At 64.8% G+C, this 115343-nt stretch carries 98 protein-coding genes and 1 pseudogene (1 of these 99 running past the window's edge); 47 read left to right on the top strand and 52 right to left on the bottom strand.

The annotated features are described in order from the left end of the window. Positions 1 to 846, bottom strand: partial view of a TonB-dependent receptor gene (locus tag ACE3RX_RS05560; protein WP_374481163.1) — the start only. The gene continues 1590 nt to the left of window position 1, outside the view; only the first 846 of its 2436 coding nucleotides appear in the window; it begins with the start codon at positions 844 to 846; the stop codon falls past the left edge of the window. Between the two features lie 379 nt (positions 847 to 1225). On the opposite strand from ACE3RX_RS05560, the gene ACE3RX_RS05555 reads away from it, so the two are divergent. Genes ACE3RX_RS05555 through ACE3RX_RS05545 form a run of 3 tightly spaced genes read left to right on the top strand, consistent with a single transcriptional unit; the run spans position 1226 to position 3135 of the window. Then, complete coding sequence (locus ACE3RX_RS05555; protein ID WP_374481161.1) at positions 1226 to 1978, top strand: energy transducer TonB; 753 nt, start codon at positions 1226 to 1228, stop codon at positions 1976 to 1978. A 12-nt stretch (positions 1979 to 1990) separates the two neighbouring features. Next, positions 1991 to 2719 carry a MotA/TolQ/ExbB proton channel family protein gene (locus ACE3RX_RS05550; RefSeq protein WP_374481159.1) on the top strand — a complete coding sequence of 243 codons (729 nt, stop codon included), beginning with the start codon at positions 1991 to 1993 and terminating at the stop codon, positions 2717 to 2719. Then, positions 2716 to 3135, top strand: coding sequence for an ExbD/TolR family protein (locus ACE3RX_RS05545; protein WP_374481157.1), 420 nt, complete (start codon positions 2716 to 2718; stop codon positions 3133 to 3135). The genes ACE3RX_RS05550 and ACE3RX_RS05545 overlap by 4 nt, the downstream gene beginning before the upstream one ends. A gap of 168 nt (positions 3136 to 3303) precedes the next feature. On the opposite strand, the gene ACE3RX_RS05540 is transcribed toward ACE3RX_RS05545, so the two are convergent. The 12 genes from ACE3RX_RS05540 to ACE3RX_RS05485 form a co-directional block, all read right to left on the bottom strand. Further along, positions 3304 to 3588, bottom strand: coding sequence for a hypothetical protein (locus ACE3RX_RS05540; RefSeq protein WP_374481155.1), 285 nt, complete (start codon positions 3586 to 3588; stop codon positions 3304 to 3306). 212 nt (positions 3589 to 3800) lie between these two features. Further along, entirely contained in the window at positions 3801 to 5597 is a 1797-nt protein-coding gene (locus ACE3RX_RS05535) for an acyl-CoA dehydrogenase (protein ID WP_374481153.1), read from the bottom strand. Between the two features lie 167 nt (positions 5598 to 5764). Beyond that, positions 5765 to 6712 carry an NAD(P)H-dependent flavin oxidoreductase gene (locus ACE3RX_RS05530; RefSeq protein WP_374481151.1) on the bottom strand — a complete coding sequence of 316 codons (948 nt, stop codon included), beginning with the start codon at positions 6710 to 6712 and terminating at the stop codon, positions 5765 to 5767. Then, complete coding sequence (locus ACE3RX_RS05525) at positions 6713 to 8377, bottom strand: long-chain-fatty-acid--CoA ligase (RefSeq protein WP_374481149.1); 1665 nt, start codon at positions 8375 to 8377, stop codon at positions 6713 to 6715. 22 nt (positions 8378 to 8399) lie between these two features. Next, a complete protein-coding gene (locus tag ACE3RX_RS05520) occupies positions 8400 to 8975 on the bottom strand; it encodes a chalcone isomerase family protein (RefSeq protein ID WP_374481147.1) in 576 nt (191 codons plus the stop codon). Then, on the bottom strand, positions 8972 to 9484 hold the full coding sequence (locus tag ACE3RX_RS05515) for a DUF4442 domain-containing protein (protein ID WP_374481145.1): 513 nt from the start codon (positions 9482 to 9484) through the stop codon (positions 8972 to 8974). The genes ACE3RX_RS05520 and ACE3RX_RS05515 overlap by 4 nt, the downstream gene beginning before the upstream one ends. Positions 9485 to 9563: 79 nt before the next feature. After that, on the bottom strand, positions 9564 to 10763 hold the full coding sequence (locus tag ACE3RX_RS05510) for an acetyl-CoA C-acyltransferase (protein WP_374481142.1): 1200 nt from the start codon (positions 10761 to 10763) through the stop codon (positions 9564 to 9566). A gap of 21 nt (positions 10764 to 10784) precedes the next feature. After that, entirely contained in the window at positions 10785 to 13184 is a 2400-nt protein-coding gene (locus tag ACE3RX_RS05505) for a 3-hydroxyacyl-CoA dehydrogenase/enoyl-CoA hydratase family protein (protein WP_374481140.1), read from the bottom strand. 58 nt (positions 13185 to 13242) lie between these two features. Next, on the bottom strand, positions 13243 to 14538 hold the full coding sequence (locus ACE3RX_RS05500) for an OmpP1/FadL family transporter (protein WP_374481138.1): 1296 nt from the start codon (positions 14536 to 14538) through the stop codon (positions 13243 to 13245). Between the two features lie 336 nt (positions 14539 to 14874). Next, positions 14875 to 15567: a TetR/AcrR family transcriptional regulator gene (locus ACE3RX_RS05495; RefSeq protein ID WP_374481136.1), complete on the bottom strand. Its 693-nt coding sequence runs from the start codon at positions 15565 to 15567 to the stop codon at positions 14875 to 14877. Positions 15568 to 15629: 62 nt separating this feature from the next. Further along, a complete protein-coding gene (locus tag ACE3RX_RS05490; RefSeq protein ID WP_374481134.1) occupies positions 15630 to 17021 on the bottom strand; it encodes a heavy metal sensor histidine kinase in 1392 nt (463 codons plus the stop codon). After that, positions 17018 to 17701, bottom strand: a complete 684-nt coding sequence (locus tag ACE3RX_RS05485; RefSeq protein ID WP_374481132.1) for a heavy metal response regulator transcription factor — start codon at positions 17699 to 17701, stop codon at positions 17018 to 17020. The genes ACE3RX_RS05490 and ACE3RX_RS05485 overlap by 4 nt, the downstream gene beginning before the upstream one ends. Before the next feature lie 184 nt (positions 17702 to 17885). Between ACE3RX_RS05485 and ACE3RX_RS05480 the strand changes: the two genes are divergently transcribed. The 4 genes from ACE3RX_RS05480 to ACE3RX_RS05465 are packed head-to-tail and all read left to right on the top strand — an operon-like array spanning position 17886 to position 25982. Further along, positions 17886 to 20123 (top strand): heavy metal translocating P-type ATPase, encoded by a 2238-nt coding sequence (locus ACE3RX_RS05480; protein ID WP_374481130.1) that lies wholly within the window; start codon positions 17886 to 17888, stop codon positions 20121 to 20123. A 1-nt stretch (position 20124) separates the two neighbouring features. After that, complete coding sequence (gene cueR / locus ACE3RX_RS05475; protein WP_374481127.1) at positions 20125 to 20553, top strand: Cu(I)-responsive transcriptional regulator; 429 nt, start codon at positions 20125 to 20127, stop codon at positions 20551 to 20553. Positions 20554 to 20609: 56 nt separating this feature from the next. After that, positions 20610 to 21938, top strand: a complete 1329-nt coding sequence (locus tag ACE3RX_RS05470) for a hemolysin family protein (RefSeq protein WP_374481125.1) — start codon at positions 20610 to 20612, stop codon at positions 21936 to 21938. 54 nt (positions 21939 to 21992) lie between these two features. Further along, entirely contained in the window at positions 21993 to 25982 is a 3990-nt protein-coding gene (locus ACE3RX_RS05465) for a PAS domain S-box protein (protein ID WP_374481123.1), read from the top strand. 41 nt (positions 25983 to 26023) lie between these two features. On the opposite strand, the gene ACE3RX_RS05460 is transcribed toward ACE3RX_RS05465, so the two are convergent. The 7 genes and pseudogenes from ACE3RX_RS05460 to ACE3RX_RS05430 all read right to left on the bottom strand — a co-directional run bounded on the left by ACE3RX_RS05460 (position 26024) and on the right by ACE3RX_RS05430 (position 32538). Further along, a complete protein-coding gene (locus ACE3RX_RS05460; protein ID WP_374481121.1) occupies positions 26024 to 26242 on the bottom strand; it encodes a DUF3079 domain-containing protein in 219 nt (72 codons plus the stop codon). Between the two features lie 112 nt (positions 26243 to 26354). Further along, positions 26355 to 27767, bottom strand: a complete 1413-nt coding sequence (locus tag ACE3RX_RS05455; RefSeq protein WP_374481119.1) for an MBL fold metallo-hydrolase RNA specificity domain-containing protein — start codon at positions 27765 to 27767, stop codon at positions 26355 to 26357. 67 nt (positions 27768 to 27834) lie between these two features. Then, entirely contained in the window at positions 27835 to 28944 is a 1110-nt protein-coding gene (locus ACE3RX_RS05450) for a VIT1/CCC1 transporter family protein (protein ID WP_374481117.1), read from the bottom strand. A 24-nt stretch (positions 28945 to 28968) separates the two neighbouring features. Beyond that, positions 28969 to 29181: a hypothetical protein gene (locus ACE3RX_RS05445; RefSeq protein ID WP_374481115.1), complete on the bottom strand. Its 213-nt coding sequence runs from the start codon at positions 29179 to 29181 to the stop codon at positions 28969 to 28971. Between the two features lie 309 nt (positions 29182 to 29490). Next, positions 29491 to 31053, bottom strand: coding sequence for a glutamine-hydrolyzing GMP synthase (gene guaA / locus ACE3RX_RS05440; protein ID WP_374481277.1), 1563 nt, complete (start codon positions 31051 to 31053; stop codon positions 29491 to 29493). Positions 31054 to 31173: 120 nt separating this feature from the next. Beyond that, a pseudogene (locus ACE3RX_RS05435) lies at positions 31174 to 31842 on the bottom strand (Mut7-C RNAse domain-containing protein); the annotation flags it as partial. 6 nt (positions 31843 to 31848) lie between these two features. Next, positions 31849 to 32538: a protein-L-isoaspartate(D-aspartate) O-methyltransferase gene (locus tag ACE3RX_RS05430; RefSeq protein ID WP_374481113.1), complete on the bottom strand. Its 690-nt coding sequence runs from the start codon at positions 32536 to 32538 to the stop codon at positions 31849 to 31851. Positions 32539 to 32774: 236 nt separating this feature from the next. Between ACE3RX_RS05430 and mutS the strand changes: the two genes are divergently transcribed. Beyond that, on the top strand, positions 32775 to 35306 hold the full coding sequence (mutS, locus tag ACE3RX_RS05425; protein WP_374481275.1) for a DNA mismatch repair protein MutS: 2532 nt from the start codon (positions 32775 to 32777) through the stop codon (positions 35304 to 35306). Beyond that, positions 35303 to 36271: a hypothetical protein gene (locus tag ACE3RX_RS05420; protein ID WP_374481111.1), complete on the top strand. Its 969-nt coding sequence runs from the start codon at positions 35303 to 35305 to the stop codon at positions 36269 to 36271. Before mutS ends, ACE3RX_RS05420 begins: the two co-directional genes overlap by 4 nt. A 6-nt stretch (positions 36272 to 36277) precedes the next feature. Here ACE3RX_RS05420 and ACE3RX_RS05415 read toward each other — a convergent pair whose 3' ends face one another. Then, positions 36278 to 36580: a hypothetical protein gene (locus ACE3RX_RS05415; RefSeq protein WP_374481109.1), complete on the bottom strand. Its 303-nt coding sequence runs from the start codon at positions 36578 to 36580 to the stop codon at positions 36278 to 36280. 60 nt (positions 36581 to 36640) lie between these two features. Here ACE3RX_RS05415 and ACE3RX_RS05410 point away from each other — a divergent pair, with 60 nt between their 5' ends. After that, positions 36641 to 37393, top strand: a complete 753-nt coding sequence (locus tag ACE3RX_RS05410; protein WP_374481107.1) for a fused MFS/spermidine synthase — start codon at positions 36641 to 36643, stop codon at positions 37391 to 37393. After that, on the top strand, positions 37393 to 38499 hold the full coding sequence (locus ACE3RX_RS05405) for an NAD(P)/FAD-dependent oxidoreductase (protein WP_374481104.1): 1107 nt from the start codon (positions 37393 to 37395) through the stop codon (positions 38497 to 38499). Before ACE3RX_RS05410 ends, ACE3RX_RS05405 begins: the two co-directional genes overlap by 1 nt. Positions 38500 to 38502: 3 nt before the next feature. Here ACE3RX_RS05405 and dnaQ read toward each other — a convergent pair whose 3' ends face one another. From dnaQ to ACE3RX_RS05390, 3 genes are read right to left on the bottom strand one after another with little or no spacing between them, the layout of a single operon-like run. Further along, entirely contained in the window at positions 38503 to 39228 is a 726-nt protein-coding gene (dnaQ, locus tag ACE3RX_RS05400) for a DNA polymerase III subunit epsilon (RefSeq protein WP_374481102.1), read from the bottom strand. Further along, positions 39225 to 39695 (bottom strand): ribonuclease HI, encoded by a 471-nt coding sequence (rnhA, locus tag ACE3RX_RS05395; protein ID WP_374481100.1) that lies wholly within the window; start codon positions 39693 to 39695, stop codon positions 39225 to 39227. The genes dnaQ and rnhA overlap by 4 nt, the downstream gene beginning before the upstream one ends. Beyond that, positions 39682 to 40452 carry a class I SAM-dependent methyltransferase gene (locus ACE3RX_RS05390; RefSeq protein WP_374481098.1) on the bottom strand — a complete coding sequence of 257 codons (771 nt, stop codon included), beginning with the start codon at positions 40450 to 40452 and terminating at the stop codon, positions 39682 to 39684. Before ACE3RX_RS05390 ends, rnhA begins: the two co-directional genes overlap by 14 nt. 36 nt (positions 40453 to 40488) lie before the next feature. Between ACE3RX_RS05390 and gloB the strand changes: the two genes are divergently transcribed. Then, positions 40489 to 41250, top strand: coding sequence for a hydroxyacylglutathione hydrolase (gene gloB / locus ACE3RX_RS05385; protein WP_374481273.1), 762 nt, complete (start codon positions 40489 to 40491; stop codon positions 41248 to 41250). Positions 41251 to 41260: 10 nt separating this feature from the next. Here gloB and ACE3RX_RS05380 read toward each other — a convergent pair whose 3' ends face one another. Further along, positions 41261 to 42223, bottom strand: coding sequence for a diguanylate cyclase (locus ACE3RX_RS05380; RefSeq protein WP_374481096.1), 963 nt, complete (start codon positions 42221 to 42223; stop codon positions 41261 to 41263). Between the two features lie 261 nt (positions 42224 to 42484). Here ACE3RX_RS05380 and ACE3RX_RS05375 point away from each other — a divergent pair, with 261 nt between their 5' ends. Next, complete coding sequence (locus ACE3RX_RS05375; protein ID WP_374481094.1) at positions 42485 to 44128, top strand: transglycosylase SLT domain-containing protein; 1644 nt, start codon at positions 42485 to 42487, stop codon at positions 44126 to 44128. A 100-nt stretch (positions 44129 to 44228) separates the two neighbouring features. On the opposite strand, the gene ACE3RX_RS05370 is transcribed toward ACE3RX_RS05375, so the two are convergent. From ACE3RX_RS05370 to ACE3RX_RS05360, 3 genes are all read right to left on the bottom strand, one after another. Next, a complete protein-coding gene (locus ACE3RX_RS05370; RefSeq protein WP_374481092.1) occupies positions 44229 to 46241 on the bottom strand; it encodes a dipeptide ABC transporter ATP-binding protein in 2013 nt (670 codons plus the stop codon). A 96-nt stretch (positions 46242 to 46337) separates the two neighbouring features. Beyond that, complete coding sequence (locus ACE3RX_RS05365) at positions 46338 to 46817, bottom strand: peptidylprolyl isomerase (protein ID WP_374481091.1); 480 nt, start codon at positions 46815 to 46817, stop codon at positions 46338 to 46340. Beyond that, complete coding sequence (locus tag ACE3RX_RS05360; RefSeq protein ID WP_374481089.1) at positions 46783 to 47370, bottom strand: peroxiredoxin; 588 nt, start codon at positions 47368 to 47370, stop codon at positions 46783 to 46785. Before ACE3RX_RS05360 ends, ACE3RX_RS05365 begins: the two co-directional genes overlap by 35 nt. A 315-nt stretch (positions 47371 to 47685) precedes the next feature. Here ACE3RX_RS05360 and lexA point away from each other — a divergent pair, with 315 nt between their 5' ends. Genes lexA through ACE3RX_RS05340 form a run of 4 tightly spaced genes read left to right on the top strand, consistent with a single transcriptional unit; the run spans position 47686 to position 51849 of the window. Next, positions 47686 to 48288: a transcriptional repressor LexA gene (gene lexA, locus ACE3RX_RS05355; protein WP_374481087.1), complete on the top strand. Its 603-nt coding sequence runs from the start codon at positions 47686 to 47688 to the stop codon at positions 48286 to 48288. A gap of 26 nt (positions 48289 to 48314) precedes the next feature. Further along, entirely contained in the window at positions 48315 to 49079 is a 765-nt protein-coding gene (gene imuA / locus ACE3RX_RS05350; protein WP_374481085.1) for a translesion DNA synthesis-associated protein ImuA, read from the top strand. Beyond that, positions 49015 to 50466 (top strand): DNA polymerase Y family protein, encoded by a 1452-nt coding sequence (locus ACE3RX_RS05345; protein WP_374481083.1) that lies wholly within the window; start codon positions 49015 to 49017, stop codon positions 50464 to 50466. Before imuA ends, ACE3RX_RS05345 begins: the two co-directional genes overlap by 65 nt. A 36-nt stretch (positions 50467 to 50502) precedes the next feature. Next, positions 50503 to 51849: an MATE family efflux transporter gene (locus ACE3RX_RS05340; RefSeq protein ID WP_374481080.1), complete on the top strand. Its 1347-nt coding sequence runs from the start codon at positions 50503 to 50505 to the stop codon at positions 51847 to 51849. Positions 51850 to 51871: 22 nt separating this feature from the next. Here ACE3RX_RS05340 and ACE3RX_RS05335 read toward each other — a convergent pair whose 3' ends face one another. Together ACE3RX_RS05335 and ACE3RX_RS05330 are read right to left on the bottom strand one after the other, a co-directional pair. Beyond that, entirely contained in the window at positions 51872 to 53659 is a 1788-nt protein-coding gene (locus tag ACE3RX_RS05335) for a M61 family metallopeptidase (protein ID WP_374481078.1), read from the bottom strand. Between the two features lie 82 nt (positions 53660 to 53741). Then, positions 53742 to 54668: a LysR family transcriptional regulator gene (locus tag ACE3RX_RS05330; RefSeq protein WP_374481076.1), complete on the bottom strand. Its 927-nt coding sequence runs from the start codon at positions 54666 to 54668 to the stop codon at positions 53742 to 53744. A gap of 98 nt (positions 54669 to 54766) precedes the next feature. Here ACE3RX_RS05330 and ACE3RX_RS05325 point away from each other — a divergent pair, with 98 nt between their 5' ends. Then, positions 54767 to 55543 (top strand): ferredoxin--NADP reductase, encoded by a 777-nt coding sequence (locus ACE3RX_RS05325; protein ID WP_374481074.1) that lies wholly within the window; start codon positions 54767 to 54769, stop codon positions 55541 to 55543. A gap of 52 nt (positions 55544 to 55595) precedes the next feature. Here the strand turns inward: ACE3RX_RS05325 and ACE3RX_RS05320 are convergent, their stop codons facing one another. Next, positions 55596 to 56648 (bottom strand): poly(3-hydroxybutyrate) depolymerase, encoded by a 1053-nt coding sequence (locus tag ACE3RX_RS05320; RefSeq protein ID WP_374481072.1) that lies wholly within the window; start codon positions 56646 to 56648, stop codon positions 55596 to 55598. Further along, positions 56641 to 57042, bottom strand: coding sequence for an MAPEG family protein (locus ACE3RX_RS05315; RefSeq protein WP_374481070.1), 402 nt, complete (start codon positions 57040 to 57042; stop codon positions 56641 to 56643). Before ACE3RX_RS05315 ends, ACE3RX_RS05320 begins: the two co-directional genes overlap by 8 nt. A gap of 103 nt (positions 57043 to 57145) precedes the next feature. Here ACE3RX_RS05315 and ACE3RX_RS05310 point away from each other — a divergent pair, with 103 nt between their 5' ends. Beyond that, the gene (locus tag ACE3RX_RS05310) at positions 57146 to 58882 is read left to right on the top strand and encodes an ABC transporter transmembrane domain-containing protein (RefSeq protein WP_374481068.1); all 1737 of its coding nucleotides are present in this window, start codon (positions 57146 to 57148) and stop codon (positions 58880 to 58882) included. Positions 58883 to 58952: 70 nt separating this feature from the next. Further along, positions 58953 to 60617, top strand: a complete 1665-nt coding sequence (gene ettA, locus ACE3RX_RS05305; protein ID WP_374481066.1) for an energy-dependent translational throttle protein EttA — start codon at positions 58953 to 58955, stop codon at positions 60615 to 60617. A gap of 105 nt (positions 60618 to 60722) precedes the next feature. Here the strand turns inward: ettA and ACE3RX_RS05300 are convergent, their stop codons facing one another. The 6 genes from ACE3RX_RS05300 to ACE3RX_RS05275 form a co-directional block, all read right to left on the bottom strand. After that, positions 60723 to 62852: an MtrB/PioB family decaheme-associated outer membrane protein gene (locus ACE3RX_RS05300; RefSeq protein WP_374481064.1), complete on the bottom strand. Its 2130-nt coding sequence runs from the start codon at positions 62850 to 62852 to the stop codon at positions 60723 to 60725. Positions 62853 to 62867: 15 nt separating this feature from the next. Next, the gene (locus tag ACE3RX_RS05295) at positions 62868 to 63851 is read right to left on the bottom strand and encodes a DmsE family decaheme c-type cytochrome (RefSeq protein WP_374481061.1); all 984 of its coding nucleotides are present in this window, start codon (positions 63849 to 63851) and stop codon (positions 62868 to 62870) included. Between the two features lie 69 nt (positions 63852 to 63920). Beyond that, positions 63921 to 64271: a c-type cytochrome gene (locus ACE3RX_RS05290; RefSeq protein WP_374481059.1), complete on the bottom strand. Its 351-nt coding sequence runs from the start codon at positions 64269 to 64271 to the stop codon at positions 63921 to 63923. Positions 64272 to 64318: 47 nt separating this feature from the next. Further along, on the bottom strand, positions 64319 to 64933 hold the full coding sequence (locus tag ACE3RX_RS05285; protein ID WP_374481057.1) for a cytochrome b/b6 domain-containing protein: 615 nt from the start codon (positions 64931 to 64933) through the stop codon (positions 64319 to 64321). Further along, entirely contained in the window at positions 64926 to 65894 is a 969-nt protein-coding gene (locus ACE3RX_RS05280; RefSeq protein WP_374481055.1) for a cytochrome c3 family protein, read from the bottom strand. The genes ACE3RX_RS05285 and ACE3RX_RS05280 overlap by 8 nt, the downstream gene beginning before the upstream one ends. Before the next feature lie 195 nt (positions 65895 to 66089). Next, positions 66090 to 66899, bottom strand: coding sequence for an MOSC domain-containing protein (locus tag ACE3RX_RS05275; RefSeq protein WP_374481053.1), 810 nt, complete (start codon positions 66897 to 66899; stop codon positions 66090 to 66092). A 173-nt stretch (positions 66900 to 67072) separates the two neighbouring features. Here ACE3RX_RS05275 and ACE3RX_RS05270 point away from each other — a divergent pair, with 173 nt between their 5' ends. The 3 genes from ACE3RX_RS05270 to ACE3RX_RS05260 all read left to right on the top strand — a co-directional run bounded on the left by ACE3RX_RS05270 (position 67073) and on the right by ACE3RX_RS05260 (position 69490). Then, positions 67073 to 67324 (top strand): hypothetical protein, encoded by a 252-nt coding sequence (locus ACE3RX_RS05270; protein ID WP_374481051.1) that lies wholly within the window; start codon positions 67073 to 67075, stop codon positions 67322 to 67324. A gap of 71 nt (positions 67325 to 67395) precedes the next feature. Further along, entirely contained in the window at positions 67396 to 68655 is a 1260-nt protein-coding gene (locus tag ACE3RX_RS05265) for a putative Na+/H+ antiporter (RefSeq protein ID WP_374481049.1), read from the top strand. Between the two features lie 172 nt (positions 68656 to 68827). Beyond that, positions 68828 to 69490, top strand: coding sequence for an RBBP9/YdeN family alpha/beta hydrolase (locus tag ACE3RX_RS05260; RefSeq protein ID WP_374481047.1), 663 nt, complete (start codon positions 68828 to 68830; stop codon positions 69488 to 69490). Between the two features lie 61 nt (positions 69491 to 69551). On the opposite strand, the gene ACE3RX_RS05255 is transcribed toward ACE3RX_RS05260, so the two are convergent. From ACE3RX_RS05255 to ACE3RX_RS05230, 6 genes are all read right to left on the bottom strand, one after another. Next, the gene (locus tag ACE3RX_RS05255) at positions 69552 to 70499 is read right to left on the bottom strand and encodes a CysB family HTH-type transcriptional regulator (RefSeq protein ID WP_374481045.1); all 948 of its coding nucleotides are present in this window, start codon (positions 70497 to 70499) and stop codon (positions 69552 to 69554) included. Beyond that, on the bottom strand, positions 70499 to 71608 hold the full coding sequence (locus ACE3RX_RS05250; protein WP_374481043.1) for a sulfate/molybdate ABC transporter ATP-binding protein: 1110 nt from the start codon (positions 71606 to 71608) through the stop codon (positions 70499 to 70501). Before ACE3RX_RS05250 ends, ACE3RX_RS05255 begins: the two co-directional genes overlap by 1 nt. Before the next feature lie 4 nt (positions 71609 to 71612). After that, positions 71613 to 72506 (bottom strand): sulfate ABC transporter permease subunit CysW, encoded by an 894-nt coding sequence (cysW, locus tag ACE3RX_RS05245; protein ID WP_374481271.1) that lies wholly within the window; start codon positions 72504 to 72506, stop codon positions 71613 to 71615. Beyond that, complete coding sequence (gene cysT, locus ACE3RX_RS05240) at positions 72506 to 73342, bottom strand: sulfate ABC transporter permease subunit CysT (RefSeq protein WP_374481041.1); 837 nt, start codon at positions 73340 to 73342, stop codon at positions 72506 to 72508. The genes cysW and cysT overlap by 1 nt, the downstream gene beginning before the upstream one ends. After that, the gene (locus ACE3RX_RS05235; protein ID WP_374481039.1) at positions 73342 to 74355 is read right to left on the bottom strand and encodes a sulfate ABC transporter substrate-binding protein; all 1014 of its coding nucleotides are present in this window, start codon (positions 74353 to 74355) and stop codon (positions 73342 to 73344) included. The genes cysT and ACE3RX_RS05235 overlap by 1 nt, the downstream gene beginning before the upstream one ends. Before the next feature lie 398 nt (positions 74356 to 74753). Then, a complete protein-coding gene (locus ACE3RX_RS05230; protein ID WP_374481037.1) occupies positions 74754 to 75674 on the bottom strand; it encodes a LysR substrate-binding domain-containing protein in 921 nt (306 codons plus the stop codon). Between the two features lie 95 nt (positions 75675 to 75769). On the opposite strand from ACE3RX_RS05230, the gene ACE3RX_RS05225 reads away from it, so the two are divergent. The 5 genes from ACE3RX_RS05225 (at position 75770) to ACE3RX_RS05205 (ending at position 79640) form a co-directional block, all read left to right on the top strand. Beyond that, on the top strand, positions 75770 to 77014 hold the full coding sequence (locus tag ACE3RX_RS05225) for an MFS transporter (protein WP_374481269.1): 1245 nt from the start codon (positions 75770 to 75772) through the stop codon (positions 77012 to 77014). Further along, positions 77011 to 77442 carry a PaaI family thioesterase gene (locus ACE3RX_RS05220; RefSeq protein WP_374481035.1) on the top strand — a complete coding sequence of 144 codons (432 nt, stop codon included), beginning with the start codon at positions 77011 to 77013 and terminating at the stop codon, positions 77440 to 77442. Before ACE3RX_RS05225 ends, ACE3RX_RS05220 begins: the two co-directional genes overlap by 4 nt. A 15-nt stretch (positions 77443 to 77457) precedes the next feature. Further along, positions 77458 to 77910, top strand: a complete 453-nt coding sequence (locus ACE3RX_RS05215; protein WP_374481033.1) for a MaoC family dehydratase — start codon at positions 77458 to 77460, stop codon at positions 77908 to 77910. A gap of 111 nt (positions 77911 to 78021) precedes the next feature. Next, complete coding sequence (locus ACE3RX_RS05210) at positions 78022 to 78405, top strand: tautomerase family protein (RefSeq protein WP_374481031.1); 384 nt, start codon at positions 78022 to 78024, stop codon at positions 78403 to 78405. 227 nt (positions 78406 to 78632) lie between these two features. Next, positions 78633 to 79640 (top strand): aldo/keto reductase, encoded by a 1008-nt coding sequence (locus tag ACE3RX_RS05205; protein ID WP_374481029.1) that lies wholly within the window; start codon positions 78633 to 78635, stop codon positions 79638 to 79640. A gap of 364 nt (positions 79641 to 80004) precedes the next feature. On the opposite strand, the gene ACE3RX_RS05200 is transcribed toward ACE3RX_RS05205, so the two are convergent. From ACE3RX_RS05200 to ACE3RX_RS05190, 3 genes are read right to left on the bottom strand one after another with little or no spacing between them, the layout of a single operon-like run. Continuing rightward, positions 80005 to 80793, bottom strand: a complete 789-nt coding sequence (locus ACE3RX_RS05200) for an SDR family NAD(P)-dependent oxidoreductase (RefSeq protein ID WP_374481027.1) — start codon at positions 80791 to 80793, stop codon at positions 80005 to 80007. A gap of 31 nt (positions 80794 to 80824) precedes the next feature. Then, positions 80825 to 81844: an NADP-dependent oxidoreductase gene (locus ACE3RX_RS05195; RefSeq protein ID WP_374481025.1), complete on the bottom strand. Its 1020-nt coding sequence runs from the start codon at positions 81842 to 81844 to the stop codon at positions 80825 to 80827. A gap of 39 nt (positions 81845 to 81883) precedes the next feature. Then, on the bottom strand, positions 81884 to 82759 hold the full coding sequence (locus ACE3RX_RS05190) for an alpha/beta fold hydrolase (protein ID WP_374481023.1): 876 nt from the start codon (positions 82757 to 82759) through the stop codon (positions 81884 to 81886). Positions 82760 to 82863: 104 nt separating this feature from the next. Here ACE3RX_RS05190 and ACE3RX_RS05185 point away from each other — a divergent pair, with 104 nt between their 5' ends. The 10 genes from ACE3RX_RS05185 to ACE3RX_RS05140 all read left to right on the top strand — a co-directional run bounded on the left by ACE3RX_RS05185 (position 82864) and on the right by ACE3RX_RS05140 (position 97670). Then, positions 82864 to 83307, top strand: coding sequence for a winged helix-turn-helix transcriptional regulator (locus ACE3RX_RS05185; RefSeq protein ID WP_374481021.1), 444 nt, complete (start codon positions 82864 to 82866; stop codon positions 83305 to 83307). 1067 nt (positions 83308 to 84374) lie between these two features. Beyond that, a complete protein-coding gene (locus ACE3RX_RS05180) occupies positions 84375 to 84767 on the top strand; it encodes a hypothetical protein (RefSeq protein WP_374481019.1) in 393 nt (130 codons plus the stop codon). Positions 84768 to 85018: 251 nt separating this feature from the next. Continuing rightward, positions 85019 to 87166: a hydantoinase/oxoprolinase family protein gene (locus ACE3RX_RS05175; RefSeq protein ID WP_374481017.1), complete on the top strand. Its 2148-nt coding sequence runs from the start codon at positions 85019 to 85021 to the stop codon at positions 87164 to 87166. Between the two features lie 91 nt (positions 87167 to 87257). Then, positions 87258 to 89582: a hydantoinase B/oxoprolinase family protein gene (locus ACE3RX_RS05170; protein ID WP_374481015.1), complete on the top strand. Its 2325-nt coding sequence runs from the start codon at positions 87258 to 87260 to the stop codon at positions 89580 to 89582. Positions 89583 to 89605: 23 nt separating this feature from the next. Next, positions 89606 to 90109: an acetone carboxylase subunit gamma gene (locus tag ACE3RX_RS05165; protein WP_374481013.1), complete on the top strand. Its 504-nt coding sequence runs from the start codon at positions 89606 to 89608 to the stop codon at positions 90107 to 90109. A gap of 513 nt (positions 90110 to 90622) precedes the next feature. Further along, a complete protein-coding gene (locus tag ACE3RX_RS05160) occupies positions 90623 to 92605 on the top strand; it encodes a sigma-54-dependent Fis family transcriptional regulator (protein ID WP_374481011.1) in 1983 nt (660 codons plus the stop codon). 128 nt (positions 92606 to 92733) lie between these two features. Further along, entirely contained in the window at positions 92734 to 93576 is an 843-nt protein-coding gene (locus ACE3RX_RS05155; protein WP_374481009.1) for a hypothetical protein, read from the top strand. Between the two features lie 27 nt (positions 93577 to 93603). After that, positions 93604 to 94572, top strand: a complete 969-nt coding sequence (locus tag ACE3RX_RS05150; protein WP_374481007.1) for a metallophosphoesterase — start codon at positions 93604 to 93606, stop codon at positions 94570 to 94572. A 90-nt stretch (positions 94573 to 94662) separates the two neighbouring features. After that, entirely contained in the window at positions 94663 to 96153 is a 1491-nt protein-coding gene (gene glpK, locus ACE3RX_RS05145; protein ID WP_374481005.1) for a glycerol kinase GlpK, read from the top strand. After that, positions 96150 to 97670, top strand: coding sequence for an FAD-dependent oxidoreductase (locus ACE3RX_RS05140; RefSeq protein ID WP_374481003.1), 1521 nt, complete (start codon positions 96150 to 96152; stop codon positions 97668 to 97670). Before glpK ends, ACE3RX_RS05140 begins: the two co-directional genes overlap by 4 nt. Positions 97671 to 97703: 33 nt before the next feature. On the opposite strand, the gene cphA (ACE3RX_RS05135) is transcribed toward ACE3RX_RS05140, so the two are convergent. Together cphA (ACE3RX_RS05135) and cphA (ACE3RX_RS05130) are read right to left on the bottom strand one after the other, a co-directional pair. Next, complete coding sequence (gene cphA / locus ACE3RX_RS05135) at positions 97704 to 100280, bottom strand: cyanophycin synthetase (RefSeq protein ID WP_374481001.1); 2577 nt, start codon at positions 100278 to 100280, stop codon at positions 97704 to 97706. A gap of 73 nt (positions 100281 to 100353) precedes the next feature. Further along, on the bottom strand, positions 100354 to 102549 hold the full coding sequence (gene cphA, locus ACE3RX_RS05130; RefSeq protein WP_374480999.1) for a cyanophycin synthetase: 2196 nt from the start codon (positions 102547 to 102549) through the stop codon (positions 100354 to 100356). Between the two features lie 227 nt (positions 102550 to 102776). On the opposite strand from cphA (ACE3RX_RS05130), the gene ACE3RX_RS05125 reads away from it, so the two are divergent. After that, positions 102777 to 105098, top strand: coding sequence for an ABC transporter ATP-binding protein (locus tag ACE3RX_RS05125; RefSeq protein ID WP_374480997.1), 2322 nt, complete (start codon positions 102777 to 102779; stop codon positions 105096 to 105098). Positions 105099 to 105108: 10 nt separating this feature from the next. After that, positions 105109 to 105576, top strand: a complete 468-nt coding sequence (locus ACE3RX_RS05120) for a DUF1854 domain-containing protein (RefSeq protein WP_374480995.1) — start codon at positions 105109 to 105111, stop codon at positions 105574 to 105576. An 82-nt stretch (positions 105577 to 105658) separates the two neighbouring features. Here ACE3RX_RS05120 and ACE3RX_RS05115 read toward each other — a convergent pair whose 3' ends face one another. Next, positions 105659 to 106456: a hypothetical protein gene (locus tag ACE3RX_RS05115; protein ID WP_374480993.1), complete on the bottom strand. Its 798-nt coding sequence runs from the start codon at positions 106454 to 106456 to the stop codon at positions 105659 to 105661. Positions 106457 to 106653: 197 nt separating this feature from the next. Here ACE3RX_RS05115 and ACE3RX_RS05110 point away from each other — a divergent pair, with 197 nt between their 5' ends. Then, complete coding sequence (locus ACE3RX_RS05110) at positions 106654 to 107247, top strand: hypothetical protein (protein WP_374480991.1); 594 nt, start codon at positions 106654 to 106656, stop codon at positions 107245 to 107247. Between the two features lie 49 nt (positions 107248 to 107296). Here ACE3RX_RS05110 and ACE3RX_RS05105 read toward each other — a convergent pair whose 3' ends face one another. Then, positions 107297 to 108955, bottom strand: coding sequence for an aminotransferase class III-fold pyridoxal phosphate-dependent enzyme (locus tag ACE3RX_RS05105; protein WP_374480989.1), 1659 nt, complete (start codon positions 108953 to 108955; stop codon positions 107297 to 107299). 56 nt (positions 108956 to 109011) lie between these two features. On the opposite strand from ACE3RX_RS05105, the gene asd reads away from it, so the two are divergent. From asd to ACE3RX_RS05075, 6 genes are all read left to right on the top strand, one after another. Then, on the top strand, positions 109012 to 109884 hold the full coding sequence (gene asd / locus ACE3RX_RS05100) for an archaetidylserine decarboxylase (RefSeq protein WP_374480987.1): 873 nt from the start codon (positions 109012 to 109014) through the stop codon (positions 109882 to 109884). A gap of 131 nt (positions 109885 to 110015) precedes the next feature. Continuing rightward, complete coding sequence (locus tag ACE3RX_RS05095; RefSeq protein WP_374480985.1) at positions 110016 to 111218, top strand: 3-hydroxybenzoate 6-monooxygenase; 1203 nt, start codon at positions 110016 to 110018, stop codon at positions 111216 to 111218. 34 nt (positions 111219 to 111252) lie between these two features. Then, positions 111253 to 112308 carry a cupin domain-containing protein gene (locus ACE3RX_RS05090; RefSeq protein ID WP_374480983.1) on the top strand — a complete coding sequence of 352 codons (1056 nt, stop codon included), beginning with the start codon at positions 111253 to 111255 and terminating at the stop codon, positions 112306 to 112308. Between the two features lie 34 nt (positions 112309 to 112342). Beyond that, on the top strand, positions 112343 to 113053 hold the full coding sequence (locus ACE3RX_RS05085; protein WP_374480981.1) for a fumarylacetoacetate hydrolase family protein: 711 nt from the start codon (positions 112343 to 112345) through the stop codon (positions 113051 to 113053). Between the two features lie 3 nt (positions 113054 to 113056). Next, the gene (maiA, locus tag ACE3RX_RS05080; RefSeq protein ID WP_374480979.1) at positions 113057 to 113695 is read left to right on the top strand and encodes a maleylacetoacetate isomerase; all 639 of its coding nucleotides are present in this window, start codon (positions 113057 to 113059) and stop codon (positions 113693 to 113695) included. Between the two features lie 96 nt (positions 113696 to 113791). Then, positions 113792 to 115135, top strand: a complete 1344-nt coding sequence (locus ACE3RX_RS05075; protein ID WP_374480977.1) for an MFS transporter — start codon at positions 113792 to 113794, stop codon at positions 115133 to 115135. A 125-nt stretch (positions 115136 to 115260) separates the two neighbouring features. Here the strand turns inward: ACE3RX_RS05075 and ACE3RX_RS05070 are convergent. Next, the coding region (locus ACE3RX_RS05070) for a 4Fe-4S dicluster domain-containing protein (protein ID WP_374481267.1) at positions 115261 to 115343 on the bottom strand (83 nt) is incomplete at its 5' end.

Below are 115343 nucleotides of genomic sequence, written 5' to 3'. Positions count from 1 at the left end.
GGTCGTGTCGTTCAGGCTGTGCTTGCCCGTCAGGTTGAGGAACAGGGAGCGGTTCTTGGTGATGTCCGGCTGGGTGTAAACGCTGTTGTAGTCCTGTTCGAGGAAACGGGTTTCCTGCAGGCCGTTGCCGGTGAGACGGTTGTCAGCATAGGCGACGGTCAGATCAAGGTCGCTGGTGGCGCTCTGCCAGCCGAACTTGCCGAAGGCCTGGCGGACGTCGGACGGAGAGTTGGTGCGCCAGCCGTTGTCATGGAACTGGTTGGCCGTGACGAACCATTCAAGGCCCTTTTCATTGGATCCGCCGTGCTCGAACTCGATCGAGCGACGGCCATAGGACCCACCCGTCAGCTGCACGGATGTGCCGGGGTGGGAGCGTCCCTCCTTGGTCTGGATGGCCAGCGCACCGCCGAGAGTGTTGAGGCCAAACAGGGGATTGGAGCCCGGCATCATGTTCAGCGAGGCAATTGCCGCCTTCGGGATCAGGTCCCAGCTGACCACATCGCCAAAGGGTTGGTTGATCCGCACTCCGTCCAGGTAGACCGACAGGCCCTGGGGCGTACCGAGTAGCGGCGATGCGGTGTAGCCACGGTAATTGACGTCCACCTGGAAAGGATTGCCCTGCACTTCATTCACGTGGACGCCATTGAGTTGGCGGTTCATGAACTGCGAGACGTCGAGCGCGCGATGTCGTTCGATGTCCTGATCGGTAGCGCTTTGCACGGGAGCCGCGATCTTTTCCAGCGGAAGCTCCAGCCCGGGCAGCGGCGTCTGGCCAACCACAACGACGGTCGGCGTCACGGCATCGGCATCATCGTTGGCATAGGCGCCAGCAGTGAATGTGGCCAAGACCGCAAGGGCTATTGGGTGAAGGCGGGGACGGCGGACGGCTGACGTGAAGGGGGCTGGCTGACGGCGAACGGACTGCATGATGAAACCTGTCTCCTTTTTATGATGGGCCGCAGCTTACGCAAGCACAGTGGTCAGCACCATGGGAGAAATTCCCGATGTCACGACAGAGACATCAGTAGCCGTGTGGGTAAGTCGTTGACGATGAAAATCCACATCCTTACAATGCAAATCGTTCGCATTTGCATTTTCGCTTATCGGGTCACTCGACTTGATCAAGGCCAGAGGATGCGTCGATGCGCCAAATCTCAGCCAGCCAGCCACGTGCCCCAAGGCATGTCGCAAGCCAGCCAGGAAGCAAGCCCGACTGGAGACCGACATGAACGCAGCCATGCCCCTGGCGGCACAACCGACACAAGCCCTGCCTGCTCCCGTCCTGTTGTTGTCACGCCAGGACAATCCCCTGCCAGTACGCCGCAGCATGGTCGGCACCGGTGTCGCAGTCGCTCTGCATCTTGCCTTGCTGGGCCTGTTCTTCTATCAGTTCGAGAGCGCGGCGCCACCGGTGACGCCGCCACAGCCGTACATGACGGTCAGCCTCGTTACGCCCGATACACCGAAACAGACTCCGCCCCAGCCGCGTCCGACGCAGCCTGCGGTCAGCAAGCCGCAGCCTGTTGCCAAGCAGCGCCCTGCCCCGCCAACCATGGCGCCAAGCAAGCCAACGCTGATCTCCGCTGCAACCGCCACTAACGCCGTCGAAGCCACGGCCCCCGCCGCCCAACCGGCCCCTCCTGCGCCGCCCGTGCAGGCAGCCGCCAAAGAGGCACCCGTCACGATCGTGCCGCCGCGCTTCGATGCGGCTTATCTGTCCAATCCCGCACCCGAATATCCGCGCCTGTCCCGTCGCATGGGTGAGGAAGGGCGTGTGCTGCTGAAGGTTCAGGTCGGCGCCGACGGACGCCCGACCGACGTCAGCGTCTTCAAGAGCAGCGGCTTCACGCGCCTGGATGAAAGCGCCCGCGACACCGTTCTGCACAGCTGGCGCTTCGTGCCGGCCCGCCAGGGCGACCAGACGGTTGCCGGCACCGTCAAGGTGCCCATCGATTTCACACTCAACCCCGCGTCCTAGGAAGGAATCCCCATGAACGAATCCACTTTCAGTTTCGGCCATATCTGGGCCCAGGGCGACAGTGTCTCCCACGGCGTCGCCATCATCCTGCTACTGATGTCGCTGGCCTCATGGTCAGTGATCCTCGTCAAGGCCTGGAGCCTGGTACGCCTGCGCCGCATGAGCGCCTCCGCCAAGCAGTTCTGGCACGCCACCAGCATGGATGCCGGCATGGCGGCCCTGGCCCCCAACTCCGCAGAGAACCCCTTTCATGACCTGGCCAGCCGCAGCACCGAGGCCGTCGCCCACCACGTCACCCACCAGGACGAACTGCACGGCGTGCTCAACCTGAACGACTGGCTGACCAGCACCATGCGCCAATCCATCGATGATTCCACCGGTCGAATGCAGGGCGGGCTGTCCATCCTGGCCTCGGTGGGTGCCACAGCCCCGTTCATCGGTCTGTTCGGCACCGTGTGGGGCATTTATCACGCGTTGATGGGTATCGGCGCCGCGGGCCAGGCGACCCTCGACAAGGTCGCCGGCCCGGTAGGCGAATCCCTGGTGATGACGGCCGGTGGCCTGGCAGTCGCGATTCCCGCCGTACTGGGCTACAACGCCCTGGTGCGTGGCAACAAGGAAATCCTGGCCCGCCTCAAGCACTTCGCCCATGACCTGCACGCCTTCCTGGTGACCGGCGGCAAGGTTCGCAAGAACCCGGCCAACATCCATCCCCTGCCGACCCGGAAGGAAGCGAAATGAGCTTCAGCTCCAGCCAGTTCGATGACGAAGGCGAGGTGATGTCGGAGATCAACATGACGCCTCTGGTGGACGTGATGCTGGTTCTGCTGATCATCTTCATCATCACCGTGCCGGTGATCAACCATGCGGTCAAGCTGGACCTGCCCAAGGCCAGCAGCCAACAGGAAGAAGTGAAGCCGGACAAGATCAACCTGTCCATCAAGGTGGACGGAGGCGTGTCGTGGAATGGGGAGAGTGTCGCTGCGGACGAACTACAAAGTCGTCTGGAAAGTGCCGCAACTCGCCAGCCCCAGCCAGAACTGCATCTGCAGGTGGACAAGCGCGCCGAGTACGATCATGTTGCGCAGCTGCTGTCATCCGCCAGCCGCCTGGGTCTCGGCAAGATCGCCTTCGTGACGGAACCCGGGGCACATTGACGACAGGACTGGGTCTTACAAACCCGCAAGCGGGGGCGAGAAGATCGTCCCCGTTTTTTTATGACTGGACAAAGCCAGACAAACAAAAGCCTCCGCCCGCTCTGCGCGGGTAGGAGGCTTCGTTGATGCACCGCCCCTGCAAGGGCGGTGAGGAGGGTACGTTACAGCTTAACGGTCAGCGGCGAGCTGGGCGAGGAAGGCTGCTTCCTTTTCGGCCGGGAAGGCATGTGCTGCCATGATGCGCTGAACAGCCGTCGAGGCGCTGCTGTTGCCATCCACCGAAAACTCGATACCGAGCGTGCGACCGTTGGCGGCCAAGGTCATGAAGGCGCTACGCCAGCGTTGGGACTCTGCCAGACGCTCACGAACTTCGTTTTCGTTGCGGATCACGACGCCCGCGGCCTTGAGGGAATCCAGAAACTCTGCGTAGGACTCGTTGCAATAACTGCCCATCGACTTCTCCTGTTAAATCCGGTGATCGCTCACCTGTACTCCCTTAACGCGAACGTCAGTCAGCTGGATGACAGGATTTCAAAAAAATTTTCGTACCTTTACCAGACCGGGAATTGTCCTCCGCAACAACCGGTCTTCAGCCCCAACGAAGGGATCCCGAACGGGGGACTACTGATGCAGGAAGACCACCCTGTCGTCTCCCTGCGTCAGGCTCAGGCGAACAGGTCGTCACCGATTCCAGCCGTCGCCGCGTCCCCGTTCATCACAGTTTCGGCATAGGCAGTTGCCTGGGGCAGCAGCTGGTCGGCGTAGAAGCGGGCCGTGGCGATCTTGTTGCGGTAGAAGACCAGGTCGCCGTCGCCGCGGGCCAGATGGCCGGCAGCGGCAAGCGCGGCCCTGCCCATCATCCAGCCGCCGCTGGCGATAACGGCCAGGTGTAGATAGGGCACGGCGGCGGTCAGCACGCTGCCGAGGCTGTGCTTGACGTTGCCGGCCAGCCATTCGGTAGCGATCGTCCACGCCTTCAGCGCATTGCCGAGCTTGTGGCCGATGGCCTGCAGCTCCGGCTGACCACTTGCGCCCAATGCTCTGGCCGTAGATTGGATCTCGCCGAAGACGACCTTGACCGTCGCCCCCTGGTCGCGCATCAGCTTGCGAAACAGCAGGTCGTTGGCCTGGATACCGGTGGTGCCCTCGTAGATCGTGGTGATGCGGGAGTCGCGCCAGTGCTGGGCAGCGCCGGTTTCCTCGATGAAGCCCATGCCGCCGTGGATCTGTACGCCGAGGGAAGTCACCTCGATGCCCATTTCGGTGCCGCCGCCCTTGACGATGGGGATCATCAGCTCGGCCAAATAGAGCTTCTGCTTGCGCACTTCGGCGTCCGGGTGCTTGTGGGCCAGATCGAGCAGGCCGGAGGTGTAATAGGCCAGCGCACGGCAAGCTTCGACACGGGACTTCATCAGCATCAGCATGCGGCGGACGTCCGGGTGCTTGTCGATGCTCACCAGCGCCTCACCGGTCAGCGCATCGCGGCCCTGCTTGCGGTCGCGGGCATAGGCCAGCGCCTGCTGGTAAGCGCGCTCGCCGAGGGCGATGCCCTGCAGGCCAACGCCGAGGCGAGCCTGGTTCATCATGATGAACATGTACTCGAGGCCCCGATTGGCTTCGCCGAGCAGGTAGCCGACGGCACCTTCCGTGTCGCCAAAGGCCATCACACAGGTCGGGCTGGCGTGGATGCCAAGCTTGTGCTCGATCGACACGCAATGGGCGTCGTTGCGTGCGCCCAGCGAGCCGTCGGCATTCACCAGGAACTTCGGCACCAGGAACATCGAGATGCCTTTCACGCCAGCCGGCGCATCCGGCAGGCGGGCGAGGACGAGATGCACGATGTTGTCGGTCATGTCGTGGTCGCCGTAGGTGATGAAGATCTTCTGGCCGAAGACCCGGTACGTGCCGTCTGCCTGCGGCTCGGCTCGCGAGCGGATCAGGGCCAGATCGGAACCGGCCTGGGGCTCGGTGAGATTCATCGTGCCGGTCCATTCGCCGGACACCATCTTCTCCAGATAGGTCGTCTTCAGTGCGTCGCTGGCGCAGGTCAGCAGGGCTTCGACCGCGCCGGTGGTGAGCAGCGGACCGAGGGAGAAGGCCATGTTCGCCGAGCAGATCATCTCCTTGACGGCGATGCCGAGCAGGTCAGGCAGGCCCTGGCCGCCGAACTCGGCAGGCAGCGTGATGCCGTTCCAGCCGGCGTCGCGGTACTGCTGATAGGCCGCTTTCCAGCCTGCCGGGGTCGTCACTCCGTTGGCGCCGAGGGTGCAACCCTGCCGGTCGCCGACGTGGTTGAGCGGTGCCAGCACCTCACCGGCAAACCTGGCGGCTTCGTCGAGAATGGCGTCGGCCAGATCGGGCGTCGCTTCCTCGCAGCCCGGCAGCTGGGCGATCTCGTTGAAAGCGGCCAGTTCGTCCATGACGAAGCGCATGTCCTTGATCGGGGCGCGGTAATCACTCATTTCGTTCTCCTTGGTCAGTCGTTCGTTTTAATTTGAAGGCGTAATCGGTTCAGCCCTGCGCCGCCATGCGGCGGCCGGGAATAAGACATGTAGTGCGTAGGAGCTTGCTGAATCCCGACCGCCACGCCGACCCAGTCCGGGGCCGGCTCAGCAAATCGGGCGATGGGTCAGAAGGACTTGGCCAGCAGGTCAGCCTTTGCAGCCAGGTATTCGCGCTTCATCCGGGCAATGACGTCGGCGGCCGGCAGCACGTCGTCGATGGTGCCGACGCCCTGCCCTGCGCCCCAAATGTCGCGCCAGGCCTTGGCGTCGTTCTCTTTACCGAAGCTCATGGCGCTCTTGTCACGAACTGGCAGATCTTCCGGGTTGAGCCCGGCGGCGAGGATGCTCTTCTTGAGATAGTTGCCATGCACGCCGGTGAAGTAAGGCGTGTAGACCACATCCTGGGCCGTGGACTCGAGCAACGCCTGCTTGTAGGCGTCGGCGGCGTTGGCCTCCTCCGTCGCGATGAAGCGCGAGCCGATGTAGGCGAAATCAGCACCCAGCGCCTGCGCGGCGAGGATGCTGGAGCCGTTGGTGATGGCGCCGGACAGCGCAATCGGACCGTCGTAGAACTTGCGGATCTCACCGACCAGCGCGAAGGGGCTCAGGGTGCCGGCGTGACCGCCCGCGCCGGCGCAGACCAAAATCAAGCCGTCGACGCCGGCCTCCAGCGCCTTCTCCGCATGGCGCACGCTGATCACGTCATGAAAGACCAGGCCGCCGTACGCATGCACCTGCGGCACGATGCGGGTCGGCGCTGACAGGCTGGTGATGACCAGCGGCACCTCGTGCTTCACGCACAGCGCCATGTCGTGCTCCAACCGCGTGTTCGACGGATGGATGATCTGGTTCACCGCGAAGGGCGCAGCCGCCGGGCTCTCCGCCAGCGTGGCGTTGATGCGCGTCAGCCAGTCGTCGAGCAGCTCTTGCGGACGCGCGTTCAGCGCCGGAAAGGAACCGATGACGCCGCTGCGGCACTGGGCGATGACCAGGTTAGGGTTGGAAACGATGAACATCGGCGCGCAGATCACCGGCAGCGCGAGGTTCTTGTTCAACGAAGCGGGAATCGACATTCAGGCAGCCTCCTTCAATGCGCGACGCAGGATCTTGCCGACGTTGGTGCGCGGCAGGTCGTCGCGAAACTCTACGTGTTTGGGTACTTTGTAGCCGGTCAGCACGGTACGGCAGTGCTCGATCAGCGCTTTTTCGGTTAGTGCCGGATCTTTGCGTACAACGAATATCTTCACCGCCTCGCCGGAATGCTCGTCGGCAACGCCGATTGCCGCCACGTCGCCGACGCCCGGATGCATTGCCACCGCCTCCTCGACCTCGTTGGGGTACACGTTGAAGCCGGACACCAGAATCATGTCCTTCTTGCGGTCCACCAGGAAGACGAAACCCTGCTTGTCCACATAGCCCATGTCGCCGGTTCGCAGGAAGCCGTCCGGATGAAAGGCGTTGGCGGTTTCCTCAGGGCGCTGCCAGTAGCCCTTCATCACTTGCGGGCCGCGGATGCAGATCTCGCCGACCTGGGTGATCGGTACTTCGGTCCCAGCGTCGTCACGGATCGAAATCTCGGTGGACGAGATCGGCAGGCCGATTGCGCCGTTGAACGTATCCATGTCGAGGGGATTGATGGTCGCCGCCGGCGAGGTCTCGGTCAGCCCATAGGCCTGCAGCAGCGGCGTGCCGGAGACCTGGCGCCAGCGCTCGGCCACCGGGGCCTGCACTGCCATGCCGCCGCCGAGCGTGACACGCATGGTCGAGAAATCCAGCTTGGAGAAGTCCGGGTTGTTGAGAAGAGCATTGAACAGCGTATTGACGCCGGTAAACACACTCACCGGATACTTCGACCACTCCTTCACGAAACCCGGGATGTCGCGGGGATTGGCGATCAGCAGGTTCGTTGCGCCGATCATCAGGAAGGTCAGACAGTTCGCCGTCAGCGCGAAGACGTGGTACAGCGGCAAGGCGGTGACAATGATCTCCTGCCCCTCGCGCACCGCTGGGCGGATCCAGTTGTAGGCCTGGATGACGTTTGACGCGATGTTGGCGTGAGTCAGCATCGCCCCCTTGGAGACGCCGGTCGTGCCGCCGGTATATTGCAGGAAGGCCAGATCCTGCTGGCCGAGCGGCACCGGCTTGAAGCGCTGGCGCTGCCCCACGGCGAGGGCGTCGCTGAAGCCGATCGCCGTGGGGATATACCAGGCAGGCACCATCTTCTTGATACGGCGCACGACGAGGTTGACCAGTGCCCCCTTCAGCGCGCCCAGCATCTCGCCCATCGGCGTGACGATGACGTGGCGCAGCGCGGTCGTCCTGGGCAGCACCTGCTCCAGCGTGTGGGCGAAATTCTCGACGATGACGATAGCGGCCGCACCGGCGTCCTTGAGCTGATGCTCCAGTTCCCGCGGGGTGTACAGCGGGTTGCAATTGACCACCACGCAGCCGGCCCGCAAGGTGCCGAACAGGGCCACCGGGTATTGCAGCAGGTTAGGCATCATCAGCGCGACGCGGTCACCCTTATGCAGCCCCCGCGACTGCAGCCAGCCGGCAAAAGCAAGGGACGCCTCGTCGAGCTGGCGGTACGTCATCTCCTTGCCCATGCTGATGTAGGCGACCTTGTCCGCGTAGGTCTTGCAGGCCTTCTCGAGCAGCGCGACCAGCGACGGGATGTGTTCGATGTCGATATCCGCCGGGATGCCCGCCGGATAGCTTTGCAGCCAGATTCTGTCCATGTCTGTCTCCTCGGCTGGCCGGTCAGTTGCCGAGCAGCGCTCTCTTGAGCCCGGCATCCGCCGGCTTGTCGCCGAGCCAGACCTTCAGCAAGGCTTTGGCGAAGGCGCCGCCGGCGACCTTGCCGCGGGCTTCACCGTTGACACTCAAGGCCACGCCATCGCCGCTGAAATCGAGGGCCACGCTGTCGCCCTCGTGCACCTTGCCGAGGCCGCGCATCAGGCTGCCGAACTGTTCGGACTGGGGCCTCACAGCTTCCAGCTCTACGGGCGTGTTGTTGTGGGCCAGCCCTTCCTCCAGCGCCGAGTGCAGCGTGTCGGCGCTGATGTCGCGGAGCAGGCGCAGGCTCATCCGGCGCGGCGCGGTGGCGTCGATCAGTGCAGTGGCCGTGCCGCTCTTCTGCGGCACATACAGCGCACCGACGTAGAGCTTGATGAACAGCTTGCTGCGCAGGCCGGCACCATTCAGTACCAGCTCGCTGCTGCCGACGCGGCCCCGCTCGTCGACCTTCACGCCGGCCACCTCGGCGGCGTGCAGCCCAGTCGAAGCCAGCAGGGCCAGCACCAAGGTGGCCCCGTAAAGACGATGAAATTGACTCATTGCTCTCCTCCAGCGGATTTCTTCCGGTAGAAATTCTTCTCGGCGATATAAACCGTGCGCTCCACCACCGTATGCACAACGCCCTGCGCGTCCTTCAGTTCGACCTGGAAAGTGCGTTCCAGCTCCGGCTGCTGCGCCAGCGTGGCACGGATGTCGGCCAGCTCTTCCGGACTCAGCACGAAGTCGGCGTACAGCGTCGTGTAGCCCGGTTTGCGGTAGCGGATGTTCGCCGCCTTGTCCCACACGATGTAACCCTCGCCCAATGCCGCCATCAGCATCATCGGGTGCGCCCCGTCGGTGATCGCGAACAGCGAGCCGCCGTACAGCGAACCGACGATGTTGCGGGTCTTCCACGACAGGGGCAGCGCGATGCGGATGTGGCGCAGGTCGCGGGCCACATGCACGACCCGCCCGCCCGTGCCACGGAAGGCCGGATGCAGGTTGAAGCCCAGGCGCACCATGCGGGCACGCCACGCGGGTGGAAGTTTGGCGAGCCAGGCGGGCTTCATGGTCTGTTCTTCTGGTAATGGATCGTGAATGTGGGCCAAACGATGGAATGCCCCGCCAAGCCTGGCGGGGCCTGCCTCGTCACACGCGCTCGAAGATGCCGGCGGCGCCCATGCCTGTGCCGATGCACATCGTCACCATGCCATAGCGGCCGCCGGTGCGCTGCAAGCCGTGCACCACGGTGGCCGTGCGGATCGCACCAGTCGCGCCGAGGGGATGGCCGAGGGCGATGGCGCCACCGAGCGGATTGACCTTTTCCGGATCGAGACCGAGTTCCTGCATCACCGCCAGCGACTGGGCAGCAAAAGCCTCATTGAGCTCGATCCAGTCCAACTCATCCTGGCGAATGCCGGCCTGAGCCAGCGCCTTCGGAATTGCCGCTACCGGGCCGATGCCCATGATGTCCGGCGCCACGCCGGCCACCGCGTAACCGGCAAAGCGGGCCAGCGGCGTTAGATTGTGTTCCCGCAGGATCTTTTCCGACACCAGCATCAGCGCGCCGGCGCCGTCCGACATCTGCGACGAATTGCCAGCGGTAACCGAGCCACGCACGTTGAACACCGGCTTGAGTTTGGCAAGCCTCTCCAGCGACGCGTCCTGGCGCGGGCCTTCGTCCACCTCGACAGTGCGCTGACGGGCGCGGACCTGGCCGCTCGCCAGGTCGGGGACGTGCTCGGTGAAGCCGTAAGGCGTCGTCTCGGCGTTGAAATGGCCGGCCAGGATCGCCGCGCAGGCCTTCTGGTTGGAAGCCAGCGCGAACTGGTCCTGGGCCTCGCGGCCGATCTTCCATTGCTGGGCGACCTTTTCCGCCGTGAGGCCCATGCCGTAGGCGATGCCCAGGTTCTCCTCGTGGGCGAAGATCGCCGGGTTCATCGACATCTTGTTGCCCATCATCTGCGGCATCACGCTCATCGACTCGGTGCCAGCGGCGATCATCACGTCGGCCAGGCCAAGGCGGATCTGGTTGGCGGCGTCGGCCACTGCCTGCACGCCGGACGAGCAGAAGCGGTTGATCGTCAGCCCCGGCACGCTGGTCGGCAACCCGGCCAGCAGCAGGCCGATGCGGGCGACGTTCATGCCCTGCTCCGCCTCCGGCATCGCGCAGCCGACGATGACGTCGCCGATCAGGGTCGGATCGATACCCGGCACCTGAGCCACGACGGACTTAAGGACCGCCGCCAGCATGTCGTCCGGACGGACATTGCGGAACGCGCCGTTGCGCTTGGCCACCGGCAGACGGGTCGCGGCGACGATGTAGGCGTCTTGAATCTGTTTGCTCATGTCTTTGTCTCCTTGGCCCGATCAGTTGCGCAGCGGCTTGCCGGTTTCCAGCATGTGCTGGATGCGGGCTTGCGTGAAGGGATCTTTCAGCAGTTCGACGAACAGGCGGCGCTCGACGGTGAGCAGCCATTCCTCGTCCACCAGGCTGCCGGTTTCCACCTCGCCACCGCAAAGGGCGGTCGCTGCTGCCTTGGCCACCTTGTAATCGTGGGCGGAGATCATCCCGCCCTCCTTCATGTTCACCAGCATCATCTCGAAGGTGGCGATGCCGTTCTTGCCGGCGACCGGAATGCCTCGGGCCAACTGCGGCGGCGCATGACCGGCATCGGCCATGGCGCGTGCTTCGCGGATGGCAACCCACAGCAGTTCGTGGGCATTGAAGAGGATGGTGTCCGACGGCCGGGCGAAGCCGTGGTCGATGGCCTCCTGCGCGCTTTTGGCGACCTTCGCCATCGCAATCGTCTGGAACACCGGCTGCAGGAAGTTGAACACCTCCGTCGGCGTTGCGGACTGGGCGGCCAGTTCAGCCGCACGCACCGCGAACTCCTTGCAGCCGCCACCCGCCGGGATCAGGCCGACACCGGCTTCCACCAGGCCCACGTAGCTCTCCAGCGCCAGCACGCGCTTGCCCGCATGCATGACGAACTCGCAACCGCCGCCGAGCGCCATGCCCTGCACCGCGGCAACGACCGGAACCTGCGCGTACTTCAGCGCCTGCGAGGCGCGCTGGAACTTCTCGACGGTCGCCTCAAGCACGTCGAAGCGGCCTGCGCCGATGGCTTCCGCCACTTGTTGCAGATTGGCCCCGACAGCGAACGGCGCCTCGTGCCACAGGACGAGACCATCGAGCGTGCGCTCCGCCTGGCGCACCGCGGCGATGACGCCGTCCAGCACCTCGTTGCCGATGGTGTGCATCTTCGACTTGATCGACACGATGCCGATGGCGGCATCGACCGCGGGCAGACGCCAAAGGCGCACGCCGTCGTTCTCGTACAGGGTCTCGCCGGACTGTTCCGGTGACGCCGCAATTTCGCCGAGCACCCGCTCGGGGAAGAGCTGGCGGTGGTAAACCGGCAAATCGGAACGCGGCACGTAGGCATTGCGGCGGGCCGACCAGGAACCTTCCTGCGTATGGACGCCAGTACGGCCGGCTTCCAGCGCCCAGGCCGGCAGCGGCACAGCGCTCATCGCCTTGCCGGCCGCGATGTCGGCGGCCACCGCGTCGGCGATGGCGGACCAACCGGCAGCCTGCCAGGTTTCGAACGGGCCTTGCGCCCAGCCGAAGCCCCAGCGCATGGCCAGGTCGAGGTCGCGGGCGTTATCGGCCACGTTTTCGAGCTGCACGGCGGCGTAGTGGAAGATGTCGCGGAAGATCGCCCACAGGAATTGCGCATGGGGATGCGGTGACGCCCGCAGCGCGGCGAACTTCTCGGCCGTATTCCGGATCTTGAGGATCGCGGCGACCTCGTCGGCGATTTCAGCGGAAGAAGGCCGATAGCCCTGCTCAGCCAGGTCGAGCACCTGGATCTCCCTGCCTTGCTTGCGGAAGATGCCGCAGCGGGTCTTCTGCCCAAGCGCGCCCTGCTCGATCAGCCGCATCAGCCAGGCCGGCGTCGTGAAGTGCGCATGCCACGGATCGTCGGGCAGCGTGTCCTGCATCGTCTTGATGACGTGGGCCAGCGTGTCCAGACCGACCACGTCGGCGGTGCGGTAGGTGGCGCTCTTCGGCCGGCCAATCTTCGGGCCAGTCAGCGCATCGACCTCGTCGAAGCCGAGGCCGAAGGCCTGGGTATGGTGCATCACCGCCAGGATGGAGAAGACGCCGATGCGGTTAGCCACGAAGTTCGGTGTGTCCAGCGCACGGATCACACCCTTGCCGAGGCGGGACGTGAGCCAGGTTTCCAGCGCGTCGAGCAGCGCCGTATCGGTGCGCTGCGTGGCGATGAGCTCCACCAGATGCATGTAGCGCGGCGGATTGAAGAAGTGCACACCGCAGAAGCGCGGGCGCAACGCCTCTGGGAGGCCCTGCTCCAGCGCGTTCATCGACAGGCCGGAGGTGTTCGACGCGATCACCGCGTGCGGTGCCAGGAAGGGGCTGATCTTCGCGTAGAGATCGTGCTTCCAGTCCATGCGCTCGGCAATCACCTCGATGATCAGGTCGCAGTCGGCGAGCAGCGGCAGGTGTTCCTCATAGTTGGCGGCGTCGATGAAGCGTAGCGTGTCCTTGCTCGCCAGCGGCGCCGGGTCGAGCTTTTTCAGACCGTCGAGGGCCTTCTTTACGACCGCGTTCTTGTCGCCGTCCTTGGAAGGCAGGTCGAACAGCACGACGGGCACGTCGGCATTGGCGAGGTGGGCGGCGATCTGCGCGCCCATCACGCCGGCGCCGAGGACCGCCGCCCTTCTTACGATCAGCTTGTTCAAGGCTTGTCTCCTTTGAGGGTATTGATTATGCAATCAGGGTAATTCTGCAGGCAATGCATCAGAAGGCGTAGTTCAACTGGACGGACAGCAGATCGACGCTGTTTTCAAACTTGCCCCGCACCGTCTGCAGGGTCACTGTCTCTGCCGTGTTCGTGACCGCCCGCGCCGTGTGGGTGTCCTTGAGGAACAGGTGGGCGTAGCCGAAATCCAGACTGGTATTGGGCGCGACGGCCCACTTGGCGCCGAAGGCCAGCCAGATGCGGTCCGCGTCGGGAACGGTCATCGTGCGGCTGGTGTCGTCGGGAATCGGGTTCTTGTCGAAGGCGGTGCCGGCGCGCAGCTTCCAATCCTGGTTGTACTGCCAGGTTGCGCCGACACCGACTCGCCAGGTGTCCTTGAAGTTGTAACGGAGTGGCGCCGTGGCCGCCGCACCGCTGGCAGCTACCTTGGGTTCCAGTGCCTGCAGGCTGCTCCAACCGGTCCAGGAGTAGTCGCCAAGCAGCGTCCAGCGCTCGTTGAGCTTGTGCTGGAGGGCAATGGACAAGGTGTCCGGCGTCTCGATGGAAGCGGTGATAGCCCGGTCGATCAGGCCTAGCACTGTCTGCGTTCCGTCCAGATCGACCTTCACCTTGGAACGGTAGCTCACCCCCAGCCTGGTGGCCTCGTCCAGCTGGTACATCAGACCTAAGTTGTAGCCCCAGGCTCGGCCATCGCCCTTTAGGCGCCCGAGTGGCGCGCCGACGTAAGGCGTGGCTTGCGTGAATTCGATCTTGCTGTCGACATAGTTGACGCCGGCACCGAGCGACAACCGCTCATTGACCCGGTAGGCGACAGAAGGATTGATGTTGATGTGGCGGATACGGGTTTTCTGGCCGGAGAAGCGTCCGATGAAGGTGCTGTCGTATTCCGTCTCATCGGCAAAGGTCGGCCCTATCCCAAGACCGAGCCGCCAATCCGGCGCCAAGGCATAGGCGTAGTAGATCGCTGGGATGGCGTGCACTCCGCCTCCCTCTCCGCCATCGCCCCCGGCCGGGTGAAACGAACCTATCGGTGCGCCCGTCCGCGGATTGATGACCGGCATGGGCGTCGTCCCCTGATCCGAGAAACGGGTACTTCGGCTGATCAGCGTACCGACGACGCTGAAGTTGTGCGTCCCCGCCAGGTAGCTCATGCCTGCCGGATTGAAATAGATCGTACTGGCGTCCTCGGCAACCGCAGCCTGGCCGGCATACGCCGTTCCGAGGCCAGAGCCGTTCTGTTCCATCAACTGGAAACCCGCTGCCGTCGCCGAGCTCGAAAAGGCCAGCGCAGAAAGGACGAGCGGGATGACGGACGGCTCCATCACGTTTCTCATAAGCATGTCTCCTCTTGTGTAGTTCTAAGGTTGTCAGGATCTTTGGTTTAGATGAACAAACGATCGTTTTATTTTTGACACAAAAAAAGTAGCGATCTCAGTTGCCACTCAATCCTCAAGAATGCATTTGTTCAAACGTTCGTTTGATAATAGAGATAAGGCTCCGCCCGGGCAAGCACTTTTTCAAGTTCTTGATTGCGCCCCTGCGACGGACAAAGGTGGCCAGCCGCCGCGAGCGGTATCGAAGGTGAAATCCGGCGCGCGCTGCGCGCCCTTGGGATAGGCAGCTTGTAGCCAGCCATCTGCCGGCTGGACGATCAACCCACCGCCGCGGCTTCAGCCGCCGCTGCTCTCGAATTGCGGTAGTGGTGCGCGCAAACCGCCGAGGAGGAAAGACATCAGGCGCGGCAACAGGCGATCGAGCTGCTTCATCTCCGTTTCGTCCTCGATCTGCCAGTCCGTCACGATGCGTAGCGCATCGATGCCGGCAATGGCGTACGAGGTGGCGCCGAGCATGAAATGGAAACGCCAGACGATCTCTGCCTTAGGGACATCGGGCAATGCCTTGAACAGCGCGGTCTTGTAGCGCTCGATGACCACGCGATATTCCTGGGCAAGAAAGCTATGAATGAACTCGGAAGGCTCCGTCAGGGTGCGCCCGAGCAGGCGTAGGAAGGTCATGCCACCCCGTGCCTCGTTATCCGCAAGACGCAGTAGCGTTCCGAAGAAGCCGTCCACGATCTGCGACGGCTTCAGCGGCTTGCCTGCGGCTTCCCGTTCCAGCTCGTCCAGGATGCGCATGCGCTCCTCGTTCAACCAGTCGAGGCGTCGGCGGAAGACCTCCTGCATCAGGGATTCCTTGGAGCCGAAGTGGTAATTCACCGCCGCCAGATTGACCCCCGCATCACCGGTGATCTGACGCATCGACGTGCCTTCATACCCATTGGCCATGAACAGGCGCTCGGCAGCGTCCAGAATTCGTTCGCGGGTATCCACACTCTGGCTTTCGCCAGCTTTCGCCTCAGCCACTTCCAGACTCCATGCTCGTAAAGTGCGTGCAGGATAATTGAAGCGGCCCGGAATTCGCGAAACTAAGCGGCGGGAAGCGTGAACTCGAAGACGTTGCCGTGGGAAATGGCCCTGGCGCGGATCTCGCCTCCGTGGGCATGGATGATGGAACGGGTGATCGCGAGCCCCAGGCCGGCCCCTTCACCGGAATTGTGGCGGGATGAATCGGCCCGGTAGAAACGGTCGAACAGGCGCGGCAAATGCTCGGCCGGAATCGGCTCCCCGCTGTTCTCGACAGCTAGGCGGGTCATCTCGTCCGGGGTGACGTCGATCTTCACGTCCACGCGCCCCCCCTCCGGGGTGTGACGCAGCGCGTTCGATAGCAGGTTGCCGAGGGCGCGGCGCAGCATCAGGCGGTCACCCGTGACCCTACCCCGTCCTTGCAGGCGCAGCACGACGTGACGCTCGTCGGCCACGGCACCGTAGAAATCGAACAGCGCGCCGACTTCATCGGCCAGCTCGAAGGTTTCGCGGGCTGGCACGATCAACCCGTTGTCGGCCTTGGCAAGGAAGAGCATGTCACTGACCATCCGGGACAGGCGCTCGAACTCTTCCGCGTTGGACTCCAGTACCTCACGATATTCGTCGGCCGTACGCGTCCGGCTCAGGGCCACCTGGGTCTGGGTCATCAGGTTGCTGACCGGCGTACGCAGTTCGTGGGCCAGGTCGGACGAGAAGTCGGACAAGCGCCGGAACGACTCTTCCAACCGGCCCAGCATGTCATTGAGGGAACGGGCCAGCTCGGCCAGTTCGACGGGCACCGCCTCCGCCGGTAGCCGCCGGTCCAGGCTGCGGGCACTGACCTGGGCCGCCAGTGCGCCCATCTCCCGCAACGGCGCCAGGCCACGACGGGCGACGATCCAGCCGAGCAGCCCGGTAGCGATGCTGCCGCCGAGGACGACCAGCCACAGGCTGTGCAGGAAGGCGGCCATGAAATGCCGGTGGTGGGAAATGTCCGTCGCCACCGCGACGACCGCCGGCGGCGTACCTGTGATGCCGCTGGGCAGAGTGCCAACGATGCCGCGGAACGGGGTGCCGTCCGGCGCATCCCAGACATAGGGCTGGCCTGCGTCAGGCTTGCCGACCCGCTGCAGCAGCGCCTGCGGAAAGGGGCTATCACGGGTCGCGAACAGGGTCCGGCCGTCCGTGCCGGTCACCGCGACAGCCAGGCCGTGGTGGCCGATCAGCGCGTCATCCATCTGCTGCACCAGCGTGTCCAGGTCGTCGGGGCTGTGCACCCGCTCGAGCGCATGGCGGATCAGCTCCAGCTTGCCTTCCAGCAGGGTCATGTCCTGCTCTTGGAAATGCTGCTCCACCGAAGCCTTCACGATGAAGCCCAACACCAGCAGCACCGCGGTAGCGGCCAACGCGAACAGCAGGGTCAGCCGGAAAGTCAGGGAGTGGCGGCGGATCACGGCGTATCCTGTTCGTCCAGCACGTAACCCATGCCACGCACGGTCCGGATCAGCTTGGGCTCGAAATCGTCGTCGATCTTGGCGCGCAGGCGGCGCACCGCCACCTCGATCACATTGGTGTCACTGTCGAAGTTCATGTCCCAGACCTGGGAGGCGATCAGGGACCGGGGCAGGACCTCGCCGCGGCGGCGCAGCAGCAACTCCAGCAGGGCAAACTCCTTGGCGGTCAGGTCGATGCGCTGGCCGGCGCGCGAAACCCTGCGGCGCAGCAGGTCCAGCTCCAGATCGGCAGCCTTCAATACATCCGCCTCCTTGCTGCGCGTGCCTCGCCGCAGGAGCGTGCGCACCCTGGCAAGCAGTTCTGAAAAGGCGAAAGGCTTGACCAGATAGTCGTCGGCTCCCAGTTCCAGCCCCTTGACCCGGTCGTCCACGCTGTCCCGTGCGGTGAGGAACAGCACCGGGATCTCCTTGCCAGCCCGGCGCAGGGTCTGCAGCACCTGCCAACCGTCGAGGCCGGGCAACATCACGTCCAACACGACCAGGTCATAGGCTTCGGTCAGGCCAGCATGCACGCCGTCCATGCCATCCCGCACGAGGTCGACGGAAAACCCGGCCTCGGCCAGTCCTTGCTTGAGATAGCTCCCGGTTTTCGCCTCGTCTTCGACGATCAGTATCTTCATTCGCTTACGGCCCCGCTGGGCTCTTATCCACGTCTGTTCGCACGGGCCATAGGTTACCGAGATTTGCCCCGTGGCGTTGTCCCGAGCGCCTTCCCGCCCGTCGCGGGTGTTCGCGAGAACCCTGTTGACCTTCCCATCATGGGAAGCTTTAGCGTGTGTCCATCACTTCTTCAGGAGGCACAAAATGAGTTTCCCCCTCTCCGTCCCGGCCGCGGAACAGAACCCGGGCGACGCGCTGGAACAACGCGCCTTCGACATCAAGGGAATGCGCTGCGGCAGCTGTGCCGCGCGCCTGGAGACAGCCCTCTCCCGACTGGAGGGCGTGCGTGGCGCGCGGGTCAATCTGGCCACCGAACGCGCCCACCTCACCGTTCCCCCGGTGCTCTCCCAGGCCACGATCCTGGCGGCCGTCGAGAAAGCCGGCTACGAGGCCACCCCGGTCGCGCGGAATGACGCGGTGCAAGCTGGTGCCCAGCAATCTCCTGACAGTCGGCCGGTGGCCCTGGCTGGTGTGCTGACTGCGCCCCTCGTGGCGCCGATGATCCTCGACCTCTTCGGGGAACACGTTATGCTGTCCGGCTGGCTGCAACTGCTGCTGGCCACCCCGGTGCAATTCTGGCTCGGATGGCCCTTCTACCGCTCTGCATGGACAGCCCTGCGGGCCCGCGCCGGCAACATGGACCTGCTGGTGGCGATCGGCACCTCGGCAGCCTTTGGGTTGAGCGTATATCAGCTGCTCGCTGACGCAGGTGCCTCGCATGCGCATCTCTATTTCGAGACCTCTGCGACCGTGATCAGCCTGGTGCTGTTTGGCAAATGGCTGGAAGCGCGGGCGCGCCAACAGGCCATGTCCGCCATCCATGCACTGCACGCGCTGCGCCCCAAGGTGGCGCGGCTCCGCGTTGGCGACACAGACCGAGACGTTCCCATCGACAGCGTGCTGCGCGACGACCTGGTGGTACTGCGCGCTGGCGAGCGGGTGCCTGCGGACGGCTGCGTCGTCGAAGGCAGGGGTGATGTAGATGAATCCATGCTTACCGGAGAGAGCCTGCCTGTCCCCAAGCGCCCCGGTGACCGTGTGAGTGGCGGCTCCATCAATGGCGGCAGCGCCCTCCTCATCCGCGCCACGGCCGTTGGGGCCAATACGCTGCTGGCTCAGATCATCCGCCTCGTCGAGGACGCCCAGGCCGCCAAGGCGCCCATCCAGCGCCTGGCTGACCGGGTCAGCGCGGTCTTCGTGCCGCTCGTGCTGGGCATTGCCACGATGACCTTCGTGGCCTGGTGGCTGCTGAACGGCGATACCGAACTGGCCCTGATCAACGCCGTGACCGTGCTGGTAGTGGCCTGTCCCTGCGCCCTCGGACTGGCCACACCGGTAGCGATCATGGCTGGCACCGGCGTGGCGGCGCGCCATGGCATCCTGGTGAAGGACGTGATGGCCATCGAGACCGCGCGCAACATCAGTGCCGTGGTGTTCGACAAGACGGGCACCTTGACCGAGGGCAGGCCTCAACTGGTACTCACCCGGGCAGCCGAGGGCGCCGAGTCTGGATTGCTGGCGCTCGCAGCCGCGCTGCAGGCCGGCTCGGATCATCCCCTCGCCCGTGCCGTGCACAACGCAGTCGCCAGTGCTGAGATACCGGGACTCCGTGCCAACGCCATTCGCAGTCTGCCTGGGTGTGGCGTCGAAGGGGACATCGACGGCGCACGCTACATCATGGGGCATCGCCGCTTCATGGAAGAGCACGGCGTGCTGACCGGTGCCTGGGCCGACGACGCGGCACGCCTGGAGCAGGACGGTCACACGTTGGCGTGGCTGGCGCGGCCGCGGGATGGCCGGCCGCTGGGACTGTTCGCCTTCGGCGACCGGCTGCGGCCGACCGCAGCCGCGGCGGTAAGCCAGCTCAAGGAGATGGGGGTCCGCACCGCACTGATCACCGGCGACAACACCGGTGCGGCGCGCCGGGTCGCGGAGCAGACCGGCGTCGACAGCCATGCGGCGCAGGTCCTGCCGGCGGACAAGGCAGCGGCGGTGGAAGCGCTCCGTGCCGGGCACCACGTGGTGGCGATGGTCGGCGACGGCATCAACGATGCGCCTGCACTGGCCGCAGCCGACATCGGCATCGCGATGGGCGCAGGCGCCGACGCGGCGATCCAAGCCGCCGGGATTACGCTGATGCGCAATGACCCGTCCCTGGTCGCCGCGAGCATCGACATTTCCCGCCGCACATACGCCAAAATGCGGCAAAACCTCTTCTGGGCCAGCATCTACAACGTGGTGTGCATTCCACTGGCAGCGCTGGGGCTGCTCAACCCCGTGCTGGCCGGCGGTGCGATGGCCCTGTCGAGCGTCAGTGTCGTGGCCAACGCGCTGCTGTTGCGGCGCTGGCGTCCGGTAGTACCCAACGGGGGGAAGGCCTGAAATGAACATCGGCGCAGTAGCCGCAGCCAGCGGCGTTTCGGCCAAGATGATCCGCCACTACGAGAAGATCGGGCTGGTCGATGCCAGCGCGCGCAGCACGGCCGGCTATCGCCAGTACGGTGAACGGGACGTGCATGCCCTGCGCTTCATCCGGCGAGCCCGTGATCTCGGTTTTTCCCTGGAACGGATCGGGCAACTGCTATCCCTTTGGCAGGACACCCGGCGCTCCAGCGCCGAGGTCAAGCGTCTCGCCGAGGCTCACATTGCAGATCTGGATGAACGCATCCGCAATCTCACAGCCATGCGTGACACCCTCGTCGGTCTGGCCCGCGACTGCTGCGGCGACGAACGGCCCGACTGTCCGATCCTCGATGGTCTGGCATCCACCCCGCCCCATCCTGAAGGCCCCAATCACGAGCCATCCCGTTAGAATGCTGGCCGTCCCAACACACAAGCCGCCTGCAGTCCCGCAGGGCGGCTTACCTGATGGATTTAGTCCTCGTTCTGCTGCTCATTCTTCTCAACGGCGTTTTCGCCATGTCCGAAATCGCCGTAGTCTCGTCCCGCAAGGCGCGACTGCAAAACCTCGCCGACGACGGCAGCCTTGGGGCTGAAGCGGCCCTGGCACTGCACCAGGAACCTTCCAGCTTCCTGTCTACGATTCAAGTCGGCATCACACTGGTCGGCATTCTCAACGGCGCGATCGGTGAAGCCGCAGTAGCCGATCCGTTGGCCGCGATGCTTGCCGGCGTCCCGCTCCTCGCCCCTTACGCCAAGGGGATTGCGCTGACCATCACCGTTATCGGCCTGACCTACTTCTCCGTCGTGGTCGGCGAACTGGTGCCTAAACGCCTGGCCCTGCTGGCACCGGAAGGCATCGCCTCTCTGATCGCCCGGCCGATGATGTTGCTGGCCCGCATCACCCATCCGCTGGTGGTGATCCTGTCCGGCTCGTGCTCGGCCATCCTGCGCCTCGTCGGCGCCCGCCGCAAGGAAGAGCCGCCGGTCACCGACGATGAGATCAAGGTTCTGATGGAACAAGGCGCAGAGGCCGGAGTCTTCCACGAAAGTGAGCAGGAGATCGTCTCCAACGTGCTGCGGCTGGACGAACAGCGCATCTCGTCGATCATGACGCCGCGCCGGGACATGTCGGTCATCGATCTGGAAGAGGACGAAGCGACGATCCGCCAGCGCATCGTCGATACCGAGTTCTCCCGCCTCGTGGTGTGTCGGGACGGCCTGGAGCACGTGGTCGGCGTACTGCAGACCGGCGACCTGCTGAAGAAGGCCCTGCCCGGCCACGGTATTTCGGTGGCGGACGTGGAGTCCGTACTGCATCCACCCTTGTTCGTACCCGAATCGGTCACCACGACCCAGTTGCTCGAGAGCTTCCGCCGGGCCAAACTCCAGTTCGCGCTGATCATCGACGAATATGGTGACGTTCAGGGTCTGGTCACCCTCACTGACGTGCTGGCCGCGATCGTCGGTGAGCTGTCGGTGCCGGACGCACCGGAGGACCGGGACATGCTGCAGCGGGAAGACGGATCCTGGCTGGTGGATGGGGACGTGGGAATCGAGCGCCTGAAGTCCGAACTCGACATCGGCGAGGATCTGCCGGGCGAAGAGGAGCACTCCTTCCACACCCTGGGCGGCTTCCTGATGTACGCGCTGGGCCGGGTGCCGGCCCCTACTGATCATTTCGAGGCGGCGGGCTGGCGCTTCGAGGTCATGGACATGGACCGTAACCGGGTGGACAAGGTGTTGCTGTCCCCCACCGAGAACCGAATAGCCAGGCCGGAGCGCACATCGGCCTGAGACCGGGCCGGACGCCTCGGCCGGTGGGCCGGGGCCTTTTCGTAGGGCGAGCCAATGGGACAGAGTGCAAGCCAAGCACGGCCAGCGATCAGCGCTGTCGACTCCATCGACGAGCAGGGGCTGGCACGCATCGTCCGCATTCTCGCTATCAGCATCATCTTGATCGGCATTTCTGTTCTGATCGGCTGGGCTGCGGACATCCCCCTTCTACGGTCCGTGCGTCCGGGGCTGGCGTCGATGAAAGGCAACACCGCCGCCGGCTTCGTCGTGACAGGGGTCGCGCTGTTCCTGCTTGGTGACCGGCGCCCCGGCGCGCAGCGGTGGGGCCGCGGACTCGGCGCCCTGGTGGGTATGTTGGGGTTGGCCCAGTCCATTCAGGCGCTCGCCGGCCTGGACCTCGGGCTGGACAACCTCATCATCGACTTCAACCGCTCCCCGGGTGAAACCTCGGGCCGGATGGGCGCCGCCTCGGCAGTGTGCCTGACTCTCAGCGGCTGGGCTCTGGCCCTTGGCCGCAGTGCCATTGGCAGCCGCCTGTGCCATTACCTGGCGGGGCTCACCGGGCTCCTCGGCCTGACCGCCATATTCGGCTACCTCTTCGATGTCGAATCCTTCTATCACCTGGCGCCCTACAGCACCATGTCGGTCCATACGGCCCTGGGGTTCTCGCTGCTGGCGCTGGGCATCGTGTTCAACCGCCTTCCGCCTGACGGCTTCGGCTGGCTGACACGGATCGCGGTCGCGATATCCATCGCTGCGCTGGTGATCGTCGGCTGGATCGTGACCGATCGCCTGCGCAGCGTCGATGACGCCAACCGCCTGGAGAGCCATACCTGGAAGGTCATGCTTGAGGTAGAGCAGCTGCTGACCACCCTGCTCGATGCGGAGTCAGCCGAGCGGGGTTACGCGGCCATCGGCGACGAGCACTTCCTGACGGCCTACCGTAATGCCGTCGCCGGCCTGCGCACAGGCGTCCTAGAGGTACGGCAACTCACCGCCGACAATCCTGCCCAGCAACAGCGGCTACAGGAACTGGAGATCCCACTCAAAGCACAAGTGGCCGGCATGGACCTCACCATTTCCCTACGCCAAAAGTTGGGCGCAGAGGCCGCCCACGCCTCCCTGCGGGACTTCTGGCACGAAGGCCACATGAGCGACATACGGCTCGGCGTTACGGCCCTGCTGGCCGAAGAAGAACGCCTGCTGCAGCAGCGCCAGAGGGCCAAGGAGGAGGCCTCTGCCCACGCACTTACAACCCTTGTACGCGGCGGGATTTTTGGCATCCTCACGCTGCTAGGCATCATTCTGCTGTTATGGCGCGAGAACGCACAGCGGCAAACCAGCCAGGCAGCACTGCGGGAGCACCGCAGGCATCTCGAGGAACTCGTCGTGGAGCGGGACAACGCGCTGACCCTGGCCATTGCCGGCGCCGACCTGGGCACCTGGAGCCTGGATGTCGGAAGCAACGTGGTAGTGCCCTCACCCCGCTGCCTCGAACTCTTCGGCTTGGAGTCCTACCGCTCGGTAACGCTGGACGATTTCGTTCAACGCATTCATTCCGACGACCGGGCGATCATGCAGTCCGCCCTCGCCGAGGCCATCACCAGGGGCAGCGTCTATCGTTGCGAATACCGCGTGGTCTGGCCCGACGGCTCGGTCCATTGGCTGGACGCATCCGGCCATGCTTCAAAGGAAGAACAAGGACGCAAAGTGCGGCGCATCAGTGGCGTGGTGCTCGACGTCACCGAAAGACGACAGCACGAGGAAAATCTGCGGGAAAGCGAGGCCCGCTTCCGCAGCTTCTTCGAGAACATGGCGGTCGGTGCCGGCCAACTGGATCTCCGGGGCCGCTACCTGGACGTTAACGAGCGCTATTGCGAGATCACCGGCTACAGCAGGCAGGAACTCCTCAATGGGATGGGGCCGACGGACATCACCCATCCGGATGACCTGCCCGCCGACCGGGAACGGATCGGCCGGCTACTCGCCGGCGGATACCTTTACGACACCGAGAAACGCTTCATTCGCAAGGATGGGCAGATTGCCTGGGTTCACATAACCGCCTCCACGGTCTGCGACGCCGATGGTGCGGTCAGCTACGTAACCGGCGCCATCGAGGACATCACGGCCCGCAAGGCGGCGGAGAAGGCGCTGGAAGAAAGCCGGCAACGGCTGATCAACTACAACCAGGATCTGGCGCGGGAGGTCGAGGTGCGCACCGCCGAGCTGTCCGAACGCCAGCGGGAGCTGCAGGCCGCCAAGGAGGCTGCCGAGCAGGCCAGCGAAGCCAAGAGTGCCTTCCTGGCAACCATGAGCCACGAGATCCGGACGCCACTCAATGCCATCCTGGGCACCGTGCAGATCCTCGAACGCGGCACCCTCGACGAGGACCAGCGCCAACTCGTGCGCAACCTGCGCACTGCGGGACGAGCCCTGCTGGAACAGATCAACGACGTGCTCGACCTCTCCAAGATAGAAGCCGGCCATTTCGAGCTGGAACACCGGCCCTTCGTCCTGCACAACGTGATCAGCAACCTGGTGGACGTCCTCTCCCCGGTGGCGGCCGCCAAGGGGATTGCGCTGGAGTGGGCACCGCTGCCGGAAATCGCCACCACGCTCATCGGTGATGCCCAGCGTATCAGCCAGGTGCTCTACAACCTCACCGGCAATGCGCTCAAATTCACAGCGGACGGGCATGTGGCGGTTTCCGTACAGGCGCTGTCCGAAGAGGCAGGTTGGATCACCCTGCGTTTCGCAGTGCGCGATACGGGAATCGGCATCGCCCCCGAACAACGGGAACGGGTCTTCGATGCCTTCGTGCAAGCCGACGAATCGACCCAGCGCCGATACGGCGGCACCGGTCTCGGGCTGGCGATCTGCCAGAAGCTGGTTGGCCTGATGGGGGGACAGATCGGTGTGGAAAGCCGGCTAGGCGAAGGCAGTGAGTTCTGGTTTACCGTGCCCTTCGAACTGGACAGCAGCGGGCCCCAGGAGCAGCCGCTCGATCTCCCGACCAGCGAAGGCCCCCGCCTCGCCGGCCTGCGGGTGCTGGTTGTAGACGACAGCCCTGTCAATCTCGATATCGCCCGCCGCCTGCTGGAACTGGAGGGCGCCCGCTGCCAGGTCGCCGACAGTGGCCACGCCGCCGTCGCAAGACTCAAGGCTGCGCCGGACGCCTTCGATCTGGTCCTGATGGATATTCAGATGCCCGAGCTGAACGGCATTGACACGACGCGGGCGATCCGCAACGAAGCTGGGCTGGCCGATCTGCCGATCGTTGCATTGACCGCCGGCGCACTGCCAAGCCAGCGGGAACGGGCAATGCAGGCGGGCATGAACGACTTTCTCGCCAAACCCTTCGAGCTCGATACCCTGGTTGCCACCGCACGACGCTGGGCCGGCCATGCAATCGAAGACAGCAGCAAGGCCCCTACCCCAACGCAATCTTCAGAACCAGCCTCCGACTTCCCTGAGATTACCGGCATCGACATACCCTCGGTCCACCGGCGCCTGCTCGGCGACCGCGGATTGCTCCTCTCCTCCCTCGCCCGGGTGCGCGACGAGTTCTGCGGAGTTGTCGATGAAGTGCGGTTCGCCCTTGCCCGCGGAGATTTCACAACGGCACGGCAACGCATGCACAAACTGCGCGGCGCCGCCGGCAATCTGTCGGCCATCGAAGTTACCGAGCTTGCCGCGCGGCTCGAGGCCACTTACGAAGGAGGCGACCAGGCGGCAGGGGAAAAAGATCTGGTGCAGCTCGAGGCCGCGCTGCACGGCCTGTTTACCTCTGCCGAAACCTGGCTGAAGCCCTCGCCTGCCGCCACGGGGCAGGACGCCCCGCCGATCGGCGACGAGGCCCTGGCGGACCTGCTCGCTGGCCTGCAAAACAATGACTTTGCAACCCTCGACGCGTTTGAAAAACAAAGGCCCGGGCTGGAGGCCCGCTTCGGCATCACGGCGATCATCCCGGTGGCAGCGGCCGTCGAAAACCTGGGTTTCAAGCTCGCCTTCGAGCTCTTGCAGGCGCTCACAAACAGATCGTGAAGGAGCAGCCGCCGTAATCAGCCCGGCAGCCCAAGAGGCGCTCAGCGCGACCGATCGGCGGGCGCCGGCACGACAGGGCTCTCTGCCTCATCAAGTCCCCAGTCGCCATGACAGTACCAGTCGTCACCGAGCATTTCTGCCGGATGCAGGGTCCGGCCCGAGCCATTGCCGCAGGCCAGTGAGTCGGCCGGGCAGTATTTGTCGCAGCCCCAGCAGATCCGCTCCGGATGGGCCGGATGCAAGGGAAACCTCTTCGCCATCACACTGCTCCTTGGCAAATAATGTTGAGCAGTTTACTCAGCTATTCCCTAGGGGCTTTGATCTGGGGCAAGAAGACCGGATGACAAGGCCTCGACGATCAGGAAGCTGCACTCACAGGTTCACGCTGTCGCCCTGCTGCGGCACGCTCACCTCATGCCAGCCCAACTCCACGCCGACAGCCTCGGCAAAATGGGCTGCCGCCGCCGCTTCCCCATGGACCACGAAGGTGTGGCGCGGCGGCGCGTGGAATCCCTTCAGCCAAGCGATGAGCCCGGCCTGATCGGCATGGGCCGACAGTCCACCCACCGTGTAGATGCGCGCACGCACCGGCACAGCCTCACCAAAGATATGCACGAGCCGGGCGCCGTCTACAAGGCGGCGGCCAAGCGTACCAGCGGCCTGGAAGCCGGCGATCAGCACGCTGCACTCGCTGCGCGGCAGGTTTTCGCGCAGGTGGTACTTGATGCGCCCCGCCTCGCACATGCCGCTGGCGGAGATGATCACCGCGCCGCTGCGGACTTCATTGAGGGCCCGGGAGGCCTCCACATCGGCGACGAACTCCACCTTCATCCGGTTCGGGTGTTCGCGCAGCCAGGCGGTCAGTTCGTGGGTCTCGTCGTCGAGCAGCGCCGGGTGGGCCAGCGTGATGCGGGTGGCCTCGTTGGCCATCGGCGAGTCCACATAGACCTTCAGCGGGGCCAGCCTTTCCCGCCGCACGAGATCGGCCAGGATGTAGATGATTTCCTGGGTACGTCCCACCGCGAAGGACGGGATGATCAAGTTGCCGTGGCAGGCCTGCGTCCGCCCGAAGGCGGCAACGATCTCGTCTTCCGTTTCCTGTAGCGGCCGGTGCAGGCGGTCGCCATAGGTCGACTCGATGAGCAGCACATCAGCGGTCGGCACAACGGGTTCCGGGTCGTTCAGAACCGGCCGGTCGCGCATGCCCAGATCGCCAGAGAACACCAGCTTGCGCGGCTTGCCTTCGCCGCTGACCGTCACTTCCAGCCAGGCCGAACCAAGGATGTGGCCCGCATCGTGGAAACACACCTGAATGCTTTCGGCTGGGTGAATGAGCTTGCCGTAAGTCGCCGGCCTCAGCAGCGGCAATGTGGCTTGGGCCTGGGCCACGGTGTACAGCGGCGGATGCACGCTGCGTCCATTCTTGCCACTACGCCGCTGATGGCGTAACTGCCACTCAGATTCCTTTTCCTGGATGTGGGCGCTGTCGAGCAGCAGCACTTCCAGCAGGTCTATCGTCGCCGGCGTCGCGTAGATCGGGCCGCGGAAGCCCAGCACGGCCAGGCGCGGCAGGAGCCCGGAGTGGTCGATATGGGCATGGGTGAGCAGCACGAAATCGATCTCGCGTACATCGAATCCGAAATCCAGTGCGCGCTGGTTCTTCAGGCGGGCCTCGCCGCCGCCCTGGAACATGCCGCAATCGACAAGGAAACGCAGATCGCCTGTTTCCACCAAGGTGCACGAGCCCGTGACTTCGCCGGCCGCGCCAAAGAAGCTGACACGCATTTTTACCGCCTCCTTTCGCGTCCAGCATGAACCTCCGCTCACCCGAACGCAAGGCAGGACGTGCCTTTCAGCCGATGGACACGCCAATCAGCGCGCCGCTGCCGTAGGTCACCCCGGCCGCTGCGGCGCCGATCAGGATCTGACGCACCACCGAATACACCGGACTCCTCCCGCTGAACAAGGAGGTTGCCAGCCCTATCCCGCCCAGCCCCACAGCGCTGAGGGACAGGCTCCAGACCATGCCCAACGGGCCGCCGGTCAGGAAATACGGCAGCACTGGAAAGATCGCACCCGCCGCGAACAAGGCAAACGACACCGCCGCGGCGCTCCACGGGTTGCCGCCCATCTCGGCGGGGTCGATGCCGAGTTCCTCCCGCACCAGCGTATCGAGCGCGGTGTCCCGGTCACGCATCATGTCGCGGGCGACCCGCTGGGCGTCCTCCCGGGCCAGCCCCTTGGCCTGGAAAATCAGGGCCAGCTCCTTGCGCTCGGCCTCCGGGTTTTCTTCCAGTTCCTGGCGTTCCTGCGCGACGCGGGTGGACGCAAATTCACGGGCATTCGTCACCGACAGCCATTCTCCCAGCGCCATCGAGACGGCCCCTGCGATGAGGCCGGCCAGGCCTGTGAGCAGGATCGTGTTGGACGAAGCCCCGGCCCCCGCCACGCCCATCACCAGGCACAGGCTGGACACCAGTCCGTCGTTGGCACCGAGGACCGCCGCCCGCAACTCGTTCCCCGAGCCACGCCCGTGCCAACGCTCGGCCCGCGCGATATCTGCGCCGACGTGCCCGCCGCGCCGATTGACAGCCTCGATGATCGCCGCATGGGAACGCTCTTCTCCGGACAAAGCCTCCGCGCCGGGCTGGCCGGCATATTTGTCGCGGTCGGCGAACTCCGCCGTGGCCAAGGCCGGCAACACGAAGTGCGGCCCGAAACGCCGGGCCAGCCACACCAGCATCCGCGTGCGCAGCCCCGGCGCATGGACTTCGACGCCGACGCCAGCCTCATCGAGCTTGCCTCGCCAGTGGGCGGCGTGACTCAGTTCGGCCTGGGACAGCTGGTGAAAAAGGTCCTGGCGCACCGGATCGGTCTCGGCCCGGGCCAGTCCGGCATACAAGGCGGCGCCGTCCTGCTCATCGCGCCAGTTCCGGTAGTAACGCTCGACATCCTTGTCCATGACCAGCGTCCTCCAGCCGAAAGACTATTGGCAGTCATCGCCAGGTGGATGGCCGCGAGGGGCATCGACCCGACAGGGTGCCTCTTCGAGATATTTGCGTGTGTGCTCCAGCGCCTTGCGGTGCAGGCAGTTGGCCGGATCCCGGAGCAATGCATTGACCCGCTCCAGCCAGTAGGCGCAATCGGGGTCGTGGGCGTGCAGCGCCTGATTGATCACTTCGATCGGATATGAACTCATGGTATTCCAGTTTCAAGCCCGAGGCGGGCAGTCTACCACTGTCGTATCGCAGCACGATTTGGGATGGATCAAAGGAAGCGACCTGTCCGCTAGCCAGGCATCCCCGCAACGACGCGTGGGCACGAAGTCCCCCCGCCAACCTTCAGCGAGCGGCTTGCCATCAGGCAGACGCACATCCGTGATGGACGAGGCCACCTACACTCGTCGGAGTTGCGGCTCTAATACTGCGCGCCCAGAAAGCAAAAACCCCGGCAGTGCCGGGGTTTTTGCTGATCTTGGATCACTACCGAAAGGCAGTGACAGTCTGGATCACTCCCACTCGATCGTTGCAGGCGGCTTGCCGCTGATGTCGTACACCACACGGTTGATGCCGCGGACTTCGTTAATGATGCGGTTGCTGACCTTGCCAAGCAGGCTGTGGGGCAGCTCGGCCCAGTGGGCGGTCATGAAGTCCTGGGTCTGCACGGCGCGCAGCGCGACGACGTATTCGTAGGTGCGGCCGTCGCCCATCACGCCGACGCTCTTCACCGGCAGAAAGACGGCGAAGGCCTGGCTGGTCTTGTCGTACCAGTCGGCGGCGCGCAGTTCGTCGATGAAGATCGCGTCGGCGCGGCGCAGCAGGTCGGCGTAATCCTTCTTCACTTCGCCGAGGATGCGCACGCCCAGGCCCGGGCCGGGGAACGGGTGGCGGTAGACCATCTCATGCGGAAGGCCGAGGGCGATGCCCAGCTCGCGGACCTCGTCCTTGAACAGTTCGCGCAGCGGTTCGAGCAGCTTGAGGTTGAGGGTCTCGGGCAGGCCGCCGACGTTGTGGTGGCTCTTGATGGCGTGGGCCTTGCCGGTCTTGGCGCCGGCAGACTCGATCACGTCCGGGTAGATGGTGCCCTGGGCCAGCCACTTGGCACTGGGCAGCTTGGCGGCTTCGGCCTGGAAGACTTCGACGAACTCGCGGCCGATGATCTTGCGCTTGGCTTCGGGGTCGGAGACGCCCTTAAGGTGGCCCATGAACTGCTCGGTGGCGTCCACGTGGATGACCTTGACGCCCAGATTGCGGGCGAACATCTGCATGACCATTTCGCCCTCGTTGAGGCGAAGCAGGCCATTGTCCACGAACACGCAGGTGAGCTGGTCGCCGATGGCCTTGTGCAGCAGGGCTGCAACCACGGAAGAGTCGACGCCGCCAGACAGGCCGAGGATCACCTCGTCGCTGCCAACCTGGGCGCGGACCTTCTCGATGGCCTCGTTCACGTAGTCCGGCATGTTCCAGTCGTGCTCACAGCCGCAGATCTCATGCACGAAGCGGGCAATCATTTCCTTGCCCTTGATGGTGTGGGTGACTTCCGGATGGAACTGCACGGCGTAGAACTTGCGAACCTCGTCGGCCATGGCAGCGATGGGCGTGGATTCGTTGGAGGCGATGACCTTGAAGCCCTGCGGCAGCTCGGTAACCTTGTCACCGTGGCTCATCCACACGTCCAGCAAGCCGTGGCCTTCGTCGTTGGTCCGGTCCTGGATGCCGCGGAACAGCTCGGAATGACCGCGGGCGCGGATCTCGGCATAACCGAATTCGCGCTTGCCAGAGCTTTCAACCTTGCCGCCGAGCTGGCTGGCCATGGTCTGCATGCCGTAGCAGATGCCAAACACCGGCACGCCGATCTCGAAGACGGCCTGCGGCGCCTTCCATTCTGTGGCCTCGTAGACCGAGTTCGGACCGCCGGACAGGATGATCCCCTGGGGCGCGAAGTTACGGATGAAGTCGTCCGACACGTCGTACGGGTGGATTTCGCAGTACACCTGCTGCTCGCGCACACGGCGGGCGATGAGCTGGGTGACCTGGGAGCCGAAATCGAGGATCAGGATTTTCTTGTGCACAGCGGTTCCGTTGGATGAAAACGAGTAATCGCGAATTATAGCGTCTGAGGCGCCAGGACGCCCTGCCTGAACACCTTGGAACGCAGAATCGAATCCATCCTCCAGCAAGCCGCGCATGCGCCACCAATGGGAGCCCTCCCAGAACACCCGCCCGCAGCCCTCGCACCGGGTGAAGCGCTCGTGGGTGCGACGAACCGAATCGGGCAGGCGCTCCAGTACCTCTACTTTAGGCACCAACCGCAACGGCGCATTGCATTCCAGGCAACGGGAAAACGGCCGGAAGGCCGGTGCCAGCGACAATCTGGCGGCCAGCTCGCGGAACTGTGCATCTGGTTTCAGGGCATGGACATAGCAGCCGCGAACAATCGCCTTGCGCATCAGCAAGGCCCGGTCGCGGGTCAGCACGATGCGCCGTTCGCGCCCGGCAATGGCGGCGATCTCGGGATCCGCGTAATCGTTGCGGAACAGGGTGTCGAAGCCCGCCATGCGCAGGCGGTGGGCCAGTCCGCCCAGGTGGGCATCGGCGATGAAGTGCAGACTGCCAGGCCGCATCGTCGACGCATCGGCCGGGGACACCTGGACGTCCGCGCCCTCCTCCAGCTTGGCATCCATAGACACCGGCCTGCCATCAACCAGCACCATGCCGATTTCCGTGTGCGGCACGCCGAGCAACTCGATAGCGTGCTTGAGCGTCGCTGTCGCGACCAGTTCAGCATCCAGCGGCCCCCCTCGCTGCAGTCGCGGCAGGAAGTCGCCCAGCACGCCAAGGAAATGAAAGCGGACGCGCACGGTGGATCAGTCGTCCCGCAGATCTCGGGTTAGCGGCACAAATGCCACGGTCAGCACGTTGCTGCTGGAGATGCCGCCATCCGCATGCTTTTCGATCAGCTTCAGGGTCTGAAAGGCGTGATTGAGGCCCACCGGAATGACCAGCCGCGCGCCTGGTTTCAATTGCTCGACCAAGGGCGGCGGCACGGCCGGCGCCGCTGCGGTGACAATAATTCCGTCGTAGGGCGCGTGCTCCGGCCATCCTTCGTAGCCATCGCCATGGCGGACCTCCACGTTGGCGTAGCCAAGCCTGGCCAGGCGGGGCGCCGCTTCATGAGCCAGCGCCGCGATGATCTCCACGCTGAACACCTGCCGGACCAGCTGCGCCAGCACGGCGGCCTGATAACCCGAGCCAGTGCCAACCTCCAGGATGGTCTGCCCCGCACGCGGTGCGAGCAGCTGGGTCATCAGAGCCACGATGAAGGGCTGCGAGATCGTCTGGCTGTGGCCAATGCCCACTGGTCCGTTGCGAAAGGCCAGGTAACGCACGTCCGCCGGCACGAAGGCTTCCCGCGGTACCGTTGCCATGGCATCCAGCACCTGAGGAGCCAACGCATCCAGCCCAGTTTCCCACCGGGTCGCAGCAAGCTCGCCGGCGATGTCTTCCAGCATCAGGGCCCGACCGCCCTTGTCGTAGTCGTCCGGAAACCTGGGCATGTGCCGCTCCTCCCGCCCGTATGTGGAAAAGATGCAATGCCGCCGTGGATCAGCACCGCCTGCCCCGGTAGACTATCGGGTTACGCCAAAAGTTACGCCGAACAGCGCAACCGGCACGATTTTCCATCGCCCGCAGGCCGGGCGCGTTTTACGAAGAGTTGGGTAACAGATTGACTACAAAAGAACAAACGAGCAGCCAGAAGTCGCTCGAAGAACTCCTGCACGGCCATACGCCGATGATGCAGCAGTACATCCGCATCAAGTACGAGCACCCCAATACCCTCCTCTTCTACCGGATGGGCGATTTCTACGAGCTCTTTTTTGAAGACGCCGAGAAGGCCGCCCGCCTGATGGACATCACGCTGACCACCCGCGGCAGCTCGGCCGGGCAGCCGATCAAGATGGCCGGCGTGCCGCACCATGCGGTCGAGCAATATCTGGCGCGGCTGGTGAAGATGGGCGAATCGGTGGTCATCGCCGAGCAGGTCGGCGACCCGGGCGCCACCAAGGGGCCGATGGAGCGCGCGGTGTCGCGTATCGTCACGCCGGGCACGCTCACCGACGCAGCCCTCCTGGACGACAAGGCCGACGCGCCGCTCCTGGCAGTCAACCTGCACCGCGGCGTGCTGGGCCTGGCCTGGCTCAACCTCGCCAACGGGGATTTTCGCGTGCTCGAATGCGATGCCCCGCAGCTGGCTGCCCAGTTCGAGCGCCTGCGCCCGGCCGAGGTGCTGATCCCCGACGGCCTGCGCCTGCCGCTGCTGGAGCATCTGGCGCCCAGCTTGCGCCGCCTGGCGGACTGGCAGTTCGATGCGGAAACCGCGCGCCGCCTGCTCACTACCCACTTCGGCACCCGTGACCTGGCCGGCTTCGGTGCCGATGAGATGCCGGTGGCCCTGGCCGCCGCCGCCGCGCTGTTCGACTACGCCCGCGCCACCCAGCGCCAGGCCCTGGCCCACATCACCGCCCTCACCGCCGAGCGGGACAGCGCCTACCTGCGCCTGGACGCCGCCACGCGACGCAACCTGGAGCTCACCGAAACCCTGCGCGGCGAAGCGGCACCGACGTTGTTGTCGCTGCTCGACACCTGCGCGACCAGCATGGGCTCGCGCTGGCTGCGCCACGCGCTGCACCATCCGCTGCGCGACCGCGCCGCAGCGGCCCACCGCCATGTGGCCGTCGGCGAGCTGGGCGAAGGTCCGGTAGAACCGGTGCGTCGCATCCTGCGCGGCGTGTCAGATGTGGAGCGGATCACCGCCCGCGTCGCGCTGCGCAGCGCCCGCCCACGCGATCTGTCGGCGCTGCGCGACAGCCTCGGCCGCCTGGCGGAACTGCGCGCGGCCCTCGGCACGCCGCGGGCGCCGCTGCTCGGGCACATGCTCGACGAGCTGGCCACGCCGGACGACGCGCTCGATCTGCTGAGCCGCGCGATCGCGCCGGAACCTTCCACCGTGCTGCGCGACGGCGGCGTGATCGCTACCGGATTCGACGCCGACCTGGACGAGCTGCGCGGCATTCAGACCAACTGCGGCGCCTTCCTGCTGGAACTCGAAGCCCGCGAGCGCGAGCGCACCGGCATCGCCAACCTGAAGGTCGAGTTCAACCGGGTGCATGGTTTCTACATCGAGATCTCCGCCGCCAACGCTGCCAAGGGCGAGCTGCCGGAGGACTACCGCCGCCGCCAGACCCTGAAGAACGCCGAGCGCTTCATCACCCCGGAACTGAAGGCCTTCGAGGACAAGGCCTTGTCGGCCCAGGAGCGCGCACTAGCCCGTGAAAAGCTGCTGTACGAAGGCGTGCTGGACCAGCTCGCCGGCGACATTCCGCGCTTTCAGCGCATCGCCCGCGCCTGCGCGCTGCTCGACGGCCTGTCGGCCTTCGCCGAAGCGGCAGCCCGCTACAACTACGCGATGCCTGAGTTCAGCGAGCAGCCAGGCATCGAAATTGTGGCCGGCCGCCATCCGGTGGTCGAAAGGCAGGTGGAGAACTTCATCGCCAACGACACCCGCCTCGACCCGACCCGCCGCATGCTGCTGATCACCGGCCCCAACATGGGCGGTAAATCGACCACGATGCGTCAGGTCGCGCTGATTGTGCTACTCGCCCACGTGGGCTGCTTCGTGCCGGCGAGCGCGGCGCGCATCGGGCCCGTCGATGCAATCTTCACGCGCATCGGCGCATCGGACGACCTGGCTTCCGGCCGCTCCACCTTCATGGTCGAGATGACCGAGGCAGCCGCCATCCTGCACGGCGCCACCGACCAGAGCCTGGTGCTGATGGACGAGATCGGCCGCGGCACCTCCACCTTCGACGGCGTTGCGCTGGCCGTCGCCATCGCCCGCCACCTGCTCGACAAGAACCGCTGCTGGACACTGTTCGCCACCCATTATTTCGAGCTGACCCGTCTGGCCCAGGACTACCCGGAGTGTGCCAACGTGCACCTCGACGCCGTCGAGCACAACCACGGCATCGTCTTCCTGCACGCGCTCGAGGACGGGCCAGCCAGCCAGAGCTATGGGATCGAGGTCGCCGCGCTGGCCGGCATTCCGTCAGCCGTGGTCCGTGACGCCAAGCGCCGACTGCGCGCGCTGGAAAACCGGGAGATCAGTGCGGGCCCCCAGGCCGACCTGTTCGCCAGCCTGCCGCCGGAAGAACCTGAGACCCCTGGGCACCCGGTGCTCGGCGCACTGGCCACAATCGATCCGGACACCCTGTCTCCGCGGGAAGCGCTGGAAGCCCTCTACGAACTCAAGCGCCTGACCGCATGAAGCCCCTCGCCCGCCTCGCCCTCACCTGCTCCGGCGCGCTGTTCGCGCTGTCGGCGTCCGCCGCCGAGCCGTTCAGCTTCGGCCTGTTCGGTGACACCCCCTACAACCGTGCCGAACGCGCCCACCTGCCCGGCCTGATCGCCGCGATGAACGCCGAGCCGCTCAGGTTCGTGCTCCACGATGGAGACATCAAAAACGGCGGTGAGCGCTGCGACGACGCCTTGTTCGAAGACCGGCTCCAGTTGTTCCAGACGAGCTTTCATCCGCTGATATTCGCCTTTGGCGACAACGAATGGACCGATTGCCACCGCGGCAATAACGGTGGCTACGATCCGCTGGAGCGGCTCGCCACGCTGCGCCGGATATTCATGCCCGAGCCTGGCAAGACGCTGGGGCAGAACCCGATGGCGGTGGAGTCGCAAGCCGGCGACCACGTTCATTCAGCCTACCGTGAAAACCTGCGCTGGCAGATCGGCCCGGTGCTGTTCCTGTCTCTCAACGTGCCCGGCAGCGACAATAACTACGGCCGCGGCAGCCAGCCGAGCGATGAGTTCGTGCAGCGCAGTGCAGCGCTAAGGGCCTGGATTGCCGACGGCTTTGCGCTGGCCCGCAGCCGGGGCCTGGAAGGCGTGATGCTGGCCATGCAGGCCAATCCGGACATCGAGGATTTCAGCCAGGGCAAGCCCAACAAGGGTTACCGGGCGCTGCTGGAGCAGATCCTTGCTGAGACAAAGCATTTTTCCGGGGAGGTGCTGCTGGTGCATGGCGACACGCACTTTCAACGCATCGACAAGCCTCTGCGTGATCCGGCCAGCGGCGAGGTAGTGAAGAACTTCACCCGCCTGGAAACCTTTGGCTCACCCTTTATGGGCTGGGTAAAAGTGGACGTGGAACCTGGGCGGCTGCCCCTGTTCCGCTACACCGTACTCCCTTACAGTCCGGCGCGGGCGGACAACGCCAACTGAAATGCGTTAGCGCTGCTGCGGGTTCATGCGTCCCATGACCAGCTCCAGCGCACGCCGCACGCTGTCGGCAGCCGCATCAACACCGTCGGTCGCCGCGACCTCACTGACCACATGATAATGCAGCACCAACAGACCACGCAGCTTGCCCCAGGCGACCGGGTTCTCCGACGGGCACAGGCTCTGGTCGCCGCGTAGTACAGCCTCGGCTACGCCGGGCTCCAGCAGGCTGATGTCGCACAGCTGGGCCAGGCGGGCGATTTCGAGGTCAATGGACAGAAGTTCCGCGTCGTGGTTTTCGAAGGTGGCCATGGTGTGAGGCTCCGCAATGATTTCCAGCCCATCTTACCGCAGCGCAACAAACAAAACGTCATGACCGTACCCATCGATATCAGCGAAGAATCCGGCGTCCGCTACCTGCACTTCGGCTCGGTGTGGGTACAGGGCGCCATGCGCATCCGCAAGCCGGACGCACTGGAACTCGAATACACCCGCGAGATGATGGCCGGCCTGCTCCTGCGGGCCGCGCCCTGGCCGGAGCGGGTGCTCCTGATCGGCCTCGGCGCCGGCTCCATCGCCAAGTTCATCCACCGCCATTTGCCGCAAGCCCGTACCACCGTCGTCGAGATCGCACCGGAAGTCCATGCGGTGGCCAGCCAGTATTTCCGCCTGCCACCCGAGGACGAACGCCTGCAGGTGATGATCGGCGACGGCGCGCATTTCGTCGCCAACGACGAAAGCCAGTGGGACCTGATCGTCGTGGACGGCTTCGATCGCAACGCCCGCGCCGGCGAGCTCGCCAGCCAGGCCTTCTACGAAGCCTGCAAGGCACGGCTGTCGTCCGATGGCCTGTTGAGCGTCAACCTGTTCGGGCAGATCCGCGGTTTCAAGACCCAACTCAAGCGCCTGGGCGAGGCCTTCGACGGGCACGTGTTCGCCCTGCCGCCTTGCCCCAGCGGTAACGTGGTGGCCTTCGCCCGTGGCGGCAATCCGGTGGACACATCGCCGCCTTCGCTCGGCGAGCGCGTCACCGAACTCAAGGCTGCAACCGGCCTCGACCTCAAGCCGACCCTCAAGCGACTGGAGAAATCGGGGCAATTGCCAGACGGCCGGATCGCCTTCTGATGGAGCGCGTGGACTGCGTGGTGATCGGCGCCGGCGTCGTCGGCCTGGCCTGCGCCCGCGGCCTCGCCGAGGCTGGACGTGAAGTGCTGATCCTCGAAGCCACGGAGCGCTTCGGCAGCGGCATCTCCAGCCGCTCCAGCGAGGTGATCCACGCCGGGCTCTACTACCCGACGAACTCCTGGCGTGCGCGCCTGTGCGTCGCCGGCCGCCAGGCCTTGTACGCCTACTGCGCCGAGCGCCCCATTCCCCATCGCCGCACCGGCAAGCTGCTGGTGGCAACGGATGCCGGACAGCTGCCGCAGCTGGACGCCATTGCCAGCCGCGCCGCGGCCAATGGCGTAACGGGCCTGCGGCGGCTCCAAGCCAACGAAGCCATCGAACTGGAACCGGAACTCCGCTGCGTCGGTGCCCTGCTGTCACCGGACACCGGCATCATCGACAGCCAGGCGCTGATGCTGTCCCTGCTCGGCGACGCGGAAGCAGCCGGCGCCACGCTGGCCTTCAACAGCCCGGTACTGCGCGGCGAGCGCGTCGGGGATGGTTTTTTGCTCGAAGTAGGTGGTGATGCGGAGCTGAAGCTCCAGGCTCGCAGCGTGGTCAATGCCGCCGGCCTGGGCGCCGTCCCACTGGCACGCCGTTTTGGCGGCCTCGCGGCGGAGCGCCTGCCCAAGGCTCGTTTTGCGAAAGGCAATTACTTTACGCTTCAGGGCAAGGCGCCCTTCCGCCACCTGATCTACCCCATTCCGGAGGCCGCGGGGCTGGGCGTACATCTCACGCTGGACCTGGGCGGCCAGGCCCGCTTCGGCCCCGACGTCGAGTGGATCGACGCACCGGACTACGGCGTAACGCCAACACGGGCGGAATCGTTTTATCCGGCGGTACGCCGCTACTGGCCCGGCCTGCCGGACGGTGCGCTACAGCCCGCCTACGCCGGCGTGCGGCCGAAGATCCACGGCCCCGAGGAGGCCGCCGCCGATTTCATGCTGCTGGGCCCGCGGGACCACGGCGCGCCTGGCCTCGTCGAGTTGTTCGGCATCGAATCGCCGGGCCTGACAAGCTGCCTGGCGCTGGCAGATGCAGTGCTGGCCACGCTGGGCCAGCACTGATCATCAGGCCGTGGGCGCCTCGGCAGGCGCTGGCGGCAACCACAAGCAGTTGCCCTTGTTGGCCTTGGCAATCTCGCCCAGCACCTTGTCGTGGCCTTCCAGTTCCTCCGGCGTTGCCCGCAGCACCCGCAGCGGCGGACGCTCGATCGGCCCGCCGGCATCGCCGTCGTCCACCTGGGTGGCCGGCTCGTCGAGCATCATGATCAGGCTCTCCTGGCCACGGGTCATGGCCAGGTAGACATCGGCGAGCAGCTCCGCATCGAGCAGAGCGCCGTGCAGCGTCCGGTGCGTATTGTCGATCTCGTAGAGGCTGCACAGGGCGTTCAGCGATGCCTTCTTGCCGGGGTTCTGCTCCTTCGCCAGCTTGAGGGTGTCGATCACGCTCGGGCAGATCGCGGTGAGTAGCGGCCGGCCCAGGAGGTTCAGCTCATGGTTCAGGAAGCCCACGTCGAAGGACGCGTTGTGGATCACCAGCTCGCCATCGGCGACGAATTCCTCGAACTCCTCGACGATGTCCTTGAACAACGGCTTGTCCACGAGGAACTCGTTGGTGATTCCGTGCACCGCGATCGCACCCGCATCGATCTCCCGCTGCGGGTTGATGAACACATGGTAGTGGCGCCCCGTCAGCTTGCGATCGATCAGCTCCACGCAACCGATTTCGATCACCCGGTCGCCGTTCTTCCAGTCTAGGCCGGTGGTTTCCGTATCGAGAACGATCTGCCTCATGCTGCTGCTCCTGTATCCACGATCTTTCCTGTCTTGCGCACGGCATCGACGCCACGCCGGGCCAGTGCATCGGCCCGTTCGTTCTCGGGGTGGCCTGCGTGGCCCTTGACCCACAGCCAGCGCAACTGATGACGGGACGCCTCGCTGTCGAGGGCCCGCCACAGGTCTTCATTCTTGACCGGTTCCTTGGAGGCGGTCTTCCAGCCCCGCGCCTTCCAGCCGTGGATCCACTCGGAGATACCTTTCTGCACATACTGGGAGTCGGTATGCACCCGCGCCGCGACCGGACGCTTGAGCGCCTGCAAGGCCCGAATCACCGCCAGCAGCTCCATCCGGTTATTGGTGGTGGCGGGCTCACCGCCCCACAGCTCTTTCTCGTGGGGGCCAGCGCGCAGGATCGCGCCCCAGCCGCCCGGGCCCGGATTGCCCGAGCAGGCGCCATCCGTATAAATATCAATCTCGTCCAAAATCTCTCTCGACCAGGGTTTTCTGTGAGCCCTCCCGACGAGGGCTCGTCTTCTGAATAAGAGGCGCCAGCGCACGCGCCGCCGCCTTGCGTTCCCATTTCGGCATGATCAGCCGCATGCCCTGCACCCGCTTGATGGCGTGAATGAGGTAGACCCCGCCGCCTATCGGCCACCAGCGGCTCCCGGCGCCATCCAGGAAGGCCATTCGCTCGATCCACTTTTCCTGCTCCAGTGCCGGTACGTAACAGCCGGAGGCCTGGCAGTTGGCCTCAAAGCTGAGCAGGGCCAGCCAGTCCTTGATGCGCCGCAGAGACAAATACTGCCCGTGCCAGGGGTAGGCGCAGGCTTCCCGCGCCAGCAGGCGCTTCATCCCGAAAAGGCTGAGCGGATTGAAACCGGCAATCACCACATGCCCCTCCGGCACCAGCACCCGCTCCACCTCCCGCAACACCTGGTGCGGGTTGGCAGCGAACTCCAGCACATGGGGGAGCACGACCAGATCCAGGCTGGCGGCGGCAAAGGGCAAGGCTGCATAGTCGAGCTCCACCTGCACTTCACCTGCCCCAGCACGAAAACGGAAGGGCATCCGGTTGGCCTGCAGCAGATCGAACTCCGGCAGCCCAAGCTGCACTGCGTGGTAACCGAAGATATCCGCCACCAAGGTATCGAACCGCGTCCTCTCCCATGCCATCACATAGCGCCCCAGCGGGGTTTCAAGCCACGCGTGCAGACCAGGAAAGGATTCGGGGGAGGACATTGTCGGATGCGGACTTGGAGCGGCTACAATCACGAGATGCAGATTATCCCTCTTCCCGCGTTCCGCGATAACTATATCTGGGTCCTTCGCCACGACAGCCGCGCCGTCGTCGTGGATCCGGGCGATGCCGAGCCGGTGCTCCGTTACCTGTCCAGCGAAGGCTTGAGCCTGGAGGCGATCCTCGTCACCCACCACCACTCCGACCACGTCGGCGGGTTGTCTGCCTTGCTCGCCACGGCGTCCGTACCCATTTACGGGCCGGCGCGGGAGGACATCGCCGGCATCAGCCATCCCGTCGCTGAAGGCGCAGAAGTCCGCCTGCCGGGCATCGGCGTCCGCTTCCGGGTGCTCGATATCCCCGGCCACACCGCCGGCCACGTGGGTTATTACGGTGAAGGCGCGCTGTTCTGCGGCGACACGCTGTTTGCCGCCGGCTGTGGCCGCCTCTTTGAAGGTACGCCGGCCCAGATGCATGCATCCCTCGGCAAGCTGGCAGCCCTGCCGGGCGACACGCAGGTCTATTGCACGCACGAATACACTTTGTCGAACCTGGCCTTCGCCGCTGCCGTCGAGCCCAGCAACACGGCCGTCGCCGAACGCATTGCCGCCTGCCAGGCACTGCGTGCAGCAGACCAGCCGACAGTGCCCTTCCCGCTGGCCGGTGAGTTTGCCACCAACCCCTTCCTGCGCAGCAGCGAGCCGGAGGTGATCCGTCAGGCTGAAACCCAGGCCGGACATGCCCTGGCAAACCCGGTGGACGTGTTTGCTGCCATCCGGGAGTGGAAAAACCGCTTCTAGGATTCGGGAGTCAGGCTGCGGGCGAGATGACGGCAGCGGCCGCGGCAATGCGGTTCCGCCCGCCCTGCTTTGCCTGGTAAAGCGCGTCGTCAGCAGCCTTGATCAGCGTCGCCGAGTTGATGTCCCCGCGCCCAGGCACCACCGAGGCGGCGCCAATGCTGATGGTTACCACCGTATTCGCGCGGGAATAGCGGTGGGTGATGGCAAGGCCTTCAACCGATGAACGCATGGCTTCGGCAACCTGCAGAGCACCGGCGATGTCGGTGTCCGGCAGGATCACCGCGAACTCCTCGCCGCCGTAGCGGGCCACCAGGTCGGCCGGGCGGCGCAGGCTGCCCTTGAGAATGCGCGCCACCGCCTTCAGGCACTCATCGCCGACCTGATGGCCGTAGCCGTCGTTGAACTGCTTGAAGAAATCCACGTCGCAGAACAACAGGGCCAGCGGACGTGCCTGGCGGACGGCCCGGCGCCACTCGGACTGCAGCGTATCGTCAAACTGGCGACGATTCGGGATGGCCGTCAGGCCATCCAGGGAGGAAAGGCGGGTCAGCTCCTGGTTGGCCTCGTCCAGCTTGCGGGTCAGCACCAGCAGCGAATAACGCATCTGGGCAATGCGCTGCATGGCCCGCACCTTGGCGGCCAGCACGGTTTCCGAAACCGGCTTGATCAGGTAGTCGTCGCCACCGACGGCGATCCCTTTCTCCAGGTCTTCGTCACTGGTGCGCGCGGTGAGAAACAGGATCGGCGTCCATTCCCCGGCCTGCTCCAGTTGCCGGATACGCCGCGCAACCTCGAAACCGTCCATGCCCGGCATGATGATGTCGAGCAGAACGAGGTCGGGGCGCTCCTGCTGGAACAGCTCGATACCCTTCTCCCCGTTGCGCGCGACAATGGGCTCTATGCCGATCTTGCGGAGTTGATGGGAGACCAGCGTCGCGCTGGTCAGCGTATCCTCAATCAACAACGCTTTCACTGAAGGCTCTCGAACGGTCGGTAGGTGGAAAATGAAGGGGCCTAGGCCATGAATGCCCTGCGGGGGATTGTGCCCTAAATGGGCTGACAATGGCGCCCTGAAGACCTTTCGGAGCGCAAGGATTTGTTGCGGAATGGCGCCGGCCGCGGTTTGACCCCCTATACACCGACGGCTAGAATCCCGCCTTTGCTTTTTGCGCGACGGATCCTGATGTTCCCAAGAGTTATCGCGCTGCTCCTTTCTCTATCCTGGGTTGCGCCCGTGCTTGCCGTCGACGACGGCCAGGTTCCGCAACAGCTGGCCCAGGCTCCGTCGCTACTCGATGCGAACGGCGCATCCCCCGTGATGCAGACCTTCGAGATCCGGGATCAGCACGTCAAGGTACCCACCATCGACCTGACGGTGGAGCCCGACGACCTATGGGAACGCATCCGCCGCGGCTTCTCCATGCCGGACCTCAACACCGACCTGGTGACCGACCGGCAGATTTACTACATCAACCGCCCCGGCGCCCTGCGCCAGATCTTCAGCCGCGGACAGCGCTACCTCTACTACATCGTCGAGGAACTGGAGCGCCGTGGCATGCCCACCGAACTAGCCCTGCTGCCGATGGTGGAAAGCGCCTTCAACCCGATGGCCCTGTCGTCGGCCCAGGCCTCCGGCCTGTGGCAGTTCGTGCCATCCACGGGCAAGACCTACCGACTGGAGCAGAACTGGTGGGTGGACGAGCGGCGCGACGTGATCGCCTCCACCAATGCCGCGCTGGACTACCTGCAGTACATCTACGAGATGCACGGCGACTGGCATCTGGCCCTCGCCTCCTACAACTGGGGCGAAGGCGCGGTCGGCCGGGCGGTGGCCAAGAACCGGGCGGCCGGCCAGCCCACCGAATACCAGTTCCTGAACATGCCGGGCGAAACGCGCTACTACGTGCCCAAGCTGCAGGCGCTGAAGAACATCGTGGCCCAGCCCGAACTGTTCGGCATCACCCTGCCGTCCATCCCCAACCGGCCCTATTTCGCCACCGTCGAGAGCCGCGTGCCCCTCGACCTGGCAACGGCGGCCCGCCTGGCCGAAACGCCGGTGGAAGAAATCCTCGCCCTCAACCCCGGCTACAAGCGCCCCGTACTGCCGACCAACGGCACCCAGTCGCTGATCATTCCCGCCAACAGGGTGGATACCTTCCTCAGCAACCTCGAGAAACATGACCCGGCCAGCGCAGCCTGGAAAACCTATGAACTGCAGGAAGGCGAAGGCCTCGAAGGCGTCGCCGACCGGCTGGGCATCTCGGCCACTCGCCTGCGCCAGGTCAATGGCCTGTCGCCGCGGGCACGCATCGGCACCGGCTACACCCTGATCGTCCCGTCGGAAAGCCAGGGCGAGCGCATCACCCTCGCCAACATGCTGCCGACCAAGCCCCAGGCTGGCGCCGTAGAACCGCCCAGCTTCATCGTCCAGCGGACCGTCGTACGCGGCCGCAACGGCAAGCCGACCGTGATCGAACGCAAGGTGCCGGTCGGCGCCGCGCCGATCAAACCCTTCGCCCACGGCAAGGCCGAAACCGCGCCCGCCAAAGACAAGGACCAGGAGAAGGACGCCCCGCGCGGCAAGCACGGCAAGAGCAAGGGCTCCGACAAACAGGACGAGAAGCCCACCTCCGAAAAAACCTCGGCAAAAGACAAGTCCACGTCGTCTGCCAAGGAAAAGGATTCAGGCAAGGACAAGCCCTCAGCCAAGGAGAAACCCGCGGTCCACGAGAAGTCCCAAGGCAAGGAAAAAGCGGCCGGGAAAGACAAGGCCGCTGACAGCAAGGCAGAGAGCAGCCACAAGGCTGACAAGAAGGACAGCGGCAACAAGTCCAAGGACGCCAAGGACAGCGCCGGCAAAGACAAGAAGCACCACTGAGGGCAGACCAGGTCTTCCTTCGGGCTCCTCTGGTGCGAAGCGGCTCGGCGGAGCGCGGAACCAGCCCCGCAGGCTTGCGCCCAACCGGGCGCCTGGTCACTCAGTACAAATGACAGCGCACGACCCGGCTCACCGACAACCGGGTTTCTTCCGGATAGGCCTGCCGGCACACCTCCATGGCCTGGCTGCAGCGGGGATGGAAATGGCAGCCGGCCGGGGGTGCCAATGGCGACGGCAGATCACCATGAGTCGCTCCGTTCCCGGCAACGACTTCCCCTTCGCGCCCATCCACCCGCGGCACCGCCGCCAGCAGTATGCGCGTGTACGGATGACTGGGTGACCTCAGCACCTCCTCCGCGCTTCCCTGCTCGACGATTCGCCCGAGATACATCACCGCCACATGGTGGGCGAGATAATCAACCACTGCCAGGTTGTGGGTGATGAACAGGTAGGACAGGCCATATTCCGCCTGCAGCTCCCGCAGCAGATTGAGGATCTGCGCCTGCACCGATACATCGAGGGCACTGGTCGGCTCGTCGCAGACGATCAGCTTCGGCGATACGGCCAGTGCGCGGGCGATGGCGATGCGCTGGCGTTGTCCGCCAGAGAATTCATGGGGGAAGCGATGGCGCATCGCCGGATCCAGCCCGACCCGCTTGAGCAAGGCCTCAACCTTGAGGGTACGCGCCTCGGCGCTCTTCTCGACCTTGAGCGCCGCCATACCTTCCTCCAGGATCTCGCCGACCCGCATGCGCGGATTGAGGGAGCTGAACGGGTCCTGGAAGATCATCTGCAGATCCCGCCGCAGCGGCTGCCATTCCCGTGGGCTGAGACCAAGCAGTTCGTGGCTGCCATAGCGCGCCTTGCCGCCGGTGGCCGGCAGCAGGCTGAGCAGGGCCTTGCCAGCAGTGGTCTTGCCGCAGCCCGATTCGCCGACAAGCGCCAGGGTCTGGCCTGACGGCACGGTCAGCGACACGCCATCCACCGCCTTCACATGGCCGACGACCCGACGGAACAGGCCCTTGCGAACCGGGAAATGGACCTGCAAGCCCTCCACCTCCAGTGCCGCGCCGCTGGCAGTTCCGCTGGAGGCCACATCGCGAGCGGTCGTCGCCTCCTTCAGCCAGCCGATCGGCGCAGCTGGGTCGTACAGATGGCAACGCACGGCCTGGCGACCGACGACATGCATGGCCGACGCCGCTTGGCGGCACAAGTCCTGTGCCTGCGGGCAGCGATCGGCAAAACGACAGCCGTGCCGATGGGCCCCGAGGCGGGGCACCTGCCCCTCGATGGTCTCCAGTACCCTGCCCCGCTGGGCCTCTGTAGGCAACGCTGCAAAGAGCTTGCGGGAATAGGGGTGCAGCGGTGTGCTGAAGAAATCCTCCCGCCTACCGGTCTCAACCAGCTCGCCGGCGTACATCACGCCGACCCGGTGGGCCATGCGCGCTACCACGCCCAGATCGTGGGTGATCAACAGCATGCCCATGCCACGCCGGGCCTGCAGATCGGAGAGCAGATCCAGCACCTGGGCCTGGATCGTCACATCCAGCGCCGTGGTGGGCTCGTCGGCAATCAGTAACTGCGGGTCGCCCGCCAGTGCGATGGCGATCATGACCCGCTGCTTCATGCCGCCAGACAGCTGGAAAGGATATTCCGCGAGGCGTCGCCGTGCGTCGGGAATGCCGACCGCGTCGAGCAGACGCTCCGCCTCGTCCCAAGCGGGCTTGCCGTGGATGCCCCGGTGGCGGACCAGCACCTCGCCAATCTGATCGCCAACCGTCATGACCGGGTTGAGGCTGGTGGCCGGCTCCTGGAAGATCATCGCCAGCCGGCTGCCGCGGATGTCGCGCATCCGCACTTCGGGCAAGCTTTGCAAGGCTTCTCCGCTAAGCCTGACGCTGCCGCCCGAGATCCGGCCGCCAGCCGGCAGCAGGCGCATGCAGGCCAGCGCGGTCATCGATTTGCCGCAACCCGATTCGCCCACCAGCGCAAGCGTCTGCCCGGCAGGAACGGCGAAACTGATGCCATCCACGGGATGCACGCGCCGGCCCGCAGCGCCCAGCTCCACCTGCAGCTCGCTCACCTGCAACAGCGCCTGATTGTCCGAGTCCAATCTATTCATTCCAAAAAAAACGGACCGCAAGGCGATCCGTTCTGCGAATTCGGGTTGGCCGGCGCCGGACGAAGCCGCAGCGCCGGCCACCTGGCATCAGTGGTGATGACCGCCTTCACCGTGCACATGGCCGTGGCCGATTTCCTCGGCGCTGGCGGCACGCACGCTCTTGACGGTGATGTCGAAGACCAGCGCGGTGCCGGCGAGGGGGTGGTTGCCATCCACAACGACCTTGCCGTCGGCGATGTCGGTGATGCGGTAGACCATTTCGTCCTCGCCATCCTCGCCCACGCGCTCGAAGGACATGCCGACTTCGATGTTGTCGGGGAACAGGGTGGCGTCTTCCACCAGCACCAGCTCCTCGTCGTACTCGCCAAAGGCATCTTCCGGCTGCAGCTTGACCTTCAGGCTGTCACCGCTGTTTTTGCCGTGCAGGGCTTCCTCGATCACGGTGAAGATACCGTCGTAACCGCCATGCAGGTACACCAGCGGGTGCTGGCCGTCGTCGATCACGTTCCCATCGGGGTCGGTAACCTTGTAATCAAGCGTGACGACCGTGTTCTTGGCGATTTCCATTTACATTCCTTGAGTTGAGTTGCTTTATCAGCTGGAAGACTTCGGCGGCATGGCCGCGCGGATTCACATCGTGCAGCACATGCTGCACCACCCCGTCGCTGGAGATGATGAAGGTCGAGCGACGCACGCTGCGCTTGGCGACCCCATCGACCACGCCCGACAACCACACACCGTACAGGCGGCACACCTCGCCATCCTCGTCGGACAGCAATTCCACCGACAGGCCGTGCTGATCGCGGAAATCGGCATGGGTCAGGCAGTCGTCGGGACTCACGCCGATCACCATGCAGTTCTGCTGCTCGAAGTCGGCGTCATGGTCGCTGAAATCAATGGCCTGACGCGTGCAGCCGGGGGTGTTGTCACGGGGATAGAAGTACAGGACCACATGTTTGGACCCCAGCACCGAGGCCAGATCGAACATTTCCATGTCGGCATCGGGCAGGGAAAAGAGCGGAGCAGGCGAGCCTTCGCAAGGCGTTGCCGGCGAGTCGGAGGATTCTAACCGAGCAGCGCTGAGAACTCTACCCGAAGCTTCTTGCGGGCTGACGAACATGGGCATCTCTCCTCCGGGGGCGAATGAGGGCTCTCGGGAGCCCGTAGGGGTTGGGCAAATCTGTTCGTGTGGCTTGGTCTTGTCTGCGAAATATGTCGGCTGCTGTTCCGGATGCCAGCTTGCCACACCTGCATCAGTCAGGAGAAGGCATGCTCTTGAATGGATAGTCCACCGCCCGCCGAGGCTCAAGTCATTTATGGCTGCGGGCTGCAGTTTGTCACGCTTCCCGGGGCCGGCCCCGGCCGGCAAAGGCACGCGCGGCTTGCCATCCGCCGCAACCTGTATAAAATTACACAAGACTCACAGGAGCCCTCCATGTCCGACAATCTCACCCCCCGCCAACAGGAAATCCTCCAGCTGATCCGCGACACCGTGGAGCAGGAAGGGCGTCCGCCGACCCGGGCCGAGATCTGCAGCGCCTTCGGCTTCCGCTCGCCCAACGCGGCGGAGACCCATCTGCGCGCCCTCGCCGCCAAGGGCGTCATCTCCCTTGAAGAAGGCCGCGCCCGCGGCATCCGTCTGAAGGAGGCCCTCGGACTGCCGCTGATCGGGCGGGTCGCCGCCGGCAGCCCCATCCTTGCCGCCGAACATGTGCAGGGCCGCTACCAGGTGGACCCGGGGCTGTTCTCGCCCCGCGCCGACTACCTGCTGATGGTGCGCGGCCTCAGCATGCGCGATGCTGGCATCCTCGATGGCGACCTGCTGGCCGTACATCGCACCACCGAGGTCCGCGACGGCCAGATCGTCGTCGCCCGGGTGGAAGACGAGGTGACAGTCAAGCGCCTGGCCCGCAAGGGCCCCATCGTCGAGTTGCTGCCAGCCAACCCGGACTTCGAACCCATCATCGTGGACACCCGCAACGACCAGCTGGAAATCGAAGGCATCGCCGTCGGCCTGATCCGCAGCGACAGCTTCTGACCCTCCGGCATCGCCTGAACCACGCCATGGCCGCCTCCGCTTCCGCCTTATCCCTGGACCATCTGGTCTGGCGCGGCGATCGGCTGGCCACGCCGGCCCTACCGGGGCGAACGACCGGCCACCCGGCACTTGACGCAGCCCTGCCCGGAGGCGGATGGCCCCTCGCCGCGCTGAGCGAACTGCTGCTGCCCCGCAATGGTGTCGGTGAACTGGGGTTGCTGCTCCCCCTGCTCGCCAGCGTGCCTGCAGGGCGCTGGGCGGCCTGCATCGCTCCGCCCGGCCTGCCCTATGCGCCAGCCCTCGCCGCCGCCGGCGTACCGCTCGAACGCCTGCTCATCGTCCAAGCCGAGAGCCCGGCCCATGCCCGCTGGGCAGCTCGCCAGTCCCTCGACTCGCGCAGCTGCGAGGTGGTCCTGCTGTGGCTGGCCGACGCCGACATGGGCGCCCTGCGCCGCCTGCAGTTGGCCGCCGAAGAAAGCGGCACACCACTGATCCTGCTCCGCCCCGCAAGCGCTGCCCGCCAACCCTCACCGGCAGTGCTGCGGCTGGCCCTCAGCCCCTGCCGAGGCGGCATCGGTATCCACATCCTGAAACGCCGCGGGCCACAACTGGCCGAGCCCGTGAGACTCGAACTCCCCTGGCCGGGCGGTGGCCCACGTCCCGATGGAGGCCTCGAGCCTTGCTCGGCAGCCCCCCGCGCGCCCCAGCCCTCCCCCGTTGGCAAGCATGCTCTGGTGCGCCCTCTACCTGCCCGATCTGCCCCTCCAGGTCTTCACGCGGGGGCGCAGTGATGCCGCCCCGCTGGCGATCCTCGATGGCCATCCGCGCCGCAGGGTGGTGGCCGCGGATCCGGCAGCAATGGCGCGCGGCGTGGAGCCAGGGATTGGCCGGGCCAGCGCACTGGCCATAGCGCCGGAGCTGTGCCTGATCGACCGGCAGCCTGCCCTCGAACACGCCGCTCTGGTCGACATCGCCACCTGGGCCGGGCGCTTCACCCCCGCCATCAGCCTCGCCGCGCCCAACGCCGTTCTCCTCGAGGTGGAGGCCTGCCTGCGCCTGTTCGGCGGACTCGCCCCCCTGAGCCGGCAGATCATCCGGGAAATCGAGGAGCTGGGCTTCCTCGCCCGCCTGGCGATCGCCCAGACACCCCTGGCAGCCCGCTGGCTGGCCCGCTTCGGCAGCGACGATGACGCCAGTGCTCCCCTGGCCGGCAGGCTCGATGCACTGCCGCTGATCGCTCTTGCCGAGGGCGCGCCGGTCGGGCCCGACAGCCTGGACCTGCTCACCGGCACCGGCCACGCCACCTTGGGAGAAGTACGCCGTCTGCCCCGTCACGGCCTCGCACGACGCCATGCCCAGGCCGTCACCAACGCTATCGACCGGGCTTACGGACACATTCCCGACCCGTACCCCTGGTTCCAGCCCCCCGAACGCTATCTGTCCCGCCTGCCGCTGCCGACGCCGTCCGATCAGGTGGAAACCTTGTTGTTCGCCGCCCGGCGCCTGCTCGCTGGCCTGGCCGGCTGGCTCGATGCCCGCCAGGCCGGGATCGAGCGCTTCACGCTGGTTCTGGAGTTCGAACGCAACAGCCGAGCGCCGGAAGCACCGTTCGAGATCGTACTGGGCACCCTTTCCCGGGACATGCAGCGCTGCCAGTTGCTGGCCCGCGAACATCTGAACCGGACACCTCTACCGGCCCCGGTCGATGCCCTGCGCCTCACAGCGGACGAGCCCCGTCTACTTGCTCCACCCGACGGCGATCTTTTCCACGGGAATGACGGCCAACACGGCGATCCGGACCTGCTGCTGGCGACCCTGCGCGCGCGCCTCGGCGATCGGGCCGTGCGTTGCCTCGCCCCCCAACCCGATCATCGCCCGGAAAAGGCCTGGCGCTGGGTCGAGCCTCAGCACCCCGAGGGCTGCCGGCCCCTGCCGTCGCCCTTGCCGCCTTCACCACGCCCCCTGTGGTTGCTGCCGGAACCCCGGCCGATTCCGGCACCACCGCCATGGACTCTCCTCACCGGCCCGGAGCGCATCGAATCCGGCTGGTGGGACGGGCCGGAAGCCACGGTGTGTCGGGACTACTTCGTCGCCCGCAGCCAGGACGGCTGCCTGGCCTGGGTCTTCCGGGACAGGGCTGCGCCCCACGGCTGGTATCTCCACGGCCATTTCGCCTGAGAGACGTCTACCCGAGTGGACTAGACTACGCGCCTCATGAAATCCTCACCCTCCCTCCCCCGGCGCATCCTCGAGCTTGCCTGGCCGGTCCTCGTCGCCCAGTTGTCGTCAATGACCCAGATGGTCAGCGACACCGTCCTGAGCGGCCATTACGGCACCACCGATCTGGCCGCCGTCGCCGTCGGCAGCGGCATCTACATTTCCATCGTGATGCTGCTGGTGGGCATCCTGCAGGCTGTTTCCCCTACCGTCGCACATCATGTCGGCGCAGCCCGCCACCAGGACATCGCCCCCACCCTCCAGCAGGGCTTCTGGCTGGCCCTGCTGCTGTCTGCTCCCGGCGTATTGCTGCTCACTCGCCCGGACTGGCTGATGCAGCTGAGCGAGATGAGCCCAGAGATCGAAAGCCGCGCCCGCGACTACCTGGGCACCATCGCCTGGGGCTTGCCGGCGGTACTGCTTTACCGCACCTTCTACGCCTTCACCAATGCGCTGGGACACAGCCGTGTGCTGATGGTGATCAGCCTGGCCACCACCACGGTGCACATTCCGCTGTCGTGGGCACTGGTCAACGGCCACCTCGGAATGGCGCCCCTCGGCGGCACCGGCTGCGCGGTTTCCAGCGCGGTCGTTGGCTGGCTGGCCCTCGTCAGCGCGCTGTTCCACATGGCGAGGTCGCCGGCCTACGCCCGCTACCGGCTTTTTGCCCGCTGGCAAGCTCCGCACCCGCGCGCGCTCGGCGAGCTGCTGCGGCTGGGGCTGCCGATGGGTTTCTCGAGTTTCGTGGAGATCACCGCCTTCACGCTGATCGCCCTGCTCGTTGCCAAATTGGGCGCTTCGGTGGTCGCCGGCCATCGCATCGTCGGCAACCTGGGGGCGCTGATCTACATGCTGCCGCTTGCCCTCGCCATCGCTACCCTCGTGCTGGTCGGGCAGGCCGTCGGCGCCCGCGACGGACGCGGCGCCCGTCACGCGGCCAAGGTCGGCGTAATCCTGGGCGCCGGCCTTTCAACCGCCGTTGCAACGATCATCTGGCTGGCCCGCGAACCGATCTTCGCCGCCTACACTTCCGACCCGCAGGTTCAGCAGCTCGGCATGTCCCTGCTGCTCTACATCTGGCTTTATCAGCTCTTCGACGCCATCCAGACGGTGGCCGCCCATGCACTGCGCGGCTACAAGATCACCTTTGGCCCGATGCTCGTGCACACCCTGTGTTTCTGGGGGGTCGGCCTCGCCGGTGGCTACGGCCTGGCGTTCTACGGCATCGGCGGCCTGCTGCCACCCCAGGGCGTGGCGGGCTTCTGGCAGGCCACGGTCCTCAGCAACGTGGCTGCGGCCGCGCTGTTCGGCGCCTACCTGTACCGCGTAGCGAGGCGCCTCTAAGCGCCTCACCACGCTTGCCGGCTCAGGCCACGGTTGCCAGCCAGGCTCCGCGCAACGCCTTGGCCTGACCCGAACTGCGTTCGGCGAAGGCCAGCTTCGCGGTATCCACCGGCGCAGCCTGGAGTTCCACCTCGAACTCCATCAACTCGTCGCGCCGGAAGGCATGCACGCGGACGGTCTCGCCAGCCAGCCGGCGGGCCAGCAGCTTGTCCAGGTTGGCGCTGGTGATGCGGATGCCGTCCAGCGCGATCAGCACGTCGCCCGCCGACAGCCCGGCCGCCCGCGCCGCACCACCGTCGTAGACATTGGCCAGCTTGACCGCATCACCCTCGGCCGTTGTGCGCACACCGAGGCTCGGGTTGCTGTTAGGCGCCTCCCAGGTCAGAGTCAGCCCGAGGCGCTTGAGCCCGGCCTCCAACGGTAGCTCGTCGGTACCCTCGACCAAATCCCGCAGCCACCGCCCCAGCGCCGGCCCGCCGAGCTCCGCCGCCAGCGCAAAAATGCCATCCTCATCCACGCCGACGCCGGTGAGCCCGTGGCGTTGCCACAGCCCGCGCATCAAGTCATCCAGGCTGCGTGCGCCTTTGCTGTCAGCGCGCAAGCGCAGGTCGAGCAACAAGGCCACCAGCGAACCCTTGGTGTAGTAGCTGACGATGGCGTTGGGGCTGTTTTCGTCCTGGCGGTAATACTTGGTCCACGCCTCGAAGGATGATTCCGCCACGCTCTGCTTGCGGCGGCCGCTGCCCTTATGCACCTGGGTGATGGTCTTGGACAGTAGCGCCAGGTAATCCTTTTCGGTGATCCGACCGCTGCGAACCAGCATAAGGTCGTCGTAGTAGGACGTGAAGCCCTCGAAGGCCCACAGCAGGCGCGTATAGCCTTCCTGCGTCAGGTCGTAGGGCACAAAGGCTGCCGGCTTGATGCGCTTGACGTTCCAGGTGTGGAAGTACTCATGGCTGCACAGGCCGAGGAACTGCCGGTAGCCCTCGGTCGCCTCGTCCATGCCGGCGTACGGGAGATCGTTGCGGCTGCAAAGCAAGGCCGTCGATGCCCGATGCTCGAGACCGCCGTAGCCGTCGCCCACGGCCATGGTCAGGAACACATAGCGATCCATCGGCGCCGGCTCGCCGAACAGGCGGATCTGCGCCTCGCAGATCGGCTTGAGATCGCCGACCAGACGCGTCATGTCGCAATCGTGGCGACCGGTAATGGCCACTGCGTGGGGCACGCCGCAGGCATCGAACTCGGCCAGCGAAAACGTGCCCATCTCGACCGGGTGATCGATCAGCTCATCGTAGTCCCCTGCCCGATACAAACCGAAACCGTAACGCTCCGCAGCGCCGGCCTCTCCCGTCGCTTCCGGCAGGCTGGTGGCCACGCGCCAGCCCGCATCCTTCAGGCCGCGCGGGGGGCGGATGTCCACGAAATGGGGCTGTGCCTCACAGCCATGCACCTTCAGGAAGACGCTGGTGCCGTTGAAGAAACCATGGGTCTGGTCCAGGTGCGCAGTGCGCACAGACAGGTCCCACGCGTACACCGTGTAGTTCACCGTCACCGGCTCATCCAGCCCCGCCGGCAACACCCAGGTGTGCTTGTCCTGCTTGACGACCGCCAGGTGGCGAGCGCCGGCCTTGGCGCTCAGGCTCACAATATTCTTGGCGAACTCACGGATCATGTAGCTGCCGGGAATCCAAGCCGGCAGGCTGAGAATCTGCCCCGCCGGGTCGGGGCGCTCGATGCGCAGGGTGATGTCGAACAGATGGGCGGCCGGCTGTGCGGCCTGGATGGTGAACCGGACGGAGCAAGGCATGGAATCGATCTGGGCGGAATTGTGACGGAGCCGTGATTCTACTCGCCACGCGGCACCTGGCACGCCTCCAACGCACTCGTCATCAGGGGATGAAGGGCAGATCGATCAGGTCGCTGCGCGCCGCGCCCGCCGTCATCTGCCGGCACAGGGCGATGAACTCCCGCATGCCAGCGGTCACGTATTTACGCTTGTGGGTCACAAACTGGAACTGGCGGCGCAGATCCAGCTCCGGCGTTTCCACCGGCACCAGGCTGCCGCGCCGGAAGGCCTCGCGCAACGCCAGCCGTGAAATGCAGCCGATGCCGACGCCGCTCTCCACCGCCCGCTTGATCGCCTCGGTGTGTTCCAGTTCCAGGCGCACCTTGAGCTCACCATTGAAATGACGCAGCGCCTGGTCGAAGGTCTCCCGTGTGCCCGAACCACTTTCGCGCAGAATCCAGTCCTGATCGGCCAGCTCGTCGACACTGATCCGCCCCGCCTTCGCCAGCGGATGCGAGGGGGCGCAAAAGACCACCAATTCGTCCTCCACCCACGGCTCCACCAGCAGGTCTGCGTGCCGGCAAGTGCCTTCGATCAGCCCTAGGTCGAGCTCGTAATGGAGTAGCTGATCGACGATGGTTGTCGAGTTGTGCACCTTCAACTTCACTTGTGCGCTGGGATGGCGGCGCAGGAAATCGGCGGCGATCAGCGTTGCCAGGTAATTGCCGACGGTCAGCGTCGCGCCGATCTGCAAGGGCCCGAAATCGGTCTGCCGGGCCAGCAGGGATTCGATCTCCGCCGCGTGTTCGAGCAGTTGCACCGCGTGGGGCAACAGTACCTGCCCCAGTTCATTGAGGCGCAGGGACTTGCCAATGCGATCGAACAGTTGGGTACTGAACTGGCGCTCGAATTCACCAAGCGCGGTGCTGGTTGCGGACTGGGACAAAGCCAGCTCATCCGCTGCCCGCGAAACGCTTTCCTGACGGGCGACGGCAACGAAAATTTCCAGTTGGCGTAAGGTGTATTTCATATCTGCAAAACAGAATATGTATATAGATACAATCCATTTTACTGATCTTACAGGCAGGTTAAAATTGCTGCACTACCGCAATCCACTTCTTCGCCGCCATGAGCAAACTGAGCACCCAAACCGTCCTGTCCGTTCATCACTGGAACGAATCCCTGTTCAGCTTCAAGGTTACCCGTGACGCCGGCCTGCGCTTCGACAACGGCCAGTTCGTGATGATCGGCCTGGAAGTGGAAGGTCGCCCGCTCACCCGCGCCTACAGCATCGCCAGCCCCAACTACGAGGAGCACCTGGAGTTCTTCAGCATCAAGGTCCCCAACGGCCCGCTGACCTCCCGCCTGCAGCACCTTCAGCCGGGCGATCCTATCGTGATCAGCAAGAAGCCCACCGGCACCCTGGTGCTGTCCGACCTGCTGCCCGGCCGCAACCTCTACCTGTTCTCCACCGGCACTGGCCTCGCCCCGTTCATGAGCGTGATCCAGGATCCGGAAACCTACGAGCGCTTCGAAAAGGTCATCCTGCTGCACGGCGTGCGCTACGTGTCCGAGCTGGCCTACAGCGAGTTCATCGAGCAGGAACTGCCGCAGAACGAATTCTTCGGTGAGGAAGTGCGCAACAAGCTGGTGTACTACCCCACCGTGACCCGCGAAGAGTTCCGCAACCAGGGCCGCGTGACCGAAGTGATCACCACCGGCAAGCTCTTTGAAGACACCGGCCTGCCGGTCATCGACCCGGCCCACGACCGCGCCATGATCTGCGGCAGCCCGGCCATGCTCGACGACTGCTGCAAGATGCTCGACGGCCTCGGCTTCAAGATCTCCGAGCACATCGGCGCCCCCGGTGACTACGTGATCGAACGCGCTTTCGTCGAAAAATAAGACAAAGCGCCTCCAGCCCCAACGAAGTCCGGCTCCGGCCGGACTTCGTCGTTTACCGCCCCACCGGCTCCGCCAGGCGGGCGAGCATGCGCCGCACTGCGGTCATCTGCGGCCCCTTCTGCGTGGCGTAGTCCGGCGACCCGTAGCCCCACCAGTCCCAGCACCCCTTCGGGTTGTAGAGCCAGCGCCAGGAGCCCGAGGCCAGGCCACTACGCGCCGCCACCTGCGGATACAGCACGATCAGCCGGTTCGCCTCGGCCCACTCGTTGTAGCCCGCTCCGTCGACGAAACGCCGGCCGATCTGGTCTTCGCCCTGCAGGCAACCGTGGAAAGCCACATGCACCGCACAGCCGCCTGCGCGGCAACTGCGCGGCACATAGGCATAACCCTGCTCGGCCAACCCCGCATCAATCGCCAGGCCGTCGATGAAGGAACGCTGATCGAAGGCCTGCAGCGCGGTGGCATCTGCCCTGACGCGCGGCTGCAGCGGCCCCAGCAGGCTGCGCAGCAGCTCGCCCGGTGCGTCGAAATCCCCACAGCGGTTGATGTAGGGCGGCTCCGACGTCGCACAGGCATTCGGATGGGCATCGGCGACGGAGATCATCGCGTGCCCCGCGTTCGGCAGGCTCGCCACCTGCAGCGCCGACGCCGGTACCCACTGGCGATAGAACGCCACCAGCGCATCCACCACCGGCCGGGCCACGGTCTTGTCTCCTCCGCCGCTAAAAACCCACACCCTGTCGTCCGCCAGCCCCGTTGGCGGATCAATCAGTCCGCTGCGGGCGCGCGCATCGACGCGGGCACGAATCTCGGCCGGCGCAGGCGGCGGCGCCCACGCCGACGACGACATGCAGTTGACCAGGGCACGCCAGACGCTACCCTCAGCGCAGTCATAGGGTCCGGCCGCCAGAATGCCAGCGCCTTTGACGAGCCGCGACCAGGCCACCTGGAACTGCACCGCCATGTAACCGCCGGACGAGATGCCCGACACCGTGACTGCATCCGCCTTTGCACCGACGGCAGGCAATGGCGGAGCCGCCAGCACAGCCGCCGATAGCGTCAGCCCAAACCCGGAAACCAGCGCCGCGCGCTTCAACTCACGCACCGATCAGGCTCCACAACACTCCACCGCCTGCGGCCAAGCCCAGCGCACCGAAGGCCAGCGCACCCACCGTGAAACCACCCGCCCGCTTCTCGGGTGCCCGCGCATAGCCCACCGCATACCAAATGCGTCCAACAAGCCACACGCCACCCAACGACGCGGCGATACCATCGCTTACATAGACGGCGCAGATCCACAGGCACGGCAGCGTCATCACGGCCCATTCGAGAGTGTTCATCTGGACGCGGTACAGTCGCTCGAAGACCGGGTGGCCGGTCACTGCAGGCGCCTGGACGCCATACTTGTGGCGCCCCTTGCCGACGGCAAAACCCGTCCCGAACATCAACAACACAATCAACAGCGTGACACCGGCGGTCAGAGGCGAAGCAGACAACATGGCAGGAACATTTACCGTAAATGAGGTGCCCTAGCTTACCGGGCAATCACGCCACCACCTACAATCCTGTCGCCCCCTCTTCGCCATGCCCGCTCCCAAGCCCATGCTGCTCCATCCCGCCCGAGCCCTGCTGCAACTCCTCGCTCCCTACCGCCGCCGGGTCTTCATCGCCGCCATCGCGCTGGTGGTTGCTGCCGGCGCCATGCTGGCGATCGGCCAGGGCCTGCGGGCGGTCATCGACAAGGGCTTCTCAGCCGGCGACCCGGCCTGGCTGGACCGCGCGCTGGCGGCAATGTTCGGTGTCATCGCGCTACTCGCCGCCGCCACCTATCTGCGCTTCTACAACGTCTCGTGGCTGGGCGAGCGGGTCACCGCCGACCTGCGCCGGCGTGTCTTCGACCATCTGCTGAGCCTGCCGCCATCGTGGTTCGAGGCCGGCCGCACCGGCGAAGTGATCTCCCGCCTCACGTCCGACACCACCCAGATCGAGAACGTCGTCGGCTCCAGCCTGTCCATCGCGCTGCGCAACGCGCTGCTGCTGATCGGCGGGCTGGTCATGCTGTTCACCACCAGTCTCAAGCTCACGCTGCTGACCCTCGCCGGCGTGCCGCTGGTGGTCACGCCGATCATCCTGTTCGGCCGCCGCGTACGCCGCCTGGCGCGGGAAAGCCAGGACCGCGTCGCCGAGCTCGGCAACCGCATCGACGAGACCATCCACGAGATCCGAATCGTCCAGGCTTACAGCCACGAGGACGCCGACCGGCGCGATTTCGGACAGCTGGTGGAGGCCAGCTTCGGCACCGCGCGCCAGCGCATCGCCAACCGCGCCCGTCTGGTGGCAGCCGTGTTGGTGCTGGTGTTCGGCGCGATCGCCTTCATCCTGTGGATCGGCGGGCATGACGTACTGGCCGGCCGCCTCAGCGCTGGCGAGTTGTCCGCCTTCGTGTTCTACGCTGCCATCGTCGCCGGCAGTGTCGGCGCACTGTCCGAAGTGTGGGGCGACCTGCAGCGGGCCGCCGGCGCTACCGAGAGGCTGATGGAGATCCTCTCCTCCACGCCGGCCATCCAGGCGCCCAAGGCGCCGCTGACGCTGCCCAGCCCAGCCGAAGGACGCATCGCGCTGGATGGCGTGCGCTTCCACTACCCGACCCGGCCGGACACACCGGCCCTCGACGACTTCGACCTGCAGGTGCGGCCCGGCGAGACCGTCGCGCTGGTGGGCCCATCCGGCTCCGGCAAGAGCACTGTCTTCCAGCTCCTGCTTCGCTTCTACGACCCGGAGCGCGGCCGCGTCAGCATCGACGGCATCGACCTGACGGCCGCCGACCCGCTGGCCCTGCGCCAGCGCATCGCGCTGGTTTCCCAGGAAGCCGTGATCTTCGCCGCCAGCGTGGCCGACAACGTGCGCTACGCCCGCCTCAGCGCCGGCCTCGACGACGTGAAAGCCGCCTGCGTGGCAGCCTTTGCCCACGACTTCATCGCCGAATTGCCCGAGGGCTACGACACCTATCTCGGCGAGCGCGGCGTGCGCCTGTCCGGCGGACAGCGCCAGCGTATTGCCATCGCCCGCGCGATCCTGGCCGATCGGCCCATCCTGCTCCTCGATGAAGCCACCTCGGCGCTGGACGCGGAGAGCGAACGCATGGTCCAGTCGGCGCTGGACGGCCTGATGCGCCAGCGCACGACCCTCGTCATCGCCCACCGCCTCGCCACCGTACAGAAAGCCGACCGCATCGTCGTGATGGAGGACGGCCGCATCGTGCAGCAAGGCAGCCACGCCGAACTCATCGCCCAGGAAGGCCTCTACGCCCACCTTGCCAAGCTGCAATTCGTCGCCTGAGGGCAGCGCCCCGCGCCTGCATCGGGTAAAGTCTCGCCTTTGATTTTTTGCATCTCCGGAAAGTACCCCGATGGCCCAATACGTCATGTCCATGCTGCGCGTCAGCAAGGTCGTCCCGCCCAAGCGTCAGATCATCAAGGACATCTCCCTGTCCTTCTTCCCCGGCGCCAAGATCGGCCTGCTCGGCCTCAACGGCGCCGGCAAGTCCACTGTGCTGAAGATCATGGCCGGCGTCGAGAAGGAATACGACGGCGAGGTCCAGTGGCAGCCCAACATGTCCATCGGCTACCTGCCCCAGGAGCCGCAGCTCAACCCGAACAAGACTGTCCGCGAGGAAGTGGAGTCGGGTCTCGGCGAGGTCATGGAAGCCAAGCAGAAGCTCGAGGAGGTATACGCCGCCTACGCCGAGCCGGACGCCGACTTCGACAAGCTGGCCGAACTGCAGGCCAAGTACGAGAACATCATCGCCACCAGCGGCGCCGATGTGGAAACCCAGCTCGAGATCGCCGCCGACGCCCTGCGCCTGCCGCCCTGGGATGCCAAGGTCGGCCCCCTGTCCGGCGGTGAAAAGCGCCGCGTCGCCCTGTGCAAGCTGCTGCTGTCGCGCCCCGACATGCTGCTGCTCGACGAACCGACCAACCACCTGGACGCGGAATCCGTCGAGTGGCTGGAGCAGTTCCTGGTCCGCTTCCCGGGCACCGTGGTGGCCGTCACCCACGACCGCTACTTCCTCGACAACGCCGCCGAGTGGATCCTCGAACTCGACCGTGGCCACGGCATCCCCTGGAAGGGCAACTACTCCAGCTGGCTGGAGCAGAAGGAAGCCCGCCTGGAACAGGAAGCCAAGCAGGAAGGGGCCCGCATCAAGGCCATGAAGCAGGAACTGGAATGGGTGCGCTCCAATCCCAAGGCGCGTCAGGCCAAGAGCAAGGCGCGTATCGCCCGCTACGAGGAAATGTCCTCGGTCGAATACCAGAAGCGCAACGAGACCCAGGAAATCTTCATCCCGGTCGGCGAGCGCCTCGGCGACAAGGTCATCGAATTCACCGACGTGTCGAAGGGCTTCGGCGACAAGCTGCTGATGGACAAGGTGAACTTCAGCATCCCCGCGGGTGCCATCGTCGGCATCATCGGCCCCAACGGTGCCGGTAAGTCCACCCTGTTCAAGATGATCACCGGCCAGGACACGCCGGACTCCGGCGACGTGGTGGTCGGCCCCACGGTCAAGATCGCCTACGTGGACCAGTCCCGCGACTGCCTGGACGGCAGCAAGACGGTCTTCGACGAGCTCGCCGGCGGCGCCGACATCCTGACCATCGGCAAGTTCGAGATGCCCAGCCGGGCCTACATCGGCCGCTTCAACTTCAAGGGCGGCGACCAGCAGAAGCTCGTCGGCAACCTGTCCGGCGGCGAACGCGGCCGTCTGCACCTGGCCAAGACGCTGATGAGCGGCGGCAACGTGCTGCTCCTCGACGAACCGTCCAACGACCTTGACGTGGAAACCCTGCGGGCCCTGGAAGACGCGCTGCTGGAATTCGCCGGCTGCGCGCTGATCATCTCCCACGACCGCTGGTTCCTCGACCGGATCTGTACCCACATCCTGGCTGCCGAAGGCGATTCCCAATGGACCTTCTTCGCCGGCAACTACCAGGAGTATGAGGAAGACAAGCGCAAGCGCCTGGGTGAGGAAGGCGCCAAGCCCAAGCGGATCCGCTACAAGCCGATCAGCCGCTGAGGCGGGACGAAGAACCGTGGGGACAAATTCATTCGCCCCTACAGGAAAAGCAAAGAGCCCCTGGCATTGCGCCAGGGGCTCTTTGCTTGCTACTTCAGGAAACGATCAGAACGCGTGTAGCAGCGACAGGCCGATGATCTGCGTGACCTGGTCCGGCTTCACGAATACCTTGGTACCGTCCGCATACACCCACTGCGACCAGGTGTAGTCGTCCATCTTGCGCAGGTCGTAGATGTAGTCCAGGCGCACACGGGTGGCCTTGCTGACCGGATAGGTCGCGTTCAGCTTGAGGGTGTTCTGCGTGTACTTGGTGTCCGGCAGCACACCCATCCCGGATGCCAGGGCTCCCGTCGTGGTGCAGGTCGCATTGGTGCAGGTGGTAGCCGGCAAGTCGCCAATCAGCTGCTTGTTGGTGTCCTGGGAATACAGGAACTGGGCACCCACATCCACCATCTTGACCTTGCCGTTCACGCCGACCCCGAACTGATCAGAGTTCTGCTTGAGCGTCGCATCCCACTGAATGAGCGTGCCGGTGCGGAAGGTATTGACCGTGCAGTTGCTGTTGTTGCCGGTCGTACATGCCGCGCCCTGCATGTTCTGGGACGACTCACCCATCTGCTTCGAGTACCAGGCGTTCAGCTTCCAGATGTCGCTGAGCACATAGCTGCCGTCCAGGGACAGGACCTGCCCCTTGCCCTTGTCGAGACCGTAGGTGCTCTTGCGGTAGTCGTCGAAGTAGGCTTCATACGCGACCTGCAGGTTCAGGCTCTCAGTCGCACTCCAGTCGAGCATACCGCGCACCTTGTCACGATTGCGGTCGGCCAGATACACCGGATAGATCGGCAGCGCGGTGGCGCCGAACCAGTCCGAACCCGTGCGCTCGGAGTGGGCCAACGACAGGGTCCCGTTCACCGTCTCGCTCATGGTCTTGCGCAAAGCGACGCGGGAGGTCGTTTCGGAGACCCGATGGCGCTCCCATTCGAGGCTGCTCTTGTCGTAATAGTCGAAACCGGCAGTCACGCTGTAGCCGCCACCGATCCGGTAATCCGCCTCGAGCTTGCCCCAGTTGGCCACATGGGACTCGGGGTTGTTGTAGTAATTGGTCGTCACACCGGCGCTTGTCGAGGTCGCGAACAGTCGGATCGGCGTCTTGTCCTGCCGATCCTCATAACGCCAGGACGCCAGCAGCTTGAGGTCCTTGTTGATCCGCGAGGTGATCGACGAGAAGACTTCGGTGGTCCGCACCACACCCATCAGGTTTGCGCCGATGCCCGGCAGGGTCGCCTGCCCTGTCAGGAAGGTATCGTCCTGGCGGCCCTCGGAATAGGACACCTTCAGGCTCGCCCGCGTATCCTTCGTGAAGTTGTAGGCGCCATTCACGTAGAACTGCTGCACCGAATTGTCCGGCGCCAGCGCGATCGGCGACAGGCCGGGAACGACCAGCGCCGTGTTGGTGCCCGGCAGCACGGTCAGCGAGTTGTACTTGGTGCTGAGGAAGCTGCCGTAGTAACCGCCGGTGAGCTGGAACTTGCTGTTGACGTAATCGACCGTTGCCTCGAACTGCTTGTGGTTCTGGTCGATGGGCTCCGGTGAGAACAGGAAGCCGCTGTACAGATTGGCCGCGCCCGTCCCCGCCACACCCCGCACGCCGTCCATGCGCGTGCCGGTCTTGTCCTCGTTCTTGAACGAGAAGCCCAGCTTGAGGCCTTCAGCGACGAATTTGCTGGCCGTCAGCGTCGTGATCGCCCTCTCGGTCTTGAGGGTGACGTCGTAGGCGTTCGGGTTGTTGGCGGATACCGCCGTGCTGGCGATGTTGGGCTGGACGATGGTGTTGCGCCCCACGCCCTGAACAGCGGTGGTCACGTCATACGGGCTGTAACGCGGGATCTGGTCATAGCTGAGGCCCAAGGCCCAGTCGCCCTGCTTCTCGTAGCGAATGCTGAGTTCCTGGGTGCGCAGGCCCAGATTGCGGGCATTCAGCTTGAACCACTTGGCTTCCTCGTCGCGGCGTACCACGTCGATGTCCACGTTGCCGTTGAAGCCCTCGTTGTTCACGCCGCTGTACTGGCGGTAAAGCGGATTCACCGCGCTGTAGTACGGCAGATTGAGCGCCGCCTCGGTCTTGTTGGGGCTGGTCAGCTCCTCGACCTCATCCGCCCACACGCTGGCGACCGGGAACACCGCCGACAAGGCCATCACGATGGCAGTCTGCCGGAAATTCAGATGCTTGCTCATGATCATCCTCCTCGCTCAGCGGAAGAAGCGGAACGGGCCGCTGGACGTCGCATTGCTGGGGCTGTTGCTGCCGTGAATATTGGTGTGGCAGTTCATGCAGCCGCGTGCCTGGGCCATGCCCGGGCCGATGTTGGTGCTCACCGCATTGGGCATGTTGCTGCGCACGCCAGGGATGTTGCCCGGGTGCGAGGACTCGCCGTGGCATTGCTGGCACAGGAAGGGCTGACGCGCCTTGAGCATGCCTTCCGCCGTGGTGCCGTGGGGGTTGTGGCAGTTACCACAATCCTCGACGACCGGCTGATGGTTATGCACGAAGGGGCCGCGCTTCTCGGCGTGGCAGGTGTAGCAGGTGGCGTTGGTGGTGTCCTTCACCAACATCTTCGGACCAGCGGAACCGTGTGCGTTGTGGCAGTCCGAGCAGGTCATCTTGCCTTCCGGGATCGGGTGATGCGACGGCTTGTTGGCCTCGGCCCGCTGTTGCTTGTGGCAGGTGTAGCAGACTTCCGCCTGGGTACGCTTGTCACGGACCTTGTCCTTGCCGGCATGGACCTGGTGGCACGAGGTACACGAGACGTCCCGGTTGGCGTGGGCGCTGGTGTTCCAGTTGATGTGCTTGCCGCCCTGGTGGCAGGTCGTACAGGCCGCGCTCTTTTCGTCAGCACTGAGCTTCGAGGACTTGCCGAAGCTGCGGTCGGTAACCGGGCGTTCTTTAAGCTTTTCGGGGTTGTTGACGTGCTTGTCGCTGTCGCCGTGGCAGCTCGTACAGCTCGGCGTACGCCCGTCAGCCAGGCTGCCGTGCTTGGTCTTGCCGATGTGCAGCAGCTTGGGCTCGTCACTCTCGTCGTGACAGGACGTGCACTTGGCGTCGCCCTTCAGCACAAGATCCTTGGCAGGCGGCTTGCCACCGCTCGTCGGAGCATCGGCCGCCAGCACGGCGGTGCTGCCCGCCAGTGCCCCAAGCACCACGCATGAGGCGATCAGCTTTCGCAGAAATTTCATGTTGTTTCTCCCTGGTACTGCCTTCGTAGTCCGGGATGCCCTGCAAGTCGGGCATCCCACCCGAACGGTTTACTTCGCGAGGGACAGAATCCAGTCAGTCAGATTCTTGATCTCGGCCTTGTCCTTGGTCTTGAGAATCTTGTGTTCCTCCTCCTTGCCATCCTCGAACTTGACCTTGTCACCGGACGTCAGGTGATGCAGCAGCTTGGCCTCAGCATCGGACTTGCCCTTCAGCGACTTGGAAATCTCGGTCAGGGACTTGGCTTCCTTCTTTTTGTCCACCGCGTGGCACTTGGTACAGCCTTCTTTCTTGGCCAGGGCCTGGGCGGCGTCGGCGTCGAAGGCGAAGGCTTCAGCGGACAGCATCAGGCATGATGCGCAAAGGCTGGACACCAGCACGGCGGTCAGTTTGGATTTCATGTGCGACTCTCCTCGAGGATATTTATTGCTTGAGTTGGAACGGGAAATCAATGCTCGTACCAGCCGGTGATCATCATCTTGAACAGGCTGGAGACCTTGGGACCCATGGTACCCAGGTAGATGTGGCTGACGGCGAACAGCACGATCACCGCGGCGCCCAGGTAATGGACCAGCGCAATCGGCAGCAGGCCATCAAGGTCGAACAGGCGATCGGGCGCGAACTGCGGGTACAGGAAGATCAGGCCGGTGGCGATGACCAGCGGCAGCACCAGGTACATGATCGACCAGTAGGTGACCGCCTGCAGCGCGTTGAAATTGACTTCTGGGGTCGGCGGAAAGGGTTCCTTCTCGCCCTTGAAGATGCCCGAACCGTAGTACTGCATCTGGGTCAGACAGCGGCCGATGATGCCGGGCGGCTTCGGCACGTATTGCCACCAGTTGCCGGTGACGATGTTGCCGATGACGAACACCGCATACAAGCCAGCCAGGCATACGCCCGCAACGTTATGGATGCGGGCCGCCAGCGAAAACTCCACCAGCGGCAACTCGGGGTTGGAGAAGTGGAGGCTGACGCCAGTCACCGCCAGCACGATGATCGCCAGCGCATTGCTCCAATGCCACAAGCGGATCCACAGGGGCAGCATGAAAACGCGATTAGTCATGGTTCTTACTCCGGCGCATGCGGGTGGTGATGATGCGGACCAGGCCGTGGCCGATCACGCCGACGACGGTGGCAACGAACAGGCCGATTACGATCCAGTCGATCGAAGGGTTGCGGGTCGCCCCCACCACGTAGGAGTTGCTGAGGATCACACTATTGAGGAAGCCGTACTTGTTCTGTTCTTCCTTGGCCAAGTGACGATAGAGGCGCGCGTTCAGCGAGGAATTGGCACTGTGGCAGGTGGCGCACTTCTTCTCGGCCTTGTCCTTGTTCTGGATCTCGTGGGACAGGGACAGCTTGTCCTCCGTCGGCGTGTGACATTCGATACAGCGCACGGCCTGCCAGTGCAGGCGGGTGTTGGGCAGCCAACTGTGGATGTCATCGATGGGCGGACGCTTTTTCTTCTCCGGCGCGATCTTCGCAAAGGCCAGGTCGGAGTCATGGCAGTCCAGGCAGATCTTGTTGTCCTGGGCGACGATCTTGTGCGGGTCGCGCAACTTTGAGGCCAGCGTCATCACATGCGGATCGTGGCAGGTCGCACAGGTGAAGCTGTCGCTGAGATGCTCCGCATGCACCGACTTGTCGAACTGGCGCTCGATACGCATCGCCTTGCGGGCGTGGCAGTCCTGGCATTCGCTCAGGCCTTCCTTGGCCTTGGCATCATGGGGATGCTTGTCGTAGCCATCGCCATGACACTTGCTACAGGCCATCTGCCCGTGATCTGACTCCGTGTAGGTACCCAGATCGACGAGGTAATGACGCAGCTTCTTGAGATCCAGCCCTTCCTTAGGCGGCTTCTTGAGCCCCGCCTCCGAATGGCAGGTGAGGCACTCTGCGTTGGCGGTTTTGATCTTCGCCAGCTCTTCCGGTGTTGGGGGGGAATCGTCGGCAAACGCTGTGGCAGTCAGCATGACCAGCAAGGCCAGGGCGCCGCACAGCTTGTTTTTAAAATTGGCAAACACGTGATTTCCTCTAAATTCCGACCGTCGAATTATCGACGTCTCCCTTTTTAGGTAGAACATTTCGATACACATAATCGCAACGCCCTTGATGCAGATCAAGGGCTGGTGCGGCTCTGTCGGCATTTATGCGACACCGGCCCCCTTCCGGAATAGGTGTTTCCCCACCCTCTTGTCAAGAATTCTCCATGACATCCGTCACTCGAGAATTTCGATCGGCATGCCGACCCGCAACTCGGTAGATCCTTCCACGATCACGTTCTGCCCGAAGATCACCCCGGCCGGCGTCCGCCGATATTGAGCCAGGGTGCGCAGCGGCTCCTGATCCAGCCCCTTACGGCCGTTCGCGGGATCGACTGTGGTAAAGACACAACGCTCGCAGGGCTTGGCGACACGAAACTCCACCCCGCCGATGCGAAGACGCTTCCAGCCGTCCTCCGCAAAGGCATCACCGCCCGTCACCACCAGATTCGGCCGGAAACGCTCCATCTCCAGCGGACGCCCGACCCGTTCGGAAAGATCGTCCAGCGACGACTGCGTCGCCAACAGCAGCGGGAAGCCGTCCGCAAAGGAAAGCGGCACGGCTGCGTCATCCCTTAAACGCCGGGACGTCTCGGCACCGATCCACAGGAACTTGAGGCGTGCCCCGACGTAGGCCGAGATCCAGTCGTCAGCCTCGTCCGCACCGTGCCACGCAGAGAAGGTATCGCTCCACACCGTCGCCGGATGCGGCTGGGTGAAGGCCGTGTTGGGCACGAACAGGGACTCATGCCCCGGCGCCGACAGACGGACGCCCTCCGCGGTCGGCGCCGCATCGATCAGGACCAGTTCGGGATACTCACGGCCGGTCATCAGGCGCCCATTGGGGTCGCCGACCATCCAGTGGCGGTCGAAAGGCAGGCCAATCGGACTCACCGGGCTGGCATCGAGGCGTTCGCCACGCATGGACTTGACCGGATAGCGATAAAGGGCGGACAGGACAAGCTGGCTCTCGGACATGGTGGTCATCTCTCTGTTGGCTTGGGATCGAGGAATTGAAATGGCAGGCCGTTGCAGCCACCTGCCGGTACAGTGCGCCCGATTATCCCGGCAGCACTCTGGTGGCAGCAATCGGACACGAATCGCCCTGGCGCTTTAAAATGTTGGCCCGTAACCGATTGCCGCCCGGCGGCCCTGCTCCCATGACCTACGAAGAACACCTGGACGAAGTCGCCACCCTCCTCTTCGAGCGCTACAAGCTCACCGAACAGGCCGCCATCCAGCTGGTCATGAAGGCCCAGGCTGACGGCTACTTCAGCGGCCACGACGACGATCCATCCATCTGCACCCAGCTGCGCGCCGAGCAGGATGCCAAACGCGTCTTCAAGGAATACAGCAAGCCGGCGGCGGCTGCGAAGCCCTTCACCCCGCCCCGCGGCCGCACGCGCCGCTGACCGCGGCGGGAACCAAGTGCACGGGCAAGGGCTCTGCATGAGGACGACATTCATCCCCCTTCCCTGATCCCATGACGCCCAGCGCCATCCAGCTCGTCGGCGCGATCCTGTTCGCGGTCGCCATCCTTCACACCTTCGCCACCCGCTTCTTCGAGCACCTGGCCCACACCCGCCCCACCCATGCCGGCATCTGGCATCTGCTCGGCGAGGTGGAGGTGGTGTTCGGCTTCTGGGCGATGATCCTGATCGTGGCGATGGTCTTCATCGACGGCGCCCACCCGGCCATCAGCTACATCGAATCCCGCAATTTCACCGAGCCGATGTTCGTCTTCGCGATCATGGTCATCGCCGGCACGCGCCCGATCCTCCAAGCTGCCAGCGGGCTCGTTCGCCTGACCGCGCGCGCCGTGCCACTACCCGGGCCCGCCGCCGGCTACTTCACGGTGCTCGCACTGGTGCCGCTGCTCGGCTCCTTCATCACCGAACCCGCAGCGATGACGCTGGCGGCGCTGATGCTGCGCGACGAGTTCTTCAGCCGCGGTCTGTCGACGCGCCTCAAGTACGCGACGCTCGGCGTGCTGTTCGTCAACATCTCCATCGGCGGCACGCTGACACCCTTTGCCGCGCCGCCTGTTTTGATGGTTGCCGGCAAGTGGGGCTGGGACACCCATTTCATGCTGAGCCAGTTCGGCTGGAAGGCCGCGCTCGCCGTCGGCATCAATGCCCTCGGTGTCACCCTGGCCTTCCGCCGTGAGCTGGCAGCCCTCCACCCCACGGAAAGTGATGCCGGCACGCCGTCCGTGCCGCCGGCGCTGACGCTGGTGCATCTACTGTTCCTGTGTGGCGTTGTGGTATCCGCCCACCATCCGGCGGTGTTCCTCGGCCTGTTCCTGTTCTTCCTGGGTATCGCCGATGCCTACGCCCGCCACCAGGACCGCCTGATCCTGCGCGAAGGCTTGCTGGTGGCCTTCTTTCTGGCCGGCCTGGTGGTGCTTGGTGGGCAGCAGCAATGGTGGCTGCAGCCTCTGTTGATGAGCATGAGCAGCGACGCGGTCTTCGTCGGCGCAACCCTGCTGACGGCCTTCACCGACAATGCCGCACTGACCTATCTCGGCTCGCTGGTCGAAGGGCTCAGCGATGCCTTCAAGTACGCGCTGGTCGCCGGCGCCGTAACCGGTGGCGGTCTCACCATCATCGCCAATGCCCCGAACCCTGCGGGCAGCGCGATCCTGCGCGGCAGCTTCGAGGATGAATCGATCAACGCCGGCGGCCTGTTCCTCGCCGCACTGCTGCCGACCCTGGTGGCCGGCAGCGCCTTACTGCTGCTCTGACGGCGCAATCCCCCGGCGCGAATAAGCTTTCACGTTTTTCTTGGTTCAGTCTGCCGCCGCCGCTGCCTAGACTGCCCTTATCCCATTAAAACGTGACACAGGCAGCAGGATGCGGGCGAAGCGGCTACCAAGCCGTTCCGCCCGCGCCGTTCTGTTCGCCGGAAAGCGCTCCATGCACCACACCACCCTCATCGTTCCCGGCTTCCACGGCAGCGGCACGGCCCACTGGCAGACCTGGCTGGAAACCCAGCTTCCCGACGCCCGTCGGGTCCGCGGCATCGACTGGGAAAGTCCCATTCTGGCCCGCTGGGCGCAAATCGTGCGCGACGAAATCGATGCGTCGCCCGGACCGGTCTGGCTGGTGGCCCACAGCTTCGGCTGTCTCGCCTCCGTCGTCGCGGCCAGTGACCGCCTCAACCGGGTGGCCGGTCTGCTGCTTGTCGCGCCGGCCGATCCCGAACGCTTCACACCCTTCGGCCTGCGGGACGAAGACGCCCACCCCGAGGACGAGAGCCTGGGGCGCTGGATTCCCCGCGAAGCCCTCGGTGCGCCGAGCATCGTCGTTGCCAGTACCAATGATCCGTGGGTGCGCCTGTCCTCCGCCGCCTACTGGGCCGACAACTGGGGCAGCCATCTGGTAGAGATCGGCGCCGCCGGACACATCAACGTGGACTCGGGACACGGCCCATGGCCGCGCGGCCTCGAATTGCTGCACGCCCTGAAGGCCTCCGCCGAGGACCTTCCCCTCGGCAGCATCGACGACATCAGCCTCGTGCGCCGCGGCCGCCAGGGCGCCCTCGCCCGCCTGCGCCACGGCACCCGCGGGCGGCCCTGAAACGACACAGCCCCGCTCGAAGGCGGGGCTGCAGCATCTACCAGCAACGCGAAGGAGCGGGTCAGAACTCTCCGGCGTAGCCTTCCTTCTCCGGACGCAACGCCGAACGCACCACGCTCTCGGTCAGTTCCTCCGAGCACAGTTCGATGAAGCGGTAGGCAAAGCCGCGCAGGAAGTGGCCCCGGCGCACCGCGATGCGGGTCACGTTCTCCTCGAACAGATGGCTGCTCGGCAGCATCTTCAGGCCCTGGTCCCGGTGGCCGTCATAGGCCATCGACGCGACGATGCCGACACCCAGCCCCAGTTCCACGTAGGCCTTGATCACGTCCGCGTCGAGGGCGGACATCACCACGTCCGGCGTCAGGCCGGCCTTGGCAAAGGTCTCGTCGATCTTGGCGCGACCGGTGAAGCCCTCGTGGTAGGTAATCACCGGATACTCAGCGACCGCCTCCAGCGTCAGCGGCTCGACGGACTCCAGCGGATGGCCGGCCGGGACGATCACCGAGTGATGCCAGCTGTAGTACGGGAAGGACACAAAGTCCGCCACGCCGGCCAGCGACTCGGTGGCGATGCCGATGTCGGCACGGCCGTCCTGCAGCATCGTGACGATCTCCGTCGGGCTGGCTTGATGCAGCACCAGGTGCACCTTCGGGAAGGCCTGCTTGAACTGGGTCACCACCCGCGGCAACGCGTAGCGCGCCTGGGTGTGGGTGGTGACGATGGTCAGCTGGCCGTGGTCCTTGTTGCTGAACTGGTCGGCGATGCTCTTGATGTTGCGGGCGTCCATCAGCATGCGGTCCACGATGTGGACCAGCTCCTGCCCCGGCTCGGTCAGCCCGAGCAGACGCTTGCCCTTGCGGATGAACAGCTCGAGGCCCAGCTCGTCTTCCAGGTCCTTGATGTGCTTGGACACCCCCGACTGGGAGGTGAACAGCGCATTGGCCACCTCCGTCAGGTTGAAATTGCGGCGCACCGTTTCATGAATGATGCGCAGTTGCTGGAAATTCATCAGATCACCCAGTTGGGCGCCTGGTCGGCGCCATTCTTATCTGCATTGCGTTCAAAAACCCGCAGGCGCGAGGGTACCAGACGAACCGTCTGCCCTTCCTCCAGGCCAAGGCGCTCCACCTCGTCGCGGGTCACCTCCACTTCGAACAGCTGGCCGGTCGAGCCGTTGAGCCCGTCGAGTTCCACCCGAGCCGTTACGCCGAAGGCCAGGATGCGGCTGATCTTGGCCGACACACCGCCAGCTTCCTGTGGATTGACGACGATGTTCAGCTCGTGCGGACGGGCAAACGCAAACACCTCGGAGCCATGGGCCAGATCCACCTTGCCCGGCGCCAGCACGTCGTCGCCCACATGCACCTTCTGGCCATCCACGCGGCCGTGGAAGAGGTTCACCGAACCGAGGAAGCCATACACAAAGGGCGATGCCGGATGGCGGTACACCTCTTCCGGCGTGCCCACCTGCTCCACCTTGCCGTGGTCCATCAGCACCACCCGATCAGCCACTTCCAGGGCTTCTTCCTGGTCATGGGTCACGAAGATGGAGGTGATGTGCAGTTCGTCGTGCAGGCGGCGCAGCCAGCGGCGCAGCTCCTTGCGCACCTTGGCGTCCAGCGCCCCGAAAGGCTCATCGAGCAGCAGCACGCGGGGCTCCACCGCCAGCGCACGGGCCAAAGCGATACGCTGACGCTGCCCGCCGGACAGCTGGGACGGGAAGCGATCCGCCACCCAGTCGAGCTGTACCAGCTTCAGCAACTCGGTCACCTTGGCCTTGATGGCGCTTTCCGACGGGCGCTGGCTGCGCGGCTTCATGCGCATGCCGAAGGCCACGTTGTCGAACACGGTCATGTGGCGGAACAGCGCGTAATGCTGGAACACGAAACCGACCTGGCGCTCACGCACATGGGTGTCGGAGGCATCGGCGCCATCCAGCAGCACCTTGCCGCTGTCCGCCGACTCCAGGCCGGCGATGATGCGCAGCAGCGTGGTCTTGCCGCAGCCGGACGGCCCAAGCAGCGCCACCAGTTCGCCGGTGGGAAAGTCCAGCGATACGTCTTTAAGGGCAGTGAAGCTGCCGAATTCCTTGCGGATGTTCTGAACCTGGATGCTCATGATCTCATTCCTCGGATTGCTGGCTAGCCTTGCCGGCCTGATGCTCCACCCAGGTCTTGATGACCAGGGTCACGAGCGCCAGCAGCGCCAGCAGGGAGGCCACCGCAAAGGCGGCAGCGAACTGGTATTCGTTGTAAAGAATTTCCACGTGCAGCGGCATCGTGTTGGTCTGGCCACGGATATGGCCGGACACCACGCTCACCGCGCCGAACTCGCCCATCGCACGGGCGTTACACAGGATCACGCCATACAGCAGGCCCCACTTCACGTTGGGCAGGGTCACGTACCAGAAGGTCTGCCAGCCCCGTGCACCGAGCACCACGGCGGCCTCTTCCTCGTCGCGCCCCTGCGCTTCCATCAGCGGGATCAGCTCGCGGGCCACGAAGGGGAAGGTCACGAAGACCGTCGCCAGCACGATGCCCGGCACCGCGAAGACCACCTTCAAGTCGTGCTCCGACAGCCACGGCCCGAACCAGCCCTGGGCGCCAAAAACCAGCACGTAGATCAGGCCCGACACCACCGGCGACACCGAGAACGGCAGGTCGATCAGGGTGATCAGCAGGTGCTTGCCGCGGAACTCGAACTTGGTGATGGCCCACGCCGCGGCCACGCCGAACACCAGGTTGAGCGGCACCGAAATCGCCGCAGCAGTCAGCGTCAGCTTGATCGCCGCCCACGCGTCAGGCTCGATCAGCGCGGCGAAATAGACATCCCAGCCCTTGCGCAGCGCCTCCACGAACACCGTGATCAGCGGCAGCAGCAGGAAGATGCTGAAGAAGGTCAGCGATACCGCCAGGATGCCCCACTTCACCAGCGCCGGCTCGCGCGTGGCGGCCTTCGACTCGAATCGGGCGGCGTGATCCGCCGACCCATGCAATACAGCAGCAGCGCCGGACATCAGCGTTCCCTCCCGGTACGTTTGGCAGTCCATGCCTGCAGACCGTTGATGATCAACAGCAGCACGAACGAAATCAGCAGCATGACCACGGCAATGGCGGTGGCGCCGGCGTAGTCGTATTGCTCAAGCTTGGTGATGATCATCAGCGGCGTGATCTCGGACACCAGCGGAATGTTGCCGGCGATGAAGATCACCGAACCGTATTCCCCCACCGCGCGGGCAAAGGCCATCGCGAAGCCAGTGAGCAGCGCCGGCAGCACAGTCGGAAAGACCACGTGGCGGAAAGCCTGCCAGCGATTGGCACCGAGGCTCACCGCCGCTTCCTCGTACTCGGTGTCCAGATCCTCGAGAATCGGCTGCACCGTGCGCACTACAAAGGGCAGGCCGATGAAGATCAGCGCAATCAGCACACCCAGCGGCGTGAAAGCGACCTGGATGCCCAGCGGCTCCAGCAACTTGCCGACCCAGCCGTTCTTGGCATACAGCGCGGTCAGCGCGATACCGGCCACCGCCGTCGGCAGCGCAAAAGGCAGATCCACCAGCGCATCCACCAGGCGCTTGCCGGGGAAGGAGTAACGCACCAGCGCCCACGCCAGCATCAGGCCGAAGAAGGTGTTGATCAGCGCAGCGATCAACGACGCGCCAAAGGTCAGGCGGTAGGACGCCAGCACCCGCGGCGACGACACCGCGGCGATGAAGTGATCGGCGCCGAGGGAGCCGGCCTTCAGGAAGACCGCCACCAGCGGGATCAGCACGATCAGCGACAGCCAGGTCAGCGTGTAGCCGAGGCTGAGGCCGAAGCCCGGCAGCACCCGGGTCGAATTCGATGCAGCCATCAGCGTTTCACCACGATCTGGTCATACACGCCGCCGTCGGCGAAATGGGTCTTCTGCACCGCATCCCAACCGCCCAGCTTGCCTTCCACCGTAAAGGTCTTCACGGCCGGGAAACGGCTGGAATACTTCTTCAGCACCGCCGGATCGACCGGACGGAAATGGTGCTTGGCGATGATCTCCTGGCCTTCCGGCGAGAACAGGAAGTTCAGGTAGGCCGTCGCCTGCTTGCGCGTGCCGCGCTTGTCCACCACCTTGCTCACCACCGCCACCGGCGCCGCGGCCTCGATGGACAGGGACGGATAGACCACATCGAACTTGTCGCCGCCCACTTCCTGATCGATCAGCACCGCTTCGTTTTCGAAGGTGATCAGCACGTCGCCGATGTCACGCTGCGTGAAGGTCGTCGTCGCCCCGCGGCCGCCACCGTCGAGCACCGGCACGTTGGCGAACAGCTTGGTCACGAAGTCCCGCGCGCCGGCGTCGCTGCCGGTCTTTTGCAGCGCATAGCCCCACGCCGCCAGATAGGTGTAGCGGCCGTTGCCGGACGTCTTGGGGTTCGGCACGATCACCTGCAGGCCTGGACGAACCAGATCGGACCAATCCTTGATGCCCTTCGGGTTGCCCTTGCGCACCAGGAAGATGGTGTTCGTCGTGTAAGGCGCCGCCCCGTGCGGGAAGGCCTTCTGCCAATCAGCCGCAACCAGGCCCTGCTTGGCCAGCACATTGATGTCCGGCGTCTGGTTCATCGTCACCACGTCCGCCTCCAGGCCCGACGCCACCGACTGGACCTGCTTGCTCGAACCACCGTGGGACTGGTTGATCGTCAGCTTCTCCTTCGCCGTGCGCTGCCACTGGGCGATGAAGGCCGGATTGATGTCCTTGTAAAGCTCCCGCGACACATCGTAGGAGACATTGAGAAGCGTGGCATCGGCCAAGGCCGGCGCCGCCGGCAAGACCATCAGCCCAGCCAGCAAGGCCAGTACAGGACGCAGCGCAGCACGGGTCGGGGACATGGAATTCTCCTGTTTATCGAGTCAGGACCCGAGTCTAGGGAGGAGTCGCGATGCACCAAACCAATAAAAATGGCTTTGTATATTCCTGGGAGTGCAATACCGACTGAGGAGACAGATTTGTGCGTTATATAGCCTCCATGCTTCCAAGTGGATGCAATCAGCTCGGCCCGGACGCTTGGGTCACCTCAGGCCGGTAAGGACATAGTGGTTGCCATGCAGACCCTTGACGTCTACGTTCAAGGTCAGCATTTCGGCCTTTGCAGCCGTTGGCAGCCTCTATAAATAATGGCTGCTCTGCAATATAGAGCAGCCATTTGAAATTTGAGGTTTGGAACGCCTGCTCGCCAGTTCCTTCTGGGTCCTTTTTTCAAAACGCTATCCCCTTCGGGGAGGCTGCATTACAGATCTGAGTCAGTCGAAACCCCAGCTTTGGCATATTTCGCTGCCTCTTCAATCAGCCACTGCTTTACGCGCATGGCTGCCTGACTGGGTGTTGTCTTGCTGGGGTGAACCACGTAGTAGCCATTCTCAAGTTTGAGGCAACAGTCAAACGGTTTAATCAAAGCCCGACTGGCAACTTCTGCTTCGGTTAGGTAAGGACTGGCCAGAACTACCCCATTCCCTCGTTTTGCGGCTTCTATAGCCAGCAGAGACTGGTCGAAGTGCATGCGAGGAATCCTAGTGATGGCTTCCCTATCCAGTTGACTGAACTGTTTGAACCATTGCTCCCAATAGGGCTGCGTGGTAGTTACCAGCAAGTTTGCTCTCACTAAATCCTCCGGCACGCTTAAACACATTGCAGCAGCGTATTCCTGTGTGCAGTACGCCTGAGCCTCATCCTTAAAGAGCAAGCTTGCATCCAAATTTGCGCCTTTTCCGTTGAAATGGCGAATCGCCAAATCAACCACCTCGCGCTCGAAATCGACTGTTTCAACCGATGCTTTGAGATGAAGTTCGATGTCCGGGTGCTGGGTCACCAAGTTAGCCATTCTGCTCGTGAACCACTTGGCAGCAAAGCTGGGTGTCATGGACAGCGACACGGCCATGCTGCGACTGCGCTTGAGTCGGCTACTGGCATCCGCAATCTGGGCGAGTGGCTGTTGGATCTTCTGCCAGTAACCGGTAGCTGCATCCGTGGGGTGCACTTGTCGCACCTGCCGGATGAAAAGCGACATGCCCAGCCATTCCTCAAGTTTCTGGATTTGCTGGCCAATTGCGCCCGGCGTCACGCACAGCTCATCCGCAGCAAGAGAAAAACTCTTGTTTCGCATGACAGCATCGAAGGCGACTAGCGCCTTGAGGGGTGGGTACGAAGCCATGGCATAGATTTTCTATCTCATAAAGCATGATAACTGGTTTGTCGCAGTAGCGTTAATTGAACACAATCCAACCATTGCTTGATGTGTTGGAAATGATGTTTAACTCAATTCGACGCCCCGAAGCACTGTCCATAACCCTGGCTGCGGCCGGCATTCTCATGGTGACCATGGGTACCCGGCAATCCTTCGGACTCTTTGTCAGCCCCATCAACAGTTCGACCGGCATGGGCGTCGCCACCATTAGCCTGGCGCTAGCCATCGGACAATTCACCTGGGGAGCGATCCAGCCGATTGCAGGGGCTGTGGCAGACCGCTACGGACCCAGGCTGGTGTTGCAAGCTGCCTTGCTAACGCTCGCCATCGGTTGTGCCATTACGCCTTTCATCGACAACGGTTTCGGTCTGGCGATTGCCTTGGGCATCATGGCTTCCATGGGCTCGGGCGCCGGCAGTTTCTCCGTACTGATTGGTGCTGCCGCCCAACGCTTGCCATTCGAGTCACGCGGAACAGCCTCCGGGGTTATCAACGCGGGCGGCTCCTTCGGCCAATTCATCTTTGCACCGCTCCTGCAAAAGCTGATTCAGAGCATGGGCTGGATGGGCGCGATGTGGGCGATGGCCGTGGCGACCTTGGCTGCGTTTCCGTTGGTCGGAAAACTGACAGGACCAACGACGGCAGCGTCCCAGCACGCCGACGATTCGAAACTGGGGCCAGCAATCCTGGTGGCGCTCAAGAACCCGAGCTACGGGCTGCTACATGTTGGTTTTTTCACCTGTGGGTTTCACATTGCCTTCCTGGTGACCCACCTGCCCGGCGAAGTGAATCTGTGCGGCCTGCCGCCCAGTGTGGCTAGCTGGTCACTGGCCATCATCGGCCTGGCGAATGTATTCGGCAGCCTGTATGCCGGTTCGTGCGTAGCCCGTTATCGCAGCAAGTATGTCCTGGCAGTCATGTACGCCTCGCGGGCCTTGCTGATCGCCTGGTATCTGTGGATGCCGCGCACCGAATGGACTTACTACCTGTTTGCTGCCGGATTGGGTTTCACATGGTTGGCGACCGTTCCTCCCACCGCAGCCATTGTTGGGAAACTTTTTGGGACGCGCTATCTGGCGACCTTGTTCGGGCTAACGCTGCTATCGCATCAGATTGGCGGTTTCCTTGGTGCCTGGTTGGGCGGCCTCACGATTTCGCGGTTTGGTGACTTCTCTTGGATGTGGTATGCCGATATGGCCCTTGCCTCCCTCGCCGCCCTGGTCAATTTGCCCGTCAAGGAAGCCCCGATCGGCAAATCTCTCATACCCCCCCAATCGTCATTGGCGACAGATAAAGGAAGATCATGAGCATTTTGCGCGAGGAGGTAAGCCCGAAGTCCCTGAACCGGGATAGCAGGGAATGCCTGCCGGGGTTTCTGGGTGTCGAAATGGTGGAAGTAAAGCAGGGCGTGATGACCAGTCGCATGGCGGTCAAGCCTTTGCACGGCGCCATCAACGGTTTCCTGCACGCAGCCAGCGTCGTGGCATTGGCCGATACCACCTGCGGCAATGCCACGATTGCTCACCTGCCTGCCGGTGCCCAGTCCTTTACGACGGTCGAACTGAAGAGTAACCACCTCAGCACGGTGAGAGACGGCGTAATTGCCTGTACCGCGACCGCTCAGCATCTTGGCAAGACAACGCAGGTCTGGGATGCCGTCGTGACGGATGAAGTGACGGGCAGGAAACTGGCGCTGTTTCGTTGCACCCAGATGATTCTCTGGCTGAAAGCTTGATTGGCGGGAAACGACATGAAAGAGATTTACCACCTCGACGACCTGCGTGTCGGTCAACGCTTTGGTTCCGGAAGCCACGTGATGGATGAGGAAGAAATCAAGCAGTTTGCTGCCGAGTATGACCCACAACCTTTCCATCTGAACAATGAGGCTGCGTCCAAATCCTTCTTTCAAGGACTGGCAGCGAGCGGCTGGCATACGGCTGCTGTGACGATGCGACTGTTCGTTAAAGGTGAATTCAAGCCGGCTGGTGGCGTCATAGGCGCTGGTTTGGATGCTCTCCAATGGCACCAGCCTGTACGCCCCGGTGATGAGCTTTCTGTTGAAACAGAGATTCTTGAGGTTCGCCCATCGAAATCCAGACCGGAACAAGGCATGGTTAAGACTCGCGTGACGACATATAACCAGCGAAACGAACCGGTTCAGACCTTTGTGGCAAACCTTTTGGTCAAGCGATTCGTGCCTTGACGTGGCGAGGCATCGGCATGCAGCAGGCCGGTATAGGCCAGCAAACTGACGCCACGGTCCCCTGAAATGCCCCCAGCAGGTCCCTATTTAAGAACTTTAAAGGAGAGATCGATGCCCCTCGTTCGTATAGACATCAAAAGAAACCCTGACGCGTCCTACGCCAAAAGGCTGGGCAAGGTTGTTTACGATTCAATGAAGGCTGCCATTAACGTCCCTGACCAAGATAACTTTCAGATTCTGACGGAGCACGACGACGACCACTTCGTCTACGACCCCACCTATCTCGGGATAAAACGAAGTGATGGGCTGGTGTTTATCCAAATAACGCTCAATGAGGGACGATCGACGGACCAGAAGAAACTGCTCTACAAGACAATTGCGGAAGGGCTAAATCGAGAAGCGGGCGTTCGGCTGGATGATGTTTTCATAAATCTGATCGAGGTTAAAAAAGAGAATTGGTCTTTCGGTGGTGGAGTTGCCCAGTACGCAACCTGATTTTTAGGCGGGCTGAAGGCAATAAATCTTTGTTGCTGGCGTGTGGGCGGAGATATTGCCCCTCTCACCGCTGGCCGACGAACCCCTCGCGGTATGCCGCGACAAGATATTGGCCTCACGGAATAAGTCCACATCAGAAATCGCGCCTGTGTGCGAACCCGGCGCTTGAAGACTACGGCGGTCGTCGCAGTCGATCCCAAACACATACGTTACCAACGGAGCAGAACATGGAATACACCGCATTCGGCAAGACCGGCCTGCGTGTGTCGCAAGTCGCATTGGGTACGGGCAACTTCGGCACTGGCTGGGGGTATGGGGCCGACCCGGATGTTGCTGAAGCTGTCTTCAACGCCTATGCCGAGGCAGGCGGCAACTTCATCGACACGGCGGATGCCTATCAGTTCGGCCAGGCCGAGGAACTGCTCGGGACGCTCCTGAAAGGACGACGCGAGGATTTCGTCCTGGCCACCAAGTTCACCAATGGCGCCACGCCCAATGCCAACCGGCTGGTAACCGGCAATAGCCGCAAGGCACTGGTCGCGTCCGTGGAGGCCAGCCTCAAGCGCCTCAAAACTGACCGGATTGATATCTACTGGGCGCATCGTCCCGATGGCGTAACACCCATCGAAGAGATCGTCCGCGGTTTCGAGGATCTGGCGCGTGCGGGCAAGATCCTCTATGCGGGCTTGTCAAATTTCCCCGCCTGGCGCCTTGCCCGTGCAGTCACCCTGGCCGAATTGACCCACGCGGTACCCATCGCGGCGGCGCAGTTCGAACACAGTCTGGTCTGCCGTGAGCCGGAGGCCGATCTGTTCCCCGCGTCGCTCGCACTGGGTCTTGGCATCGTGACCTGGTCACCACTGGGCGGCGGTATGCTGACCGGCAAGTATCGGCAGGGAGAAAAGGGTCGGGCCGAAGGCTTCGGCGGGCGGGTCTTCCAGCCCGAGAATTCGGCCCAGCGTACGCAGATCCTGGACACCGTGCTCGCCATTGCAGGCGAACTTGGCGTCAGCGCCAGTCAAGTCGCCATTGCCTGGGCCGGGACGCACGGCGCCGTACCGATCATCGGGCCGCGTTCGCAGACCCAGCTCAGTGACAACCTCGGCGCGCTGACGCTCTCCCTGTCGGCCGAGCAGCTCGCTCGCCTAGACAGCGTGAGCAGCTTGAAGTCTTCGGCACAGGCAAGAAGCCCCATTCCTTGGGCTGCAGGCAACGCCGCCCAGACCGTAGCGTGAGCCTTCTGTATTTTGAAATCGCTCTGATATGCACAGTCGTCCATATGCGGCGGTTGGCTAAGTCAGCCTGCAATGAGGGCCTGACTGACGACTATTAAGGATGGGCAGGCGGTCGCTACCCGCTTGCCCACAGGGAGCCAAGTCACCGACTTGCTGGTGTCGATGACTGTACCGGTCACTTCGGGACCTAGCAAGGAGGGCGTCGGAGACGGGGCGGAATGGTCGTCGCCGCATCGGCGCCTTGTATTGACCCAGTAAAACCCTGCTTAGGGTGTTAACCAGCCGACCGAGTTAGCCGGATGCTCTAGTAATGACGATCATGATTGAATTTCATTGGATTCTTTGAATTGAGAAGTGTGCGGACTCAGGCTTGCGGCCGATAGCGCTCTGCGGCGCGGGCTTGCCGGAGGTCCGCCATCAGACCCTGGCGGGCGCCATCCAGCGCGTCCCAGCGCTCGGCGACGTGCAGCGGCGGGATGGTGACCAGTTCGCGGCGGTCGAAGCCGACCAGCGCCGCATCGACCAGTTCCTCCACTTCCATCACCTCGGGCAGGGTGTTGACGTCCACGCCACCCTTTTTCCAGATCTCGGTACGGGTCGCCGCCGGCAGTACGGCCTGCACGTAAACGCCCTTGGGCGCCAGTTCGACATTGAGGCCCTGCGACAGGAAGAGCACGAAGGCCTTGCTGGCGCCGTAGATCGACATGCCGAATTCGGGCGCGAAACCGATCACCGAGCCGATATTGACGATGGCGCCGCTACCGGATTGCGCCAGGCGCGGTGCGACCGCCGCCGCGAGCCGCGTCACCGCGGTGGTGTTGAGCGCGATTAGGCTTTCGATGCCCTCGGCGGTCTGTTCGAGGAAGCCCTTGGGTTGAGGCATGCCGGCGTTGTTGATCAGGATGCCGATCCGGGCGTCGTTGCGCAGACGGGTTTCGAGCGCGGACAGATCGTCGGACTTGGTCAGGTCCGCCGGCAACACGTCGACAGCCACCTTGTATTCCGCGCGCAGGCGGGCGGCCAGGGCCTCCAGGCGCGCCTTGTCGCGCGCCACGAGGACGAGGTCGTGGCCACGGCGGGCGAAGCGTTCGGCGTAGGTGGCGCCGATGCCGCTGGAGGCGCCGGTGATCAGCACGGTGGGAAGGGTTTGCATGGGAGTTTTCCTTGGTTGGGGTTGTTGGGGGTTAAACATGGAGGGGCGGTTGATTCATCCTGACGACGACCTTGCCCTTGGCGCGGCCCTGGGCCAGGTAGTCGAGAGCTTCCTTGGCCCGCTCGAAAGGAAACACCTTGTCGATCACGGGCCGGATGCGCTCTGTTTCGAGCAGCTTGCCGATCTCGGCCAGTTGGGCGCCATCGGGGCGCACAAAGAGGAAGCAGTAGGCGACGTCCTGCTTCTTCGCCAGGCGCATGATCTTGCGGCTCATCAAGCCGAAGACGAGCTTGATGACGAAGTTAAGGCGTCGCGCCCGCGCGAACGCGGCGTCGAGCGGCCCGACGAGCGACACGATCCGGCCGCCCGGCTTAAGGATGCCGACGGATTTCTCGATCGCATCGCCCTTTACGGTGCCCAGCACAGCGTCGTAGCCGCGCAGCACTTGCTCGAACTCCTGCTTCTTGTAATCGACCACCTCGTCGGCGCCAAGGCGGCGGACTAGGTCAATGTTGCCCGTGCTGGTCGTGGTTCCCACCTTGGCCCCAAGCTGCTTGGCCAGCTGGATCGCAAAGGTGCCTATGCCACCGGAGCCTGCCGGAATGAACAGTTTCTGGCCCGTCCGAAGATCAAGACGTTCCTTCAGCGCCTGCCAGGAGGTCAGACCGACCATGGGGATCGAGGCGGCCTGGACGAAGTCCAGATTGGCCGGCTTCGGCGCGGCAGCGTGCTCCGGCACGACGGCGAATTCGGCGATGGCACCGATGCCGAGATCGAAAATGTTGGCGAAGATGGCATCGCCCGGCTTGAAGCGCGTTACGCGGCTGCCGACTTCAACCACCACGCCGGCCAGATCGCTCCCGAGCGTGGCCGGCAACTGGAAATGCAGGACCGGCTTGAACATCCCGGTCGGGATCATGTTGTCGACCGGGTTCACGCCGGCGGCGTGGACTTGCACCAACAGTTCGTCGGCCTTCGGCGTAGGCCGGGGCACATCGGCAAAGCCGATGTCGGGCGACTTGCCATAGCGTTTGAAGGTGAGGGCTTTCATGGTTTGGCTTTTCATCAGAGGGCTTTCGTTCTTGTTCGATCAGTTAGCAAGGAAATCCAGGACCTCTGACACAAAGGCATGGTGGTGCTGAAAGACGCCACCGTGTCCAGAATCCGGATAGATCGTCAGCTTGGCATTGGGCAGACGGCGCGCCATTTCGGCCGATAGGCTGCTGGCGACCATCAGGTCGTGGTCGCCATTGGCGACGAGAACCGGTTGGGTGATGCGCGAGAGATCATCGGGCTCGCTCAGTCCCGCGGTCTTGATGGCTTCCAGTTGGGCACGCCGGGCCTGCAAGGAAATGGGCTGGTCACGGTCCCTGGTCCGCTCCTTAAGTGCGGCGAAGTAATCTCGCGCGGAGCGCTTGCCTTCCGGCGTGCGGGGGAAGAACAGGAAATTCCTGGCGTCACTCCAGGTCAAGGCCGCCTTGATGTAGGCAAGGATGGCGACCTTGGTGACCTCTTCGATCCCGCCACCACCCTTTGGCCCCGTTCCGGCGAGAATCATCCGGCGCACGAGTTTGGGCGCCTGCAGCGCAACCATTTGTGCCACGCCCCCGCCTAAAGAGAAGCCGAACAGGTCGACCTGCTGGTGCCCCAAGGCCCGAATGAAGGTGATGGCGTCCCGCCCCATCTCTTCGATTGTGTGCGGTACCGAACCGCCCGAGGCACCGACACCGCGGTTGTCGAAAGCGATGACCCGACGTTGCGCGGCGATACCGTCGATCACCCGCGGGTCCCAATCATCGAGTACCGCCATCAGATGGTGAAGAAAGACCACCGGCACACCGGAGCTCGGGCCGAGTTCCCGATAGACGAAGGGCGCGCCACCCACGTCAATGCTGCGAGTCGGTACATCTTTCCATTTCACGCTACTCATCTTTCGCTCCTCAACGTCGGCGGAGAAATCGTTCATCAATCACGGCGCCAGATAGGCTGGATCACCGGTTGCCAAAGTGTTACTATCAAATTGAAACGAACGATACTATCAATTTGAAAGTAAGTCACTACCAAAACGGTATGAACGACGAAAATATTTCCAAAGACGCATGCCCGATCGCTCGCAGCCTGACTTTTGCGGGTGACGCGTGGAGCCTGCTGATCCTGCGCGACGCGCACGCCGGCCTGACGCGCTTCGACCAGTTCCGGAAAAGCCTGGGCATCGCCCCGACCATGCTGACCCGACGGCTGGCGACGTTGACAGAGGAGGGATTACTGGAAAAGCGACGCTACTCGGAGCACCCACCGCGCGAGGAATATCTGCTGACCGCGGCCGGTCGCGATTTTCTGCCGGTGCTGTTCATGATTGGTGCCTGGGGGCGTCAATACCGGGGAGGTGGCAAGCTGGTTCGGTTTTTCGACGCTGAAAACGGAACAGAGATCAAAGCCGTAGCAGTGGATGAAGTCACCGGGGCCAAGATCGGGACTCGACCGATACGCACGGTCATGCCAGATGAAAGCTAATAGATGATTTGACAGGTCAGATGTCGACTGACAGGTCCGGTTCATCTTGCCAAGCTTGCCACCAAGAACATCCAATGGCAGAAGAGGCGACGTATCGGCGGTTGGGAGCGGCCGCTGCATTTTCTTACCTGCCTTTCAGCAGGCGAAGGCCTGAAGGTTTGTAACGGGCACGGAGTACGCGTTCGCTGGAAGGTAATGCTGCCGTTTAGGACTGGACGGCAGGTAAGCGACAGATTGCTGCCTGATTCTGGGCATTCGGCCAATGACCGGATTGGCCGATGACCTGCCCCAGGCACCCACCACTACTCCGTATTAATGTCTCGCCCCCGGCCCTCCCCTTAAACTCCATTCAGACCGACAAGCACGCGTAAGCTTGCATATAGCGCCGCTCAGGATGCGTCGGCCGAACGACTGGAAAAATCCATTGAAATGCCGGGTCCAGAAATCGCCCCAGGTCCCCAAGCAGCGGAATCATGTACTCAAGTCCCGGCGTACTGCCGCTTCTGCCCGTCCACAGACACACATTCTCACTGCGCACTTCGTACTGCTGAAGTCACATTTCATGTTGCGTGGCCAACATTCGATCTGGCGACGTGAACATGGAATGCTGGTTCATTCCCATACGATGTTGGGCTGCGCACATTATTATCTCTTGGGCATGAAGCCACATATTGCGGTGGCAACTTTGGATATTGGCCTACCAATATTGGGATAGCCCATCGCCACATTGAATGTCGCGCAAGCACTATCCCATGTGACGGCAGCAACATTGATTGTTCACCGCGCATGCCCGTATGTCGCCAAAGGCATATTGACTGAGCGGCTGCGCACATGGCACCCATCGGCAGTCCCAATCAAACAGCCGGACGCAACATATGCCCCGCCGCGTGGATCAAAGGCATTGCAGTCCTCCTTTGTCAGCCAAGCAGGCATCCACCATGAAGCCTCTGCCCTCCCTCTTCTTGAGCGCTACCCTCGCCGCTCTTCTCTCCGCCTGCGTCGGTCCGCGCTTTCCGGCGCATGCCACAAGCGTCGGTGAACTGGTTGCCCGCCTCGGTCCCCCCGCAATGTGCTGGCCGGAGGACAGCGGTGGCGAGCGGCTGGCCTTCACCACGGCGCCGATGGGGATGCGGACGTGGATGGCCCTCACCGATGCGGGTGGCCGGGTGCGCAGCGTGGAAAACGTGCTCGACATGCCGCACTTCGCGCGCATCCAGCCGGGCATGGACGAAGAGGCGGTGATGCGCGAGATCGGGCCGCCCTACCCCCCGTGGACCGTGACGTACCCCGCCCGCAATGAGCGCGTGTGGGAATGGCGTTACTGCGATGTGTGGAGCGAGCCGGCGCGCTTCAACGTTCTGTTCGATGCCACCACGGGCAAGGTCCGCTCGACGATGAGCCTCACCGAGCGCCAGTCGCTCTATGGCAACGGCAGGCGCAGCGAGTGGTGTAGCCCCTAAGCCCCCTTCCTCGGCCGCGGTCCGGACGTCCGACTCCTGCACGAACGTCCGATTCCCGGTCGCCGATTTGTCCGCCGGCCTTTCCCCCTTGCCAGCGGCATTGAGTCTAAAACTCCTTTTCTTTCAGTCTTCTATCTCCTTTTTGCGCGATCTGGCACAACCGTTGCCCTATGTCTTGCGGGGACAGCGGCTCGCCCCGGGGTGCGGCGGAATGCGGCACCAGTCCAAACCAAGGAGACATGGAGACAACAATGGAAGTCCAACAATCACAAGTACAGGTGATGGGCATCGATGCCGGCGGCACGATGACCGACACCTTCTTCGTTCGGGCCGACGGACGTTTCGTCGTCGGCAAGGCGCAGAGCAATCCGGCCGACGAATCGCTGGCCATCTTCAACTCGTCGGAGGACGCCCTCGCCCACTGGAACCGCACGGTGGACGACGTTTATCCGGAACTGGCGACCTGCGTGTATTCCGGCACTGCGATGCTCAACCGCATCCTGATGCGCAAGGGCCTCGACGTGGGCCTGATCTGCAACAAGGGGTTCGAGCAGATCCATTCCATGGGCCGGGCGCTGCAGAGCTACCTGGGCTACGCGCTGGAAGACCGCATCCACCTCAACACCCACCGCTACGACGAGCCGCTGGTTCCGGTCTCCCGCACCCGTGGCGTGACCGAGCGGACCGACGTGCAGGGCAAGGTGGTCATCCCCCTGCGCGAGGACGAAGTCCGCCAGGCCACCCGCGAGCTGATCGCCGCCGGCGCGCAGGCCATCGTGATCTGCTTGTTGCAGTCCCACAAGAACGAGTCCAGCGAGACCCGCGCCCGCGACATCGCCCGGGAAGAGCTGGCCAAGCTGAAGGTGGACATCCCGGTCTTCGCGTCGGTGGATTACTACCCCTCGCGCAAGGAAAGCCACCGGATGAATACCACCATCCTGGAGGCCTACGGTGCCGAACCGTCCCGCCAGACCCTGAAGAAGGTCAGCGACCGCTTCAAGAAGCACGGCGCCAAGTTCGACCTGCGCGTGATGGCGACCCACGGCGGCACGATCAGCTGGAAAGCCAAGGAACTGGCCCGCACCATCGTCTCCGGCCCGATCGGTGGCGTCATCGGCTCCAAGCTGCTGGGTGAATACCTGGGCGACGAGAACATCGCCTGCTCGGACATCGGCGGCACCAGCTTCGACGTGGCCCTGATCACCAAGGGCAGCTTCGCGATCAAGTCCGATCCGGATATGGCCCGCCTGGTGCTGTCCCTGCCGCTGGTGGCGATGGACTCGGTGGGCGCCGGCGCCGGCAGCTTCGTGCGCCTCGACCCCTACAGCAAGTCGATCAAGCTCGGCCCGGACAGCGCCGGCTACCGGGTCGGCACCTGCTGGCCGGATAGCGGCCTGGATACGGTGTCGGTGTCCGACTGCCACGTGGTGCTCGGCTACCTCAACCCGGACAACTTCCTGGGCGGTGCGATCAAGCTGGACGTGCAGCGCGCCCGCGACCACATCAAGGCGCAGATCGCCGACCCACTCGGCCTGTCGGTGGAAGATGCCGCCGCCGGTGTCATCGAACTGCTCGACCTGACCCTGTCCGAGTACCTGCGCGCCAACATCAGCGCCAAGGGCTACAACCCGGCCGAGTTCACCTGCTTCTCCTACGGCGGAGCTGGCCCGGTGCACACCTACGGCTACACCGAGGGCGTCGGCTTCAAGGACGTGGTGGTGCCGGCCTGGGCGGCGGGCTTCTCGGCCTTCGGCTGCGCCTGCGCCGACTTCGAGTACCGCTACGACAAGTCGGTGGATCTCGGCGTCGCCCAGCTGGCCGACGACGACACCAAGGCGGCCGCGTGCCGGACGCTGCAGGACGCCTGGTCCGAACTGGCACTGAAGGTCATCGACGAGTTCGTGCTCAATGGCTACAAGGCCGAAGACGTGCTGCTGATCCCCGGCTACAAGATGCAGTACATGGGGCAGCTCAACGACCTGGAAATCGTCTCGCCGGTGACCAGCGCGGCCACCGCTGCCGACTGGAACCAGATCGTCGATGCCTTCGAGAACACCTACGGTCGCGTGTATGCCAGTTCGGCACGCTCGCCGGAGCTGGGCTTCTCGATCACCGGCGCGATCCTGCGCGGCACCGTGGTGACCCAGAAGCCGGTGCTGCCGGAAGACCCGGACGCCGGCCCCACGCCGCCGAAGGAAGCTTACCTGGGCACCCGCCCCTTCTACCGCCACAAGCGCTGGGTCGATGCCGCGCTGTGGAAGATGGAAAGCCTGAAGGCCGGCAACCACATCGTGGGCCCCGCCATCATCGAATCCGACGCGACCACCTTCGTGGTGCCCGACGGCTTCGCGACCACGATCGACAAGCACCGCCTGTTCCATCTGAAGGAAGTCCGGTAGCCGCATGGGCCGCCCCAAGGCTGCCGGCGCCCCCTCGGGGGACCGACGCCGACGGCATCTTGGGGGCTAACCACACTAAGGAGACAAGACAATGAACATGATGAACAAGAATGAGCTCGGCTTCGCCGACTTGCTGAAAAACGGCCAGACCCTGAAGCAGTTCCGCGACGGCATCATCGCGCGCACCCAGGCCAGCGGCTACTACAACGGTATCGAGAAGCTGGAGTTCCGCGACAGCGACCCGATCGGCTACGAAAAGCTGTTCTCCAAGCTGCGCGGCGGCCTGGTGCATGCCCGCGAAACGGCCAAGAAGATCGCCGCCAGTCCCATCGTCGAGCAGGAAGGCGAGCTGTGCTTCACGCTCTACAACGCCGCCGGCGACTGCGTCCTGACCTCCACCGGCATCATCATCCACGTGGGCACGATGGGCGCTGCGATCAAATACATGATCGAGAACAACTGGGAGGGCAATCCCGGCATCAACCCCGGCGACATGTTCACCACCAACGACTGCGCGATCGGCAACGTACACCCCTGCGACATCGCCACCATCGTGCCGATCTTCTGGGAAGGCAAGCTGATCGGCTGGGTCGGCGGCGTGACCCACGTGATCGACACCGGCTCGGTGACGCCGGGCTCCATGTCCACCGGCCAGACCCAGCGCTTCGGCGACGGCTACATGATCACCTGCCGCAAGACCGGCATCAACGACGAGCCGCTGCGCGACTGGCTGCACGAATCCCAGCGCTCGGTGCGCACGCCCAAGTACTGGATCCTCGACGAGAAGACCCGTATCGCCGGCTGCCACATGATCCGCGAGCTGGTGGAGGACGTGATCAAGGCCGACGGCATCGAGGCCTATGAGAAGTTCGCCTTCGAGGTCATCGAGGAAGGCCGCCGCGGCCTGATGAGCCGCATCAAGGCGATGACCCTGCCGGGCAAGTACCGCAAGGTGTCCTTCGTCGACGTGCCCTACAAGCACGAGGACGTGCAGGTCTCCAACGCCTTCGCCAAGCTCGACTCCATCATGCACTCCCCGTGCGAGATGACCATCAAGCCGGACGGCAAGTGGCGGCTAGACTTCGAGGGCGCGAGCCGCTGGGGCTGGCACACCTTCAACGCCCACCAGGTGGCCTTCACCTCGGGCATCTGGGTGATGATGTGCCAGACCCTCGTGCCGACCCAGCGCATCAACGACGGCGCCTACTTCGCCACCGAGTTCCGCCTGCCCAAGGGCACTTGGTGCAACCCGGACGACCGCCGCACCGGCCACGCCTACGCCTGGCACTTCCTGGTGTCTGGTTGGGCTGCGTTGTGGCGCGGCCTGTCCCAGTCCTACTTCAGCCGCGGCTACCTGGAAGAGGTCAACGCCGGCAACGCCAATACCTCTAACTGGCTGCAGGGCGGCGGTATCAACCAGGACGGCGAGATCCATGCGGTGAACAGCTTCGAAGCATCGAGCTGCGGCACCGGCGCCTGCGCGGTGAAGGACGGCCTGAACCACGCCGCGGCGATCTGGAACCCGGAAGGCGACATGGGCGACATCGAGATCTGGGAGATGGCCGAACCGCTCCTCTATCTCGGCCGCAACGTGAAGGCCAACTCCGGCGGCTATGGCAAATACCGTGGCGGCTGCGGCTTCGAGACCCTGCGCATGGTCTGGAACGCCCAGGACTGGACCATGTTCTTCATGGGCAACGGCTTCATGAACAGTGACTGGGGCCTGATGGGCGGCTACCCGTCCGCCACCGGCTACCGTTTTGAGGCCCACAAGACCGGGCTGGAGAACCGCATCGCCATCGGCGACAGCCTGCCGCTGGGCGGCGACCTCGATCCGTCCAACCCGGACTACGAGCGCCACCTGGACGCCACCGCCACGGTCAAGCGCGACAAGCAGTGCATCACCACCGAGGACTGCTACTCCAACCACGACCTCTACCTCAACTACCTGCGCGGCGGCCCCGGCTTCGGCGACCCCATCGACCGCGAGCCGAAGGCCATCGAGGCCGACCTCAACCAGAAGTTCCTGCTGCCCGAGTACGCCGAGAAGGTCTATGGCGCGGTGCTGACCCAGGACGCCAAGGGCGTGTTCACGGTCGATCCGGCCAAGACCCAGGCCCGCCGCGCCGAGATCCGCAAGGAACGCCTGGCCCGCGCACTGCCGACCCGCGAATGGATGAAGGAGGAGCGCGAACGCATCATCAACAAGCACGCCGCCACCCAGGTCCAGCACATGTTCGCCACCAGCTTCGCGCTGTCTGAGAAGTTCACCAAGCAGTTCAAGGACTTCTGGAGCCTGCCGGCCGAATGGCAACTGCTTGAGGAAGAGCTCGGCGTGCCCTCCTACGGCGCCAAGCACCGCATGGACCTGTCCATGCTCCCCGACGTCACCACCGTCGTCCAGGTCGAAGAGTAATCACGGAATCAAGGAGTCTGAACATGTCCAACTACACCAACGAACAGGTCGCCCACCTCGTCGAAGGCTCGCTCGACTGGGAAACCACCTTCCGCATGCTGTCCATGCCCAAGGACCACAGCCGCTTCAGCCAGTACCTGGCGGCCCTGCAGGCCAAGGTGAGCTTCCCGGACCGCATCGTGCTGCCCCTCGGCCCGCATCTGTATATCGTGCAGTCCGCCAAAACCAAGGAGTGGGTTACCCAGTGCGACTGCGGCCACGTCTTCTGCGACTACCGCGATAACTGGAAGCTGCACGCCAGCATCTACGTGCGCGACACCGAAGAGGCGATGACCGAGGTCTATCCGAAGCTGATGGCGCCGGACACCCAGTGGCAGGTGTATCGCGAGTACTACTGCCCGACCTGCGGCACCATGCACGACGTGGAAGCACCGACCCCGTGGTACCCGGTGATCCATGACTTCGAACCGGACATCGAGGCCTTCTACAAGGACTGGATGGGCCTGCCTGTACCGGAACGCGCTTAAGCAGGGTTGCAAGCGCTTTGCGGGGTTCGGCCGACGGCCGACCCCGCTTTTTTGCGTACGTCCGAACCTCGCCTCCTTGCGGATTGCTGCAGGCTTCGGTGGGGGCGAATTCATTCGCCCCTACGGGAGAAGCGGGCCCCAAAAACGAAAAGCTCATCCACACCCAGCCCATCCCCGGCCAACCGTCCGAGAATGAGACGTCTCCCCTCTCGAACGTCCGATTCTCGAACGGCCAGCATCCGCACTTCAAACAACATCCATGCGCCCCCCTTGCTGCACGGGGCTTGTACGTGATCGAGGCAGATGGCACCAGGTTTGCTAATCTCCAGATCGGACGTTCCATTTTTTTCATAAGCGTTTCCAGATCGGAGGCCTCACCCAGACCCATGCCATCCGTCCCGTCCGCGCGCAGAACCCACCCTTAAAACGGCCGCATCCATCGATAGCGGTCCGCCGCAAGCGGGACGAAACCAAAGGAGGAAGACGTGAGAAATGTGCAGCACGGAGGGACAAGTGTTCTCCAATCCGCATAACAACGCCGCCGTAATGGCCGCCTGGGAATCCTTCCTGAGCGGCGATGCAGCCCGCAATGACACCCTGCGCACCCTGGTGGACCGCTCCTGGCGACGCTGCCAGGACGCCCACGTAGACCCAGACCGCCGCTACGCCCCCGACCCGCTGCCCGAACATGCGCTGTACGCGCTGCGGGAGAGCAACAGCGAGCTGCTGGAAGCCGGCGCACCGGTGATGGCCTATGCGCGGGACTTCCTGGCCGAGAGCGGCACGATGATGCTGCTCGCCGACACCCAGTGCACCATCCTCACGATGGAGGGAGACACACCGACGGTCGGCACCGCCGAATCGATCCGCCTGATTCCCGGCGTCAACTGGAGCGAACGCATTTGCGGCACCAATGCCATCGGTACCGCACTGGCGGTCGGCCAGCCGGTGCAGATCCATTCGGCCGAGCACTTCTGCGCCGGCATCAAGCGGTGGACCTGTTCGGCTGCGGTGATCCGCCATCCCCAAGGTGGCGAAATCGTCGGCGTGATCGACGTCTCCGGCCTGTCTGAAAGCTACAGCCGCCAGAGCCTGGCCCTCGCCGTCACCACTGCCAGCCGCATCGAGAGCCGCCTCGGCGCGCGGGAGATGGAGCTGCGCTGCCGCCTGCTGGAGGGGGCAATGGGGCGCTGGGGCTCAAGTGCCGCCGACGGCCTGATCCTTTTCGACCGGCGTGGCGTGCCGGTCAAGATCAACGAGCACGCCGCCAGTGCCGTCATGGCGCGGGGCGGCGACATGGACCTGTCGGCCCCCGCTCGCCTGGCAGAGATGGCCCTCGGCGCCGACGGTCCGGTGGGCCCGCTGCCCGACTGGATGAACAACGACTGGCTGGTGCCGGTGACGAGCCATGGCCTGCGCCTCGGCACGCTGCTGATCATGCCCCTTGCCCGCGGTACCCGCCCGGCCTCAATCCAGCACGCAGCCCCAAGCTGTACTCCAACCGACAGCCCGGCCAAGGTGCGCAACTTCGCCTCCCTGGTCAGCCGCAACCCGACGCTACTGTCGGCCATCGACAAGGCGCGCCAGCTGGCCCGCTCGAAGGTGCCGGTGCTACTGCTCGGCGAAACCGGCGTCGGCAAGGAGGAGTTCGCCCGCGGCATCCACGAGGCCAGCCAGCGCGCCAGTGGCGCCTACGTGGCCCTCAACTGCGGCGGGCTGTCTCGGGAGCTGCTGGCCAGCGAGCTGTTCGGTTATGCGGAAGGCGCCTTCACCGGCGCGCGCAAGGGCGGCATGATGGGCAAGATCGAGGCCGCCGACGGGGGCACCCTGTTCCTTGACGAGATCGGCGAAATGCCCATCGACCTGCAACCGCATCTGCTGCGGGTGCTTGAGGAAGGCGAGATCCACCGCCTTGGCGAGAACAGCCCGCGCAAGGTGAATTTCCGCCTCGTCGCCGCCACCCACCGCAACCTGCGCGAGGAGGTCGCCGCCGGCCGCTTCCGCATGGACTTGTACTACCGCATCGCCGTCACGACGCTGCATCTGCCCCCACTACGCGAACGGCGGGAGGACATCCCGCTGCTGGTGGATCTGTTCCTCACCCGCTTCGCCGCCCAGCACAGCCTGCCCGAGCGCCCGCTCGGCATCGGCGTTCTGGAGCGCCTGCAGGCGTATCCGTGGCCGGGCAACGTGCGCGAGTTGCGCAACGCGGTGGAGAGCATGGTGCTCATGAGCGACGGCGCGGAGATCGGTGCCGAAGCCCTGCCGGCAGAGCTGTCGGACATCGAGCTGCCGCCGCCGACCGCCACCGGCAGTTCGCGGATCTGCAGCATTGCCGACGGCGAGCTGGAGCTGATCCGGCGCGCCATCGCCGCCACCGGCGGTAACCTCACCTGGGCCGCGCGCCAGCTCAACATCGCCAAGAGCACGCTCTACCTCAAGCTCAAGCGCTACGGGCTGGAGGTGGACCGGGAGCGCGCCCGCACGAGCGCCTGACGACAGGCTTGCAATCGGGGCGGATTGTGTAAAAAGCAGCCCGCCCCGGCACGGGCCGGACTAAAATCCGGCCGATGTTCGACTTGCCTCAATCCAGATCCTCGCGCGCCCTTCAGCTGGCGATCGCGATGTCCTTGCTGGTCCATGGCCTCCTGCTGCTGGTCAAGCTGAACCCGCCGGAGCAGGAGCGCGCCAACCCCAGACTGGAAGCCCGTCTCGCCCCGCCGCCGGCTCCCCGGGCCGATGTACGGCCGCGTCCCAAGGAACCGGTGAAGGTCGCCGAGGCCCAGCCGCGCAAGCCGCAGCAGGCGCAGAAGCCGAAGGCCAAGGCGTCCGAAAGCCGCCCGCGCATCCTCACCGCCCGCAAGTCCGACGCGCCCGCGGTCCGCAGCGCCGAGCCGACGCCGACCTGGAGCGTGGCCCAGAAGGAGGAGATGGACAACTTCCTCAATGATCTCGCCCGCGACGCGAAAAAGCCGCCCCCGCCGCCCCCGACCCTCGCCGAGCGGTCCCTGGCCATGGCCCGCGAGATTGGCCGCGAGCAGATGCGCGAGTCCCGCGGACGCAGTTCCAGCAGTCTGGAAGACCTGGTCGAGCGCATCCCCAACAGTCCGCCGGTGGATCCTTTCAGCCTCGAGTTCTACATGGACGCGCTGGTCAAGAAGCTCAACCGCAGCGCGGCCTTCGTGAAGAACGACCCGCGCACCCGCGGCATCCGCAACGCCTCCATCGAGGTGCGGCTGAACCCGGACGGCTCGCTGAAGAGCTTCAAGGTCGTCAATGCCGGCGACCAGCAGGACGAGATCGCCTTCGTAAAGTCGGTCGTGGAACGGGCGATCCCCTTTTCCGCCTTCCCGCCGGACATCGTGAAGTCCGCCAAGTCACTGGCGCTGATGATCTGCATCCAGCCGCCCAGCCTTGGTGGCGGCAGCTTCGGCTTCACGCGCCGCTCCGACGGCAGTGGCTGCTGAAACCCGCGCAATGTTCTAAGAGCCGGCATGGGCTACGACGTCATCGGCGATATCCACGGACAGGCCGACAAGCTCGAAGCCCTGCTGCGACACATGGGCTACCGCCTGCTCGGCGGCTTCTGGCGCCACCCCTCGCGTAACGCGGTGTTCGTCGGCGACTTCATCGACCGCGGCCCCCAGCAACTGCGCACTGTCCACATCGCCCGCGGCATGGTGGAAAACGGCGCGGCGCTGGCGGTAATGGGCAACCACGAACTCAACGCCATCGCCTGGCACACGCCGGACCCCATTCACCCCGGCGAATACCTGCGTCGCCACTACAGCACGCGCTGGGGGCACAAGAACCGCATCCAGCACCAGCGCTTCCTTGATGAAGTGGCCGGCGACCCTACCCTGCACGCCGAACTCATCGGTTGGTTCCGCACCCTGCCCCTGTGGCTGGAACTGCCGGGCATCCGTGTCGTGCACGCCTGCTGGCATCAGGGGTTGATGGACTGGCTGAACAGCACAGGCTATGTCGAGAAAGGCCGCCTGTTGCCGACCGCCCTCCCGGACGCCACCCGCGAACCCGACGATGACGCGGTGACGGATACGCCAGAACCCAGCCTTTTCCGCGCCGCCGAGATCCTCACCAAGGGGCTGGAGATTCCGCTGCCGAACGGCATCTCCTACCAGGACAAGGACGGCATCGCGCGCCACCGCGTACGCATCCGCTGGTGGGACCAGGACGCCAGCACCTGCCGGGGCGCGGCCCTCATGCAGGAGCAGCTGCGCAGCCAGCTGCCGGATATGCCTCTCCCCGCTTACGCCCGCATCGACGACCCGGACCCACGCCCGGTGTTCTTCGGCCATTACTGGATGACCGGGCAACCGCACATCCTCGCGCCCCACGCCGCCTGCGTCGATTACTCGGCCGGCAACGGCGGGCCGCTGGTAGCCTATCGATGGGACGGTGAAACCCGGCTGAGCGACGCACATTTCTGCCAAGTTTCCTGAGCTGGCTTGCACAACGGCATACGAGGCCGTTCAACTTCGGCACGGAGTGGGCTAGATTGGGAGCCTCCGCCTATTGCAAAGGCCCGCGCCATGTCTTGCCTCCTCTCCCTCGACCAGGGCACCAGCAGCAGCCGTGCCATCGTCTTCGACGCTTCTGGTCAGGCCCTCGGCAGCGCCCAGCTCGAATTCCGCCAGTCCTACCCGCAGCCGGGCTGGGTCGAGCATGATCCGCTGGAGATCTGGCAGACCCAACTCGACTGCGCACGCCAGGCTCTGAGCAAGGCCGGGCTGAGCGGCGCCGACGTGGCCGCCATCGGCATTGCCAACCAGCGGGAGACCACCGTGCTGTGGGAGCGGAGCAACGGCCAGCCGCTGGCACCGGCCATCGTCTGGCAGGATCGCCGCACGGTGGCTGCCTGCGAAACCCTGCGGGCGAACGGACATGCGGCGCTGATCCGTGCAAAAACCGGCCTGGAGGTGGATGCCTATTTCTCGGCCACCAAGCTGGCCTGGCTGCTCGACCACCTGCCGGACGCACGGCGCCGCGCCGCCGCCGGCGAGCTGGCCTTCGGCACCATCGACAGCTGGCTGGTGTGGCAGCTCACCGGTGGCCGACTGCACGTCACCGACCCGAGCAATGCATCGCGCACCATGCTCTTCGACATCCACCGCCAATGCTGGGACGAGGAATTGCTGGCCCTGTTCGACATTCCCGCCGCGCTGCTGCCGGAGGTCGTGGACAGCAGCGGCGTGCTCGGCGCGACGGATGCCGGGCTTTTCGGCAGCGCGATTCCGCTCGGCGGCCTCGCCGGCGACCAGCAGGCCGCCACTTTCGGCCAGGCCTGCCTGCAGCCCGGCTCGGCGAAGAACACCTATGGCACTGGCTGCTTCCTGATGCTCAACACCGGTGCGCAACCGGTCGAATCGAACCATCGCCTGCTCAGTACCCTCGGCTGGCGTATCGGCGGGCAGACCACCTACATGCTGGAGGGCAGCGTCTTCATCGGCGGCGCAGTGGTGCAATGGCTGCGCGACGGGCTGGGGCTGATCCAGCGCGCCGCCGACATCGAAGCCCTCGCCGCCTCGGTGCCAGACGCCGGCGGCGTGGTGCTGGTGCCGGCCTTCGCCGGCCTCGGCGCCCCCTACTGGGACGGCTACGCCCGCGGCACCCTGCTCGGCCTGACCCGCGGCAGCAGCAAAGCCCACATCGCTCGCGCTGCGCTGGAAGCCATCGCGCTGCAGACCGTCGATCTGGTGGACGCCATGAACCGCGACGGCGCCAGCCCGCTGACCGAGCTACGGGTGGACGGCGGCGCCGCGCGCAACGACCTGCTGATGCAGATCCAGGCCGACCTGCTCGGCGTACCGGTGATCCGTCCCCGACAGACCGAAACGACCGCCCTCGGCGCGGCCTATCTCGCCGGTCTGGCGGTGGGCCTGTGGCGCGGCCCTGAAGAACTGTCCGCCCACTGGCGGGCGGAGCGGATCTTCGAGCCGCTATGCAGCGAGGACGAGCGTAGCGGACGCCTTGCCGAGTGGCACCGGGCCGTCGAACGTGCCCGCGGGTGGGCCGTAGCATGAAGCGCGCGGATCTGCTCGACCGCCTGCGCCAGACGCCGCGCTGGGACGTGCTGGTGATCGGCGGCGGCGCCACCGGCCTCGGCTGCGCGGTGGATGCCGCATCGCGCGGCTATTCGACGCTGCTGCTGGAGGCCCACGATTTCGCCAAGGGCACCAGCTCGCGCTCCACCAAGCTGGTGCACGGCGGCGTCCGCTACCTCGCCCAGGGGCGTATCGGGCTGGTCCATGAAGCTCTGGCCGAGCGGGCGATCCTGCTCGCCAATGCGCCGCATCTTGTCCACCCACAGCGCTTCGTCGTACCGCTCTACCGCCAGTGGGACCGCCTGCAGCTCGGCGTCGGCCTGGCTGCCTACGACTGGCTGGCCGGCACCCACAGTCTAGGCGCCAGTCGCCCACTGTCGGTGGATGAAACCCGCCGCGCGCTGCCCGGCGTGCGTGAAGACGGGCTGGTCGGCGGCATCGCCTACATGGACGCCCGCTTCGACGACGCCCGGCTGGCCATCACGCTGATGCGCACGGTGCTCGATCTCGGCGGCCTGGCCCTCAACCGGCTGCCGGTCACGGGGCTGCGCCATGAAGGCAGGCACATCGTCGGCGTCGACGCGCAGGATGCGGAAAGTGGCGAGGCCTTCGCACTATCGGCGCGGGTCGTCGTCAATGCGGCCGGCGTGTGGGCCGACGCCATCCGGCGCCTCGACGACCCGACGAGCACGGCCCAGTTGAATCCCAGCCAGGGCGTACACATCGTGCTCGACCGGGATTTTCTGCCCGGCAACGCGGCGCTGCTGGTGCCGCGCACCGACGACGGCCGCGTGCTGTTCATCATCCCCTGGCAGGGCAAGCTGCTGCTCGGCACCACCGACACGCCACGGCCGGACATTCCACTGGAGCCCCGGCCGCTGGACGGTGAGGTGGACTTCATCCTCTCAACAGCCGCCCGCTATCTGCGTCGCAAGCCGAAACGCAGCGACATCCGCAGCCAGTTCGCCGGCCTGCGTCCCCTGATCGGCGGCAGCGGTAATACGTCGAGCCTGTCGCGGGAGCACGTGATTCAGGTGGCGCCGAGCGGGCTGGTGTCGGTGGCCGGCGGCAAATGGACCACCTACCGGCGCATGGGCGAGGAGATCATCGACCAGGCCGCGGCCGTCGCCGGCCTGCCCGCCCGCCCCTGCCGGACCCGCAGCCTGATTCTGCACGGCAGTCCGGCGTCGCCGTCTGAGGACGTGTTCGGCACAGATCGCGCCGCCGCGGACGCCCTGCCCGGTGCGGGACGCCGGCTGCATCCGGCGCTGTCCCTGAGCGAAGCCGAGGTCCGCTTCGCCGCCCGCGAGGAACAGGCCCGCGACGTGGAGGACGTGCTGGCGCGCCGCCATCGGGCACTGTTTATGGACGCCACGGCGGCCATCGAAACCGCGCCGGCGGTCGCCACGATCCTGGCCGAGGAACTGGGCTGGGACGCAAAACGCACCCGTGAAATGACGGAAGCCTTCCACCGACTGGCAGAAGGCTTCCGCTGAAAGCCAGGCCTGAGCAGACTCAGGCCGGGTCGATCAAGCCTTGGTTTCGGCGATGCGCTTGGCGATGTGCTCCAGCGCCGCTTCCACCTGGTCGATAAGGATCAGGCACAGGTCACCGGTTTCCAGCTTTTGCAGCGCGCTGTCGATGGCCGCGAACTCGCCGCGGATCTCGCAGATGCTCTTGGTGCGCGGCGCCCCCACCAGGCCCTCCTGAAGCAGTGCTAGCACTTCGCCGTCGGCGCGGCCGCGCTGGCAGTCGTCCTGGTACAGCACCACGTCGTCGAAAACCTTGCCGAGGATGCGGGTCTGCTCGCGGATGTCCTCGTCGCGGCGGTCACCGGCACCGCTGATAACCACCGAGCGACGCTTGGCGGGCATGCTCTCGACGGCCTGCACCAGCGCCAGGATGGCATCCGGGTTGTGGCCGTAGTCAGCGATCAGCGTGGCGCCCTTGTAGTCGAACACGTTGAAACGGCCCGGTGCGGTAGCAGCGTCGTTCACGAAGCTGGCGGCGCCGGCAATGATGGTCTCCGGCGGAATGCCCAGCGCCCAGGTGGCAGCGATGGCGGCCATCGCGTTCTCGACCTGGAAGGAGATCGTGCCGTTGCGGGTGATCGGGATGCCGGCCAGCGGCACGCGGAACTCCTCGCTGCCCTGGGCGGCGACGATCGCGTCGTCGTCCACGAAGACCACGCGGTGGCCCTGCACGCGGTGGGTAACCAGCACATGGTTGTATTGGTCGGCGGCGAAGAACAACACCGAGCCCGGGCAGGCGCTGGCCATCTTCACGACCATCGGGTCGGCGGCGTTGAGCACCGCTGTACCGCTGGATTTCACGTTTTGCACAATGACCCGCTTCACCACCGCGAGATCCTCGACGGTGCTGATGTAGGACAGGCCCAGGTGGTCGCCCATGCCGATGTTGGTGACCACCGCCACGTCGCATCGGTCGAAGGCCAGGCCTTCACGCAGTACGCCGCCGCGGGCGGTCTCGAACACCGCGGCATCCACGTCCGGGTGCAGCAGGATGTTGCGGGCGCTGCGCGGGCCGCTGCAGTCCCCGGTGTCGATGCGGCGCTTGCCCACATAGACGCCATCGGAGTTGGTCATGCCAACCCGGTTGCCGGCCACCCCGAGGATGTGGGCGGACAGGCGCACGGTGGTCGTCTTGCCATTGGTACCGGCCACCGCAATGACCGGGATGCGGCCGTCTTCACCGGGCTTGAACATGTTGGCGACGATGGCCTCGCCGACCGGACGGCCCTTGCCGTAGGACGGCTGCAGGTGCATGCGCAGGCCGGGCGCCGCGTTGGCTTCGACGATGCCGCCGCTCTGGGCTTCCAGCGGCTCCAGCACGCTCTCGCAGACCACGTCCACGCCGCAGATGTCGAGGCCGATGTTCTTGGCCGCGGCAATCGCCCGCTCGGCGACTTCGGGGTGCACATCATCCGTCACGTCGGTGGCGGTACCGCCGGTGGACAGGTTGGCGTTGTTGCGCAGGATCACGCGCTTGCCCTTCGGCGGCACGGAGTCGGCCTCGTAGCCCTGCTTCGCGAGGGTGGCGATGGCGATCTCGTCGAAGCGGATCTTGGTCAGCGAGGTGGCGTGGCCGACGCCACGACGCGGGTCGCTGTTCACGTGGTCCACCAGCTCGCGGATGGTGCGCTGGCCGTCGCCGATGACCAGCGGCGGCTCGCGGCGGGCGGCGGCGATGAGCTTGTCGCCGACCACCAGCAGACGGTAGTCGTGGCCCGGCAGGTAGCGCTCCACCAGCACGTCGTCGCTGATTTCCTCGGCGACGCGGAAAGCGTTCATCACCTCTTCCTTGGTGCGCAGCTTGACCGCCACGCCCTTGCCCTGGTTACCGTCACGAGGCTTCACGACGACGAGGCCGCCGATCTCCTTGGCGGCCTGCCAGGCGTCTTCCGCACTAGTCACGGAGCGGCCCAGCGGCACCGGCACGCCAGCGGCGCGCAGCAGGTTCTTGGTCAGTTCCTTGTCCTGGGCGATGGCCTCAGCCACGGCGCTGGTCAAATCGGTCTCGGCGGCCTGGATGCGGCGCTGCTTGCTGCCCCAGCCGAACTGCACGAGGCTGCCTTCGGTCAGGCGGCGATAGGGAATGCCGCGGGCGACGGCCGCCTGCACGATGGAACCGGTGGAGGGCCCGAGGCGCACGTCCTCGTCCAGCTCACGCAGACGGGCCAGCGCGCCGACCAGGTCGAAGTGGCCATCGGTTTCGGCGGCACGGCACAGTTCCGTGGCCAGCTCGAAAGCCAGGCGGCCAACCTTTTCCTCGGTGTATTCCACCACCACCTGGAAGACACCCTTCTCGATCGTCTTGGCGGTGCGGCTGAAGGTCACCGGGCAGCCGGCACAGGCTTGCAGGCCGAGAGCAGCGAGCTCCAATGCCTGGGCCACGGAGCTGGCGCCCATGTGGCCGTCGGCCTCGAGAAAGCCCATTTCAGGGAAGAGATTGCGCAGTCGCGTCTCGTAGCCCGGAATGGAATCGATGTCGCACTCCGCTTCGGTGCAGGTCACGATGGCTTCGATCGCGGTGTGCCGGCTCCACAGATTGGGGCCGCGCAGAGCCCGGATGCGTGAGACTTCCATGGATAACAGTCCTTGTCGTTTTTCTCAGGGGCCACCAACGTCGGGCAGCCCTTCATCATTGTTCGGTGGCGGCTCAGTCGTTGCGCAGCGGCGCTTTCGGATCGTAGGGCTTGACGCCGGCACGAATCATCGCCGGCGACACGCCCAGCGCCCAGGCACCCGCCACGGCGGCCAGCAGGTTGGACAGCACGCCCGGCTCCTCCCCGGCGCCGTTTGCCAGCAGCTTGATCTTGGCCAGGCGGGCAACCGGATCTTCCTGCTCGCCGGTGGCCAGCACAATGGCACCGTCCTTCACGAAGACCGTGCGGCGGCCTTCGCTGCGGGCCTGCACGACGGCCTCGGCGTTGGGGTCGACGGCGTAGAAAATCACCTCGCCGTCGGACAGGGACGCCATCTCGACGACCGCCGGGTCCTCGGCATTCAGCACCGCAGCGCCGCTGGACAGGACCAGGTCCACCTGGGTACGGAAGACGTTCCAGACCTTTTCGGGGGAGTCGATGTAGAACTCGCCGTAATGGAGTTCCGGGTCGATGTTGGTGACCACGCCCACCGAGCAGCGGTCGTACACGGTGCCGTCGGCGAGGATGCTGCGGCAGCCGTTCTCGAACACCGCGGTTTCGACGGAGCGGTTCATCAGCACGCGCTCGGCAGCGTCCCAGTTGGTACCCTCGGCGGTTTCCACCTGGCGCCCATCGAGGAACACGCCCTCGGAGCAGGCCAGGCCGGTGTACTGCCCGGACAGGCGGGACAGGTGGGCGATCAGGCGGGCCACCGGCGTCTTGCCGCGGCTGCCGGTGACGCCGACGATGGGAATGCGCGCGTCCTCGTCCTTCTCGAACAGGTGATCGACGATCGCCTCACCCACCGGACGCGGCTGGCCGACACCCGGCTTGATGTGCATCAGCAAGCCGGGGCCGGCGTTCACTTCGACGATGGCGCCCTGCTGCTCGCTCAGGGGCTTGGAGATGTCCTCACAGACCAGATCCACACCGGCGATGTCGAGGCCGACGATGCGCGCCGCCAGGCAGGCCAGCTCGGCGGTGTCTGGATGCACTTCGTCGGTCACGTCGAAGGCCATGTTGCTGGTGCGGACGATCATCACCTCCTGGCCTTCCGGCGGCACCGAGGCACCGGTATAGCCCTGGCGCGCCACTTCCATCTGGGCGGCCGGGTAGTTTTCCAGCTTGATCAGGTAGAGCGGGAACTCGTGCTCGACGCCACGCCGCGGATCGGAGTTGATCTGGGTCTCGATCAGCTCGTCGATGGTATGCGTGCCGTCACCGATCACCGACACCATGTCGCCCTTGTTGGCGGCGACCATCTTGCCGCCGACCACCAGCAGGCGGTGCTCGGCGCCCTGCACGAAGCGCTCCACCATCACCTCGGAGCCTTCCGCCGCGGACAGCGGGAACACGTCCGCCACTTCCTGCGGGGTGCGGATGTTGGTGAATACGCCGCGGGCGTGATTGCCGTCGCTGGGCTTCACCACCACCGGGAAGCCGATGTCCTCGGCGGCCTCGATGGCATCCTCGACGCTGGTTACGATACGGCCTTCCGGCACCGGCACGCCGCAGGACTCCAGCAGCGTCTTGGTCAGGTCCTTCTCGCGGGAGATGCTCTCGGCGATAGCCGGCGTACGATCGGTCTCGGCGGTCCAGATGCGGCGCTGGCGGGCACCGTAGCCCAGTTGCACGAGGTTGCCCTCGGGCAGCAGGCGGATGTAGGGAATGCGGCGTTGCTTGTCGGCGGCGGCCTCGACGATGCAGCGGGTGCTCGGGCCGAGCATGTGCTTGTCCACCAGGTCGCGCAGGCGCAGCACGGCGGCGTCCACGTCGTAGGGGCGGCCCTCGATGGCGGCCATCAGCAGGTCGTGGCCCATGTTGAGGGCGGCCATCGACACGTCCTTCTGCCAGGCGCGGATCACCACTTTGTAAACGCCGCGCAGCGAGGTCTCCCGCGCCTTGCCGAAGCCGCCGGACATGCCGGCGAGGTTCTGCAGCTCGAGGGTGACGTGCTCGAGGATGTGTCCCGGCCAGGTCCCGTCCCGCAGGCGCTTGAGGAAGCCGCCCCGCTCGCCGATGCTGCAACGGTGCTCAATGAGGGACGGCAGCATCGCCGTCAGCCGCTCATAGAAACCCGGGATCACATTGGACGGACAGTCTTCCAGGTCATGGATGTCGACCCAGGCTTCGAGGACTGAGCGGTAGGTCCAGATGTTCGGTCCCCGCAGGTGGAGCACATTGAGGAATTCGATCGTTTTATTGGTCATGGACGAGACACTTCGGAAGTAACGGGCCTGTTTACGGCTCTCGGCAACGGAAACTCGATCTCCCCTTAACGCGGATGACGCCGCCAGGATTACCTGGGAGAAAAAATATCGGGTCGGCGATGCTTCTGGCCACCCGCCGGGTATACGCGCATGTAACGAGTCAGTAAACTTCGGGCGCAATTTTGCCCTACGCTGGCCCTTTTCTGGGGCCTAATCGCGTCGCCGAGATGAATTCTGAGTCCTCCGCCCTTCCTTCCGCCTATTCCGACTACCTCGGACCGGCCGTACCCGACAGCTGGCGTCCCCTTCTCGACAAGGCCCTGCAGGCCGGCGAAAAGGTCCTGGCCAGCCTCAACCTCGATCTCGATGCCACCCTGCAGTTCCGCGACGGTCTGGTGGCCCTGACGGATCGCCGCCTCCTGGCCTGGGATCTGCAGGCCAAGGACTGGCAGGTATGGACCTTCCGTAACGGTATGGCCTTGCGCCACCGCGACCACGCTGGCGTGGCCAGCCTCGATCTTGTGGACGCCGACGGCAAGCTGGCCGGCTGGCGCTTTACCCTGGCCCAGGACCCGGCCGCCCGCAACCTGGCCGACCGTTTCCACGCCCAGCTCGAATGCGTGCTGGCAGGCCGCCAGCCAACGCCGCCCGAACCGCTGACCTGCCCGACCTGCGATGCACCGCTGCCGCCGGGTACCGACGAGTGCCCGACCTGCGCCCGCGAGATCCACACACCACCGTCCACCTGGACCCTGTTCCGCCTGTGGCGCTTTGCCCAGCCCTACAAGAAACAGCTGCTGGCAGGCTTCATCCTGACGCTGATCTCGACGGCCGCCACTTTGGTGCCGCCCTACCTCACCATGCCGCTGATGGACGAGGTGCTGATCCCCTTCCAGAATGGCCAGCCCATCGACAGCATGAAAGTCATGATGCTGCTCGGCGGCCTGCTCGTCGCCGCATCCTTCGCCTGGGGCCTCGGCTGGGCCAAGACCTACATCCTGGCCCTGGTCAGCGAACGCATCGGCGCCGACCTGCGCACAACCACATATGAGCACCTGCAGGGCCTGTCGCTGGAGTACTTTGGCGGCAAGCGCACCGGCGACCTGATGTCGCGGATCGGCTCGGAGACCGACCGGATCTGCCTGTTCCTGTCGATGAACCTGCTCGACTTCGCCACCGACTGCCTGATGATCGCGATGACCGCGGTGATCCTGGTATCCATCAACCCGTGGCTGGCCCTGGTCACACTGGTGCCGCTGCCCTTCATCGCCTGGCTGATCCACACCGTGCGCGACAAGCTGCGCTACGGCTTCGAGCAAGTGGACCGGGTGTGGTCCGAAGTCACCAGCGTGCTCGCCGACACCATCCCCGGCATCCGCGTGGTGAAGGCCTTTGCGCAGGAAAAACGCGAGGTCGGCCGCTTCCGTGAAGCCAATGCCCGCAACCTGGCGGTGAACGACCGGGTGAACAAGATCTGGTCGGTGTTCTCCCCCACCGTCACGCTGATGACCGAAATCGGCCTGCTGATCGTCTGGGGCTTCGGCATCTGGCTGGTGTCCGAGAAGTCGGTGACGGTCGGTACGCTGGCCGCCTTCATCGCTTACATCTCGCGCTTCTACACCCGGCTGGACTCCATGAGCCGGATCGTCTCGGTGACGCAGAAAGCCGCCGCCGGCGCCAAGCGCATCTTCGACATCCTCGACCACGTCTCCAGCGTGCCCGATCCGGTCAATCCCCAGCACCTGCCCAAGGTGACCGGCGCCATCGAGGTCAAGCGGGTCGGCTTCCGCTACGGCAACCGCACCATCCTGCGCGGCGTGGACCTCAACATCGCGCCGGGCGAGATGATCGGCCTGGTCGGCCACTCGGGGTCCGGCAAGAGCACCCTGGTCAACCTGATCTGCCGCTTCTACGACGTGACCGACGGCTCGATCCGCATCGAAGGCATGGACATCCGCTCCGTGCCAGTCTCCGAGTACCGTCGCAACATTGGCCTGGTGCTGCAGGAGCCCTTCCTGTTCTTCGGCACCATTGCCGAGAACATCGCCTACGGCAAGCCCGATGCGAGCCGCGAGGAGATCATCGCCGCCGCCCGCGCCGCCCACGCCCACGACTTCATCCTGCGCCTGCCGCAAGGCTACGATTCCCTGGTCGGCGAGCGCGGCCAGGCCCTGTCCGGCGGCGAGCGCCAGCGCATCTCCATCGCCCGGGCGCTGCTGATCGACCCGCGCATCCTGATCCTCGACGAGGCCACTTCGGCGGTGGATACCGAGACCGAAATGGAAATCCAGGCCGCGCTGGAAAACCTCATCCGCGGCCGGACTACCATCGCCATCGCCCACCGCCTGTCCACACTGCGCAAGGCCGACCGTCTGGTGGTGCTGGACCGCGGCCAGATCGTCGAGATCGGCAACCACGACGCGTTGATGGAAAAACAGGGCGCCTACTTCCGCCTCTACGAAGCCCAGACCCGCAAGCTGGACGACGACGCATTGGGCAACGGAGACAAGCCCCGCGTGCCCTTCCACCGCGCCCATACCCCTGCCTGAAGACCACGCCATGCCTACGCAAAACATCCAGCTGGAACGCAACGCCTTCGGCCAGCTCGTCTTCATCGACGCCACCGGCCAGGCCCAGCTGATCACCCCGGTACGCGCTTTTCCGATCGCAGCCCCGGCCGAGAGCATCGGCCTCATCAACGGTGATGGCGAGGAAGTCGCATGGATCGACCGCCTTTCCGACCTGCCCGATGCGCCGCGCAAGCTGCTGGAAGACGAAATGGCCAGCCGCGAGTTCATGCCGGTGATCCAGCGCATCCACAGCGTATCCAGCTTCGCCACCCCCAGCACCTGGGAGATCGAGACCGACCGTGGCCCAACCAGCATGGTGCTGAAGGGCGAAGAAGACATCCGCCGCCTCACCCCGCCGGCCCTGCTGATCGCCGACAGCCGCGGCATCCACTTTCTGATCCGCGACCGCTACGGGCTGGATGCCCACAGCAAGCGGCTTCTGGACCGCTTCCTGTAATCCGTTCCATTCGGCGCAGGCGGCCTCACCCGCCAACCTGCGCCGCAATCGTCAAGACGGCCGCCGGCGGGCATGCTCCCGCTCAGTCGCCGCCGCCTCCGCAACCGCCTCCACAACCGCTTCCCCCATCCCCGCCAGAACCGCCGTCGGACGCACCGTCGCCGTGTCCGTGGCTGCAATCGCTAATCCCGTCCGCAGTGCAGGAACCGCCGCAACCGATGTCGCTGGCGCAATAGGCCGGGACGCCCTGCGCGTCCGCCACGCCGGAACAATCCAGCACGTAACGGAAGCCGTCTGGAATCTCCAACAGCGCATCCAGCGCAAAGAGCATCGGTAGCCGGTCCGGCTTGTTGGGATCGATGCCTTCGAAACGGCAGGCATGCAGCCAGGTACGCCGCAGTCCCTGCCGAGCGGAAACCGGCGTCGCCATGTGCTCGGCAGGTGTGTGATCAAGAAAACGCCCCAACCCGCGGGCGCAAAACTGCCGGTAGCCCCGCGTGAACAGGATGAACTCGTGCCAGGCCACATCTACCGCCTGGCTGGGCATGGACACCATGCGCCCCTGGGCTGCATTGGCTGCACGGAAGAAGGTTCTCAGCTCACGGATGACCATGTCCACCTGCGCGGCGCTGAGATGGGGATAGATCTGCCCGAGCTTGCGGCCAAGGCTGGCAGGAAACAGGAAAGCGCCCAAAAAACGCTCCCGCGCCTTGAGACGCCATTTACGCCAGACGAACACCAACGCTCCGAGCAAAGCCCCGGCCAGCAACAGCTTGGGCAGCCAATGGCGCCACGCCTCGCCGCCCATGATCAGGGCAATCCCCACCAGCAGCGCGACCACGAGTATCGCGCCGAGCCTGTTTTCCTTCACCGCATCCATCGCTGTGCGTCTCCCAATACACCGCAACGGATTCTGTCGGCGGTCGATCGCCACTTTATGCCAAAGCGATGACCGGCATCACCGTTCCTTAACAAAACCGCAGCCGCCCCGTAACCCGCGCTTCTTAGTCTTGCCTTGAAGACCCCATTTCGAGCCATTCCAACCTGATCCGGGTCGTTCGCCATCCAGGAGAGTCCATGAAGAACTTTTTGCGCGCCCTTGAAATCCAGCGGTGGGACGATCATCGCTTCTACCACCACAGCCGCATGAACCAGACCCTGCACTTCATCAGCGCGGTGAGCTTTCTGGTGGCCTATTCGCTGCTCTTCGTCGATCCGGTGAAGGCGGCACTGATCGGCTGGCTGATCTCGATGGTCACCCGCCAGTCCGGCCACTTCTTCTTCGAGCCCCTCGGCTACGACGAAGAGAACCAGGTCACCAACGATTACAAGGAGGCCGTGAAGGTCGGCTACAACCTCAAGCGCAAGGTCGTACTGCTGTCGATCTGGGCCTTCATCCCGGTTGCCCTGTGGCTCAACCCGACGATGTTCGGCCTGTTCGAGGCCCATACCGGCGTCGGCGGCTTCATCGACCACCTGGGCCTGCTGTGGCTGGCCCTCGGTGTCAGCGGCCTGCTGTTCCGCACGGTCCATCTGTTCTTCCTGAAGGACGTGCAGACCGGCCTGGTGTGGCTGACCAAGATCCTCACCGACCCGTACCACGACATCAAGCTGTACCACAAAGCACCGCTGTACCTGCTGCGCGACCTGCGCGCCCGCCAGGCGGCGTAAGCCCTTCCAGCGCCGCTCCAGCCCCACGGGCGGAGCGGCGTTTTCACGTCTACTTCCCGAGGAAGCGATGGCTCAGCATCTCCTTCAGGATGCGCCGGCGGATGCCCTTGTTGGTCAGGCTGCCGTCGTTCCACCACCAGCCGTCCGCCTCCATCTGCCGCGCGGCGGCGACGACGCGATCGGCAACGGCCTCAAAGTCCGCGTCGGTGTAGTTGAGGCTGAAGATGAAGCGGCCCGTCCCAACCCAGCTGAGGGCCAGCCCTTCCGCCCGCAGGTAGTACTGCAGCATCCAGTTGTAGCGGCTCGGGCGGGTGTAGAAGACCGTCCAGATCGACGACACGTTGGCCACCTGCAGCGGCAGGCCCTCGGCCTTGAGGCGCAGGTTGAGGCGCTCGGCGCGGCTGTTCCAGGTGTCGTCGAGGCCGGCGTAAAGGGCCTGCACCTCGGGCGTCTCGATGCGTTCCAGGAACTCGGCCATCGCGCCCATCACGTAGGGGTGGGAGTTGAAGGTGCCTCGGGCGAAGCAGATGTCCGCCGGGCGGTCGTCGCGGAAGCGCTTCATCAGCTCGCGCTGGCCACACACCACACCGATGGGCATGCCGCCGCCGAGGGTCTTGCCGTAGGTCACCATATCGGCCTGCACGCCGAAATATTCCTGCGCACCGCCCGACGCCAGCCGGAAACCGACGAAGACCTCATCGAAGATCAACACGATGCCGCGCTCGCTGCACACCTGGCGCAGCTGCTTCAACCACGTCGTGTAGGCCGCCCGGTCGAAGCCCGCCTTGCGGGAGCTGTCCACCAGCGACGAATCCCCCGGCGCCGCGCCGTTGGGATGCAAGGCCTGCAACGGGTTGATCAGCACACAGGCGATGTCCTTGCGCCGGCGCAGCACGCGCAGCGCGTCCTCGTGCATGTCCTTCAGGGTGTAGGTCTGGTTGGCCGCCACCGGGTTGCCGACGCCCGGCTGCACGTCGCCCCACCAGCCGTGGTAAGCACCGCAGAAGCGCACCAGATGGGTCCGGCCGGTGTGGTAGCGGGCCAGCCGCACGGCCTGCATCACCGCCTCGGTGCCGGACATGTGGAAGGAGACTTCATCGAGCCCGGAGATCGCCTTCAGGCGCTGCACGTTGTAGGCGAGCAGCGGATGGTAGGCGCCAAGCACCGGGCCGAGGGCCTCCACGCGCGCCGCGCCGCGGGCCATGCAGTCCTTGTAGAAGTCGTAGCCGAACACATTGACGCCGTAGGAGCCGGTCAGGTCGTAGAAGACGTTGCCGTCCAGGTCGGTGACCGTCACACCGCTCGACGCCTTCACGAAGGAACCGCCCTTGAGGTGCTGGCGCACCAGCCGGCTGTACTGGAAAGGCACCCGGTAGGCACCGGTGAATTGCATGTCCGACACGCCTTCCTGGGTCTCGGCGCTCATCGCCGCGCTGGTCGCAAAGCGCATGCGGTACAGCTCGGCCAGGCGGAAGAAGGCTTCCTTGCGCTTGGCCGCCACATCGGCGGGCGCGTCGTCGCTGCGGAAGAAGGTCGCCTCGTCGTATTCGTAAAACGGCAGCAGCTTCGCGACCCGGCGGGACATCTTGGCGTGCCCCGCCAGCGACGGGTGCTTGCCCTTCGACAGCTCCAGCCGGCGCTTCGCCTTCATCACCAGGCCCGGCAGGGCCAGCGCCCCGAGTCCGGCCAATACCAATGCATCTTCCACGTAGTGCACTCCGCAACTGAAAGATGAACGATTTAACCGACCCCAGTTACAGAACCATGAAAAGTCCCCGTCTGCTTGCCCGCCTCACCGACCAGGAAGACCTCAACTTCCTGCTCACCAACCGCCTGCCGCGTGCGCTGCTGACCCGTTTCGTCGGCTGGTTCAGCAAGATCGAACATCCCCTCGTTGCACGCCTGTCCATCGCCATATGGAAAACCTTCGCCGAACTGGACCTGTCGGAAGCCAGGAAGCAGGAATTCCGCAGCATGCACGACTGCTTCACCCGCGAGCTGAAGGACGGCGCACGGACCATCGACGCCGATCCGGCAATCCTCAGCAGCCCCTGCGACGCCATCGTCGGCGCCTGCGGCCTGCTTGACGGCGTCACCGCGCTGCAAGCCAAGGGCGCGCCCTACCCGCTCATCGACCTGCTCGGCGACCCAGCGCTGGTGGAGACCTACCGGGACGGCAGCTACGTGACGCTGCGCCTCAAGTCGAGCATGTACCACCGCTTCCACGCCCCGGCGGACCTGGACGTGGAGCACGTCACCTACATCTCCGGCGACGTGTGGAACGTCAATCCGCCGGCCCTCAAGCGGGTCGAGCGCCTGTACTGCAAGAACGAGCGGGCTGTGATCCGCACCCGCCTGGCCGACGGCGCCCCGCTGACCTTGGTGCCAGTGGCGGCGATCCTCGTCGCCAGCATCCGCCTGCACTGGCTGGACGTGCTGCTGCACCTCCGCTACCGGGGCCCCAACGAGATCCCGGGCACCGCCCGCTTCGCCAAGGGCCAGGAGATGGGCTGGTTCCAGCACGGCTCGACGATCATCGTCTTCGCGCCGAAGGGCTTCAGCCTGTGTGCAGGTGTCGGCGAAGGCAGCCCGATCCGTATGGGCGAGCCGCTACTGCGCCGGCCGGGCATCGCCTGACCTCGTAGAGCACACGTTTAGCTCCAATATAACTATTCGATAAAGGAAATCAGCCTATTCGATAGATTGCGTTTTCAAAATAACTGGCGTCTTCCAAACTTGATCTACATCAAATCAAATCAGGAGACGCCATGAACACCACCCCCAACGCGCTGCCGGTCATCATCGCCGGTGGCGGCATCGGCGGCCTCGCCGCCGCCCTCGCCCTGACCCGCCGGGGCTTCTCCGTGAAGGTGCTCGAACAGGCCGCGCAGATCGGCGAGATCGGCGCTGGCATCCAGCTCGGCCCCAACGCCTTCCACGCCTTCGACGCCCTCGGTGTCGGCGACAAGGCCCGCAGCCGCGCCGTTTACACCGACTACATGATCATGCACGACGCCCTCGACGAGCGCGTCGTCGGCCGCATCCCCACCGGCGAGGCCTTCCGCAAGCGCTTCGGCAACCCCTATGCGGTGATCCACCGGGTGGATGTGCACCTGTCCCTCCTCGAAGGCGCCCAGGAAACCGGCCGCGTCGAGTTCCTGACCTCCACCCACGTCAGCCGCGTCGAGCAGGATGCCGACAGCGTGACGGTGTACGACCAGCACGGCAACGCCCACCGGGGCATCGCACTGATCGGCGCCGACGGCGTGCGCTCGGTGGTGCGCGAGCAGTTCGTCGGCGATCCGGCCCGCGTCACCGGCCATGTGGTGTACCGCGCCGTGGTGGACAAGAAGGATTTCCCGGAAGACCTGCAGTGGAACGCCGCCAGTATCTGGGTCGGCCCCAACTGCCACCTGGTCCACTACCCGCTGCGCGGCGGCGAGCAATACAACGTGGTGGTCACCTTCCACAGCCGCCAGCAAGAGGAATGGGGCGTCACCGAAGGCAGCGCCGAGGAAGTCCAGAGTTACTTCCAGGGCATCTGCCCGAAGGCCCGCCAGTTGATCGAACTGCCCAAGAGCTGGAAGCGCTGGGCCACCGCCGACCGCGAGCCCATTGGCCAATGGACCTTCGGCCGCGTGACCCTGCTCGGCGACGCCGCCCACCCAACCACCCAGTACATGGCCCAGGGCGCCTGCATGGCGATGGAAGACGCGGTGACCCTCGGCGAAGCCCTGCGTGTCCACGACAACGACTTCGTCAAAGCCTTCGACCTCTACCAGCGCTCCCGCGTGGCCCGCACCGCCCGCATCGTGCTGTCGTCCCGCGAGATGGGCCGCATCTACCACGCCAAGGGCGTCGAGCGCCTGGTGCGCAACGACCTGTGGAAGGGCCGCAGCGCGGAGCGCTTCTACGACGCGATGGAATGGCTGTACGGCTGGAACGCCGACAACTGCCTGGCCAAAGACTGAGCCCATCCATCCGAACCCGAACAGGAAGCCGACCATGCAAGACCAAAGCCGTTTCGACACCCTGGGGCGCCTGGAAGACCTGCCCCTCGACTACCGCGAGGCGCTCACCCGCCAGAACCTCGTGCCCCTGTGGCCGAGCCTGCGCGCGGTGCTGCCCGCCGGCAAGCCGCAGCCCAACACCCGGCCGATCCACTGGCCCTACGAAACCCTCCGTCCGCTGCTGATGCAGGCCGGCGAGCTGACTCCGATCGAGAAGGCCGAGCGCCGCGTGCTGGTGCTCGCCAACCCCGGCCACGGTCTCGAGAAGATGCAGGCCAGCGCGGCGATGTACCTGGGCATGCAGCTGCTGCTGCCCGGCGAATGGGCCCCGGCCCACCGCCACACCCCCAACGCGGTGCGGATGATCGTCGAAGGCGAAGGCGCCTACACCACCGTCGATGGCGAGAAGTGCCCGATGAGCCGCGGCGATCTGATCCTCACCCCCACCGGCCTGTGGCACGAACACGGCCACGACGGCAACGGCCCGGTGGTGTGGCTGGACGTGCTGGACCTGCCGCTGGTCTATTACATGGAGGCCTCCTACCACATCGACGGCGACCCCCAGACCGTCAAGCCCGGTCGTGGCGATCGCGCCTACGCCCGTGCCGGCGTGGTGCCGTCCCAGGTGTTCCAGCGTTCGAACAAGGCCTACCCGATGCTGCGCTACCCGTGGGTCGAAGCCCGCGCCGCGCTGGAAGCCCTGGCCGCCGACCAGCCGGAGTTGGACGCCGTGCAGGTCACCTACACCAATCCGGAAACCGGCAGCGACGCGCAGAACATCCTCGGCTTTTATGCGCTGATGCTGCGCCCCGGCCAGACGCTCGACCTGCCCGTGCGCTCGCCGGCGATGGTTTTCCACCTGATCGAGGGCGGCATCGAAGTAAGCATCGGCGACAACAGCTTCGCCCTCGCCGAAGCCGACACCTGCTGCGCCCCCGGCTACACCCCGGTGCGCCTGCGCAACCGCTCCAGCAAGAGCCCGGCCTTCGTCTTCGTCGCCGACGAAACGCCGCTGCACCGCAAGCTCGGCGTCTTCGAGAACCGCGGCTGAATCGCCCCACCCCCCCATACCAAGGAAAACAGACATGACCCAGCAGACCTACCTGTGGAACCCGCAACCCGTCTTCTCCCTGCCCGTGCAGGGCTGCGAGGCGCGCCTCCCCGTCAAGCGCATCTTCTGCGTCGGCCGCAACTACCACGCCCACGCCATCGAGATGGAGCGCCCGGTGGACAAGGCCACGATGCGGCCCTTCTACTTCATCAAGGACCCGTCCACCCTCGTCGAATCCGGCGCCACGGTGCCCTACCCGGCCGGCACCCAGAACTACCACTACGAGATGGAACTGGTGGTGGCCATCGGCCGCAGCGGCTTCCGCGTCACCGAGGCCGAAGCGAGCGAGCTGATCTTCGGCTACGCCGCCGGCCTCGACATGACCCGTCGCGACCTGCAGCTGGTGGCCCGCGAACAGGGCCGTCCGTGGGACCTGGGCAAGAACTTCGAGAAGTCCGCGGTATGCAGCGAGATCGTGCCGGCCAGCGGGCGCGGTGTGCTCGAAACGGGCGCCATCAGCCTGGCTGTCAATGGCCAGACCAAGCAGTCCTCCGACCTCTCCAAGCTGATCTGGAACATCCGCGAGCTGATCGTCGACCTGTCCCAGTTCTACCACCTGGAACCGGGCGACCTGATCTACACCGGCACGCCGGAAGGCGTTGGCGCAGTGAAGTCGGGTGATGTGATCACCGGCCACGTGGACGGTGTCGGCGACGTCCGCCTGACCGTCGGCGCTCCCGAGTAAGCCATGAAGCTGCATAACTTCTTCCGCAGTGGCACCTCACACCGGTTGCGCATCGCCCTGAACCTGAAGGGGCTGGACTACGAGTACCTGCCGGTGGACCTGCGCACCGAACAGCACCTGGGCCCCGCCTTCAAGGCCCTCAACCCGCAAGGGCTGGTGCCGGCGCTGGAAACCGGTGGACAGGTATTGATCCAGTCGCCAGCCATCATCGAATGGCTGGAGGAGCGCCACCCCGAGCCGCCGCTGCTGCCGAAGGATGCCGACGCCCGCGCCCGCGTGCGGGCCCTGGCGGCCATTGTCGGCTGCGACATCCACCCGATCAACAACCGGCGCATCCTCGAATACCTGCGCCACACGCTGCACTGTGACGAGGCGGCCATCAACGCCTGGTGCGCCACCTGGATCAGCGCCGGCTTCGACGCCCTCGAAGCCCTGCTGGCCGCCGACCCGCAACGCGGCCCCTTCTGCTACGGCAACACGCCGACGCTGGCCGACGTGTACCTGGTGCCCCAGGTGGAAAGTGCCCGCCGCTTCAAGGTGGATATGGCCCGCTGGCCGCTGATCCAGGCCGTCGACACCGCCTGCCAGCAGCTCGACGCCTTCCGCCGCGCCGCACCGGCCGTTCAGCCCGACGCCGGCTAAACCCCGCGGACCACAACACCTAGAGCGCGCACCGCGATACCGCCCGGTATCGCGGATGCCCCGGTACGTCCATCCAAAACGAGACGGAGACAAACAATGCCCACCCAGCGCACCGTGAACGTCACGGACTTCATCGCCCACCACGCCCTCAGCCCCTACCAGGTGCTGATCATCGTGCTGTGCTTCCTGATCGTCGCCATCGACGGTTTCGACACCGCCGCCATCGGCTTTCTGGCCCCCGCCATCCGTGCCGAATGGCAGCTGACGCCGGGCGACATCGCGCCGCTGTTCGGTGCCGGACTGGCTGGCCTGATGGCAGGCGCCTTCCTGTTCGGCCCCCTCGCCGACCGCTTCGGGCGCAAGAGCGTCCTCATCACCTGCGTATTGTTCTTTGGCCTCGCGAGTCTGCTGTCGGCCTATTCGGGTTCGGCCAGCGAACTGGTGATCTGGCGTTTCCTGACCGGCCTCGGCCTGGGCGGTGCGATGCCCAATTCGGTGACGCTGACCTCCGAGTTCTGCCCGGACAAACGGCGCGCCTTCCTCGTCACTGCGATGTTCTGCGGCTTCACGGTCGGCTCCGCGCTGGGCGGGCTGGCCTCGGCCCATCTCGTCGAGGCCTACGGCTGGCGCTCGGTGCTGATGCTCGGCGGCGTACTGCCGCTGGCGCTGCTGCCGGTACTGGTCTGGCGCCTGCCGGAATCCGTACGTTACCTGGTGATGGAGAACAAGGGCTTCCACCGGGTCGCCGCCACGCTGCGTCGCATCGATCCCGCTCAGGACTTCGACAAGGCCCATTTCATCGTCAGCCATCACAAGCCCGCCGGCATGCCGGTCAGCCACCTGTTCCGGCCGGATCTGCTGCGCGGCACCCTGCTGCTGTGGCTGACCTTCTTCATGAGCCTGCTGGTCATCTACCTGCTGTCGAGCTGGCTGCCGACCTTCATCAAGAGCACCGGTGTCTCCCTCAAGACCGCCTCGCTGGTCACCACCATGTTCCAGGTTGGCGGCACGGTCGGCGCCATCGTGCTCGGCTGGCTGATGGACCGCGTCGCGCCGCACCGGGTCCTGGCCACCAGCTACATGCTCGCCGGCCTGTTCATCGCGGCGATCGGTAGCCTCTCCGGCAACCCGGTTCTGGCCGGCCTGGTAGTGTTCTGCGCCGGCTTCTGCGTGTCCGGCTCCCAGGTCGGCGCCAACGCCCTGTCCGCCAGCTTCTACCCGACGGACTGCCGCGCCACCGGCGTCAGCTGGGCCAACGGCGTCGGCCGGATGGGTTCGGTGCTCGGCTCGGTCGGCGGCGGTGCGATGCTCACGATGAACCTGCCGCTGTCGTCGGTGTTCATGATCGTCGGCCTGCCGGCAGTGGTCGCCGGCATCACGATACTCATGTTCGGGCTGCACCACAGCCGGCAACAGGCCATCCAGCCGACGGTGGCCTGAAGCTGGGCCGCGGCGGACCTGAAGAAAAATGGGGAATGCCGCAGGGACGGGAAGTCTTCTGAGGAGAGGGAGGCAATTTCCCCCGTCCCCGTTTACGTGGCATTCCCCTGAAACGGTTTGTACTGCTACATCCCCTGATAGATCGGCCCTTCTCCGCCCTGCGGGACGACCCAGTTGATGTTCTGGGTGGGGTCCTTGATGTCGCAGG

It is taken from the genome of Zoogloea sp., assembly GCF_041914405.1.
Classification (GTDB): Bacteria; Pseudomonadota; Gammaproteobacteria; order Burkholderiales; family Rhodocyclaceae; genus Zoogloea.
Note: the sequence above shows the minus strand (reverse complement) of the source record. Positions and strands in the feature narration are given on the sequence as shown.

Excerpts from the sequence above, each read along its gene's own strand:
- ACE3RX_RS05555 (WP_374481161.1), top strand. The coding sequence starts at position 1,226 with ATGAACGCAGCCATGCCCCTGGCGGCACAACCGACACAAGCCCTGCCT.
- ACE3RX_RS05550 (WP_374481159.1), top strand. The coding sequence starts at position 1,991 with ATGAACGAATCCACTTTCAGTTTCGGCCATATCTGGGCCCAGGGCGAC.
- ACE3RX_RS05545 (WP_374481157.1), top strand. The coding sequence starts at position 2,716 with ATGAGCTTCAGCTCCAGCCAGTTCGATGACGAAGGCGAGGTGATGTCG.
- ACE3RX_RS05540 (WP_374481155.1), bottom strand. The coding sequence starts at position 3,588 with ATGGGCAGTTATTGCAACGAGTCCTACGCAGAGTTTCTGGATTCCCTC.
- ACE3RX_RS05535 (WP_374481153.1), bottom strand. The coding sequence starts at position 5,597 with ATGAGTGATTACCGCGCCCCGATCAAGGACATGCGCTTCGTCATGGAC.
- ACE3RX_RS05530 (WP_374481151.1), bottom strand. The coding sequence starts at position 6,712 with ATGTCGATTCCCGCTTCGTTGAACAAGAACCTCGCGCTGCCGGTGATC.
- ACE3RX_RS05525 (WP_374481149.1), bottom strand. The coding sequence starts at position 8,377 with ATGGACAGAATCTGGCTGCAAAGCTATCCGGCGGGCATCCCGGCGGAT.
- ACE3RX_RS05520 (WP_374481147.1), bottom strand. The coding sequence starts at position 8,975 with ATGAGTCAATTTCATCGTCTTTACGGGGCCACCTTGGTGCTGGCCCTG.
- ACE3RX_RS05515 (WP_374481145.1), bottom strand. The coding sequence starts at position 9,484 with ATGAAGCCCGCCTGGCTCGCCAAACTTCCACCCGCGTGGCGTGCCCGC.
- ACE3RX_RS05510 (WP_374481142.1), bottom strand. The coding sequence starts at position 10,763 with ATGAGCAAACAGATTCAAGACGCCTACATCGTCGCCGCGACCCGTCTG.
- ACE3RX_RS05500 (WP_374481138.1), bottom strand. The coding sequence starts at position 14,538 with ATGAGAAACGTGATGGAGCCGTCCGTCATCCCGCTCGTCCTTTCTGCG.
- ACE3RX_RS05485 (WP_374481132.1), bottom strand. The coding sequence starts at position 17,701 with ATGAAGATACTGATCGTCGAAGACGAGGCGAAAACCGGGAGCTATCTC.
- ACE3RX_RS05480 (WP_374481130.1), top strand. The coding sequence starts at position 17,886 with ATGAGTTTCCCCCTCTCCGTCCCGGCCGCGGAACAGAACCCGGGCGAC.
- cueR (WP_374481127.1), top strand. The coding sequence starts at position 20,125 with ATGAACATCGGCGCAGTAGCCGCAGCCAGCGGCGTTTCGGCCAAGATG.
- ACE3RX_RS05470 (WP_374481125.1), top strand. The coding sequence starts at position 20,610 with ATGGATTTAGTCCTCGTTCTGCTGCTCATTCTTCTCAACGGCGTTTTC.
- ACE3RX_RS05465 (WP_374481123.1), top strand. The coding sequence starts at position 21,993 with ATGGGACAGAGTGCAAGCCAAGCACGGCCAGCGATCAGCGCTGTCGAC.
- ACE3RX_RS05460 (WP_374481121.1), bottom strand. The coding sequence starts at position 26,242 with ATGGCGAAGAGGTTTCCCTTGCATCCGGCCCATCCGGAGCGGATCTGC.
- ACE3RX_RS05455 (WP_374481119.1), bottom strand. The coding sequence starts at position 27,767 with ATGCGTGTCAGCTTCTTTGGCGCGGCCGGCGAAGTCACGGGCTCGTGC.
- ACE3RX_RS05450 (WP_374481117.1), bottom strand. The coding sequence starts at position 28,944 with ATGGACAAGGATGTCGAGCGTTACTACCGGAACTGGCGCGATGAGCAG.
- ACE3RX_RS05445 (WP_374481115.1), bottom strand. The coding sequence starts at position 29,181 with ATGAGTTCATATCCGATCGAAGTGATCAATCAGGCGCTGCACGCCCAC.
- ACE3RX_RS05430 (WP_374481113.1), bottom strand. The coding sequence starts at position 32,538 with ATGCCCAGGTTTCCGGACGACTACGACAAGGGCGGTCGGGCCCTGATG.
- mutS (WP_374481275.1), top strand. The coding sequence starts at position 32,775 with ATGATGCAGCAGTACATCCGCATCAAGTACGAGCACCCCAATACCCTC.
- ACE3RX_RS05420 (WP_374481111.1), top strand. The coding sequence starts at position 35,303 with ATGAAGCCCCTCGCCCGCCTCGCCCTCACCTGCTCCGGCGCGCTGTTC.
- ACE3RX_RS05415 (WP_374481109.1), bottom strand. The coding sequence starts at position 36,580 with ATGGCCACCTTCGAAAACCACGACGCGGAACTTCTGTCCATTGACCTC.
- ACE3RX_RS05410 (WP_374481107.1), top strand. The coding sequence starts at position 36,641 with ATGACCGTACCCATCGATATCAGCGAAGAATCCGGCGTCCGCTACCTG.
- ACE3RX_RS05405 (WP_374481104.1), top strand. The coding sequence starts at position 37,393 with ATGGAGCGCGTGGACTGCGTGGTGATCGGCGCCGGCGTCGTCGGCCTG.
- dnaQ (WP_374481102.1), bottom strand. The coding sequence starts at position 39,228 with ATGAGGCAGATCGTTCTCGATACGGAAACCACCGGCCTAGACTGGAAG.
- ACE3RX_RS05390 (WP_374481098.1), bottom strand. The coding sequence starts at position 40,452 with ATGTCCTCCCCCGAATCCTTTCCTGGTCTGCACGCGTGGCTTGAAACC.
- gloB (WP_374481273.1), top strand. The coding sequence starts at position 40,489 with ATGCAGATTATCCCTCTTCCCGCGTTCCGCGATAACTATATCTGGGTC.
- ACE3RX_RS05365 (WP_374481091.1), bottom strand. The coding sequence starts at position 46,817 with ATGGAAATCGCCAAGAACACGGTCGTCACGCTTGATTACAAGGTTACC.
- ACE3RX_RS05360 (WP_374481089.1), bottom strand. The coding sequence starts at position 47,370 with ATGTTCGTCAGCCCGCAAGAAGCTTCGGGTAGAGTTCTCAGCGCTGCT.
- lexA (WP_374481087.1), top strand. The coding sequence starts at position 47,686 with ATGTCCGACAATCTCACCCCCCGCCAACAGGAAATCCTCCAGCTGATC.
- imuA (WP_374481085.1), top strand. The coding sequence starts at position 48,315 with ATGGCCGCCTCCGCTTCCGCCTTATCCCTGGACCATCTGGTCTGGCGC.
- ACE3RX_RS05345 (WP_374481083.1), top strand. The coding sequence starts at position 49,015 with ATGCTCTGGTGCGCCCTCTACCTGCCCGATCTGCCCCTCCAGGTCTTC.
- ACE3RX_RS05340 (WP_374481080.1), top strand. The coding sequence starts at position 50,503 with ATGAAATCCTCACCCTCCCTCCCCCGGCGCATCCTCGAGCTTGCCTGG.
- ACE3RX_RS05335 (WP_374481078.1), bottom strand. The coding sequence starts at position 53,659 with ATGCCTTGCTCCGTCCGGTTCACCATCCAGGCCGCACAGCCGGCCGCC.
- ACE3RX_RS05330 (WP_374481076.1), bottom strand. The coding sequence starts at position 54,668 with ATGAAATACACCTTACGCCAACTGGAAATTTTCGTTGCCGTCGCCCGT.
- ACE3RX_RS05325 (WP_374481074.1), top strand. The coding sequence starts at position 54,767 with ATGAGCAAACTGAGCACCCAAACCGTCCTGTCCGTTCATCACTGGAAC.
- ACE3RX_RS05315 (WP_374481070.1), bottom strand. The coding sequence starts at position 57,042 with ATGTTGTCTGCTTCGCCTCTGACCGCCGGTGTCACGCTGTTGATTGTG.
- ACE3RX_RS05310 (WP_374481068.1), top strand. The coding sequence starts at position 57,146 with ATGCTGCTCCATCCCGCCCGAGCCCTGCTGCAACTCCTCGCTCCCTAC.
- ettA (WP_374481066.1), top strand. The coding sequence starts at position 58,953 with ATGGCCCAATACGTCATGTCCATGCTGCGCGTCAGCAAGGTCGTCCCG.
- ACE3RX_RS05300 (WP_374481064.1), bottom strand. The coding sequence starts at position 62,852 with ATGAGCAAGCATCTGAATTTCCGGCAGACTGCCATCGTGATGGCCTTG.
- ACE3RX_RS05295 (WP_374481061.1), bottom strand. The coding sequence starts at position 63,851 with ATGAAATTTCTGCGAAAGCTGATCGCCTCATGCGTGGTGCTTGGGGCA.
- ACE3RX_RS05290 (WP_374481059.1), bottom strand. The coding sequence starts at position 64,271 with ATGAAATCCAAACTGACCGCCGTGCTGGTGTCCAGCCTTTGCGCATCA.
- ACE3RX_RS05285 (WP_374481057.1), bottom strand. The coding sequence starts at position 64,933 with ATGACTAATCGCGTTTTCATGCTGCCCCTGTGGATCCGCTTGTGGCAT.
- ACE3RX_RS05275 (WP_374481053.1), bottom strand. The coding sequence starts at position 66,899 with ATGACCACCATGTCCGAGAGCCAGCTTGTCCTGTCCGCCCTTTATCGC.
- ACE3RX_RS05270 (WP_374481051.1), top strand. The coding sequence starts at position 67,073 with ATGACCTACGAAGAACACCTGGACGAAGTCGCCACCCTCCTCTTCGAG.
- ACE3RX_RS05265 (WP_374481049.1), top strand. The coding sequence starts at position 67,396 with ATGACGCCCAGCGCCATCCAGCTCGTCGGCGCGATCCTGTTCGCGGTC.
- ACE3RX_RS05260 (WP_374481047.1), top strand. The coding sequence starts at position 68,828 with ATGCACCACACCACCCTCATCGTTCCCGGCTTCCACGGCAGCGGCACG.
- ACE3RX_RS05255 (WP_374481045.1), bottom strand. The coding sequence starts at position 70,499 with ATGAATTTCCAGCAACTGCGCATCATTCATGAAACGGTGCGCCGCAAT.
- ACE3RX_RS05250 (WP_374481043.1), bottom strand. The coding sequence starts at position 71,608 with ATGAGCATCCAGGTTCAGAACATCCGCAAGGAATTCGGCAGCTTCACT.
- cysW (WP_374481271.1), bottom strand. The coding sequence starts at position 72,506 with ATGTCCGGCGCTGCTGCTGTATTGCATGGGTCGGCGGATCACGCCGCC.
- cysT (WP_374481041.1), bottom strand. The coding sequence starts at position 73,342 with ATGGCTGCATCGAATTCGACCCGGGTGCTGCCGGGCTTCGGCCTCAGC.
- ACE3RX_RS05235 (WP_374481039.1), bottom strand. The coding sequence starts at position 74,355 with ATGTCCCCGACCCGTGCTGCGCTGCGTCCTGTACTGGCCTTGCTGGCT.
- ACE3RX_RS05230 (WP_374481037.1), bottom strand. The coding sequence starts at position 75,674 with ATGGCTTCGTACCCACCCCTCAAGGCGCTAGTCGCCTTCGATGCTGTC.
- ACE3RX_RS05225 (WP_374481269.1), top strand. The coding sequence starts at position 75,770 with ATGTTTAACTCAATTCGACGCCCCGAAGCACTGTCCATAACCCTGGCT.
- ACE3RX_RS05220 (WP_374481035.1), top strand. The coding sequence starts at position 77,011 with ATGAGCATTTTGCGCGAGGAGGTAAGCCCGAAGTCCCTGAACCGGGAT.
- ACE3RX_RS05215 (WP_374481033.1), top strand. The coding sequence starts at position 77,458 with ATGAAAGAGATTTACCACCTCGACGACCTGCGTGTCGGTCAACGCTTT.
- ACE3RX_RS05210 (WP_374481031.1), top strand. The coding sequence starts at position 78,022 with ATGCCCCTCGTTCGTATAGACATCAAAAGAAACCCTGACGCGTCCTAC.
- ACE3RX_RS05205 (WP_374481029.1), top strand. The coding sequence starts at position 78,633 with ATGGAATACACCGCATTCGGCAAGACCGGCCTGCGTGTGTCGCAAGTC.
- ACE3RX_RS05200 (WP_374481027.1), bottom strand. The coding sequence starts at position 80,793 with ATGCAAACCCTTCCCACCGTGCTGATCACCGGCGCCTCCAGCGGCATC.
- ACE3RX_RS05195 (WP_374481025.1), bottom strand. The coding sequence starts at position 81,844 with ATGAAAGCCCTCACCTTCAAACGCTATGGCAAGTCGCCCGACATCGGC.
- ACE3RX_RS05190 (WP_374481023.1), bottom strand. The coding sequence starts at position 82,759 with ATGAACGATTTCTCCGCCGACGTTGAGGAGCGAAAGATGAGTAGCGTG.
- ACE3RX_RS05185 (WP_374481021.1), top strand. The coding sequence starts at position 82,864 with ATGAACGACGAAAATATTTCCAAAGACGCATGCCCGATCGCTCGCAGC.
- ACE3RX_RS05180 (WP_374481019.1), top strand. The coding sequence starts at position 84,375 with ATGTGCTGGCCGGAGGACAGCGGTGGCGAGCGGCTGGCCTTCACCACG.
- ACE3RX_RS05175 (WP_374481017.1), top strand. The coding sequence starts at position 85,019 with ATGGAAGTCCAACAATCACAAGTACAGGTGATGGGCATCGATGCCGGC.
- ACE3RX_RS05170 (WP_374481015.1), top strand. The coding sequence starts at position 87,258 with ATGAACATGATGAACAAGAATGAGCTCGGCTTCGCCGACTTGCTGAAA.
- ACE3RX_RS05165 (WP_374481013.1), top strand. The coding sequence starts at position 89,606 with ATGTCCAACTACACCAACGAACAGGTCGCCCACCTCGTCGAAGGCTCG.
- ACE3RX_RS05155 (WP_374481009.1), top strand. The coding sequence starts at position 92,734 with ATGTCCTTGCTGGTCCATGGCCTCCTGCTGCTGGTCAAGCTGAACCCG.
- ACE3RX_RS05150 (WP_374481007.1), top strand. The coding sequence starts at position 93,604 with ATGGGCTACGACGTCATCGGCGATATCCACGGACAGGCCGACAAGCTC.
- glpK (WP_374481005.1), top strand. The coding sequence starts at position 94,663 with ATGTCTTGCCTCCTCTCCCTCGACCAGGGCACCAGCAGCAGCCGTGCC.
- ACE3RX_RS05140 (WP_374481003.1), top strand. The coding sequence starts at position 96,150 with ATGAAGCGCGCGGATCTGCTCGACCGCCTGCGCCAGACGCCGCGCTGG.
- cphA (WP_374481001.1), bottom strand. The coding sequence starts at position 100,280 with ATGGAAGTCTCACGCATCCGGGCTCTGCGCGGCCCCAATCTGTGGAGC.
- cphA (WP_374480999.1), bottom strand. The coding sequence starts at position 102,549 with ATGACCAATAAAACGATCGAATTCCTCAATGTGCTCCACCTGCGGGGA.
- ACE3RX_RS05125 (WP_374480997.1), top strand. The coding sequence starts at position 102,777 with ATGAATTCTGAGTCCTCCGCCCTTCCTTCCGCCTATTCCGACTACCTC.
- ACE3RX_RS05120 (WP_374480995.1), top strand. The coding sequence starts at position 105,109 with ATGCCTACGCAAAACATCCAGCTGGAACGCAACGCCTTCGGCCAGCTC.
- ACE3RX_RS05115 (WP_374480993.1), bottom strand. The coding sequence starts at position 106,456 with ATGGATGCGGTGAAGGAAAACAGGCTCGGCGCGATACTCGTGGTCGCG.
- ACE3RX_RS05110 (WP_374480991.1), top strand. The coding sequence starts at position 106,654 with ATGAAGAACTTTTTGCGCGCCCTTGAAATCCAGCGGTGGGACGATCAT.
- asd (WP_374480987.1), top strand. The coding sequence starts at position 109,012 with ATGAAAAGTCCCCGTCTGCTTGCCCGCCTCACCGACCAGGAAGACCTC.
- ACE3RX_RS05095 (WP_374480985.1), top strand. The coding sequence starts at position 110,016 with ATGAACACCACCCCCAACGCGCTGCCGGTCATCATCGCCGGTGGCGGC.
- ACE3RX_RS05090 (WP_374480983.1), top strand. The coding sequence starts at position 111,253 with ATGCAAGACCAAAGCCGTTTCGACACCCTGGGGCGCCTGGAAGACCTG.
- ACE3RX_RS05085 (WP_374480981.1), top strand. The coding sequence starts at position 112,343 with ATGACCCAGCAGACCTACCTGTGGAACCCGCAACCCGTCTTCTCCCTG.
- maiA (WP_374480979.1), top strand. The coding sequence starts at position 113,057 with ATGAAGCTGCATAACTTCTTCCGCAGTGGCACCTCACACCGGTTGCGC.
- ACE3RX_RS05075 (WP_374480977.1), top strand. The coding sequence starts at position 113,792 with ATGCCCACCCAGCGCACCGTGAACGTCACGGACTTCATCGCCCACCAC.